General features: G+C 51.6%; 110 protein-coding genes, 1 other RNA gene, 2 pseudogenes, 1 riboswitch and 2 other annotated features. Of the genes and pseudogenes, 47 read left to right on the top strand and 66 right to left on the bottom strand.

Annotation, left to right across the window (positions count from 1 at the left end):
* Positions 1–31: 31 nt before the first annotated feature.
* On the bottom strand, positions 32–166 hold the full coding sequence (locus tag B5F54_RS18265; protein ID WP_275532229.1) for a hypothetical protein: 135 nt from the start codon (positions 164–166) through the stop codon (positions 32–34).
* A 136-nt stretch (positions 167–302) separates the two neighbouring features.
* Between B5F54_RS18265 and B5F54_RS18260 the strand changes: the two are divergent.
* Both B5F54_RS18260 and B5F54_RS08910 read left to right on the top strand, forming a co-directional pair.
* Positions 303–503: pseudogene (locus B5F54_RS18260) on the top strand (recombinase family protein); the annotation flags it as partial.
* Positions 504–542: 39 nt separating this feature from the next.
* The gene (locus B5F54_RS08910) at positions 543–1,391 is read left to right on the top strand and encodes a zinc ribbon domain-containing protein (RefSeq protein WP_275532232.1); all 849 of its coding nucleotides are present in this window, start codon (positions 543–545) and stop codon (positions 1,389–1,391) included.
* A 79-nt stretch (positions 1,392–1,470) separates the two neighbouring features.
* Here the strand turns inward: B5F54_RS08910 and B5F54_RS08905 are convergent, their stop codons facing one another.
* From B5F54_RS08905 to B5F54_RS18105, 4 genes are all read right to left on the bottom strand, one after another.
* A complete protein-coding gene (locus B5F54_RS08905; RefSeq protein ID WP_140400348.1) occupies positions 1,471–2,328 on the bottom strand; it encodes an IS3 family transposase in 858 nt (285 codons plus the stop codon).
* Entirely contained in the window at positions 2,325–2,609 is a 285-nt protein-coding gene (locus B5F54_RS08900; protein WP_087233368.1) for a hypothetical protein, read from the bottom strand. The genes B5F54_RS08905 and B5F54_RS08900 overlap by 4 nt, the downstream gene beginning before the upstream one ends.
* A 104-nt stretch (positions 2,610–2,713) precedes the next feature.
* Complete coding sequence (gene queA, locus B5F54_RS08895; RefSeq protein ID WP_087233365.1) at positions 2,714–3,787, bottom strand: tRNA preQ1(34) S-adenosylmethionine ribosyltransferase-isomerase QueA; 1,074 nt, start codon at positions 3,785–3,787, stop codon at positions 2,714–2,716.
* 127 nt (positions 3,788–3,914) lie between these two features.
* Positions 3,915–4,094: riboswitch (Lysine riboswitch) on the top strand.
* 55 nt (positions 4,095–4,149) lie between these two features.
* Entirely contained in the window at positions 4,150–4,305 is a 156-nt protein-coding gene (locus tag B5F54_RS18105; protein WP_237966552.1) for a hypothetical protein, read from the bottom strand.
* An 86-nt stretch (positions 4,306–4,391) separates the two neighbouring features.
* Here B5F54_RS18105 and asd point away from each other — a divergent pair, with 86 nt between their 5' ends.
* From asd to B5F54_RS08875, 4 genes are read left to right on the top strand one after another with little or no spacing between them, the layout of a single operon-like run.
* Complete coding sequence (asd, locus tag B5F54_RS08890) at positions 4,392–5,471, top strand: aspartate-semialdehyde dehydrogenase (protein WP_087233363.1); 1,080 nt, start codon at positions 4,392–4,394, stop codon at positions 5,469–5,471.
* 60 nt (positions 5,472–5,531) lie between these two features.
* Positions 5,532–6,419, top strand: a complete 888-nt coding sequence (gene dapA, locus B5F54_RS08885) for a 4-hydroxy-tetrahydrodipicolinate synthase (RefSeq protein ID WP_087233360.1) — start codon at positions 5,532–5,534, stop codon at positions 6,417–6,419.
* A 28-nt stretch (positions 6,420–6,447) separates the two neighbouring features.
* A complete protein-coding gene (dapB, locus tag B5F54_RS08880; RefSeq protein WP_087233357.1) occupies positions 6,448–7,200 on the top strand; it encodes a 4-hydroxy-tetrahydrodipicolinate reductase in 753 nt (250 codons plus the stop codon).
* 14 nt (positions 7,201–7,214) lie between these two features.
* Positions 7,215–7,670, top strand: a complete 456-nt coding sequence (locus B5F54_RS08875; protein WP_087233355.1) for an ACT domain-containing protein — start codon at positions 7,215–7,217, stop codon at positions 7,668–7,670.
* 102 nt (positions 7,671–7,772) lie between these two features.
* Here B5F54_RS08875 and sigG read toward each other — a convergent pair whose 3' ends face one another.
* Positions 7,773–8,540, bottom strand: a complete 768-nt coding sequence (gene sigG, locus B5F54_RS08870) for an RNA polymerase sporulation sigma factor SigG (protein ID WP_172749656.1) — start codon at positions 8,538–8,540, stop codon at positions 7,773–7,775.
* A gap of 201 nt (positions 8,541–8,741) precedes the next feature.
* The gene (locus B5F54_RS08865) at positions 8,742–9,272 is read right to left on the bottom strand and encodes an inorganic diphosphatase (protein ID WP_087233351.1); all 531 of its coding nucleotides are present in this window, start codon (positions 9,270–9,272) and stop codon (positions 8,742–8,744) included.
* A 210-nt stretch (positions 9,273–9,482) separates the two neighbouring features.
* Here B5F54_RS08865 and B5F54_RS08860 point away from each other — a divergent pair, with 210 nt between their 5' ends.
* The 3 genes from B5F54_RS08860 (at position 9,483) to tsf (ending at position 11,688) form a co-directional block, all read left to right on the top strand.
* Entirely contained in the window at positions 9,483–9,761 is a 279-nt protein-coding gene (locus B5F54_RS08860) for a YlmC/YmxH family sporulation protein (RefSeq protein ID WP_087233349.1), read from the top strand.
* Positions 9,762–9,931: 170 nt separating this feature from the next.
* A complete protein-coding gene (rpsB, locus tag B5F54_RS08855; protein ID WP_087233346.1) occupies positions 9,932–10,672 on the top strand; it encodes a 30S ribosomal protein S2 in 741 nt (246 codons plus the stop codon).
* Positions 10,673–10,770: 98 nt separating this feature from the next.
* Positions 10,771–11,688 carry a translation elongation factor Ts gene (gene tsf, locus B5F54_RS08850; protein ID WP_087233343.1) on the top strand — a complete coding sequence of 306 codons (918 nt, stop codon included), beginning with the start codon at positions 10,771–10,773 and terminating at the stop codon, positions 11,686–11,688.
* 136 nt (positions 11,689–11,824) lie between these two features.
* On the opposite strand, the gene B5F54_RS08845 is transcribed toward tsf, so the two are convergent.
* From B5F54_RS08845 to B5F54_RS08825, 5 genes are all read right to left on the bottom strand, one after another.
* The gene (locus B5F54_RS08845) at positions 11,825–13,504 is read right to left on the bottom strand and encodes a recombinase family protein (protein ID WP_087233340.1); all 1,680 of its coding nucleotides are present in this window, start codon (positions 13,502–13,504) and stop codon (positions 11,825–11,827) included.
* Positions 13,505–13,574: 70 nt separating this feature from the next.
* Complete coding sequence (locus B5F54_RS08840) at positions 13,575–13,853, bottom strand: hypothetical protein (RefSeq protein WP_087233336.1); 279 nt, start codon at positions 13,851–13,853, stop codon at positions 13,575–13,577.
* A 49-nt stretch (positions 13,854–13,902) separates the two neighbouring features.
* Positions 13,903–15,258 (bottom strand): relaxase/mobilization nuclease domain-containing protein, encoded by a 1,356-nt coding sequence (locus B5F54_RS08835; RefSeq protein WP_087233333.1) that lies wholly within the window; start codon positions 15,256–15,258, stop codon positions 13,903–13,905.
* Between the two features lie 3 nt (positions 15,259–15,261).
* Positions 15,262–15,573: a plasmid mobilization protein gene (locus B5F54_RS08830; RefSeq protein ID WP_087233330.1), complete on the bottom strand. Its 312-nt coding sequence runs from the start codon at positions 15,571–15,573 to the stop codon at positions 15,262–15,264.
* A gap of 202 nt (positions 15,574–15,775) precedes the next feature.
* The gene (locus B5F54_RS08825) at positions 15,776–16,852 is read right to left on the bottom strand and encodes an AAA family ATPase (RefSeq protein WP_087233327.1); all 1,077 of its coding nucleotides are present in this window, start codon (positions 16,850–16,852) and stop codon (positions 15,776–15,778) included.
* A gap of 122 nt (positions 16,853–16,974) precedes the next feature.
* Here B5F54_RS08825 and B5F54_RS08820 point away from each other — a divergent pair, with 122 nt between their 5' ends.
* The 10 genes from B5F54_RS08820 (at position 16,975) to B5F54_RS08775 (ending at position 30,685) form a co-directional block, all read left to right on the top strand.
* On the top strand, positions 16,975–20,004 hold the full coding sequence (locus B5F54_RS08820; RefSeq protein ID WP_242969671.1) for an RNA dependent RNA polymerase: 3,030 nt from the start codon (positions 16,975–16,977) through the stop codon (positions 20,002–20,004).
* Complete coding sequence (locus B5F54_RS08815; RefSeq protein ID WP_087233324.1) at positions 19,994–20,884, top strand: hypothetical protein; 891 nt, start codon at positions 19,994–19,996, stop codon at positions 20,882–20,884. The genes B5F54_RS08820 and B5F54_RS08815 overlap by 11 nt, the downstream gene beginning before the upstream one ends.
* 236 nt (positions 20,885–21,120) lie before the next feature.
* Positions 21,121–21,702: a TetR/AcrR family transcriptional regulator gene (locus tag B5F54_RS08810; RefSeq protein ID WP_087233322.1), complete on the top strand. Its 582-nt coding sequence runs from the start codon at positions 21,121–21,123 to the stop codon at positions 21,700–21,702.
* Positions 21,703–21,825: 123 nt separating this feature from the next.
* The gene (locus B5F54_RS08805; RefSeq protein ID WP_087233319.1) at positions 21,826–23,601 is read left to right on the top strand and encodes an oleate hydratase; all 1,776 of its coding nucleotides are present in this window, start codon (positions 21,826–21,828) and stop codon (positions 23,599–23,601) included.
* A gap of 155 nt (positions 23,602–23,756) precedes the next feature.
* Complete coding sequence (locus B5F54_RS08800; RefSeq protein ID WP_242969670.1) at positions 23,757–25,094, top strand: radical SAM protein; 1,338 nt, start codon at positions 23,757–23,759, stop codon at positions 25,092–25,094.
* Between the two features lie 88 nt (positions 25,095–25,182).
* Positions 25,183–25,653: a hypothetical protein gene (locus tag B5F54_RS08795; RefSeq protein WP_087233313.1), complete on the top strand. Its 471-nt coding sequence runs from the start codon at positions 25,183–25,185 to the stop codon at positions 25,651–25,653.
* Between the two features lie 238 nt (positions 25,654–25,891).
* The gene (locus B5F54_RS08790) at positions 25,892–26,764 is read left to right on the top strand and encodes a lysylphosphatidylglycerol synthase transmembrane domain-containing protein (RefSeq protein ID WP_087233309.1); all 873 of its coding nucleotides are present in this window, start codon (positions 25,892–25,894) and stop codon (positions 26,762–26,764) included.
* 465 nt (positions 26,765–27,229) lie between these two features.
* Positions 27,230–28,627 carry a CCA tRNA nucleotidyltransferase gene (locus B5F54_RS08785; RefSeq protein ID WP_087233306.1) on the top strand — a complete coding sequence of 466 codons (1,398 nt, stop codon included), beginning with the start codon at positions 27,230–27,232 and terminating at the stop codon, positions 28,625–28,627.
* Positions 28,628–28,632: 5 nt separating this feature from the next.
* Positions 28,633–29,142: a DNA-deoxyinosine glycosylase gene (locus B5F54_RS08780; RefSeq protein WP_087233303.1), complete on the top strand. Its 510-nt coding sequence runs from the start codon at positions 28,633–28,635 to the stop codon at positions 29,140–29,142.
* A gap of 232 nt (positions 29,143–29,374) precedes the next feature.
* Complete coding sequence (locus tag B5F54_RS08775; protein ID WP_087233300.1) at positions 29,375–30,685, top strand: alpha-amylase family glycosyl hydrolase; 1,311 nt, start codon at positions 29,375–29,377, stop codon at positions 30,683–30,685.
* Positions 30,686–30,756: 71 nt separating this feature from the next.
* Here the strand turns inward: B5F54_RS08775 and sigE are convergent, their stop codons facing one another.
* From sigE to malQ, 11 genes are all read right to left on the bottom strand, one after another.
* Entirely contained in the window at positions 30,757–31,461 is a 705-nt protein-coding gene (gene sigE / locus B5F54_RS08770) for an RNA polymerase sporulation sigma factor SigE (RefSeq protein WP_442856116.1), read from the bottom strand.
* A 107-nt stretch (positions 31,462–31,568) separates the two neighbouring features.
* Entirely contained in the window at positions 31,569–32,396 is an 828-nt protein-coding gene (locus B5F54_RS08765; RefSeq protein WP_087233294.1) for a sigma-E processing peptidase SpoIIGA, read from the bottom strand.
* Positions 32,397–32,566: 170 nt separating this feature from the next.
* Positions 32,567–32,830, bottom strand: a complete 264-nt coding sequence (locus tag B5F54_RS08760) for a spore coat protein (protein WP_087233291.1) — start codon at positions 32,828–32,830, stop codon at positions 32,567–32,569.
* A 13-nt stretch (positions 32,831–32,843) separates the two neighbouring features.
* Positions 32,844–33,026 (bottom strand): spore coat protein, encoded by a 183-nt coding sequence (locus B5F54_RS08755; RefSeq protein WP_087233288.1) that lies wholly within the window; start codon positions 33,024–33,026, stop codon positions 32,844–32,846.
* A 207-nt stretch (positions 33,027–33,233) separates the two neighbouring features.
* A complete protein-coding gene (locus tag B5F54_RS08750) occupies positions 33,234–33,644 on the bottom strand; it encodes a type II toxin-antitoxin system PemK/MazF family toxin (protein ID WP_207738202.1) in 411 nt (136 codons plus the stop codon).
* Positions 33,645–33,895: 251 nt separating this feature from the next.
* The gene (locus tag B5F54_RS08745) at positions 33,896–34,636 is read right to left on the bottom strand and encodes a hypothetical protein (protein ID WP_087233285.1); all 741 of its coding nucleotides are present in this window, start codon (positions 34,634–34,636) and stop codon (positions 33,896–33,898) included.
* A gap of 64 nt (positions 34,637–34,700) precedes the next feature.
* A complete protein-coding gene (locus B5F54_RS08740; protein WP_087233282.1) occupies positions 34,701–35,228 on the bottom strand; it encodes a hypothetical protein in 528 nt (175 codons plus the stop codon).
* Positions 35,229–35,243: 15 nt separating this feature from the next.
* The gene (locus tag B5F54_RS08735; protein WP_087233279.1) at positions 35,244–36,779 is read right to left on the bottom strand and encodes an NAD(P)H-hydrate dehydratase; all 1,536 of its coding nucleotides are present in this window, start codon (positions 36,777–36,779) and stop codon (positions 35,244–35,246) included.
* Positions 36,780–36,836: 57 nt separating this feature from the next.
* Positions 36,837–37,220 carry a holo-ACP synthase gene (gene acpS, locus B5F54_RS08730; RefSeq protein ID WP_087233276.1) on the bottom strand — a complete coding sequence of 128 codons (384 nt, stop codon included), beginning with the start codon at positions 37,218–37,220 and terminating at the stop codon, positions 36,837–36,839.
* Between the two features lie 162 nt (positions 37,221–37,382).
* On the bottom strand, positions 37,383–39,722 hold the full coding sequence (locus B5F54_RS08725) for a glycogen/starch/alpha-glucan phosphorylase (RefSeq protein WP_087233273.1): 2,340 nt from the start codon (positions 39,720–39,722) through the stop codon (positions 37,383–37,385).
* Between the two features lie 17 nt (positions 39,723–39,739).
* Positions 39,740–41,236: a 4-alpha-glucanotransferase gene (malQ, locus tag B5F54_RS08720; protein ID WP_087233270.1), complete on the bottom strand. Its 1,497-nt coding sequence runs from the start codon at positions 41,234–41,236 to the stop codon at positions 39,740–39,742.
* A 477-nt stretch (positions 41,237–41,713) separates the two neighbouring features.
* Between malQ and B5F54_RS08715 the strand changes: the two genes are divergently transcribed.
* From B5F54_RS08715 to B5F54_RS08695, 5 genes are all read left to right on the top strand, one after another.
* Positions 41,714–42,745, top strand: a complete 1,032-nt coding sequence (locus B5F54_RS08715; RefSeq protein WP_087233267.1) for a LacI family DNA-binding transcriptional regulator — start codon at positions 41,714–41,716, stop codon at positions 42,743–42,745.
* A gap of 21 nt (positions 42,746–42,766) precedes the next feature.
* Positions 42,767–43,001, top strand: a binding site (T-box leader).
* A gap of 73 nt (positions 43,002–43,074) precedes the next feature.
* Positions 43,075–44,097, top strand: a complete 1,023-nt coding sequence (pheS, locus tag B5F54_RS08710) for a phenylalanine--tRNA ligase subunit alpha (protein ID WP_087233264.1) — start codon at positions 43,075–43,077, stop codon at positions 44,095–44,097.
* A gap of 36 nt (positions 44,098–44,133) precedes the next feature.
* Complete coding sequence (pheT, locus tag B5F54_RS08705; RefSeq protein WP_087233261.1) at positions 44,134–46,518, top strand: phenylalanine--tRNA ligase subunit beta; 2,385 nt, start codon at positions 44,134–44,136, stop codon at positions 46,516–46,518.
* 257 nt (positions 46,519–46,775) lie between these two features.
* The gene (locus B5F54_RS08700; RefSeq protein ID WP_054322992.1) at positions 46,776–47,024 is read left to right on the top strand and encodes an IreB family regulatory phosphoprotein; all 249 of its coding nucleotides are present in this window, start codon (positions 46,776–46,778) and stop codon (positions 47,022–47,024) included.
* 49 nt (positions 47,025–47,073) lie between these two features.
* Positions 47,074–47,370, top strand: a complete 297-nt coding sequence (locus B5F54_RS08695) for a hypothetical protein (protein WP_191362792.1) — start codon at positions 47,074–47,076, stop codon at positions 47,368–47,370.
* 86 nt (positions 47,371–47,456) lie between these two features.
* Here B5F54_RS08695 and B5F54_RS08690 read toward each other — a convergent pair whose 3' ends face one another.
* Positions 47,457–48,839 carry an MATE family efflux transporter gene (locus B5F54_RS08690; RefSeq protein ID WP_191405600.1) on the bottom strand — a complete coding sequence of 461 codons (1,383 nt, stop codon included), beginning with the start codon at positions 48,837–48,839 and terminating at the stop codon, positions 47,457–47,459.
* A gap of 88 nt (positions 48,840–48,927) precedes the next feature.
* On the opposite strand from B5F54_RS08690, the gene B5F54_RS08685 reads away from it, so the two are divergent.
* A complete protein-coding gene (locus B5F54_RS08685; RefSeq protein ID WP_087233256.1) occupies positions 48,928–49,758 on the top strand; it encodes a MerR family transcriptional regulator in 831 nt (276 codons plus the stop codon).
* 59 nt (positions 49,759–49,817) lie between these two features.
* Here B5F54_RS08685 and B5F54_RS08680 read toward each other — a convergent pair whose 3' ends face one another.
* The 3 genes from B5F54_RS08680 to B5F54_RS08670 form a co-directional block, all read right to left on the bottom strand.
* Complete coding sequence (locus tag B5F54_RS08680) at positions 49,818–50,831, bottom strand: hypothetical protein (protein WP_087233253.1); 1,014 nt, start codon at positions 50,829–50,831, stop codon at positions 49,818–49,820.
* 79 nt (positions 50,832–50,910) lie between these two features.
* Positions 50,911–52,332, bottom strand: a complete 1,422-nt coding sequence (locus B5F54_RS08675; protein ID WP_087233251.1) for an NAD(P)/FAD-dependent oxidoreductase — start codon at positions 52,330–52,332, stop codon at positions 50,911–50,913.
* A gap of 179 nt (positions 52,333–52,511) precedes the next feature.
* On the bottom strand, positions 52,512–52,949 hold the full coding sequence (locus B5F54_RS08670; protein WP_087233248.1) for a YaiI/YqxD family protein: 438 nt from the start codon (positions 52,947–52,949) through the stop codon (positions 52,512–52,514).
* Between the two features lie 160 nt (positions 52,950–53,109).
* On the opposite strand from B5F54_RS08670, the gene B5F54_RS08665 reads away from it, so the two are divergent.
* Entirely contained in the window at positions 53,110–54,138 is a 1,029-nt protein-coding gene (locus tag B5F54_RS08665; RefSeq protein WP_087233246.1) for a threonine aldolase family protein, read from the top strand.
* A gap of 146 nt (positions 54,139–54,284) precedes the next feature.
* Positions 54,285–55,031: a hypothetical protein gene (locus tag B5F54_RS08660; RefSeq protein ID WP_087233242.1), complete on the top strand. Its 747-nt coding sequence runs from the start codon at positions 54,285–54,287 to the stop codon at positions 55,029–55,031.
* 67 nt (positions 55,032–55,098) lie between these two features.
* Here B5F54_RS08660 and uraA read toward each other — a convergent pair whose 3' ends face one another.
* The 5 genes from uraA to B5F54_RS08635 all read right to left on the bottom strand — a co-directional run bounded on the left by uraA (position 55,099) and on the right by B5F54_RS08635 (position 61,014).
* Complete coding sequence (gene uraA / locus B5F54_RS08655; RefSeq protein WP_087233239.1) at positions 55,099–56,400, bottom strand: uracil permease; 1,302 nt, start codon at positions 56,398–56,400, stop codon at positions 55,099–55,101.
* Positions 56,401–56,760: 360 nt separating this feature from the next.
* Complete coding sequence (locus tag B5F54_RS08650) at positions 56,761–57,417, bottom strand: flavin reductase (RefSeq protein ID WP_087233236.1); 657 nt, start codon at positions 57,415–57,417, stop codon at positions 56,761–56,763.
* Between the two features lie 147 nt (positions 57,418–57,564).
* Complete coding sequence (locus B5F54_RS08645) at positions 57,565–58,836, bottom strand: replication-associated recombination protein A (protein WP_087233233.1); 1,272 nt, start codon at positions 58,834–58,836, stop codon at positions 57,565–57,567.
* Positions 58,837–58,924: 88 nt separating this feature from the next.
* Positions 58,925–60,178 (bottom strand): serine hydroxymethyltransferase, encoded by a 1,254-nt coding sequence (glyA, locus tag B5F54_RS08640; RefSeq protein WP_087233230.1) that lies wholly within the window; start codon positions 60,176–60,178, stop codon positions 58,925–58,927.
* A gap of 179 nt (positions 60,179–60,357) precedes the next feature.
* Positions 60,358–61,014, bottom strand: coding sequence for a TraX family protein (locus B5F54_RS08635; protein ID WP_087233228.1), 657 nt, complete (start codon positions 61,012–61,014; stop codon positions 60,358–60,360).
* A gap of 153 nt (positions 61,015–61,167) precedes the next feature.
* Between B5F54_RS08635 and nth the strand changes: the two genes are divergently transcribed.
* From nth to trxA, 11 genes are all read left to right on the top strand, one after another.
* Positions 61,168–61,830, top strand: coding sequence for an endonuclease III (gene nth, locus B5F54_RS08630; protein WP_087233225.1), 663 nt, complete (start codon positions 61,168–61,170; stop codon positions 61,828–61,830).
* Positions 61,827–62,351: a cysteine hydrolase family protein gene (locus B5F54_RS08625; RefSeq protein WP_087233222.1), complete on the top strand. Its 525-nt coding sequence runs from the start codon at positions 61,827–61,829 to the stop codon at positions 62,349–62,351. The genes nth and B5F54_RS08625 overlap by 4 nt, the downstream gene beginning before the upstream one ends.
* Positions 62,352–62,442: 91 nt before the next feature.
* Positions 62,443–62,714, top strand: a binding site (T-box leader).
* A gap of 56 nt (positions 62,715–62,770) precedes the next feature.
* Positions 62,771–64,237 (top strand): anthranilate synthase component I, encoded by a 1,467-nt coding sequence (gene trpE / locus B5F54_RS08620; protein WP_087233219.1) that lies wholly within the window; start codon positions 62,771–62,773, stop codon positions 64,235–64,237.
* A complete protein-coding gene (locus tag B5F54_RS08615) occupies positions 64,122–65,894 on the top strand; it encodes a bifunctional anthranilate synthase component II/anthranilate phosphoribosyltransferase (RefSeq protein ID WP_330396772.1) in 1,773 nt (590 codons plus the stop codon). The genes trpE and B5F54_RS08615 overlap by 116 nt, the downstream gene beginning before the upstream one ends.
* 12 nt (positions 65,895–65,906) lie before the next feature.
* Positions 65,907–66,686 (top strand): indole-3-glycerol phosphate synthase TrpC, encoded by a 780-nt coding sequence (gene trpC, locus B5F54_RS08610; RefSeq protein WP_087233213.1) that lies wholly within the window; start codon positions 65,907–65,909, stop codon positions 66,684–66,686.
* Complete coding sequence (locus B5F54_RS08605) at positions 66,683–67,336, top strand: phosphoribosylanthranilate isomerase (RefSeq protein WP_087233210.1); 654 nt, start codon at positions 66,683–66,685, stop codon at positions 67,334–67,336. The genes trpC and B5F54_RS08605 overlap by 4 nt, the downstream gene beginning before the upstream one ends.
* Positions 67,333–68,526 carry a tryptophan synthase subunit beta gene (trpB, locus tag B5F54_RS08600; protein ID WP_087233207.1) on the top strand — a complete coding sequence of 398 codons (1,194 nt, stop codon included), beginning with the start codon at positions 67,333–67,335 and terminating at the stop codon, positions 68,524–68,526. Before B5F54_RS08605 ends, trpB begins: the two co-directional genes overlap by 4 nt.
* Positions 68,513–69,301 carry a tryptophan synthase subunit alpha gene (gene trpA, locus B5F54_RS08595; protein ID WP_087233204.1) on the top strand — a complete coding sequence of 263 codons (789 nt, stop codon included), beginning with the start codon at positions 68,513–68,515 and terminating at the stop codon, positions 69,299–69,301. The genes trpB and trpA overlap by 14 nt, the downstream gene beginning before the upstream one ends.
* A 69-nt stretch (positions 69,302–69,370) precedes the next feature.
* Positions 69,371–70,057 carry a precorrin-2 C(20)-methyltransferase gene (cobI, locus tag B5F54_RS08590; RefSeq protein ID WP_087233201.1) on the top strand — a complete coding sequence of 229 codons (687 nt, stop codon included), beginning with the start codon at positions 69,371–69,373 and terminating at the stop codon, positions 70,055–70,057.
* Between the two features lie 22 nt (positions 70,058–70,079).
* Entirely contained in the window at positions 70,080–70,547 is a 468-nt protein-coding gene (locus tag B5F54_RS08585) for a metallopeptidase family protein (protein ID WP_140400346.1), read from the top strand.
* Between the two features lie 133 nt (positions 70,548–70,680).
* On the top strand, positions 70,681–70,995 hold the full coding sequence (gene trxA, locus B5F54_RS08580; protein WP_087233198.1) for a thioredoxin: 315 nt from the start codon (positions 70,681–70,683) through the stop codon (positions 70,993–70,995).
* A 3-nt stretch (positions 70,996–70,998) separates the two neighbouring features.
* On the opposite strand, the gene B5F54_RS08575 is transcribed toward trxA, so the two are convergent.
* The 7 genes from B5F54_RS08575 to ffs form a co-directional block, all read right to left on the bottom strand.
* On the bottom strand, positions 70,999–71,676 hold the full coding sequence (locus B5F54_RS08575; RefSeq protein WP_172749652.1) for a Crp/Fnr family transcriptional regulator: 678 nt from the start codon (positions 71,674–71,676) through the stop codon (positions 70,999–71,001).
* A 118-nt stretch (positions 71,677–71,794) separates the two neighbouring features.
* Positions 71,795–72,682, bottom strand: coding sequence for an RsiV family protein (locus tag B5F54_RS08570; protein ID WP_087233191.1), 888 nt, complete (start codon positions 72,680–72,682; stop codon positions 71,795–71,797).
* Positions 72,679–73,173: an RNA polymerase sigma factor gene (locus tag B5F54_RS08565; protein ID WP_087233189.1), complete on the bottom strand. Its 495-nt coding sequence runs from the start codon at positions 73,171–73,173 to the stop codon at positions 72,679–72,681. Before B5F54_RS08565 ends, B5F54_RS08570 begins: the two co-directional genes overlap by 4 nt.
* 180 nt (positions 73,174–73,353) lie before the next feature.
* Positions 73,354–73,956, bottom strand: a complete 603-nt coding sequence (gene recR, locus B5F54_RS08560) for a recombination mediator RecR (RefSeq protein ID WP_087233187.1) — start codon at positions 73,954–73,956, stop codon at positions 73,354–73,356.
* Positions 73,957–73,959: 3 nt separating this feature from the next.
* Positions 73,960–74,310, bottom strand: a complete 351-nt coding sequence (locus B5F54_RS08555; RefSeq protein ID WP_087233184.1) for a YbaB/EbfC family nucleoid-associated protein — start codon at positions 74,308–74,310, stop codon at positions 73,960–73,962.
* 100 nt (positions 74,311–74,410) lie between these two features.
* Positions 74,411–76,057 (bottom strand): DNA polymerase III subunit gamma/tau, encoded by a 1,647-nt coding sequence (dnaX, locus tag B5F54_RS08550; protein ID WP_087233181.1) that lies wholly within the window; start codon positions 76,055–76,057, stop codon positions 74,411–74,413.
* Between the two features lie 195 nt (positions 76,058–76,252).
* An RNA gene (gene ffs / locus B5F54_RS08545) (signal recognition particle sRNA small type) lies at positions 76,253–76,351 on the bottom strand.
* A 293-nt stretch (positions 76,352–76,644) separates the two neighbouring features.
* Here ffs and B5F54_RS08540 point away from each other — a divergent pair.
* Positions 76,645–77,433, top strand: coding sequence for a YhfC family intramembrane metalloprotease (locus B5F54_RS08540; protein ID WP_087233177.1), 789 nt, complete (start codon positions 76,645–76,647; stop codon positions 77,431–77,433).
* 54 nt (positions 77,434–77,487) lie between these two features.
* On the opposite strand, the gene feoB is transcribed toward B5F54_RS08540, so the two are convergent.
* The 3 genes from feoB to B5F54_RS08525 are packed head-to-tail and all read right to left on the bottom strand — an operon-like array spanning position 77,488 to position 80,457.
* Positions 77,488–79,341, bottom strand: a complete 1,854-nt coding sequence (gene feoB, locus B5F54_RS08535; protein ID WP_087233175.1) for a ferrous iron transport protein B — start codon at positions 79,339–79,341, stop codon at positions 77,488–77,490.
* 17 nt (positions 79,342–79,358) lie between these two features.
* The gene (locus B5F54_RS08530) at positions 79,359–79,883 is read right to left on the bottom strand and encodes a spore maturation protein (protein ID WP_172749649.1); all 525 of its coding nucleotides are present in this window, start codon (positions 79,881–79,883) and stop codon (positions 79,359–79,361) included.
* Positions 79,876–80,457 carry a nucleoside recognition domain-containing protein gene (locus tag B5F54_RS08525; protein ID WP_087233172.1) on the bottom strand — a complete coding sequence of 194 codons (582 nt, stop codon included), beginning with the start codon at positions 80,455–80,457 and terminating at the stop codon, positions 79,876–79,878. Before B5F54_RS08525 ends, B5F54_RS08530 begins: the two co-directional genes overlap by 8 nt.
* 167 nt (positions 80,458–80,624) lie before the next feature.
* On the opposite strand from B5F54_RS08525, the gene B5F54_RS08520 reads away from it, so the two are divergent.
* Complete coding sequence (locus B5F54_RS08520) at positions 80,625–80,876, top strand: AbrB/MazE/SpoVT family DNA-binding domain-containing protein (protein WP_054323025.1); 252 nt, start codon at positions 80,625–80,627, stop codon at positions 80,874–80,876.
* A gap of 275 nt (positions 80,877–81,151) precedes the next feature.
* On the opposite strand, the gene B5F54_RS08515 is transcribed toward B5F54_RS08520, so the two are convergent.
* Positions 81,152–84,490: an alpha-amylase family glycosyl hydrolase gene (locus B5F54_RS08515; RefSeq protein WP_275532230.1), complete on the bottom strand. Its 3,339-nt coding sequence runs from the start codon at positions 84,488–84,490 to the stop codon at positions 81,152–81,154.
* A gap of 117 nt (positions 84,491–84,607) precedes the next feature.
* Complete coding sequence (locus B5F54_RS08510; protein WP_087233166.1) at positions 84,608–86,536, bottom strand: extracellular solute-binding protein; 1,929 nt, start codon at positions 86,534–86,536, stop codon at positions 84,608–84,610.
* 164 nt (positions 86,537–86,700) lie between these two features.
* On the opposite strand from B5F54_RS08510, the gene B5F54_RS08505 reads away from it, so the two are divergent.
* Positions 86,701–88,209 carry a response regulator gene (locus B5F54_RS08505; RefSeq protein WP_172749645.1) on the top strand — a complete coding sequence of 503 codons (1,509 nt, stop codon included), beginning with the start codon at positions 86,701–86,703 and terminating at the stop codon, positions 88,207–88,209.
* 1 nt (position 88,210) lies between these two features.
* A complete protein-coding gene (locus tag B5F54_RS08500; protein WP_172749643.1) occupies positions 88,211–89,950 on the top strand; it encodes a sensor histidine kinase in 1,740 nt (579 codons plus the stop codon).
* Here B5F54_RS08500 and B5F54_RS08495 read toward each other — a convergent pair.
* From B5F54_RS08495 to B5F54_RS08465, 7 genes are all read right to left on the bottom strand, one after another.
* Entirely contained in the window at positions 89,935–90,642 is a 708-nt protein-coding gene (locus B5F54_RS08495; RefSeq protein ID WP_087233157.1) for a GNAT family N-acetyltransferase, read from the bottom strand. The two genes, B5F54_RS08500 and B5F54_RS08495, sit on opposite strands and share 16 nt — an antisense overlap.
* Positions 90,643–90,738: 96 nt before the next feature.
* Positions 90,739–91,755, bottom strand: coding sequence for an electron transfer flavoprotein subunit alpha/FixB family protein (locus B5F54_RS08490; protein ID WP_087233467.1), 1,017 nt, complete (start codon positions 91,753–91,755; stop codon positions 90,739–90,741).
* A 49-nt stretch (positions 91,756–91,804) separates the two neighbouring features.
* Positions 91,805–92,587 carry an electron transfer flavoprotein subunit beta/FixA family protein gene (locus B5F54_RS08485; protein WP_087233154.1) on the bottom strand — a complete coding sequence of 261 codons (783 nt, stop codon included), beginning with the start codon at positions 92,585–92,587 and terminating at the stop codon, positions 91,805–91,807.
* A gap of 29 nt (positions 92,588–92,616) precedes the next feature.
* Positions 92,617–93,756, bottom strand: coding sequence for an acyl-CoA dehydrogenase (locus tag B5F54_RS08480; RefSeq protein ID WP_087233151.1), 1,140 nt, complete (start codon positions 93,754–93,756; stop codon positions 92,617–92,619).
* A 39-nt stretch (positions 93,757–93,795) separates the two neighbouring features.
* The gene (locus B5F54_RS08475; protein WP_087233148.1) at positions 93,796–94,635 is read right to left on the bottom strand and encodes a 3-hydroxyacyl-CoA dehydrogenase family protein; all 840 of its coding nucleotides are present in this window, start codon (positions 94,633–94,635) and stop codon (positions 93,796–93,798) included.
* Positions 94,636–94,725: 90 nt separating this feature from the next.
* Entirely contained in the window at positions 94,726–95,502 is a 777-nt protein-coding gene (locus B5F54_RS08470) for an enoyl-CoA hydratase-related protein (protein ID WP_087233145.1), read from the bottom strand.
* A 20-nt stretch (positions 95,503–95,522) separates the two neighbouring features.
* Complete coding sequence (locus B5F54_RS08465; protein WP_087233142.1) at positions 95,523–96,710, bottom strand: acetyl-CoA C-acetyltransferase; 1,188 nt, start codon at positions 96,708–96,710, stop codon at positions 95,523–95,525.
* Between the two features lie 623 nt (positions 96,711–97,333).
* On the opposite strand from B5F54_RS08465, the gene asnA reads away from it, so the two are divergent.
* Positions 97,334–98,347: an aspartate--ammonia ligase gene (asnA, locus tag B5F54_RS08455; protein ID WP_087233136.1), complete on the top strand. Its 1,014-nt coding sequence runs from the start codon at positions 97,334–97,336 to the stop codon at positions 98,345–98,347.
* Positions 98,348–98,407: 60 nt separating this feature from the next.
* Here asnA and glgB read toward each other — a convergent pair whose 3' ends face one another.
* Entirely contained in the window at positions 98,408–100,330 is a 1,923-nt protein-coding gene (gene glgB / locus B5F54_RS08450) for a 1,4-alpha-glucan branching protein GlgB (RefSeq protein WP_087233133.1), read from the bottom strand.
* A 699-nt stretch (positions 100,331–101,029) separates the two neighbouring features.
* Here glgB and B5F54_RS08445 point away from each other — a divergent pair.
* From B5F54_RS08445 to B5F54_RS08435, 3 genes are read left to right on the top strand one after another with little or no spacing between them, the layout of a single operon-like run.
* The gene (locus tag B5F54_RS08445) at positions 101,030–101,707 is read left to right on the top strand and encodes a polyphosphate polymerase domain-containing protein (RefSeq protein WP_087233130.1); all 678 of its coding nucleotides are present in this window, start codon (positions 101,030–101,032) and stop codon (positions 101,705–101,707) included.
* Between the two features lie 31 nt (positions 101,708–101,738).
* Positions 101,739–102,410, top strand: a complete 672-nt coding sequence (locus B5F54_RS08440) for a DUF4956 domain-containing protein (RefSeq protein WP_087233127.1) — start codon at positions 101,739–101,741, stop codon at positions 102,408–102,410.
* 10 nt (positions 102,411–102,420) lie between these two features.
* Positions 102,421–103,500 (top strand): CotH kinase family protein, encoded by a 1,080-nt coding sequence (locus B5F54_RS08435; RefSeq protein WP_087233124.1) that lies wholly within the window; start codon positions 102,421–102,423, stop codon positions 103,498–103,500.
* On the opposite strand, the gene B5F54_RS08430 is transcribed toward B5F54_RS08435, so the two are convergent.
* From B5F54_RS08430 to B5F54_RS08385, 11 genes are all read right to left on the bottom strand, one after another.
* Positions 103,497–104,126, bottom strand: a complete 630-nt coding sequence (locus tag B5F54_RS08430) for a cyclophilin-like fold protein (RefSeq protein ID WP_242969669.1) — start codon at positions 104,124–104,126, stop codon at positions 103,497–103,499. The genes B5F54_RS08435 and B5F54_RS08430 overlap by 4 nt on opposite strands.
* 26 nt (positions 104,127–104,152) lie before the next feature.
* Entirely contained in the window at positions 104,153–104,758 is a 606-nt protein-coding gene (locus B5F54_RS08425; protein WP_087233121.1) for a LysE family translocator, read from the bottom strand.
* A 55-nt stretch (positions 104,759–104,813) separates the two neighbouring features.
* Positions 104,814–105,680, bottom strand: a complete 867-nt coding sequence (locus B5F54_RS08420) for a DUF3737 family protein (RefSeq protein ID WP_087233118.1) — start codon at positions 105,678–105,680, stop codon at positions 104,814–104,816.
* A 20-nt stretch (positions 105,681–105,700) separates the two neighbouring features.
* On the bottom strand, positions 105,701–105,949 hold the full coding sequence (locus B5F54_RS08415; RefSeq protein ID WP_087233461.1) for a hypothetical protein: 249 nt from the start codon (positions 105,947–105,949) through the stop codon (positions 105,701–105,703).
* 1 nt (position 105,950) lies between these two features.
* The gene (locus B5F54_RS08410) at positions 105,951–106,532 is read right to left on the bottom strand and encodes a cyclophilin-like fold protein (protein ID WP_087233115.1); all 582 of its coding nucleotides are present in this window, start codon (positions 106,530–106,532) and stop codon (positions 105,951–105,953) included.
* Between the two features lie 45 nt (positions 106,533–106,577).
* Positions 106,578–107,348, bottom strand: coding sequence for an SDR family NAD(P)-dependent oxidoreductase (locus B5F54_RS08405; RefSeq protein WP_087233112.1), 771 nt, complete (start codon positions 107,346–107,348; stop codon positions 106,578–106,580).
* Between the two features lie 119 nt (positions 107,349–107,467).
* On the bottom strand, positions 107,468–108,709 hold the full coding sequence (locus B5F54_RS18090; protein ID WP_242969668.1) for an ABC transporter permease: 1,242 nt from the start codon (positions 108,707–108,709) through the stop codon (positions 107,468–107,470).
* 5 nt (positions 108,710–108,714) lie between these two features.
* A complete protein-coding gene (locus B5F54_RS18085) occupies positions 108,715–109,818 on the bottom strand; it encodes an FtsX-like permease family protein (RefSeq protein WP_242969667.1) in 1,104 nt (367 codons plus the stop codon).
* Positions 109,819–109,831: 13 nt separating this feature from the next.
* Positions 109,832–110,587 (bottom strand): ABC transporter ATP-binding protein, encoded by a 756-nt coding sequence (locus tag B5F54_RS08395; protein WP_087233109.1) that lies wholly within the window; start codon positions 110,585–110,587, stop codon positions 109,832–109,834.
* The gene (locus B5F54_RS08390; RefSeq protein ID WP_087233105.1) at positions 110,584–111,951 is read right to left on the bottom strand and encodes a phenylacetate--CoA ligase family protein; all 1,368 of its coding nucleotides are present in this window, start codon (positions 111,949–111,951) and stop codon (positions 110,584–110,586) included. Before B5F54_RS08390 ends, B5F54_RS08395 begins: the two co-directional genes overlap by 4 nt.
* Positions 111,952–111,969: 18 nt before the next feature.
* A complete protein-coding gene (locus B5F54_RS08385; RefSeq protein WP_087233102.1) occupies positions 111,970–113,106 on the bottom strand; it encodes a linear amide C-N hydrolase in 1,137 nt (378 codons plus the stop codon).
* A 144-nt stretch (positions 113,107–113,250) separates the two neighbouring features.
* Between B5F54_RS08385 and B5F54_RS08380 the strand changes: the two genes are divergently transcribed.
* Positions 113,251–114,144, top strand: coding sequence for a LysR family transcriptional regulator (locus tag B5F54_RS08380; protein WP_087233099.1), 894 nt, complete (start codon positions 113,251–113,253; stop codon positions 114,142–114,144).
* Between the two features lie 276 nt (positions 114,145–114,420).
* Here B5F54_RS08380 and B5F54_RS08375 read toward each other — a convergent pair whose 3' ends face one another.
* The 3 genes and pseudogenes from B5F54_RS08375 to B5F54_RS08365 form a co-directional block, all read right to left on the bottom strand.
* Entirely contained in the window at positions 114,421–114,786 is a 366-nt protein-coding gene (locus B5F54_RS08375) for a hypothetical protein (protein WP_087233096.1), read from the bottom strand.
* Between the two features lie 78 nt (positions 114,787–114,864).
* A complete protein-coding gene (locus B5F54_RS08370; RefSeq protein ID WP_442856115.1) occupies positions 114,865–115,035 on the bottom strand; it encodes a transposon-encoded TnpW family protein in 171 nt (56 codons plus the stop codon).
* A gap of 65 nt (positions 115,036–115,100) precedes the next feature.
* A pseudogene (locus tag B5F54_RS08365) lies at positions 115,101–115,343 on the bottom strand (ATP-binding protein); the annotation flags it as partial.

Below are 115,343 nucleotides of genomic sequence, written 5' to 3'. Positions count from 1 at the left end.
AATCAGTTTTTGGTGCGAAACGATAAGAAGTTTACCGTTTCTTTCCGTATGTGATTTGCGGTAGCCATTCATACCGCTGTTCAAACGGGATGAAGTCGCCGTTGGTTCCAACGATGTGCTTCATCGCAGCGTCCATCTTTTCTTTAACCCTCTGGATGTCAGCCATGTTATTCCTACGATAAGGACAACAAGGTCTTTAGCATCTATGAGCCAGAGGCCAAAATCGTCACCTACATCTATGACCAGTACGAGGCTGTCCGCTCCCTTACTTCCGTAGCCAAAGCCCTCAACGAGAAGGCGTTCGCTCCCGGACCGGGAAACCTTGGAACCCCACTACCATTCGCACCATGCTCACCAACCCGTTCTACGCAGGCATCTACCGCTACAACTACCGGGATGAGAGCGGTAAAAGCCATGTGGTCAAAGCCGCCAAGGAATGGGTCATGGTCGAGGACCATCATCCAGCCATCGTGACCCGTGAGCGGCAGAACCGCATCGCAACCCTCCTTCAGAGCAGGCAGCGTGGCTTATACTCCAACGGTTTGACCTATCAGCGGAAGAACACGCACATCTTTGCCGGTCTTCTCCGGTGCGGATGCTGTGGCAGCAGCATGGCCTCTACGATAGATCGGGAGCGTTCCGATGGCTGGCGTCCGTCTATCTATATGTGTACCCGGCGCAGGCGCTTTAATGACTGCCAGAACAAATATGTGTCCGACATCACCCTCGGCCCATTCATCCTGAACTTCATCGCCAACATGATACGGGTTTCCAACTCCTTCGGAAAAAGCACCTCCATCGAAACTCTGGAGAAGAAACTTTTGCGGGGCGATGTCTTCTCTAATGTGGACCACATTGAGCGGCCCGGCCTTGAAGAGCTGTACGCACATCTCCGCAGCGGATTTGATGAGATGTCCTTCGAGTCTACCGGTGTGCAGGCAGCGGAGTCTGCCTCCCAGATACAGGAGCGTGATCTTCTGCTTGCGGAAAAGCGAAAGCTGGAGAGGGCGCTCAACCGGCTCCGTTCCCTCTATTTATACAGCGAGGATGAGATGCCGGAGAAGGACTACATCGTCGAACGCAAGCAGCTCACCGACCGCCTTGGCGAAGTGGACGCCCGGTTGGAAGAAGTCGAAAAGCTGGCCGTTGACTCGCTCACCCTTTCTGATGAGGAGTTCATGGCAAAAGCCAGCTACTTCATTTTGACCCAGCAACTTCAGGACAAACGCTATGTGAACTACGAGCGTTTCATTCGCAAAATCGACCCACAGATCGTCAAGGATTTCCTCAACAGCATCGTGACAAACTTTTGTATAAAAGATGGACTTACCACCTCAATTCTCTTCAAAAACGGCCTCGAAATACAATTTTCCTACAAATCCACAGAATGAGAAAAAAGCCCCGAAACCGCTGAACTGCCCCAATTAGTGCGGACAGTACAAAAAGCCCCTATGTAGGAAATATTTTGTATTAAGTGAAGTGGCGCTGCGTCAGTGGCGCCACTCCTGTTTTTGTCTGGATACGCTCATGATTATAGAAATGAATGTAGCTATCTATCATCTCATTTGCTTCTTGGAAAGAGCGAGGCTTGTGCCGGTAGATGCATTCCGTTTTCAAGATTGAGAAAAAGTTTTCTGCCATCGCATTGTCATAAGGATTACCTTTTCTTGACATTGATGGTGTTATGCCGTAAGATTGAGTTAGCTTGAAATATGCTTGGGATGTATATTGAAAGCCTTGGTCGCTGTGGAGCTGCAACTCCGCAGCGACCCTCTTTTTTTCTTTTTTCATCGCTAACTTTATGGTGTCCAGTACGAGATTGACAGTTTGTCGTGTCGCTGTCTTGTATGCTACAATACTGTTGTCATACAGATCTCGGATCATGGATAGGTAAAGTATACCTTCTTCCGTGTGGATATAGGAAATGTCCGTTACCCATTTTTCATTTGGTTTGGATGCCTGGAAGTTTCGGTTGAGCAGGTTCTTATACTTATGGAGTTGCTGGCCAAGGTTCTGCCATTGTCTCTTTCTGCGTATTTCAGACAGGATTCCATATCTTTTCATTATTTTTAGTATCGTTTTGGGGTCACGGTGGATACCCTGGTTTTCTAGCCAGCGGTGCATCCGTCGGTAACCGTAGGTCTGATGGCAGTGCGCTTGGTGTTGGCGAAGCATGGCTACCACAAGGGCATCCTTTTGAGGCTGCCCTTTCCTTTTGACATAGTCATAATAGCCGCTCCGGGAAACCCCAAAGATCTGACACATAACAGCTACCGGATATTCTGTCTTGTGACGGTAGATAACCTCATATCGATACTTCGGCCTCACATCCTTTCTGTGAGCGAGAGAAAATCCCGCAGCAGTTCATTTTCCATTCTCAGCCGTTTGTTCTCATACTTGTATTCCTGCAACGTCTTTGCAGGTTTCCGCCCTCGTGTTTTTGGAACACATTGAACTGCCTTCTTGCGCTCCCGTTTTAGTAGTGCGTGGACAGGACGGTCGCCTTCGAGTCCCAATGCTTCTGCTACTTCTCTCTGGGTCATTCCATCCTCCAGCATCTGTTGAATCTGTGGCAGCAACATCTGTATCTTTTGATATCTTCTTGCCATATACAACTACCCCCTCACGTAGTCATTATCCTACATGAGGGGGCCTTTTGTCCATTGTCCGTTTTTAACGGTTCGGTTCACCGCTTGGTTTCAGGGCTTTTCAGCTACTTCTTATCGTCCAGTTCTTTCATGCTTCCAATAAACATCGCATCTCCAAAGCTGAAAAACCGGTATTTCTCCTGTACCGCTGTGCGATAGGCGCGCATGATATTGTCGTATCCGGCCAAAGCGGAAACCAGCATGATCAGCGTACTCTCCGGCAAATGGAAATTGGTAATCAGCCCGTCCAGCACCCGGAATTGGAAGCCGGGGTAGATAAAGATATCAGTCCATCCAGCGCTCTCGCGGATGCAGCCCTCCTTCAAGGCAATGGATTCCAGCGTGCGGCAGCTGGTTGTCCCCACTGCAATGACGCGTCCGCCGTTGCGTTTGGTCTCATTGATGAGGTCTGCCGTCTCTTTGTTCATCGCATAGTGTTCGGAATGCATCTTGTGGTCGGAAACATTCTCGACCGTCACCGGACGGAACGTTCCTAACCCCACATGGAGGGTTACAAAAGCGGTTTTAATCCCCTTTTGCCGGATGCGCTCCAAAAGCTCGGGCGTAAAGTGAAGCCCTGCCGTCGGCGCGGCGGCCGAACCCACTTCCTTTGAATAAACATTCTGGTAGCGTTCCTTATCCTTGAGGTCTTCTGTGATGTAATGCGGTAGCGGCATCTGTCCAATTTGATCCAGAATCGCATAGAAATTCCCCTCATAGTGGAATTCCACAATCCGGTTGCCGCCCTCCACGACGTCCAGGACGTCCGCGCGTAGGAGACCGTCGCCGAATGTAAAATGCGTGCCCGGCTTTGCGCGCTTTCCGGGCCCGGTGAGTACCTCCCAGGTATCCCCTTCCCGATGGGTCAGTAGAAGGAATTCCACCTTGGCGCCTGTCCCATCTTTGATTCCATAAAGCCGCGCCGGAAGGACGCGGGAGTCGTTCAAAACCAGGCAATCCCCAGGGTTCAAATAATCGATTACATCGTAAAAATGCCGGTGCTCCATCTCGCCCGTCTCTTTATGTAAGACAAGCAGCCGCGAAGAATCCCTCGGCTCCAGCGGGGTCTGGGCGATCAGCTCCTTGGGCAGGTCATAGTAAAAATCGTGGGTACTCCAATTGCGTTTTGTCTCTTCCATTTTGAATGCTCCTAAAATTTATAAATTCTCTTTCCTGTAAATCGTACAAAGAAGAGGGAAAAACTTTAACAAAGAATAAATTGACAACCCTGAACGTGCATGGTATGATGGTGATAACTTGAATAGTAAGGAAGATAGAGGTGCGGTTTTAAAGAGTAGCACGCGGGAGGGGGCCAAAACCCGGGAACGCCTGCGAAAGGGAAAACCGCCGAAGGAGAACGGCGTTTGGCCGGCGTTCTTCTGGGGGCAGCAGTGAAAAACGCTGCAACTGTCATCATAAGATTTATGGTGGAGCGCTATCGGCAGTATGTCCCATTGGGAATACCGAGCAAGTTCTATTATATTGATTTGATGACCGGTTTTCAACCGGTTTTTTTATTGTATTTTGCAGGAGCCGCCTCTCTTTGGAGCATCTTCTGAAAAATGTAGAACTTTCCACAGGTTTGGATGCATATCCAAGCCGGTTTTGGAAAGAAAGATTCTTGTTTCAGGCTTATGAAGACAGAAATCTGTTTCATTCCGATTCTCTCCATTTTGTCTTTTCTCCCTGTCAGGTTCTTTCTCTTTCGTTATTCCCATATCATCATATAGGAGGAAATGTGTCATGAAAACATATCAGGTTGGAATCATCGGAGCAACCGGCATGGTAGGCCAACGGTTTGCAACGCTCTTGGAAAATCATCCCTGGTTTCACGTCAAAGCGCTCGCTGCGAGCGGCCGGTCCGCCGGCAAAACCTATGAGGAGGCTGTGGGAGACCGCTGGGCCATGAGCACGCCCATGCCGGAATCCATGAAAAACATGGTTATCTTCGACGCCACTGCCGACGTGGAGAAGATCGCTTCGATGGTGGACTTTGTCTTCTGCGCAGTCAACATGAAGAAAGACGAAATCAAAGCGCTGGAAGAGGCGTATGCAAAGGCGGAATGCCCGGTCATGTCCAACAACAGCGCGAACCGCGGGACGCCGGACGTCCCGATGATCATCCCGGAGATCAATGCGGACCACGCCGCTGTGATCGACGCGCAGCGCAAGCGCCTTGGAACGAAGCGCGGCTTTATTTCCGTCAAATCCAACTGCTCATTACAGAGCTATGTCCCGGCGATCCATCCGCTGATGGACCTCAACGTCACAAAGGTACTCGCCTGCACCTACCAGGCCATCTCCGGCGCTGGAAAAACCTTCAAGACCTGGCCGGAAAGCCTCGACAATGTCATCCCCTACATCGGTGGCGAAGAGGAAAAGTCCGAGCAGGAACCCCTCAAGATCTGGGGCCATGTGGAGGACGGCAAGATCGTAAACGCCACCTCCCCGTGCATCACCTCGCAGTGCCTGCGCGTACCGGTCTCCGACGGCCACACCGCAGCGGTGTTTGTCTCCTATGAGAAGAAGATCGAACTCGAGGAAATCATCCATCGTTGGGAAACGTACAAGGGCGTTCCCCAGGAGCTCCAGCTGCCGAGCGCACCCAAGCAGTTCCTGCACTACTTCCGCGAGGACGACCGCCCGCAGTCCCGCCTGGACCGCAACCTGGAGAACGGCATGGCGGTCTCCATCGGCCGTCTGCGTCCGGATACGCAGTATGACATCAAGTTTGTCTGCCTCTCCCACAATACCCTGCGCGGCGCGGCGGGCGGTGCGGTCCTGATGGCGGAGCTGCTCTGCGCAAAGGGATATTTGGACTGATCCAAAGGAACACCGATACATGCAATTCCCATTTCTGAATCATGAATTGGAGGCCCTATTATGAAGAAACTCGTCTATACCGGTTCCGGCGTGGCGCTGGTCACGCCCATGCACAAGGACGGCTCCATCAATTATGAAAAATTTGGGGAGCTGATCGAATTCCAGATTAGCCACGGCACCGACGCCATCATCGCCTGCGCAACGACCGGCGAATCCCCTGTCCTGAACCACGAGGAACACTGCAAAGCGCTGGAATACGTGATCCAAAAGGTAAATAAGCGCGTCCCAGTCATCGCCAGCACGGGCAGCAACGATACCGCCTATGCCGTACAGCTCTCCCAGGAGGCGGAGCGTATGGGCGCGGACGCTCTTCTCTCGGTAACCCCCTATTACAACAAGACTTCCCAGGCGGGTCTCGTTCGCCATTATACATACATCGCAGACCGTGTGAACCTGCCGATCATCGTGTACAACGTGCCCTCCCGCACCGGATGCAATATCAAACCGGAGACGTATTTGGAACTCTCCAAACATCCAAATCTGAATGCGGTCAAAGAGGCCAACGGGGACATTTCTTCGGTGGCCAAGACGATCGCTCTCTGCGGGGACGATTTCTATGTCTATTCCGGCAACGATGATCAGACCCTCCCGATGCTCGCATTGGGCGGCAAAGGTGTGATCTCCGTGTTTGCCAATGTTTTGCCGCAGGAGATGCACGACCTCTGTGCATCGTTCCTTTCCGGAGATGCGGCGAAGAGCCGCGAGCTGACGCTCAAATATGTGGAATTGATGAACGCGCTCTTCATGGACGTCAACCCGATCCCGGTCAAAGCCGCTATGAACGAGATGGGCTTTGATGTGGGCGACTGCCGTTTGCCTCTGACCACCATGAGCGAGGCGGCGCTCAATCAGCTCCGTGAAGTTCTCAAAAAGTATCAGTTGATCTAAGAAACCATTACCATTCGGAGGACGTAAAATGACAAGGATTCTTCTCTGCGGATGCAACGGCAAAATGGGCCGTGTCATCGCCGCATGTGTGAAAGAACGGGAAGACTGCAAAATTGTCGCTGGAATTGACATTCACACCGATCCCTTTGGGGATTTTCCCGTCTATGCCTCCCCTTCCGAGGTGCAAGAGGAAGCGGACGTTGTGATTGATTTCTCCCATCCGGCGCTGCTCTCTCCCCTATTGCAGTTTGGTTTAGAACATAAGCTTCCCCTGGTGCTCTGTACCACGGGATATAACCACGATCAGGTCAATGCGCTAAAGCAGGCCTCGCACAAGATTCCGGTGTTTTATTCCGGCAATATGAGCTTGGGGATCAACCTGCTGATTGGACTCTCCAAGAAAGCGGCACAGGTTTTGGGCGAAGATTTTGACATTGAGATTATCGAAAAGCATCACAACCAGAAAATTGACGCCCCCAGCGGGACCGCGCTCATGATCGCAGACGCGATTTCTTCCGTCGAAGACCGCCAGATGACGTATATGTACGACCGCCATTCCCAGCGCAAAAAGCGCGATAAGAATGAAATCGGGATGCATTCCGTGCGCGGCGGTACCATCGTCGGCGAGCACGAAGTGATTTTCGCCGGGCCGCATGAGGTCATCACCCTTTCCCATTCCGCACAGTCAAAAGAGATTTTTGCCAACGGCTCGATCAACGCAGCGGTATTTCTGGCAAAGCAACCTGCCGGACTGTATGATATGTCCGACCTATTAAAGTAAAGGGGGATACGATCATGGAACAAACGGTTATTACAACCCTCAGTGACATCACACTGGTCAACCTGCAAAATTGCCCTGTGGCGCTCAATTCCATCGCCAAGATCTTTCAGAAGATTTCCGACCTGGGTGTGAATGTGGATATGATCTCCCTCGCCCCCTCCCATGGAGCGTATACGACCATTTCCTTCACCATCGACGACGAGGATCTCGGCAAAATCTTAAAGTTCACCTCCGCCCTGTATGACAACCACGATATCAAAACCATCGTCAGCAGCGGCAATTATAAAATCGCAGTACACGATGAACGCATGAAGAACACGCCCGGCGTAGCTGCAAAGGTGTTACAAGCGGCCGCAGAGGTAAATACCGACATTCGCCTCATCAGCACTTCCGATGTGGAAATCTCCATGTTGGTGACAGCCGCCGACTTTGAACAGACGCTGGAGTCGATCGAAAAGCAGATGGGCTGAAAAGTGCTCGATTTTTCCATTCTATTTCTATAATGTTTCATCTTTGGGGTTCCGCAGGACGATCCTTTTGGTTCGGACTGCGGAACCTCTTTTGTTTTCCGGTCAAATATCCCGTTTGATTTTTCCGAGCGCTCCTTTTTCCAGACGCGATACCTGCGCCTGGCTGATGCCGATCTCCGAAGCGACCTCCATCTGGGTCTTCCCCTGGAAAAACCGCATGGATAAAATGCGTTTTTCCCGGTCGCTCAGGTCGCTGATCGCCTCTTTCAGGGCAATTTCATCCAGCCAGTTATTGTCGTCGTTGTTGTCCCCCACCTGATCCATCACATAGATGGTGTCCCCTCCATCGGAAAAAACCGGCTCGTACAGGGAAACCGGCTCCACGATGGACTCCAGCGCAAGGACCACATCCTCCCTTGGGAGATCCAGCTCCTCGGCGATTTCCTCGATGGTCGGCTCCTTGTTGTTTTTCGCGGTCATTTTTTCTTTGACCTGCATCGCCTTATACGCCGTGTCGCGTAGGGACCGGCTGACACGAATGCTGTTGTTGTCCCGCAGGTATCTGCGGATCTCCCCGATGATCATCGGAACGCCGTAAGTAGAAAACCGTACGCCCTGGTTCATATCAAAGTGATCGATCGCCTTGATGAGTCCGATACAGCCCACCTGGAAGAGGTCGTCCAAATTCTCCCCGCGGTTTGTAAAACGCTGGATGACACTGAGCACCAAGCGCAAATTTCCATTGATTAGCTCTTCGCGCGCCTGCTTGTCCCCTTCCCTGACACGGCGCAGCAATTCCGTCTTTTCTTTTTCGGTCAAAACTTTGAGCTTTGCGGTATTCACCCCGCAGATATCCACCTTATTGTACACAGCGCATTCCTCCCATCCGGCTTTCGCATTCATTATTGCCATGATCGGATAGGAACATGCACCAGTAAAAAAGGAAAAAGGCGGTGGAACAGCATGTTTCCACCGCCCAATAGCAAGGGAAAGCCGCGCCCCGCGCGGCTTTCCCTTGCTTAAATCCAAATGAAAAAATTTTTCAACGAGCGCTTGCCCACCGTTTGATGCTCAACGGCAATAGTTCTCCAGATAACTTTCAATGCTTTCTTGTATGATCTCCTTCGCACGCTCTACGCCGAAAACATTGTCAATCGCGGTCGTCTTTCCCTCCAACGCCTTATAGACTGAGAAAAAGTGGGACATCTCGTCGAAAATATGCGCAGGCAATTCGCTGATGTCCTTATAACCGTTGTAGGTTGGGTCATTGAATGGGATGGCAATAATTTTTTCATCTTTACTACCGTTGTCCTCCATGCTGATGACACCAATTGGGTAACACCGCACCAGGGAAAGCGGATGGATATTCTCGGAACAAAGCACGAGGACGTCGAGCGGATCGTGATCTTCCGCATAGGTGCGCGGGATAAAACCGTAATTGGCCGGATAGTGCGTGGATGTATACAAAATGCGGTCCAAAAACAGCAAACCGGTCTCCTTATCCAGCTCATATTTTGCTTTGCTTCCCTTAGTTATTTCAATAACTGCACAAAAATCGTCCGTCTTGATTCGTTTTGGGGAAATGTCATGCCAGATATTCATCCAAATTCCTCCTTTTTTTGGCTGTCTATAAATTCTGCCGCCGTTTATTTATATTGTATCATTGCGCATAAAAAGAATCAATGTATTTCCAGGGAATTTTATACAAATCCATAAAAAGCAACCTTCCCAGAAGTTTGCATACACCTCTCGCATGTTCGGCATTCTCTCCGCATAGATATACTACGATCAGTAGAGCAGGAGGAGTGTTCCATGAATTGCAGAATCGCGGACATGCGGCACAAAGAGGTTATCAACACCAAAGACGGCACACGTATTGGGTATGTGTGCGATGTGGAGATCGACACCGTTACCGCGCGGGTCCTCTCTTTGGTCATCTATGGCCGGCTGCGCTTTTTTGGCCTGCTCGGCCGTGAGGATGATATTATTATCAAATGGCAGGATATTGAAGTAATTGGTGACGAAACGATTCTGGTATGTTATAATGATTTTTACCGCGTAAAAAAGAAGCCGCATCTCTTCGGAAGCTGAGCGAATCTGTGATCTTCCGAAAAAATATTGCAATCCCTGTTGGATTGTGGTATAATAATGCGCGCAAAACACACGCCAGCGCTGGACGAACCGGTGCTTCGAAAGGGATTCCTTGAAGTTCTGCGTCCAAAACAGAGCGCGGCGGCGGAAAAACCAAGGAGGATTTTATTATGGCAGTCGTATCTATGAAACAGCTTTTGGAGGCCGGTGTACATTTCGGCCACCAGACCAGAAGATGGAACCCGAAAATGGCTCCCTACATCTTCACCGAGCGCAACGGCATCTACATCATCGACCTGCAGAAGACCGTTAAGAAGCTTGAAGAAGCGTACAATTTCGTCCGTGATCTTTCGATGGAAGGCAAGTCCGTCCTGTTCGTCGGCACCAAGAAGCAGGCGCAGGAATCGGTCCGTGATGAAGCCGAACGCGCTGGCGCTTACTTTGTAAATGCAAGATGGCTGGGCGGTATGCTCACCAACTTCCGCACTATTCGCCGCAGAATTGACCGTTTGAACCAGCTCAAGGCGATGGAAGCGGACGGCACGTTTGATCTGCTCCCGAAGAAGGAAGTCACGAAGCTCCAGCTCGAAATTCAAAAGCTGGAAAAATTCATGGGCGGCATTAAAGATATGAAGCAGCTCCCCGGCGCATTGTTCATTGTGGACCCGCGCAAGGAGAGAATTGCGGTTGCAGAGGCAAAGAAGCTCGGCATTCCGATTGTTGCAATTGTTGATACCAACTGCGATCCGGACGAAATCGACTATGTCATTCCGGGCAACGACGACGCAATCCGTGCGGTTAAGCTGATCTCCGCAACAATGGCCAACGCGATCATCGAAGGCAGAGAAGGCCAGATGGGTTCTGCTGAAGCGCAGGAAAAGGAAAATGAGACGGACGAGGTCGCAGGCTAATTGGATGGGGGGTTCCCTATCTATTTGAAAAGAATTTTGATCAAATAGCGCCGGGGAGACCACTTTCCGGCGCACTTAAAAAACGGAGGGATCAATCAATGGCTGCTTTTACAGCAAAAGACGTTGCAGCACTTCGTGAGAAGACCGGCTGCGGAATGATGGACTGCAAGAAGGCACTGACTGAAGCAAACGGCGATATGGACGCCGCTATCGATTTCCTGAGAGAAAAGGGCCTTGCCGCTGCTACAAAGAAGGCTGGCCGTATTGCCGCAGAGGGCGTTGCGTTTGCATGCACCAATGAGGCGAAGAATGTTGGCGTTGCCATCGAAGTAAACGCGGAAACCGACTTTGTTGCGAAGAATGCGGATTTCCAGAACTTTGTAAAGACCTGTGCGGATACGGTTATCTCCGAGAATCCGGCAGATGTGGAAGCACTTCTGGCTTGCAAGGCGGCAGGCACCGACATGACCGTCGATGCATTGCTGAAGGAAAAGATCCTGACCATCGGCGAGAATATCAAGATCCGCCGTTTCCAGCGCTATGAGGGTACGGTTGTTTCCTATATCCATGGCGGCGGCAGAATCGGTGTTTTGGTGAAGTTTGAGACTTCTCCGGAAGTTGCTGCAAAAGAGGGCTTCGAGGAGTATGCAAAGAACATCGCTATGCAGGTTGCTGCAATCAACCCGTCCTATTTGGACGAGGCTTCCGTCCCGGCTGACGTTGTGGAGCATGAAAAGAAAATTCTCACCGAGCAGGTGATTGAGTCCGGCAAGCCGGCCAATATCGCTGAGAAGATCGTTGTTGGCAGACTCGGCAAATTCTTCAAGGAAGTTTGCTTGGTCGACCAGGCATATGTGAAGGACGGCGATCTGTCCGTTCAGCAGTATACTGCAAACACGGCAAAAGAGCTCGGCGGCGACATCAAGATCGTTGCATTTGTCCGCTTTGAGAAGGGCGAAGGCCTTGAGAAGCGCGAGGACAACTTTGCAGACGAAGTTGCCAACATGATTAAATAAGCTTTTCCCAACAGCAGATAAACAGCGCGGAAGCTTCTCCGGCGTTCCATAGGGACAATTTATGAACCTACCCATATAACTCAATATTTGTTCCTGTGGAGGGAGGCTGTGTTTCGGCACAGCCTCCCTTTTCTGCTCATGGAACCTCGTTTTGGATTGCTTCTGCCACGGAATTCGCCATACTCTGAGGCAGTTCATCCACCAGACCAATGTCGCGGTAATAGATACGCACCTCCTGAGGTGCTGTGCGGGAGTATTTCTCCGCACGCTCACCGACCTCCACCCGCTTGATGAAGATGCGCAAGATCTCAGCGGTCAGTTCCGGGATCTGGCTGTACCGTTTGGCGTTCTCAATGAACCGGGTAATATTGGAGCTGGAGTCTTTCAGTTCCTGAAGCCTTACTTCCATGGCAGGGAGCTGTTCTTGAATCTCTTTCTGCTCGGCAGTGTACTCTTGAGAGAGGATGCGATACTGCTCGTCCGGGATGCGGCCAAGGACGCTGTCCTCGTAGAGCCGTTTGAAGAGTTTTGTCAGCTCGTCCTGGCGCTTTTGCATGGTGTCGATTTTCTTTTGAAGCACCGTGATCTCTTGCTGCGCCTCCTTGCCCTGTTTCTTGCGGATATGCTCCGCAAACCGTAGCTCGTTCTGACGAGCGAAGTGCGTGACACGCCGGATGTCATCCAGCAGGATGGCACTGAGTTCTTGTTCTCTGATGTAATGCCCAGAGCAAACATCTTTGCCTTTCTTCTTGTAGGTAGAGCACATGAAGTTGTTTTTCACCGCATCCATGGTGTGTGCTCGGTGCAGTACCATGGTGCCCCCGCAGTCCAGACAGTAGACCAGCCCGGAGAAGATATTCTGCTCCTCCATCTTTGCCGGACGCCTCTTATGCTTGCGGATATCCTGTACGATCTCCCAGGTCTGTTGCGTAACGAGTGCTTCGTGCGTATTCTCAAAGCGGAGTTGCTCAGACTCGGGACGCTCAATGCGCTTCTTGTTCTTGAAGGACAGGGTGGTGGATTTCAGGTTGATGGTGTGACCCAGGTAAGTCTCATCCTCCAGAATGCCAGCGATGGTGTTGGTGGACCAGTTGTATGGCTGAGTGATGTCCACTCCGGTCAGTTCCACCCCATGCTTCTGGTAGTAGGAATATCCAGGCGTGGGAATTTTGTCTTTCTTGAGCTGCTTTGCAATCTGGGCAGGACCCTTTCCAGAAACGCAGAGGTCAAAGATGTACCGCACTACCGGAGCAGTCTCAGGATCAGGCACCATGTGCCGTTTGGGATCTGCCGGGTCCTTTATATACCCATAGCGGGGGCGGGAGGACACTCTGGCACCAGTCTCAGCCTTGAGACGAACCACAGAGCGTCCCTTCTTGCTGCAGTCTTTGGCATAGAACTCGTTCATCAGATTCCGGAAGGGCGTGAAGTCATTGGTGGACTCGTACAGGCTGTCCACGCCATCGTTGACGGCGATAAAGCGCACACCGTAGCTTGGGAAGATGAGTTCCGTGTACTGACCCACCTGAAGGTACTCGCGGCCCAGTCGGGACATATCTTTGACGATCAGTGTTTCCACCTGACCGTTTTCCATCAGCTCCATGACCTGCTGCCAGCCTGGGCGGTTGAAGTTCGTTCCAGAGTAACCGTCGTCATACAGGAAGAGGGTGTTGATGAATCCTTTCTCAGCTGCATACTTCTCCAGCAGAAGTTTTTGATTCTGGATACTGTTCGAGTCATCCGTCTTATTTGTTTTCTGCGTGTCCTCCTGACTCAGTCGGCCATAGAGGACGGTATATTTTTCGTTGCTTGCCATTGCTACTCCTTTCCGGGCAAGCCGATACGGTAACAACAAACATACCGTATCTCCTGCCCAATGTCTATCCTCAAATCGAACCTTTTTCTAAATCACTGTCGATGATTTGGAGCATCTGCTCCGTAGGCGTTTTTGCTTTCTCTGCGGTAGAGAAGATGGAACGGACGAAGAATGTTCGTCCGCCCACAATCATCTCACGGCGCAGTTCCATACCATGCTCTGTTTCGTGATAAGATGTATCCCGGTAGATTGGCGTGATCGTATTCTCGTCCCGGTAGCCAATCGCTCGCTCTGGCATATAACCGCCCAGGATACCCGTCTCCATATACACTTCAAACTCACTTTTCATAGCGTTCCTTTCCCCCGAAACAAATTCGGGCAACAAAAATAGCAGACCGTCACATGGTCTGCTGCCAAGTCTGTTCTTCTTCGTGATCGTCCTCGGCGTGGCCTTGGGCGATTTTCTTTTGCTGCTTCTTACGGAGCGTTTTCCTGTCTATGTGCGGGTGCATTGTGGTGCTGTCCATCACAGGCTCAGCAGACTGAAACTGTTCCAGACGGCATCCAAGCCCCACCACAGCAGAAGCAACGCTGCCGTCCCCATCAGCAGGACCACCCATGTGGGACCATCCAGATGCGGCAGCCGCAGTCTGGGCAGTCTGATTCTGGGCAGAGAAAAACGCTTCTCGTTCCGCTTCCCAGCCTGTTCGTTCATCTGCTCCAGATGCTTCACCGCTTTCAGCAGCTCGTCCATCTGCGTCCGGGTCGGGAGCTGCGCCAGCAGTTCGCTGACTTTCTTGAGATAGCCAGTCTGTTTCTCGGTGTGGTACCCCAGTGTGTAGAGGTCGCTCTGCAGATCCTCCCACTCCGCTTTCGTGGGATGCACTTCGGGAGGCGGTGTCAGCTCTTGTGCCGGGGGCTGCGGCGTGGTCTGTACCATCTGCGCAGGCCGGTTCTTCTCCAACAGCTCGTCCATGGATAATTTCTGCTCTGATCCTGAATTCATATTCCATCTTCTCCTTCAGATATTTCTCCCCGAACAGCAGGCGGTCACGGCACTGCCAGCCGCTGGGCGTGGTGTAGGTGATGTTCCGTCGGGACGTTTCCCAGCGGACCTTGTAGCCCTCGCTCTCCATCAGTGCAATGAACTCCTCACGGCTGGAGGCGTGGCGCATACAGTTGTTGATGATATTCATGAGCTGCAGTTTTTTGCTCTGGCCACGGACGGCGGTGTGATACTCGCCGATGGCCATCGTCTTGGTCTTCTCTTTCTTGTTCGCGGGGTTGAACACAGGGAGAGAAAACTCCATACAGATCTGATCGTTGCGCTGCCGCAATTCCTGGAGCTGCTCCTTTGCCACGTGCAGTTTCTTTCCCGTGTCGAAGTTGACCGAGTTGATGAGGAAGTGGGAATGGATGTGTTCCCGGTCTGTGTGGGTACAGACCGGGACTTCATAGCCCTCATAGTACTCAGCCAGCTTCAGCGCCGCCGCATGAGCGGCGACCGGGTCGACCGCTTCCCCTTTTGGAAAGCTCTGCACCATGTGGTAGAACAGCACGCCGTCGGTTTTATGATGCAGACGCTTGGTGGTCATGAAGTCCGCGTAGACAGATTCCGGCTGGCAGTTGATGCCTGTGACCAATCGCTGCCCATCGAACTCAGTTTTCTTGTCCTGCATGGTGTACCGCATCACGGCTCCCATGCATCCGGTGGTCTGACCCCGCTTGTAGTTGGTGAAGCTGATGATCGCCATTTCTCACCACCGCTTTCGTTCCAAGATCAACCGGACAGCAGCACAGAGTTCAGAGAACGCCTGGCGTACACCGTCCAGGTTGACTACCGTGACGCGTCCCATGTGTGCCAGGGTGACGAGCTGATTCAGATTTCTGCCGATGGACTTCAACTCCTTGAGCACTTCTTTCAGTCCGTCAATGACCACCACCTGCTTTCCCAGACAGCAGGCCGTCACATAATCGCTCATGGACATCCCGGAGCGTTTCGCCAATTCCTTGATGGCCTCCCGGTCTGCGTATGCCATCCGGGTGCTGAATTTGATATCTTTTTTCATGTCGGTTCCTCCAGTCTTTCGTAAAAATGGGGTGTGGGGCAGCGCCCCGCAAACAGGCGGAAGGCGGGCGGCGGCTTTGCCGGTGACCAGACAAACGCGATGCTGGCCACCTCCAAGGAGGTGATTCTCCCGCGCCGAACACCCTCACTCCTCCTTCGGACACAAGCGGCCCAACACGGCGTTTCTTTTGCCTTGCGGGAGTTTACTCGCCGCACCTGGAAACCGCCCGCAAATCGCCACACAGCGCCTCGACAGGGTCGATAGGGACGATTTCTCCGGCGCCCTCCAAATCGACACTATCGGCACGACGCAGCTCAATTACTCGTTTTCCATTGCTGCGGCGCACCGTTGCCTGAATGCCGTTTTTTCTTAGGGCCTCAATGCTTTGCAGGATTAATCTTGAAATCTTTTTGGGCGTTACCCCTTCGATTCTGTCAGGGTCGATCTTTTCGGAGAGCTCCGTGGGAGTGCCGATAAATATTGTTCTGCTGCTCATAAACGCAGAGAGGAGAACAACGATTTGCCCCTCCAATTGTTCAGGCTGTGTCCGGCTGTCCGAAACCAACTCCCACACATTTTCACCGCCGCGTTCCAATTCCAGCTCCCGGTATTCGATGTCCCGGCCCACGCAGGTCAGTCTGGCTCTGCCGCTTCCCCGCTTTTCTTCCACCAGTGTGAAGCTGGAATCCACTGCGCCGCTGATGGCAGTGGTCCCGGAGATCCGGTGGAACACATCTTCCGCCTTTTCTTTCCGCAGGTGGTGGATGAGCAGGATGGCAATGCCGTGCTCGTCCGCCAGCCGCTTGAGCACAGACAGGTCCCGGTAGTCGTTTGCGTAGGTGGCGTCGTGGACTGGGCGGACCATCTGCAGGGTGTCGATAATGACCAGCACGGTGTCGGGGTGTGCGGCGACGAATGCGTCCACTTGTTCCTCCAACCCCTGACCGATGATCGCACACTCTGTGCAGAAGTGGACGCTGTCTGGTGCATCCTCGGTGATTTCAAAGAGTCGATTCTGGATGCGGAGGACGGAATCCTCCAGACAGAGATAGAGGGTGGTGCCCTGCTTGGTGCTCATGTTCCAGACTGGTTCTCCCTTGGCAACTGTCACCGCCAGCCATAGAGCAAGCCAGGACTTGCCCACCTTTGGTGAGCCAGCCAGGATGTGCAGACCCTGAGAGATCAGGGTATCCACCACAAAATTGGGCGGCTCCAGCGGACGATCCATCAGGGTTCTGCCGTCCACTGTGATCAGGGGATGGTTCATTTTGTTGTTCATATTTGGTACCTCCATTTCAAGAATTTGAATATAAAAAGCTCCCACCTCAAAAGAAGTGGGAGTAGTATTTATTTTGACTTTGAAATGGTTTATGGTAGAATGGAGCAAACGGAGGTGAGCCAATGGCGACCTATCAGATCTACGAACTCTCTGCCCGGGCAGTGATGAGCTATGCCGCGGAGAAAGACGGCGTTTACATCTTTGCTCTGAACCGCAGTGCCACCGAGCACTGCAAGGTACCGGGTGCCAAGCACGAGCAGGACAGCTGCGCCATGTTCCATCAGCTGATGTACCAACTCCACGGGGAGGGCTGGCGGGAGCGTGGCGATGAGAAAGTCACATTGCTTTCCGATGTGCTGTTCTATATGGACTTCGCCGGGATCTTTGACCGGCGTGGAACCGGAAGGACGCAGCAGGCCCGCCGGGAGAAGGCCAGAGACATGTTTCGTCCCGAGGGGATCACTCTGGACTTCGGCAGCGGCCCACACCGCTATGTGGCTTTTGAACGCTCCGCCAGCATGAGCCGCCAGTCCCGGCTCTCCTTCATCCGGGCGGATCTGTATGAACCCATGCGCCAGCGGATCATGCTGAACATGGAACTGGATCGCTGCCAGCTCAGTAAACTCTACGCCTACAACGGTCTCATGTTCTCCAGCGGAACCCGGGTGGACGGCATCCGCATTGACAAAAAACACCGGGTCATCGTCATAGACAATCCAACCAAGAGAGTGGAGCGAGCCTCCGTCATCACCCTGCGGGAAGGCAGAGAGCCGGGAACCTTCTATCGGGCGGATACACTGGAAGATCTGGACATCACCTGCTTTGACGGCGTGGGCCTCATCTCCAAAGAGTACGCCGATGTGGTGGACAAGGCCTGTAGCGGCAGCCACACCCACACCTCCTTCCAGATTCGGATGCCCTACATCAAGGGGATGCTCCATCAGGTGGATTTCAAGGACTTCTTGAAGAGAAGCGGTACCCAGAGCATCGTAGACATCTGGGGCAAGGCGCACCCTGTCCGCAGTGTAGACATTATCCTCACCCGCAGTCAGTTCAAAGCCTACGGCTGGCTGCGGGAGAACGGTATGACCTGGGAGGATTACTGGGACGCCTTTCGGGACTACAACCACGCCCTGTATATCACCAACCTGAGCAGGACGGAGCCGGAGAAACTGGTAGAGCTCAACTATCAATTTCTCTCCACCCTCTCCATTCAGCCGGAGGAGTTTCGCCCCACCGACCTGCCGGAAGGCTGGGACCACAGCCCGGAGGATGATCCACGGCAATGGCTAACCAAGGCCACCGAGACAGCCTACTATAACTTTCGTGCCAATGAAGCATACCAGCAGGAATACTTTCGCCGGGGCCTGAGCCAGTCCAGGGGAAGCCGGGCCAACATCATGGCCCGGGTGCTGGAGAAGAACCCGAAGTTTATTCGGGAATCTATCTATGCGGAACAGCTGGACGGACAGGCCCGGAAGATTCTCCGAGGCTACGCCGTTGGGCGGTTGCTGGTGTCAGGGGACAACCGTTTTCTCTCAGGTGATCTGTTGGAACTGCTGCGGCAGTTAATTGCGCCCCGTGTGTTCCAGTTGCCCGGTGAGCGGGACTTCTGCAATCAGGTGATGGGAGACTTCTTTGCGGAGGACAGTTTCTATGCTCCTGGCGCGGCCTATGACCACGAGGACAGCTGTACCCTCCTCCGCAATCCCCACATCGCCCGGAACGAGGAATTGCAGCTGTCCGTGTACCCAGAGGGAGACGCACTGCGTCAGCATTACCTGGGCCACCTCACCGATGTGGTCATGGTGTCTGCAGACAGTTTGGCAGCGGAGCGGCTGGGGGGTGCGGACTATGACGGCGACCTTATCAAGACCATTGCCGATCCCATTCTGAACCGATGTGTGAAGCGGAATTATGATTACGATGTCCATCAGCAGCTCTCCAATAACGCCAACCTGCCCCTGCTGAAAATTCCATCCTTGTCCGCACCCAAGTCCGACGCCAACGACTGGCAGGCCCGTTTTCAGACGGTGGAGAACACCTTTGCCGCCCGCATTGGACAGATCTGCAACGCTGCTCTGGACCGGAGTGTCATCGCCTATAACGAACACGCCGACCCGGAGGAGCGCAAGCGGTGCAGCCGGGACTTGGAGGCCCTGGCCATTTACAGCGGGCTGGAGATCGACGCGGCCAAGACCGGTGTACGGCCCAATCTGGATGAATTTCTGGGTGGACGGAAGGTAAAGCGCACTCCCTTCCTGCAGTACAAATATCTGTTGGAGCGTGCGGAGGAGCGCCGCCGCGCCTGGTATGAGCCCACCCACCGGGAGCGGTTGGAGACCTTCTTTGCCGGGATTGACTGGGACACCGTGGACTCCCCGGTGGAGCGGCTGCCCTGGCTGGCACGCCAGCTGGAGCGCAATACGCCCAAGATTCAGGAGAAACCAGCGAAGGATAGCGAACTATTCACCTTCGCCCAGGAGCGAAACTGGAAGAGGCAGCTGGATGAGAAAACACTTTCTTCTGTTTCTGCCTTGCTGTGGGACTACGAGCACTGCCTCTCCCGCATCCGGGCCTGCCGCGCTCCTGCCAAGGGGCAGCAGCGAAAAACGGACATTGATCGCATCCTCTACGCCAGAGGACAAGAGGAGCTCTTCGACAGCGACGAGTTGTACGCCTTCTTTCAGCAGCTTTCCCCGGAGCGCATCGCCGCTCTGCGAAAGGCCATCGTGGACCAGCAGTGGCACCTGCTGGCAGAAGGACAGAGAGAAACATTTCTGCAAGGGCATCTGCCGGAGGCGGCGGACTACTATGATCTTCTGACCGACTTCCGCCACGGCGGGTTCCGTCTGCTGGGAGATTTGGTCTGTGATATGGACGATCTGGCGACAGCCCGGGAACGGAAGCAGCTCCGCCGCCCGGCGGACTCCCCAGCCTTCCAGAAGATGATGGAGGCCTATCTGTCCGCCCCCTTCAGCGGCAACGAGCGAGCCGTGGTGTCCAAGGTCTGCCGCAAGCTGCTGGACAAGATCGTCCGGCCCAGGCTGGCGGTGCCCTATATAGTAGCCCTGGGTAAGCGGAACCTGCTGTGGGACCTGCTGCCGGACCACATTGAGGAACATGTTTTGGAGGTGGATCATGCTGAATGAGTGGAAGGAATTTCAGGATTATACCGGCACGGTAAACTACACTGCCCGGAACAAGCAGGACACCACCTATCTGGGCCGCTTCACCTTCGACACCATTTTGGATTTCGAGGGACTCAACCGGGTATTGACCATCCTGGCAAGAGGATTTCTGTTTCGTAATGAGGATGGCGGCCTGGTCAAAGCGCCTCGGGAACGCATTGACTATGCCAAGCGGGGCTTATGCGCCTGGTGCAGTGTGCCAAGCAGCAAAAAAGCCACGCCCCGGGAGGCGTGGCAGTTTGGCAGTGATTTTGGGGGACTCCATTCAGAATTTCCCAGCCTTGTGGAGGAAAACGGCAGCGGATGGTTCCATAGGCATGTACATCGGGTGGTGGATTTTGTGCGGGAAAACCCGGAGAAGGTGTCCAGCAGTGCCCAGAAGAAGTGTGCCACCATTGAAAAAGGCTTTAACCAGGCCTGGCGGGGCAAGGTGATCCAGATGCAGGTCCCCCTGTTTGCTCCCACCACCAAGGGACAGTGGGGCCTGCGGTTTGACAGTTTTCTGGCCCAGGCTCTGGAGCTGGGGCCACTCCGGACGGAGGAACCGATACTTCCACCCGCATTGGTGGAGCAACTTCGCAGCCTCACGCCTAAGGGCGTTCCCGTGGAGATGGTAGAGACGCTGGCAGCCTACTACCTTGCCAATAAGCCGGAGGATTCCGACTGGGTGGTGCTGCCGGTGGCCAACTTTGACGCATATTTCGGCACCACCAGCTTTGGGCGGAAGTATCTCAGGCAGATCCCAGAGACCATTTTAGAGCGATCTGAAACAGGCTTTGGGCTTTGCCGGTACCGGTTGGAGGCAGAATTGGATGACAAGCAAGAAGAAAAGTTACTTTAGAAGTGGTTTTAACATTCCTTTTTGAAAGGGAAATTTTTGAACTATGCCAGTGCTGGTAAACTTTGTAAGGAGGCACAGAATCTAATGCTTCATCTAAAAAAGTCTTCCGTAATTTTGGCCCTCCCAGAAATGGCGCATATCACGACATAATTGTTAGTAAATGCTCATCAAAAGAGGATAATTACTTTTCACACCTTGTAAATCATGCTATACTTAACATAAGGGGTGAGATAACAATGTCTCAAACAACAAAATGGGCAATGGCTATGGCGTTGAAACGTATTATGACACAAAAGCCTCTGTCTAAAATCACGATTGCTGATATTACGGAAGCCTGCGGCATCAACCGCATGACATTCTATTATCATTTCCAAGATATCTTTGATCTCATTGATTGGATATGCCAAGAAGAAGGTGCTAAGGCCATACAAGGACGAAAAAATTATAAAACCTGGCAGGAAGGTTTTCTCGCTTTATGCTGTGCAACAAAGGAGAACAGGTCATTTGTTGAAGGTGTGTATCACTCCATCCAGCGAGAAAAAATCGAGAATTATCTTTGCCGAGTTGTATATGATTTGCTGTTTGATGTTGTATGTGAACTATCCAAGGACTATTACATTTCTCTCGAAAATAAGCAGTATATCGCCGATTTTTACAAACATGGATTTGTGGGTATCATATTAGAGTGGGTCAAGTGTGGAATGAAAGAAGATCCGAAAATATTTGTCAGTCGTGTGAGTCAGATGATACATGGCCAACTTCTTTTAGCTATTAAGAATATGGCAGAGATACCAATTTTATCAAAAGAGCTGGAATGATAAAACTTTTTACAAAGCCTCTCGGATGATGTAATTTTCATCATCCGAGAGGCTTTGTTTATTGTTTGGGCATTGGAGAAAAGATACAATGAAGGCAAAGAAATGATGAAGGAGGTCATTTGAGTGTATTATTCCAGTGGAAACTATGAAGCTTTTGTTCGGCCACTCAAACCGGAGGGTGTGGAACGAAAATCTGCCTATATTGTTGGAACCGGTCTGGCAGCTTTGACTGCTGCCTGCTATTTGGTGAGAGATGGGCAGATGCCGGGAAAACGCATCCATATCTTTGAGAAGGATCCTATCCCCGGCGGGGCCTGCGACGGCTGGGAGTACCCGGGCTTGGGGTATGTGATGCGGGGCGGTCGTGAGATGGACAACCACTTCGAGGTGATGTGGGACCTGTTTCGATCCATTCCCTCCATTGAGAACCCGGAACTGAGCGTGCTGGACGAGTACTACTATCTCAACAAACGGGACCCCAACTACTCCCTCATGCGGGCCACCCAGAACCGCGGGGAGGACGGCCGTACCGACGGAAAATTCGGCCTTTCCGATGCCGGGGCCATGGAGATTATGAAGTTGTTCTTCACTCCCGACGAGGAACTCTACGACAAGCCCATCACAGACTACTTTAGTGACGAGGTGCTGAACTCCAACTTCTGGCTCTACTGGCGCACCATGTTCGCTTTCGAAAATTGGCACAGTGCCCTGGAGATGAAGCTCTACCTCCGTCGCTTCATCCATCACATTGGCGGTTTACCCGACTTCAAGGCTCTCCGCTTTACCCGTTACAATCAGTACGAATCCATGATCCTGCCCATGGTGACCTATCTGGAGAAGGCAGGCGTACAGTTCCACTACAATACCAAGGTTATTGATGTGGAGTTTGAAATTCGCGCCGGTCAAAAGCTTGCTCGTCGCCTCACCTTGCAGTTTGAAACCGGAGAGGAACAGATCGATCTTATGGAGCAGGATCTGGTCTTTATCACACCGGGTGGCTGCGTGGAGAACTCTGCTCTGGGTTCTCAGAACACTCCCGCTCCTTACAAGCCGGAGCTGAAAGAGGGTGGCGGCTGGGATATGTGGCGGCGCATCGCGGCCCAGGATCCTTCCTTCGGTCATCCCGAGAAGTTCTGCGGCGATCCGGAGAAGAGCAACTGGATGAGCGCCACCGTCACCACCTTGGATGACAAAATTCCGCCCTATATTCAAAAAATCTGTCAGCGGGATCCTTTCAGCGGCAAGGTGGTCACCGGCGGCATCGTCACCGTGAAGGATTCCAACTGGCTTTTGAGTTGGACCTTCAACCGCCAACCCCAGTTCCGCAGCCAGCCCAAGGGCCAGCTGGTGGGCTGGATCTACGGTCTGTTCAGCGATAAGCCCGGCAACTATGTGAAGAAGCCCATGCGGGAGTGTACCGGCAAGGAGATCTGCATGGAGTGGCTCTACCACTTGGGCGTACCTGAGGGGGAAATTGAGTCTCTGGCCGAGTGCAGCGCCAATACCGTCCCCTGCATGATGCCCTATATCACCGCCTTCTTTATGCCCCGGGCGGCGGGGGACCGACCGGATGTGGTGCCCAGGGAGGCTGTCAATTTTGCCTTCATCGGTCAGTTCGCCGAGACCCCCCGAGATACCATCTTCACTACGGAATACTCCATGCGTACCGGCATGGAGGCGGTATATACCCTGCTGGACATCGACCGGGGAGTGCCAGAGGTCTGGGGCAGTACCTTCGATGTTCGAGACCTGCTCAATGCAACGGTACAGTTGAGGGACGGCCGGAAGATCACAGATATGCATTTGGGCTTAAAAGAGCGGATGGCATTGAAGGAAGTGCTGAAAAAAATCTCTGGTACGGATGTGGAGAAGCTGCTAAAGGAATATCATGTCATCTGACCTTTAATACCTTTTCCACTAAATAGACCGATATCGTATTTTAGCAATTCTTTCAGTTAGAACATTTGTAAACCGTGCAGTGCATAGCCGTGCGGTAAGCAGCACTTAATGGAAAGATACTATTTGAAAAGGAGAAATAGAAGATGGACGTTTCTATGCAGATAAAAAAAACAGCTCTGCGCACAGCGCTGGGATATATTGAAAAAAATCCCGAGGAAAATGTGCTTAAACTGATGGACTGGGTGGATAAGCTGGCAGGAGATGGACCGAACAGCTTCCCCGCACAGCGCAAAGCGTTTCGAAATGTTTTAAACGATCCGGAATGTAGCATGTACCAGCTCATTATGAGCGTTTTCCGGGACATTGACAATGATGTGTTGAAGGTGGTTTTTGAGAACTTCTTCCTGAATGCCAGTCTAATCGGCTGGCCCAAGCAGGAACACTATCGTAAGGAGTTGAACTGCAATATTCCTTGGGCGATTCTCATGGATCCTACCTCTGCCTGTAATCTTCACTGTACTGGCTGCTGGGCTGCTGAATACGGCAACAAGCTGAACCTGACATACGAGGAACTCAGCGACATTGTCCGCCAAGGCAAAGAGTTTGGAACTTATATGTACATCTTCTCTGGCGGTGAACCTCTGGTTCGGAAAAAGGACATCCTCCGGCTGTGCACCGAACACAGCGACTGCCAGTTCCTGGCTTTTACCAATGCCACTCTGATTGATGATGCGTTTGCGAAGGAAATGCTGCGGGTGAAAAACTTTATTCCCGCCATCAGTGTAGAAGGGTTTGAAGACGCTACCGATTTTCGACGGGGGGCGGGCACCTATCAGGCAATCATGAAGGCTATGGCTATTCTGAAACAATACAAATTGCCCTTTGGTGCATCCTGTTGCTACACCTCGAAAAATGTGGACTCCATCAGCTCCGAGGCTTTTATCGATCATCTGGTGGAGTGTGGGGCCAAGTTTGCCTGGTTCTTCCACTACATGCCGGTGGGGAACGAAGCAGTGACCGACCTGCTGCCCAATCCGGAGCAGCGTAAGCTCATGTACCGGAAAGTGCGGGAGTACCGTTCCACCAAGCCCATCTTCACGATTGATTTTCAGAATGACGGCGAGTATGTAGGCGGCTGCATCGCAGGAGGCCGTAACTATCTCCATATTAACGCCAATGGCGATGTGGAACCCTGTGCGTTTATCCACTACTCTGACTCCAATATCAGAGAAAAAACCTTGCTGGAAGCTTTCCAATCTCCTCTGTTTATGGCCTATCACAACCACCAGCCCTTCAATTGCAACCACCTGCGTCCCTGCCCCATGTTGGAGAATCCTGACATGTTAAAAATGATGGTACATCAGTCCGGAGCCCATTCTACGGATCTTCAATCTCCGGAGAGTGCTGACCATCTGTGTGACAAGTGCCGTAACTATGCTGCTTGTTGGGCCCCGGAAGCGGACCTTTTATGGAACGAAAGAAATAAGAATTGAGCCAATGGGCTGTCTCTGACAGAGCAAGCCGTCGGAATCTCTGTTTGCGGCAGAGATTTCGACGGCTTCTAAATTATGGGGAGATTTTATGATAAGTGTTACACAAATTGCACTTGGGCTTATTGGAATAGTTTGTATCTTGTTTCCAAAGCAAATCACCTCTCTTTTACCATATTTGATGGGCATTATGATGATCCTAATTGGCCTGATTGGTATCCAACCAGTTGGGGAAAAATTCCGGCAGGCTCCTGACATATTTGCTCGTAAATTGGTTCTATTGATCTTGGGACTTTCTTTTCTGGTTCAAGGCAAAACCGCGCTGGTGCCAATAGGAATTATCTGGGCCGTCTTGGGGCTTTGGAAGACGACAGATGCTTTCGTTGACTTCTGGGAAGCATATCAGGCAAAACAGGGGGTCCTATCTGCTCTCGGAGAACTACTTATCCGTCTGATTTTATCTCTCCTTCTGTTATTTGACCCGTATGGAAAATTCACACCACATATTGCTATTTTGGGGGCGACACTGTTGCTAAACGCCATTTTCCCCGAAAGGCGATGAAATCGGATGAGATAGTCGTTATAAACTTTTCGAGGTGCCCTATGAGAAAAAGTCTGTCCCCAAAGAAAAAAATAGTATGTTCCGCAATACTCAGTTTTCTTACATTGTTTACCTTGCTTTGGTTTGTTTTCCGAAACCACTATAAAGAAATATTTCAAAACATTCAAACAGCCAGTATAAGAGGCTTGCTTTGGATCCTTTGCATGGGATTTGTCTATCAACTCTTAGATAGTTTGCTCTGTCTCATATTCGTAAGAAGGACGATTCGTTTTTTTCTTTCAAACAGGCGGTAGAGGTCACACTATTGGGTGTGTTTGGAAATGTTGTTACCCTTTCTGTGGGATCAATCCCCATGCAAAGCGCTTATTTACATCGTAAGGGAATGGAGCCTGGAGAAGCTGCGGGAATCATGAGTATGGAATATGTGCTCCATAAATCAACCATTTTGCTGTGTAGTAGCGTACTACTTCTGCTTGAGGGGCAGAAGCTTTTTAGGCAACATCGAAATTTGCTCAGATATGTCGTGTTCGGGTATCTGATATGTATTATTATCATTATATTGCTCATTCTGATATGTACTCTGGAAAATTTCTATCGGTTCATCTGCAAAGGAATTTGTCGATTAGAAAGTCTTTCAAAGTGGGCAGATCGTGCGATTCAATGGAAACAACAAGTAGATGCGCTACATATAGGAGCAAAGGATTTGCTTCACACCCCAAATATAATCTTGGTTGGGGTAGGAATCAACGCAATCAAGTTGATGGGGCTCTATTCAATTCCATACCTGTGCATGAGAGCGATTGGCATTGATTATTTTTCTCTTATTCAAATACAGACATTATCTGCTTTGGCAAATGTTATTTCCAATGCTCTGCCTAATATTGCTGGAATGGGCTCAGTAGAAGCAGCTTTTCTGCTGTTGTTTTCCTGTTACATGGATGCGGCAGATGTATCTTCTGTACTTGTTCTCTATCGGCTCTCCACATATTTTGTTCCATTTTTGCTTAGTGCGTTTGCAACAGAAAGAATCGGACTGCGCTTGTATACAAAAGAAAGGTCCAATACCTCAATGCACACATCGAATCAGGAGGAGAATCATGGAATATCCTGATTTGACAAAGCAGGATTCGGCAGAATTACAAGAGTATCTCGCTATACATCAGAATGCACAAAGGGATGTTTGATACTTAAATGTTCTGCAATTATTTTATTTTCGTCAACAAGAAAAGAGACTATAGCCGCAAGCCCTCATAATGACTTGCAGCTATAGTCTTTTACCGTATCGATATTACCCCATTAGGGGAGGTTCACTTCGTGTCCCTATGACACGGAGCAGTTCTCCGCGCTGTTTTTTGTTTCTCTTGTGTTTCCATTTGCTGATTTTCGTTCATTGCAGCTTGGCCGATTTCCCTCTTCATCTATTGCGCTAGGAATGTAACGGCAGGAGGCATCACATAACCGCGTCCAAAGGGATCTTTCTCCCTAAGAGACCGACAAAATTTTGTCCTTGTGCCGCGAAGGGCTATCCCTTTGGTAAATTTTCAGTTATAATAAAATACGAAAAGAGGTGAACCATATGCCATCGTCCAGGCGCTGCGCATCCCGAAAAAAGAACGATTCCCCTCCCATCCATCCACCGAAGCAGGTGCTGCGCCTGATGGAATTGCTGCAAAGGCAAGGATATGAGGCCTATGCCGTTGGCGGATGTATACGGGATAGCCTTCTGGGGCTTTCCCCAAACGACTGGGATCTCACTTGCTCTGCCCTTCCGGAGGAAACCATACGAGCTCTGCCCGGCTACCAGATCCTTGCCACCGGCCTACAGCACGGGACCGTCACCGTAGTCGCGGACGGTATGCCCGTAGAGATCACCACCTACCGTGTGGACGGCACCTACTCCGATGGACGGCATCCGGACTCCGTCACCTTCTCCCGCAATTTGGTGGACGATTTGGCACGCCGCGACTTTACGGTAAATGCAATCGCCTACCATCCCAGCAAAGGGCTTGTGGACCCCTACAACGGATTACACGACTTGCACAGCCGCACTCTGCGCTGTGTCGGAATCCCGGAACAGCGTTTTCAGGAGGACGCCCTGCGGATTCTCCGCGGGCTTCGTTTTGCTTCTACCTTGGGATTCACCATCGAAAAGAAGACGGCCTATGCAATGTTCCAGCAAAAAAACTTGCTGCATCAGATCTCCGAAGAACGGATTCAAGTTGAATTTGGCAAGCTGCTGTGCGGCAAGGACGCAGAGCGCATTTTGCGGAAGTACCAAAGTGTCATTGCCGTCTTTCTTCCGGAAATTACCCCCATGGTCGGATTGGAACAACACAGCCCATATCACATATATGATGTATGGGAGCATACGCTTCATGCAATCTCCGCCATTGCGCCAAGGCTGGAGTTGCGCCTCGCCATCCTGTTTCATGATATCGGAAAGCCGCGATGTTTTTCCATGGATGCCAAAGGGATCGGCCATTTTTATGGACACCAGAACCTCGGGGCAGAAATCGCAAAAACCGTATTGACACGTCTGCGATTCAGCAAAGAAACCATCCGCACCGTAGCAACCCTGGTCAAGTACCACGATGTATCGATCACCGACGAGGAGGTCCGCGTCAAACGCTGGCTAAACCGGCTTGGTGAACCGCTGTTTCGTATGCTGCTCGCGGTCAACCGCGCGGATACAGCTGCACACTCCCCCGCCGCAGCCCTCCGCATGGATATGATCGACCGGGAAGCTGCCGTTCTCGATCACATTCTCGCAGAGCAATCCTGTTTTCAATTGAAGGACCTTGCAATCCACGGAAAGGACTTGCTCCAAATAGGCGTTCCAGAGGGACCGGAGGTGGGCCGCTTGTTGCAGGAATTACTGGATTCGGTCTTGGAAAACCGCTGCGAAAACCGGTTGGACTCCCTTCTTCCTTTGGCAAAACAGCTGGCATTCTCTCGGAAGGAAACGGAGGGATAAACGCCGTGGCCGAATACGTTACACATACATTGAAGCCCTTGTATGACGGGGAGTCGCGTGTGCTAATCCTTGGCACCATGCCCTCCCCAAAAAGCCGCGCCGTTGGCTTCTACTATTCCCACCCGCAAAATCGCTTTTGGCGCGTGCTCGCCGATGTATTTCAGCAAGCTCTCCCCGTCTCTAAGGAAGAGAAAGTAGCATTCTGCTTGCGCAACCACATTGCTCTGTGGGATGTTCTGCGGAGCTGTGCCATAGAAGGAGCGGACGACGGAAGCATCCGGCAGCCGGTTGCGAACGACTTATCCTCACTCCTACAGGAGACCCATATCCACACCATCTGTACAACGGGGACAAAGGCCGCCGCTCTCTATAAACGTCTGTGCCTGCCTTCTACCAGGCTTCCCTCTGTCTCGCTTCCATCCACCAGCCCGGCGAATTGCCGCCACTATACATACGCGCGGCTTGTTGAGGCATACTCCATTTTGCCGGGTCTATGTTCCGAAACAAAGGATTGAATAAACCCCCTTCCAGGTTTGAAACGGAAGGGGGTTCATTCGTTTTGCTACAAAAATTTTCGAAATTTTGCGTGACATTTGTTTCATTTTATTGTATAATAATGACAGTTCAATTCAAAATATTTTCTACTTTATTGTGCAATATGAGCTTTGTTTGCCGCTGAAAACGGGCTCTCTTCTTCCTTTTCTTATTTATTTTATTCTTACTCAGCGGAGATTGGAGTTTTTTCAGATGTGGGCTTACGAAAGTGTTTTCTATCAAATCTATCCCCTTGGTTTCTGCGGGGCGCCAAAACAAAACGACGGCATCCTCACACCGCGCATTCAAAAAGTGCAGGACTGGATTCCTCATATTTTGGACTGCGGTGCAAATGCCATATATTTCTCTCCGATTTTTGAATCCGATGCGCACGGCTATGATACGCGCGATTACCGCAAAATCGACTGCCGCCTCGGTACCAACGAGGATTTTGCGTCCGTGAGCAAGGCGCTCCACCAAAACGGAATCAAGGTGGTCATCGACGGCGTATTCAACCATGTGGGACGCGGCTTCTGGGCTTTCCAGGATGTGTTAAAGAATCGGGAAAATTCCCCTTATAAGGACTGGTTCCATATCAATTTTGGCGGGAATGACGGTTATAACGACGGCCTCTGGTATGAGGGCTGGGAAGGCCACTATGAGCTAGTGAAATTGAATCTGCGCAATGAAGCGGTGATTGAGCACCTCTTCTCCTGTATTCGCGGTTGGGTCGAAGAATTCGACATTGACGGCCTGCGGTTGGACGTGGCCTACTGCGTAGACCGCGACTTTCTCCGCCGCCTGCGCAGCTTCTGCGACACCTTAAAGCCGGATTTCTTCCTGGTCGGCGAAATTCTCGGCGGGGATTACAACCAGATTATGAACGACCAGATGCTACACAGTGCGACAAACTACGAGTGCTATAAAGGGCTCTATTCGAGCTTAAATTCTATGAACCTGTTCGAGATCGGCCATTCCCTCTTGCGCCAATTCGGCCCGGAGAACTGGACGCTCTACAAGGGAAAGCATTTGCTCAACTTTGTGGATAACCACGACGTCGTCCGCATCGCAAGCAACCTGACCAACGAAAAGCATCTTCCCCTCATTTATGCGTTGCTCTTCGGCATGCCGGGTATCCCCTGCATCTACTACGGCAGCGAATGGGGCGCTGAAGGAAAAAAAGAGCATGGCAGCGACGACTCCCTCCGCCCCTGCTTTGAAGCGCCGCAGTGCAATGCACTAACCGAATGGATCGCCACATGCGCAAAAGCGCATAAGGAAAGCAAAGCGCTTTGCTATGGCGATTTCAAATCTCTGATGCTGACCAATAAGCAGTTCATCTTTGAGCGTTCCTTTGAGGGACAGCGTGTGCTGGTGGCGGTCAATGCGGACGGAGAGGCCTATGATGCACACTTCAATGCCAACGCAGGCCGGGCCCGCGATCTGCTGACCGGCCAAACACACGACTTCGGCGGCGGCAGCAAGCTTCCTCCCTACAGCGCTGCATACTGGGAAATCTATTGATGGTATGAAATAAAAACCACTCGCACCCATTTTTCATGTGGTGCGAGTGGTTTTTATGTACCTATTTTTTGTCAGCTGACCCGTTCCAGATCTTTGCGCAGCCGTTCGATAATGCGTTTTTCCAACCGCGAGATGTAGGACTGTGAGATTCCCAAGCTATCGGCTACCTCTTTCTGGGTGTGCTCCTTGGTGTGGTTTAGCCCGAACCGGAGCTGCATGATCTTTTTTTCGCGCGGCGCCAGATGATCCACCGCATTCAGCAGCAGATCGCGCTCCACCTCCTGCTCCAGCCCATGGTTCACGGTATCCTGTTCGCTGCCCAAAATATCGGAGAGAAGCAGCTCATTGCCATCCCAGTCCACATTCAGCGGATCGTCGATCGAAATCTCATTTTTCTGCTGGGAACTTTTGCGCAGATACATCAAAATCTCATTTTCAATGCAGCGGGATGCATACGTCGCCAGCTTGATCTTGCGCTCCGGGCAAAAGGTATTCACCGCTTTGATGAGGCCGATGGTCCCGATGGAAATCAGATCCTCCACATTTGCCGTGCTGGATTCGAACTTCTTTGCAATATATACCACCAGGCGCAGGTTGTGGGTAATCAGCGGTTCACGGGCATTTTTCTTCCCTGCAAGGATGTTTTCCATCACGGCCGCTTCCTGCTCCGCCGTGAGGGGCGGCGGTAAAGTCTCCGGCCCGTTGATATAGTGGATTTCCCCCCGCACGCGGAATCGGAGCAACCAGAACGACCCTTTTTCGCGCAACCATTGGATCAGGTTGCCTGCTTTTTTTAGAAACACATACTCCCCTTTTGCCGCTGCCGTTCGGCATAGAACACTGCATCCTTTTGTCCACGGCCAAATTTAGACAAAAGGAGGATTCAGGACAATAGGTCCGGATGAAGCAACGCCTGGAACTCCCCATTGGAAAGCGGCTCTTGGCTCACCGCGATATATACGTCTCTCGTCTCTATAACCCGTTTGCCTGCGGAGATCACCAGCTTTTCCGGCCGGAATGCGGAAAGGACGCCCCCACCCCCGACCGCTCCATAGGGCACCAGGCGGAAAGCTGTCTGTTCCTGCTGCTGAGGAACCACCGCCTGGACCGCCTCTTCCTGCACCACGACCACCGGAAAGCCGGAAAACGGTTCGGTCAGGGTATTTCCCGTGTCCACTTTTGCGGTGCAGCGGCTCTCCTGCCCGCCTCGTTGGATCGTGATCGGGCAAAACAGCGCCTCTGGGCGCTGCCTTCCAGTGATCCGCTGGACTAGCCGGATGGCGAAATAGCATGCCACGGTTGCACAGAGCAAAAACAGTGGAGAAACATCAAAGTAAACAACGGAATTTTTGATCAGAAGGCCTTGCGGCGCTACAAAATACCAGAGGCAGAGCATAAAACCAGCGAATGCAAAGCTCGTCAGATAAAAACCCGCCAATGCCCGCAGGAAGGTTTTCCAGCTCTGTATGGGGAAAGCCAGCCAAATGATGGTCGCGGACATCAGCAATTTGACGAGGAGGGATAGAACCGGATACAACTCCGGCAGGAAGATGCTCAACGCATAAAAGGCACCCAAGGCAGCCCCTGCAACCATCCGTCCGCGCTTCGCCGGGATATGTAAGAAGCGTGCAACCGCAAGTAGCAAAAAATAATTGATGAATAGGTTTACTCCAATCAATACATCCAGATAAACGGTTTGCGTGTGTCCCATCCCCCCTTTTTTCTTTCCAAGGCGGTCATTTCCAGCGCTCTTTCATTATAGCGGTTTGTTTTTGCTATTTCTGTCAAAAACGGAGGGAGCTTTTCCATTTCCTTTGGCGGAAACGTGGGCAGGGCCGGCTCGAAGTTCCCTCTCCGAACCGGCCCTGCCGCTGCAATCTTTTAGGACTGCGGATTTGCATTTTGAAATTTTTGCTTTGCCTGCTGAATTTTCTGCTGCTGTGCCTGCGGCGTCGGATACCAACCGCGCTTCTTCATCTCATCAAACACATCCGCCTGAATCTGGTGTTCTTCGTTCAGGATGTTCATGAATTCATCGCGGATATCCGGCGTTGCACATTCGTTGGCGTACGTGTTGTACGTTTCTGTAATAAACTTCTGCGATGTCAAAACATCGTCGAATACTTCTTTTTCCTGCATGGCCATCGTCGATCCCTCCCTAGTTCAAAAAGCTCAAGAGCTTTTCATAATGGGTCTGGTGCTTTCCTGCAATTGCATTGCACTTTTGCTTGAGTTCCGGGTCTGTGCACTGCTGTGCATAGGCCGTGCACTTCGCAATCAGCAACTTTTCGCAGCTCAGCTGATCTTCAATGGCAGAAAGTTCTTTTTCTGTCAATGCCATTTGGAACACATCCCTTCTCTTATGGCGTTGCCAAGTATTTGGCAGCGCGATCTCTGCGGCTCTTTTCCGAACCTTGCTTCTTTTGGCGCCACTCGCAATAGCGGTAGCATGTCCTTTATTTTCCCATATTTGTACCGGTATTATACGCGATCGAATGGATTCAAATTTTTCTAATCGGGCTACCTTGCGCCGTCCATGCGCAAGATTCTATGTAGCCCGTCGAACTGTTTCGGTGCCGCCCAGCCCAAAACTGATGCTGAGTGCCTGATCGACCTGTTCCATGGAACGGCGGTCGATGCGTCCCATGCGCTCCTTCAAACGATGCTTATCAATGGTGCGCACTTGCTCCAATAGGACCACCGAATCCTTCGCCAGCCCGGTGTCCTCCGAATGCAGCATAATATGCGTGGGGAGGTTTGCTTTTGCCCGCTGGCTGGTGATGGCCGCCGCGATGACGGTCGGACTAAACCGGTTTCCAACATCGTTTTGAACAATTAGGACCGGGCGCACCCCACCCTGTTCCGAACCGACAACAGGGCTCAAATCGGCATAATAAATATCGCCTCTTCTAATGTTCACGCTTTTCACTCTCCAAATATAAGGATCATTACCACTCATGAGCTTATTCGTATTTTTGACAGTGGGTTCCACGTTTATTCGCATTCAAAAAATCTCTGCCAAAAAACTTGTCAAGCTCGTTATCATAATATTAGGAGAGGAAGGCCATGGACACAAAAACAAATTTGGGATTTACGCAGAAAATAGCTGCCGGCCGAAAGCAAAAACCGCTGCCCGGATTTCTCCGAACAGCGGGGTTATCTGTATATAAAATTATTTAACGTTTACTTATCACTACCAATAGAATAACTTTATATATCTTTATGTAATAAAGTTCTTAAAATATCACATTTAATTTTTAACAACTCTTTCGATCTATTATCACAAAACTTGATCATCACATTGAGGATACTATCACTATTATCTGCCGACGCATATACTAAAGTGAAATTATCTGGGAGAAATTTATCATCTCGTATTTTCATAGTTCTGTTGTTATATTGATCAATATTCTCCAAATCACAATCTACCACTAATGCAATTTTAGCTTCTCGACCTTCATGCTCTTGAATCTGTGAAATAGCTTTATTCCATACAGCTTGTTCCATTTGATACTTATTAAAACTATTTTCTGAAGAAATATCGCAAAATGAAGTTACTTCATAATTGTATGAATTATTTGATATCTTCTCAAATTTTTCAAGTTTAGCAACAGCTCCCCTTGAATACCAAATATCTCCTATTTGTTTTGTGTTAGTATCCACTGCATACACAGCATCAAATGAGGCTATATTTTCATTTAAGCTAAAATTTGCTATTTTCCCTGGAGTAGGAAAATAGCACAAAATTTTGTCTCCTTTTTTTACAGATGCTTTTCTATCCCTCTTATGTTTAAATATTACAGAAGTTATAGGTAGTGGTTTACCATCCTCACCAATAACAGAAATTTCTCCATTGACATTTCCTTTTACGCAAACAACTTGCTTTTTTTCCAAATATACAGCTATAGATAACTCTTTTTGTCTACTATATGTTTTCAAATTTTTCTTCAATATTTAGTCTCCTATAAACTGAGCATCTACTATTTTTAAGATTTTCCATTGATCTCTATACCTATTATTTTACAAGCAACGTCCGTTCTGCTGGCGGGTCGTAAAGGAACTGCGCTGTAAACTCCTTCTGTGGGATGGAGAGCGACTCGATCTGCCCCGTCTCCGCGTTTGCCGTCAGAGAAAAGTCACACCCATCAAAGCTTCCGCTGAATACGCCGTCCTGCCCTGCGGTCAGCACATCCGGGCGGCAGGCATAATCCAAGGTCTGCTGCAAAATCAAAGCGAAATTGTTCTGCGGAAGCGTACAAGCATCGCTCTGCGCTTCCAACCCAGCATAGGCGACGCTGAATCCCTCGCCGCTCCAATAGTAATCCATGCCGGATAGATCGTCCGGTTTCACAATGGACACGCGCAGGATTCCCGGCCCGGTGCGGTCCACCTCACAGGAAACCTGCGTTTCCCCCGAAGTGATCTCCGCCTTACACGAAAAATGGAACACCAAGTCCGCGGGTTCCAGCGGTTGGACCGCAGCCGTACAAGCGGACAGCAAACAAGCGAGCAATGGGAGTAGGAACAGCGCTGCCCTGCGCATGGGCATCCCTCCGGTCTATCGTTCGATTTCTAAAAACAGCTCCGGAAGCTTTTCAATCATGTCCGACGGGAGCATCGCGCACTTGGAAAGCCGCTGCGCACAGCGGTCTCCGGCCATGCCATGCAGGTATACGCAGCCAGCAGCTGCTGTCAACGGCTGCACCCCCTGGGCGACAAACGAAGCGATCATGCCAGCCAGCACATCGCCGCTGCCCGCCTTTGCCATGCCGGGGTTTCCTGTGATATTGAGGAACGCCTTTCCCTCCGGAGAAACCGCAATGGTCCCGGCGCCTTTGAGCACCATGGTTACATTGTGTTCCGCCGCAAAGCTCCGCGCATATTCCAAGCGGTGCGCCTGCACATCCGCGACATTGGTCTTGAGAAGGCGCGCCATCTCGCCGGGATGCGGCGTCATGATGACCGGCCCCTTTGCTGTTTTCAAAATATCTATATGCTCCGCGATGATATTTATGCCATCCGCGTCGATCACCAGGGGGCATTTTGCCGTCGCCAGCAGCTTGGTCACCAGCGCCACCGAAGCAGCGGATTTCCCCAGTCCACAGCCAATTAAGCAGGCCGTCGAACGCGAGAGGAAGGACAGCAAGTTGCGCTCACTCTCCCCAGAGAGCGAACCGTTCGGCAAGTGGTTCAGGAGCGTGTAGACCGGTTCGACCACCTGGGACGCCACAATGGGATAAATCGCCGACGGCAATGCGACGTTTACCAACCCAGCTCCACAGCGGATGGCTGCCTTCGCGCTCAAAACCGCTGCGCCGGCCATGCCCACGCTGCCGCATACACAAAGCAGGCGGCCATAACTGCCCTTGTTGCTCTCCGGCTTGCGCGGCTTCACCATGGCGCGCGCCACATTCTGCTCTGTCACCTCCAAGGTGGTCGGCTGGCGGTTGACCATCGCAGCCGTGATGCCCACCGGGACCACGGCCACTTGCCCGCAGTACGTCTTTCCGGGCTGTAAGAGGTGCGCGTTCTTTAAGGTGGTAAACGAAACCGTGTAATTTGCACGGATGCATTTTCCCTCAATCCCGCCAGTGTCGCAGATCACGCCGCTGGGAATATCCAGGGAGATCACGGTCGCCGTGCAGCTCTTTACCACGATAAACAGCGGATGCAAATATTCCGGAACCGAACCGTGGAAGCCAATCCCATAGATTGCATCCACAATATAGTCCGCAGAAGAAAGCATCGGCGCAATGATCTCCGGAGTTTCCAGATAATTGACTGTTTTGACCGTTGTGCCAGAGAGCTTTTCAAACATCTCCTGTGCGATCTCGGTGCCGGGCTGTCCCTCGGTGAGGACTACAATCACCTTCGCCCCCAGTTCCGCAAGATGGCGCGCAGCGACAAAGCCGTCCCCGCCGTTGTTCCCTTTTCCGCAAAGCACCACAATGTGCTTCTGGTCAACCGGGAAACGCTTCTTGATAAAGCGCGCGGCGGCCGCGCCTGCGTTTTCCATCAACTGCAAATAGCTGATTCCCGACCGGACGGCGTTCTTTTCCAGATTGCGGGTCTGTTCCGCATTCAATACCTTCATCTATGTACCTCTCCTTTTTATCCGGACTGCTCCGGGCACAATAGAAGCATTTTTGCTCTATGAACAGCAGGAATCCTCTTGGCGCTGGCCAATCACGACGGCCGCCGCATACTCCTTGGTGTGCGTCACGCTCACCGAAAACGTAAGGCCACGTTCTTGTGCAATGCGCCGTGCTGCCCCGCTTAAATGCAGGCTCGGTTCCCCCAAGCTTCCGCGCAGCAACTCCACTTCCGCAAGGGAAAAGCCGCGCACTCCCGTTCCCAGCGCCTTTGCAAACGCCTCTTTTGCGCAGAAAGAGGCCGCCGCACTTTGCGCGGAAAATCCGCGCTCCTGCAAAAAGGCCCATTCGCTGGGTCCAAATACCCTTTTACAAAAACGCGGATTTTGCATCGATTTTTTGATTCGCTTGATCTCAATCAGATCGATCCCCACCATGAGCATGCGCGGTACCCTGCCTATCTTCGTACAGCCGGTGCAACACAGGGGTTGCACCGGTAATACAGTCTAGTTGTATTATTGTACCATATTCCAGCGCTTTTTACAATTCCTGGTTTTTGATCTCGTCCGATTTTGCCGGAAAAACATCCTTGCTGTCCAAAGACGTCACTCGCCCACCTGCCAAATCTCTTTGGCATATTCCAGGATGGTGCGGTCGCTGGAGAATTTCCCCGCATTTGCGGTGTTGATCAAACATTTGCGGGTAAAACCCATGCGGTCGTCCCGATAGTCGGCATTGGCCTGGAGTTTTGCGTCGCAATACGGCAGGAAATCGAGCAGGAGATAGTAATTGTCCGGCTTATGCCAGCTTGCGCCCTTGAGCAGGGAATCGTAAAGCTCCTGGAACATGCCGGTCCCGCCGTCGCTGAAGGTCCCGTCCACGAGGGTGTCCACTACCCTGCGGATCCGCGGATAGGCCTCATAGACCATTTTCGGATCATAGACCGCTTCTATCTGCCCGAGCTCCTCCACCCTGGCGCCAAAGATATAGTTGTTCTCCTTGCCTGCCTGTTCAACGATCTCCACATTCGCGCCATCATACGTCCCCAGCGTCACGGCGCCATTGAGCATAAATTTCATATTGCCCGTACCGGAAGCCTCGGTCCCGGCAGTGGAAATCTGTTCGGAGACATCCGCCGCAGGGACCAATTTCTCCGCATAGGAAACATTGTAATTGGCCACAAACAGCACCTGCAAGCGGTCTTTGGTCTCCTCATCCTGGTTGACCAGCTTGGCGATCTCATTGATGTATTTGATCACGCCCTTGGCGCGGAAATACCCCGGCGCTGCCTTTGCTCCAAAGAGGAAGACCGTCGGATAAAAATCTTTGATCCGTCCATCCTTCAGGCCAAAATAGATGTCCAAGATGGAAAACGCATTCAAAAGCTGGCGCTTATATTCGTGCAGGCGCTTTGCCTGAATATCGAAGAGGAAATTGGGGTCCAGGCGGACGCCGTCGTGCTTCTCCACATACGCCGCCAGCTCCTGTTTTTTCATCTGTTTGATCTCTGCAAATTGCCGCAAGAACTCCGCATCCTCCTGGAACGCTTCCAGTCCCTTCAGCTTTGTGAGATCCGTAATCCAGCCGCTGCCGATTTTGCCGGTGATAAACCCGGAAAGCTCCTGGTTGCACAGGGCCAGCCAACGGCGCTGGGTAATGCCGTTGGTCTTATTGTTGAAGCGCTCCGGATACAAGCGGTACCATTCGTTGAGCGCCGTGTTCTTGAGGATCTCCGTGTGGATTTTCGCCACACCGTTGGTGGAATGCGTGGCAAAGATCGCCATCCGCGCCATGTGGATCATCCCTCCGTCGATGATCCGATAGGGCGCCTGGGCTTCCCCTTGAATCCCCTTGCCGTCGAGCTCCTTTTGCAGGGCTTTATCGATCATCACCACATAGCGGTACACCTGCGGGATCACCGACTTAAACAGGCGCACATCCCACTTCTCCAGGGCCTCCGCCATGATGGTGTGGTTGGTATAGGCAAAGGTCTGCCGCGCAATCTTCAAAGCGCGGGCAAACGGGACGCCCTCCTCCGCCAAGAGCCGCACCAGCTCTGCGATAGAGACCACCGGATGGGTGTCGTTCAACTGGATGGCATATTCCTCCGGGAACGCTGCGAAATCATTCCCATGCTTCTGTTTGTATTGGCGCAGGATATCCTGGAGGGATGCGCTGGAGAAGAAATATTGCTGTTTCAAACGCAGGCGCTTCCCTTTGTCCGTGTCGTCGTTTGGATACAGCACGCTGGAAATCGCTTCTGCCTCGTCGCGATCCCGCACCGCGCGGTCGTATTTCTGCTCGTTAAACAGCTGGAAATCGAATCCATTGACGGGTTCCGCCTGCCAGAGGCGCAGCGTATTGATCCGCTTTCCGCCGTACCCAATGACCGGCATATCGTACGGCACCGCATATACCTGCTGGTTCTTAAACTCGACCAGCACCTTTTCGCTCTCTCGCCGGATGGACCACGGGTCGCCAAACCGCTGCCAATCGTCCGCCGTCTCCCGCTGGAATCCGTTCTCAAAATATTGCTTAAACAGGCCGTATTTGTAGCGAATCCCGTAGCCATTCAGCGGGATGTTGTGTGTGGCAGCTGAATCCAGGAAACAGGCGGCCAAGCGTCCCAAACCACCGTTGCCCAACGCCGGGTCCTCGATGTCCTCAAAGATTGAAAGCTCAATCCCATTCTCATTGAACAGCTCCGCGAGCTGGTCCAGCAAGCCCAAATTGAGCAGGTTGTTGTAAATGAGGCGGCCAATCAGAAATTCTGCGGAAAAATAGCACGCCTGTTTGCCTTCATAAGGCTTCCTCCAATCGGCGGCGACCGCCTTCATCATAGCTTTGGAAACCGCGTCGTACAGCTCCACTGTGCTGGCCTCTTGGATGGTCTTTCCATAGTCCAGCTCCAACGCCTCACAGATATCATACTTAAAGGTGTTCATCCCTCAAATCCTCCTGGTTATCTTCCATAAATCTCCGTCAGCCCGCGCAGCCAGTCCGCCAGCTCGACGGTCAACTGGCCGTCCACCAACCGCCAGCGCCAATTGCCCCCCAGCGTGGAGGGGAAATTCATCCGCGCGCTGTTCGGCAGGAACAAAAGATCCTGTATCTGATAGAGAACCGTATTGGCCACGCTCGCATAGCCCGCCACGACCATCGCCTTGGGGATATCCTTGCGGCGATGTACCTGCAAATAGCGCATGGCATAGCGGGAATCCTTCGATAGGTTCTCCACATAACGTCCCACCAGCGTCTCATTGTCATGCGTGCCGCCGTAAATGGCCAAGTTCTGCGAATAATTGTGCGGAAGGTGTTCGTTTTGCGCATCCGAATCGAACCCAAACTGCATCACTTTCATGCCGGGGTATCCCGCCTGTTTCAGCACTTTGCGCACCTCGGGGACCAATGCCCCCAGGTCTTCCGCAATGATCTTCGACTTGCCGACCGCGGAGTCCATCGCCTTCACAAGCTTCATGCCGGGCCCCTGCCGCCACTCGCCCACCGCAGCGGTTGTCGCCCCGTAGGGGATGGCATAGTACCGCACGGTGCCGATGAAATGATCGATGCGGATCACGTCGTACAAACGGGCGGAATGCGCCATGCGCGCTTTCCACCAGGCAAAATCCGTGCGCTCCATCTCTTCCCAGTCATAGAGTGGGTTGCCCCAAAGCTGGCCCGTCTCGGAAAACGCATCCGGCGGAACGCCGGCCACGCAGGTGGGCCTGCGCTGCTCATCCAACTGGAACAACTCCCCATGGACCCACACGTCCGCGCTGTCCAACGCGACGTAGATCGGGATATCGCCGATGATCTGCACGCCGTTTTGTTTGGCATATGTCCGGATGCGGTCCCACTGTTCAAAAAATTTATACTGGCAGAATTTCCAGAAATCCCGCTCCTCTTCCAGCAATCCAGACCAGATCTCCACCTCTTCTGCATCGCGCAGACGGATCTTCTCCGGCCAACGGAGCCATTCATGGCCCTCAAAGGAATCCTTCAACGCCATATATAGGGCATAATCCTCCAGCCATAGGGCTTGCGCTTCACAAAACGCCCGATACTCCTGCGTATCCCTGTGGCGGCTTCTCTGAAAAGCCGACCGCAGCACCTGGAACCGGGATTGATAAATCTTTGCATAATTCACATCGTCCGGGGCGTCTCCCCAGTCAAAAGCGTCGATCTCCGCCTGTTCCAGCAAGCCTTCTTCCCGCAGAGTATCTAAGTCGATAAAATAGGGATTGCCCGCAAACGCAGAAAACGACTGATAGGGGCTGTCGCCAAAACTGGTCGGCCCCACGGGGAGCACCTGCCAGTATTTCTGCCCGGCCTCCTTTAAGAAGTCGATAAACGCAAAGGCTGCCTTTCCCAATGCGCCGATCCCATAAGGGGACGGCAAACTGCTGACCGGCAGCAAAATCCCCGCTCCGCGGGGCAATTCTTTCCTTTTATTTGGCATAAAATCACCTAAATCACGAAAATATTCGAAATCTCACCGCATGATATGATACCAAATCCTCTTGGTAATGTCAACTAACATAGAGGCATTTCGTTAGAATTTGTTGTGAATTATGGCTGTTTTTGTTTGATTCTCTCTTTCGGACTTGCTGCGGAATGTTTGTGATTTGAAAAGCCTTCCGTTACGGTTCTGGAACAACCGGAAACAGAACCAACTCCTCTTGGAAACATCAGAAGCGATTTTCCAATGCTCCCTCTCATCCGTCAAACGGTGCTTCTGAAAAAGCACTTGCAACCCAGCGTTTGGCAGGATATACTAAAAACTAAGTGTTTTCCGTATCCCATTATCCCATTCGAAAATCCGATCCGCCTCATCGCAGGATCTTTCAGCCCTGCGCCGCTCCCCCATTCGGGAGCCCCGCCGTAAGGCATGGCGCAATAACGGGATATATTTGGTCATTCTTCAGGAGGTACCGTCGTGGCAACCATTAAAGACATTGCAAAGAAACTTGGTATTGCGACCAGCACCGTCTCCAAAGGGCTAAACGGCGCCAAGGATATCAGCGAAGAAACCCGCCAGCTTGTTCTGGATACTGCCGTTGAGATGGGATATGCCGTCAAACGTGTCCAGCGCAAAGGGACGCACAAGGTCTGCATTTTAATCGAAAATATGGAGTACAACAGCATCGACCAATTTGGCTACGAAATCATCGTTGGATTCAAGTTGGCCGCCGCGCGCCGTCACTTTGACGTCACAGTGCTCCCCACCAATCTCAATATGCAGGCGGAGGAAAAATATGACTCCTTCATGCTCAAGAATGGCTTTTGCGGGGCTTTTTTGCTCGGATTTTCCTTGCATGACGATTACATAGCGCAAGTCCATAAGACAAGCGTTCCAACCGTCCTCTTCGACAATGTCATCCAAAACCGGCATGTGGGAAGCGTGGGCACAGACGGCTTCGAGGGGATTGAACTGGCCGTGCGCCTGCTGGCGGACGGCGGCCACAAGCGCATCGCGCTCTTAAACGGCGCAAAGAACAGCATGGTCACGAAGGAACGGCACGACGCTTTCCTGGAATCGATGGAACGCCATAAACTCACAGTAGACCCCGCCCTTGTCCAAAACGGCTGGTTTGTCGCGGACTGCGCCAAACAACACGTTGCACACTTCCTCGAACACGGTGCGACCGCGATCGTCTGTGCCAGCGACTTGATCGCCTCCGGCGTGATCGCAGAGCTAAAGCGGCTGGGAAAGCGCGTCCCGGAGGACGTCAGCGTCATCGGGTTTGACGATCTCCCCATCGCCCAGCATCTGTGCCCCGCCCTCACCACCGTCCGGCAGGACCGCGTCTCACTCGGCAAAAGCGCTTTTATGCTCCTGGAAGAGCTGATCGGCGGCGTCAGCATTGGGAAATTGCTCTTGCGGCCCGAATTGATTATCCGGGAATCCACCGGGCCGTGCCCAGAGAAAGAAGCGCCGAAAATTCCGCAAAAAAGCTTGTATTTTTAAAAAAAAGATGCTATATTAAAAAATAACGCGAGGAAAAAGGAAAGTAGCTTTTCTTCCAGCAGACAGAGAGGGCGCGCCACCGGCTGTAAGCGGGCCTGTGCATGGGAAAAGGGAAGTTCCCTTTGGAGCGGCGCGGCTGAAGGTGTTCTGGTAGGCTGCGACGGGTGGCGCCGTTATCGGCCGGAAAGCTGCACATCGCGCAAAACGATGTGAATCAGGGTGGTACCGCGGAGCGTTTTACGCCTTCGTCCCTTATGTTTGAGAAGGGGCGAAGGCGTTTTTTGTTTATCGTCCCAATACTTTATCGTTTTGAAAGGAATGATTACGCAATGAAGCAGAAGCTGGAGGAAATCCGCGCGAATGCGGCGCGGGAGCTGGCGGAAGCAAGCGACTCCCAAGCGCTGGAAAGCCTGCGCGTCAAGTATCTTGGGAAAAAAGGTGAGGTAACCTCCATCCTCAAGCAGATGGGCAAGCTCTCTCCCGAAGAGCGCCCGGTCATCGGCGAACTGGCCAACAAGGTTCGCGCGTTTATCGAAGACGACCTGACGAAGCGCGCCGCGGAGCTGAAGGCGCAGGCGACCCAGAAACGTTTGGAAGAGGAGCGCCTCGACGTAACCCTGCCGGGCAAACACCGCGAGCTGGGCGTGAAGCATCCGCTCTCTATTGTTTTGGACGAGATCAAGGAAATCTTTGTCGGCATGGGCTTTGACATTGTAGAAGGCCCGGAAGTCGAATATGATTATTATAATTTTGAGGCATTGAATATCCCGAAGGACCATCCGGCGCGCGATACGCAGGATACCTTCTATATCAACGAAAACATCCTCCTGCGCACACAGACCTCCCCGGTGCAGGTGCGCGTCATGGAAAAGCAGAAACCGCCGATCCGCATCATCTCCCCCGGCCGTGTCTACCGCTCCGATGCAGTGGACGCGACCCACTCCCCGCTCTTCCATCAGATCGAGGGCCTTGTGGTGGACAAAGGGATCACCTTTGCCGATCTGAAGGGCACGCTGGAAACCTTCGTGAAGCGTCTGTACGGCGAAGATTCCGTCGTCCGCTTCCGCCCGCACCACTTCCCCTTTACGGAACCGAGCGCCGAAGTCGACGTGCAGTGCTTCAACTGCCACGGCGAAGGCTGCCGTCTGTGCAAGGGCGAGGGCTGGATCGAGATCCTCGGCTGCGGTATGGTGCATCCGAAGGTGCTCTCCAACTGCGGCATCGATCCGGAAGTCTACAGCGGCTTCGCGCTCGGCATGGGCCTGGAGCGCGTGGTCATGCGGCGCTACAACATCGACGACCTGCGCCTGTTCTATGAGAACGACGTGCGGTTCCTCAAACAGTTCGGTTGATGACTTGAGATGATATAGAAAGCGTGGTAAAGAACGATGAATCTTTCAATGAGATGGCTGAAAGAATTTGTAACGCTCGATGAAATGCCGATGCGGGCATTCACCGAAGCGATCACCATGAGCGGCTCTAAAGTAGAGGGCTGGGAAAAAGAAGGCAGCGAGATTGAAAACGTCGTGGTTGGGCAGGTGCTCAAGCTGGAAAGGCATCCGGATTCCGACCACCTCTGGATCTGCCAGATCGACGTCGGCGCAGGTGAACCGCTGCAAATTGTCACCGGCGCACAGAATTTGCAGCAGAACGACTTTGTCCCGGTGGCGCTGCACAATTCCATGCTGCCGGGCGGTAAGAAGATCAAAAAAGGCAAGCTGCGCGGCGTGGAGAGCAACGGAATGCTCTGTTCCCTGGGCGAACTGGGGCTGACGCAGCACGACTTCCCCAACGCCATCGAGGACGGGATCTTTGTGCTGGGCGATGACTGCGACCATACGCTCGGCAAGCCGATCTGCGAGGCCATTGGCTTTGACGACACCAAGGTGGAATTCGAAATCACCTCCAACCGCCCGGACTGCTTCTCCGTAATTGGTCTGGCGCGTGAAGCTGCCGCCACCTTTGATAAAGAGCTGCACCTGCACACCCCCGTTGTCAAGGGCGGCCATGGCGATTGCACGCCGCTTTTGGACGTCAAAATTGAAGAGCCGGACCTGTGCTATATCTATTCGGCGAAAGTGGTCAAAAATGTGCGCGTGAAGCCCTCGCCGCGCTGGATGCGCGAGCGTCTGCGCGCCATGGGTGTCCGTCCCATCAACAACATCGTGGACATCACCAACTATGTGATGCTCGAATATGGCCAGCCGATGCACGCCTTTGACCTGCGCTATGTAGACGATGCGACCATCCGCGTACGCCGCGCTAAAGCAGGCGAAACGATCACCACCTTGGATGGCGTGGACCGCAAGCTCACAGAGAAGCAGCTTGTCATCGCAGACGCGCATAAGCCGATTGCCATTGCGGGCGTCATGGGCGGCGAATACAGCGGCATCATGGACGACACCACTACGATTGTGTTTGAATCCGCCTGCTTCAACGGCTCTTCCGTGCGCACGACGGCGCGCGACCAGGGCATGCGTACAGACGCATCCGCCCGTTACGAGAAGGGGCTGGACCCCAACAACTGCCTGCCTGCATTGGAGCGCGCCTGCGAATTGGTGGAGATGCTCGATGCCGGCGACGTCATGGACGGCGTGATCGTCGATGACCATTCCTCCAAAGAGCGCCACAGAATCCATCTGGATGTGGATTGGATCAACCGTTTCCTGGACACGAACCTTTCCGCCGACGAGATGAAGGCGACATTGACAAAGCTCGATTGCCAGTTTGATGGCGACGACATTTTGGTACCCACCTTCCGGCCCGACTTGGAACACAAGGCGGATATTGCGGAAGAGATTGTGCGCTTCTATGGCTATAATAAGGTCCCCGGCACCTCGCTGAACGGCGGTGCGCAGGGTAAATATACGCCGCGTCAGAAGTTCCTCTCCAAAATCAGCGACACCATGTTTGCTTTGGGCGCCAGCGAGATCATGACGTATTCGTTCATCAGCCCCAAATACTACGATAAGATCCGGATGCCTGCGGACAGCCCGCTGCGCAAATCCATTGTGATTTCCAACCCGCTCGGCGAAGACACCAGCATCATGCGCACCGTTGCGCTCCCGTCCATGTTGGAGGTCCTCTCCCGCAACTACAACAACCGCAACGAGGCCGCGTACCTCTTCGAGCTGGCCAGCGAATACATCCCCACAACGGAGGACAAATTGCCGGTTGAAAAGGCGACCCTGGTGGTTGGCATGTACGGCAACAACGCAGATTTCTTCACCGTCAAGGGCATGGCGGAACAGCTTTTGGAAAAGCTCTCCGTTACGGATTATGACATCGCCGCTTCTTCCGAGGAATACAGTTACCATCCCGGCCGCTGCGCGGTGCTCACCATCGGCGGACAGCGCCTGGGCGTGATCGGTGAAATCCACCCCGAAGTGGCGGAAAACTATGGGATTGATGAGCGCGTATATTGCTTCACCCTGGATGTGGACATGCTGTTTGCCAATGCCAAGACGGACAAAACCTACACGCCCCTGCCGAAGTTCCCGGCAGTCACACGCGACTTGGCCCTCCTGTGCGACGACGCCATCCCGGTATTGGATCTGGAAAAGGCCATCGTGCGCGGTGCAGGAAACCTGCTGGAGAAGATCAAGCTGTTCGATGTCTACAAGGGCGCGCAGATTGAAGCTGGCAAAAAGAGCGTGGCGTTTAACATCGTCCTGCGTTCGAGCGACAGCACCCTGACCGACGAGCAGACCAACCGTGTGATGAAAAAAGTCATGGAAGAGTTGGAAAAGGTCGGCGCGGTTTTGCGTTCCTAATGTTGCAAATACGTTGGAAGAGGGCCATGCAAATTTTGCATGGCTCTTTGCTTTTTATTTCCTCTTCTGAAAACGCATATGGATGTTTCCCCTCACACCGGTCCGTCCTGGATTCGGCAATTGTTCATAAATTTCTTCTTGAAATTATGGTCTATATGCGGTATTATATATTATAAATATCATTGTGTTTTCGGTGCACGTTGTATAAAACCCCCATTTTATGCAAGGATGAAGTATGAACCATTGGAGGTGTTTCCATGTTTGACGATAAGACGATGACCTTTTCTCTAGGCCAGAATCGGGAGGACGACATCAAACAGATCCTCACCATCGTGTACGACGCCCTTAAAGAGAAGGGATATAATCCGATCAGCCAGCTTGTCGGCTATATCTTATCGGAGGATCCCACGTATATTACAACCCATAACAACGCACGCAGCTTGATCCGCCGGATCGACCGCGACGAATTGCTTCAGGTGTTGCTGAAATCCTATCTGGGCGAATAAATCACCGTACGAATGATATTAATACGAATCGAAGAGGATGGTTGCAGCTATGAGTGAAAAGAAGGATCAGCCGAAATTTCCAACCTATAAGGGAAAACCGCTTGTGCGGTGCGGCGATGTGATTTATTACGGCAGCATGAAGGATAAATACGTAGTCAAGCTTGAGATCAAGAGCAAGAAAAAAGTCAAAGATATGGATGTAGCCGACCGCGTAACCGTACAGCTGATGTATACCGACCCCAATATCCGCACGCGCAAGCAAATTGTAAAAACCAGCGAAAAAGAAGGGCTCTACCTCGCAATGGACATTGCGGATGCATGGCTTACCAGGGCGCTGGCGGAATAATGACGGCGATAAAAGCCGGATGGAGAACAGAATGTCTGTTGTTCCATCCGGCTTTTTGTCTTTGTTTCGTTGCCCTATATGGGCTGTTAAGCCTCCTGTAACGATTGCAGATCCTCTTTTTCCTTCTTCAAGCGTTCCGCCCCTGCCCCGTAACCATACCGATTGCGGTATTTCCAGGTAAAAAACAAGGAGAAAATGATCGCGCCAAGCTCTGCGGCGGGAATTGTCAGCCACACACCGTCCAACCCCAGGAAAGAGGGCAGGAGTACAATGCCCAACACAACGAACACAAGTGTGCGCAGCAGGGATAAAAGTCCGGAGATCAGTCCGTTGGAAAACGCCGTGAACATGCCGGAGGCAAAGATGTTGATCCCAACCGGCAAAAAGCTTCCCACGAAAAGATAGAAGCCATGCAGCGCCAAATCGTATACCTCCGTGCCCTCCGGTGAAAAGATGCCCATCAGGAATGGCGCAAAGAGAATGGACAGCGCCAGTGTAATGATGGAACAAGCGATGAGAAAGGTGTAACAATAGCGGATGATCCGGCGCTCTTGCTCCCAGTTTTGCGCCCCATAGTGGAAGCTGATGACCGGCGCCACGCCCGAGGTAAATCCCAAGAATATGGAAACCATCAGGAACTGCGCATAGAGGACGATCGTGATCGCAGCCACGCCGTTTTCGCCGAGGTAGTGCAGCATTGCCATGTTAAACAGGAAGGTGGTAATTCCCATCGAAAGGTTTGTCACCATCTCCGAGGCGCCGTTTACGCAGCAATGCGCCAACATCTTCCCCTCAAAGGTTGGCTTTTGGAAATGTAAGATATTTGTGCCAAATACAAAATAAAGGATTCCCACAATGGCAGGAAGGAGCTGGCCCAAGCCGGTCGCGATGGCCGCGCCTGCCACACCCATACCCATCGGCACAATAAAGACATAATCCAAAACGATGTTGATGACTCCCCCTAGCACACTGTTCGCCAGGCCGATCTGCGGCTTTCCAGCAGTCACCATGAAGTAGTCAAACAGGCACTTGACGATATTGGCCGGTGCAAATAACAGGCAGATATAGGAATAGATGTAGCAATCCTCATATAAAAGTTCCGTAGCACCCAGTGCGCGCACGATTGGCCCTGTAAACAAAAAGCCCACCAAGGCAAAGAGAATTCCAACCACGATGGACGAAATGACAATCAAAGTAAAATGTCCCCTCGCGCGGTCCTCTTGATTCTCCCCCATCTCCTTTGCCACAATCGCACTGCCGCCGGTTGCAAACATGACACCAATTCCAGAAACAATATTCACCAATGGCATCGCAATATTGACCGCAGACAGTGCATTTGAACCCACAAAGCGCGATACAAAGATACCGTCCACAACTGTATAAAAGGATAAAACCAGCATCATCACAATCGTAGGCACTGCAAACCGCAGCAAGGAGAAAAAGCGAAATTCCCTTGCCAACGCATTCATCGAAAAAATTCTCCTCTCTTTTTAGATTGCAACCCGATAAAATCCATGATAAAGTATATAGTAACTATATAGTCAAGAGGATTTTTCAATGCTTGAGAAAAATATGAAATGGACCTTTACAACGGGAGAATTTGCAAAACTTTGTGGGGTCAGCAAACAAACGCTTTTGTACTACGACCGGGTGGGGATTTTTCAGCCGGAGCGTGTCCTGGAAAACGGCTACCGTGTCTATACCTACCTACAGTTTGAAACATTCAATGTGATTGCCACTCTGCGCGAGATGGGAACTCCTATCCAGGAAATCAAATCCTATCTCGACCGCCGCAGCCCGGAGGAGTTTATCCGCCTCTTTGCACAGCAAAAGCGAGAGCTGGAAGAAACGCTTCAAAACATGGAACGGATCCACCGCATGATGGAATCCAAAATTGCCACCACACAAGACGCTTTACAAGTGGATGAAACCAAAATTCTCTTGGAAAAGCAGCCGGAAAGACGGTTGGCCCTGAGCCGACCGATGCAAAACTGGGAGGAACAGGAATACCTTCCTATCCTGACGGAATATCTCAGCATATGCAATCGAAACAATCGGATGCAGAGTTATTCCATAGGCACGGTGGTTCGTTGGAAAGCCCTTCTGGATGGCAACGTTACAGATTGTACCTACTATTTCTGTTCACAGGCCTCAGAGGACACGCCACCTTCGTTCCTCCATTGCCGGCCGGCTGGGACGTACGTGGTTGCATACCACAAGGGGGATTATGATTCTATGACGGAAGCTTACGAGCGCTTGGCTGCGTATATCCGGCATCACCAGTTATCGATAGTCCCGTACTCCTATGAGGACGACCTCTTGGACGAAATAACAAACCAGGATTCTCAAGAGTATCTCACCAAAATTTCCATTCCGATTCTTGAATAAGCAAAAGCGGTATGTGCCCACTGGATCGGCACATACCGCTTTTTATCTGGATCGCTCTATTACGTTCGAAAGAGAATCGATTTGATCCGCTCGGCGGATTCCTTGCAGGCGGCTTCATCCAATCGGGAAAGATGGGTCTGCTGCGCCCGGTCATATGACTCCTTTGCCAGACGGAGCTTTTCCGTCGCCTTTCCCACCTGCTCTTTGTAATCGTGCTGGAACTGCGTCAATTTTTCGGCGTTCTTTTCGTCTGTCCCTGGCTCGACCGCCGCCTCGTATACATCGATGATTTCGTCGGTCGGCAAAGAGGGGAAATATTCGTGTGGGGACGTGCTGTCAAAGATGCAGAAATCCAACTCCCGCACGACCAGCATATCCAAACTCCGCGGGTCAAACGCGCAGTGGTACACTTCCGCTTCGAATCCGGCGTCCACTGCTTTTTTTACCAGCTTCTTGAGCAAGGTGGATTTTCCTGTTCCGGGCCGCCCCTTGATAAAATACCGTTTCCCTAAACACTGCGTGATATTCGCGATATAATCAAAGGATCCGTTGACTGTAGCCGCTCCAAAGTAGCGGTCAATGGCACGCCCCTTTTTCTCTGTATGGCGGTCGCCGATCAACCTGGCTTCCGTTTCCTTTGCCAGTTCGTCGGCCGCACGAAAATCCATTTTCCCGATGTAAACCTTTTCCCATTCATCGTGAATATGCAGCGCTGCTGCAAACAATGCATGGGCCTCATCCAACGCCTTTCGTGTCTGGCGGATATTGTAATCCTCCAGCAAATTCAAAGCGTTGTGCTCTGCATAGAATGGGATATTGATGACGCCCGCAGAGAGGTCTGGCAAAATGATGCCCTCCGGCGTATTGTCCAGACAATTGTGAATCCATTCCACTCGCCGTTTCTGTTCCGCCGCACAATCGCAGATGTCTTCCAAGAGATTTCCCAAGGGTTTTAATGGATAGCCATGCAACGGGACCACACGTTCCAGCGCGCCAAAATTGGATTCATAAAAACTGACATATCCGCGCGAACTATTGCTATTCACAAAATAGTGGATCGCTTGCCTCTGCATAAAGATTCCCCTTTCCTTCCATCAACGGTAACTTTCCCACTTCCTATTGTATGGTCCGGAAAAAGGAAATATCCATCTTTTACGCTTTGGCTTTTTCAGCGATGTCGCGCGCCACAACTATTCCCGTCACAGAAGCCTGCATCAGGCCGCGGGTGATTCCAGCCCCGTCGCCAATCGCATACAAGTTCTTGACTTCTGTTTCAAAATTGCTCTGCACTGCAATTTTGGAGGAATAAAACTTGACTTCCACCCCATAAAGCAGCGTGTTTTTCGAATACAATCCCGGCGCCAGTTTATCAAACGCACGCAGCGCCTCCACGATGCTGGTCAGGTGGCGGTGCGGCAGGACAAAGGAGAGGTCGCCAGGCACCGCATTTTTCAGGGTGGGTATGGTCGTGGATTTTTTCAAACGCGAGACGTCCGTCCGCCTGCCCTTCAGCAGGTCTCCCAAACGCTGCACCATAATTCCCCCGCCCGTCAGCATGTTTCCAAGCTGGGCAATATAGCGGCCGTATTCGATCGGCTGGTGAAACGGCTCGGTAAACTCGGTGGAAACCAACATGGCAAAATTGGTGTTCTCCGTCCGCTTATCCTCATCCGCATAGGAATGGCCATTGACGACCGCGATCCCGCCGTCCTCTCCGTCGTAGTGCTCCTCGCTGACAATCCCGCCGGGATTCATGCAGAAAGTGCGCACCTTGTTTTCAAACGTATCTGAGTAATAAACGAGCTTCGCCTCGTATAAATGGGTGGTCAGGCGATCCATCACCGCATTCGGCACTTCCACGCGCACGCCGATGTCTACTGCATTGTTTTTGGTGGAAAGTCCATTCTGCTGAGCGATGCCGTGCAACCAGTCCGCACCGCCGCGTCCCGGGGCCGCAATCACATAGGGCGCCCGCACAAGCTTTCGTTCCCCTTTGGAATTTGTCAGCCACGCTCCCTGCACGGTTCCCTCTTCGACCAGCAGCGTCTCCGCCGTCGTATGCTCCCAAAAGGTAAAATTCGGGCAAGCGGCGAGATATTGATACATCGCGCGCAGGACTTCAAACGAGTATTCCGTGCCCATATGGCGGACTGGGCAGGGGATCAACTGGATGTTCTCCTTGTGCGCTTCGTAGGCGAGTTCTTCCGCAAACTTATCGCTCTTTCCGTAAATCTTTTTTGGCGCACCGAATTGCAGGTAAATCTCATCCGCATAATGAATCAGCTGACGGACGGTATCCACCGGAAGGTAGTCGGTCAGGTTGCCGCCCACCTCTTCCGAGAGGGAAAGCTTTCCATCGGAAAACGCGCCGGCGCCCGCCCATCCATTCATGATGCTGCACGTCTTGCAGTGGGCGCATTGCCCGCTGGTGCGGGCCGGACAAGCCCGGTGGTCGATGCTGCTTCCAGAATCCACCACCAGCACCTTCTTTTCGGGTGCAAGCCGGTTCATCTCCAATGCCGTAAAAATCCCCGCAGGGCCGGCACCGATAATCAATAAATCATAATCATACATCAAATCATCAACCTCATTCCGATTGGTCTATGCATAGGCAAAACATTGGCATTATAAGCACGTCTTTCTCATTCTGTCAAGCATTTTGAAGATTATCCATAACAGTATGTATCATTTTAAGTTAACGCTATTTCTAATCCATCAAAACAAGCCTATATCCATAGGTCTCTGGTCCTGCTTCAGATGTTTTTCTCCAAAATGTCTATAAAAGCTCTTTCAAAGGATTCATCATCTGAGCGCGTACGCTTTTTCGCCCCAGCGGTCCTTCCACCAGCCCGCCGGATCTTCTGTCCAAGATGGCGTTCAAACAACAGTTGATCCATATTGTGGTCGTCATAGACCATCCCATTTTGGTTCATCGCCTTTGCCCTCTTCCCCAGGGCCAGCGCTGCTACGCCAAAATCCTGGGTCACGACGATGTCCCCCGCTTCCAGGAGGTTCGCCAGACGGATGTCCACACTGTCGCGCCCTTTATCCACCGTAATCACCTTGCTATACCCGTCGTTCAAAATATGGCTGGTATCCAACAGCATCACAACGGGAATGCCCCGCTTTTTCGCCTGCCGCACAATGATCTCCTTTACCGGACAAGCGTCCGCGTCTACTAAAATCTTCATTTGCGCCTCCTCCACCGCACTATTCACTCCTCGCTATTATATACCTAGCTGGAGTACTTGAAAAGCGGCTCGCCTATTCTCTTGCAGTGCAAAATATGTTATACTAAAAGTCCTGCGGGAATATCCGCACATAATCTGTATAGAAAAGGCGGGAATCCGATTGAAGTACAGTTTTCAAAACGATTATAGCGAAGGCGCCCATCCAAAACTGTTGGAGGCTCTCAGACAAGCAGGAAGCAAACAAAACGCAGCCTACGGAAACGATGTACACTGCAAGCATGCGGCTGATCTTCTCCGGAAGGAAATTGGCCGGGAGGATGTGGATGTCCATTTTCTGGAAGGCGGCACACAGGTAAACCTGACAGCGTTGACCGCTTTTTTGCGTCCGCATGAAGCAGCGATCGCGGCAGAAACCGGCCATATCGCCGGGCACGAGAGCGGTTCCATCGAAGCTACCGGCCATAAGGTCTGCACCACCCCGGGAGTAAACGGCAAGCTTACGCCGGAGGGAATCCTGCGCGTATTGGCGGAACATCCGGATGAACATATGGTGAAGCCCAAGCTGGCTTATCTCTCTAATTCTTCAGAGTGTGGAACTGTCTATTCGAAAGCAGAACTGGCCGCCTTAAACCGCTGCTGCCAGGAAAACGGCCTCTATCTCTATATGGATGGCGCACGTCTGGGGAGCGCCCTGTGCGCAAGCGACCTCACCATGCAGGACATCGGCGCCCTGACCGATGCATTCTATGTGGGCGGCACAAAAAATGGCGCTCTACTGGGGGAGGCATTGGTCATCTGCAACGACGCATTAAAGCCGGACTTCCGCTATATTTTAAAGCAGCGCGGTGGAATGCTGGCAAAAGGCCTGGTGCTTGGCGCACAGTTTGAAGCGCTTTTTGAAGACGGCCTCTATTACAAACTTGCTGAACATGCCAATCGGATGGCAGACCTGTTACGGGAAGGCCTGCGCGCTGTAGACTGCGCTTTCTTCTCCGATTCCCCCACCAATCAGATTTTCCCCATTCTCTCCGACTCCCTGATCGAAACGCTCGCACAAGATTATGCGTTTGAAACCTGGGGCCGTGTGGACGCAGGGCATCAAGCGATCCGTTTGGTGACTTCTTGGGCCACTCCGGAAGAGGTCGTTCAGGAATTTGTCCAAGATCTGCACCGCCTTTGTGCCAAATAAGTTCCAACAGAATTGTCATGAAAGTTAACAAACTGTTTCTTCCTTTTTCCAATGTTTCGCGGTAAAATGAGTGCGTCATAAGGCCTATCGATACACTTGGGAAGTGTACAGATTTGCTGCTTCCCCTCTTTTAAGGAGGTATTTCTATGAAAAAAACACTTGTACTATTCCTTGCCGCATTTTTGGCGATCTCCATCTGCGCCTGCACCAATGGTGGCAATGAATCTTCTATGCTGCCCTCTAGCGAACCGCCCGTCTCTTCCGAATCCAGCGTCCCTCAAACACTTAGCTTTGATGGAATGGATTTTACATTTACTGTACCATCTCGCTGGAGTAAGGATGACTACACCGTCAAGGTAGTCAAAGACGATGTGATGAGTTCCCAGGATATCGAATACAGCCACGTAGATTTTCTGTTTAAAGGGAATGCCGACACGCCTTTGCTCTCTATTTGGGCTGCACCCAAAGCATGGTGGGACGATCAGAGTGCCATCGGCGCGGAGCTTCCTTCTCTGCTCCAAGAGACTTCTAACACCGTCTATCTTGCGGATATCCCAACAGAAAATCCTGTCACCGACGAGGAAACAGCAGCGCTTTATGACAAAATGGCCATTACTTTGGAGGAAGTAAAGGAAGGTTTTACCGTTGTTAATCCCTCCTCTTCCAGTGTAGAACCCACTTATGTCGATGGAGTCCTCCAGGATGGAACGATGAACACCATCACTATCCAAACGGCAGATGGCAAAGAACTTCTCTTTAATAAAGAAGGTGCAGAAGTCAACGAGCCAGACGGGCTAATTATTGGGGACATGCTGCGTGTCTATTACGATGGCACCATTCATGGCACCGATACGGAAGGGGTTACGGTAACTAAAATCGAAAAAATTTCTTAAAATCCAGACGTTAAAAAATGCCCATCGTTTTATAGCGATGGGCATTTTTTACTCTAGAGGCAAAATCTTATTTCTTTTCGAGAGAGGACGCCACCGAAGCTTCGACTACTTCCTCTTCTTCCCGGTCATTGGTCCAATGGAGCTTATCAAAAATATAGAACAACAGGCCCATAATCATGCCGACGACACAGGCAAGAACCATTCCCGTAAGCTGGACGCCGCCAAAATTCAGCGAAATACCGGAAAGCCCGGTAACGAATACAACCGCAGTCAGGGCCTGATTTCTCGCCTTACCATAATCGACCTTAGCGTCTACGAGGATACGTAGGCCAGAAGCACCAATCATCCCATACAGCAGGAAAGAAATGCCGCCGATAACCGGCCCTGGGATGCTGCTGATAAGCGCAGAAAGTTTGCCAATAAATGCGCAGACCATAGAGAATACAGCCGCCCCACCGATAACCCAAACGCTATACACTTTGGTCATCGCCATTACGCCGATGTTCTCGCCATAAGTCGTTGTCGGGACAGAGCCAATCAAGCCGGAAAGCGCCGTAGAAAAGTTATCTGCAAACAGGGAGCGATGCAAGCCCGGATCTTTCAGCAAATCACGACCGACCACCTTGCTGGTGACAATCTGGTGGCCAATATGCTCCGAGGCAATCACCAACAATACTGGCAGCATCGTGACAATGGCCTCCATATTGAACTTTGCCAGTTGGAAATGCGGCAACGAAAAGAACGACGCATCGGCAACCGTCTGAAAATCAACAATCCCTGCGATGCATGCTGCAACATATCCTGCAATGATCGCAATAAGAATCGGGATCACGGCGAGGAATTTACGGAACAGGATTGAACCGAATACCGCTACACAGAGGGTAATCAGGAACACGACAACGTTTTTCATGTCGATGGTTTCGTCCAGCAGGCCGGCATTGCTGGCAGCATTGGATGCCAACTCCAGGCCAATCAACGCCACCACCGGCCCCATAGCCGCTGGGGGCAATACGTAATCGATCCAATTGGTTCCGAACTTATAGACAATCAGCGCCAAAATACAGCCACAAATGCCCACGGCCACAAAGCCGCCCTGGGCATATTCAAAGCCATACTTCTGAATGACAACCCCTCCCGCCGCAAGGAAGGCGAAGCTGGAACCGAGGTATGCCGGCGCACGGCCTTTGGTAATCAGGATGAACAACAGGGTTCCAACGCCGTTCATCAATAGAACGATCGCCGGGTCAATGCCAAAGACCGAGGGCACCAACACTGAAGCGCCGAACATGGCAAACATGTGCTGGATACTTAAGGGGATGGCCTGGCTGAGAGGCGGCCGTTCGTTGACCTGGATAATTTTGCTTGACATGGTACTCTCCTCATTTCCTTTCGGCTTCTCCGCACAAACCATTTTTCGACGGAAAAACCATATGATTTATGAATCGGTCAGAGAAACCCTTTCCAAGAAATGCACTCAAAAACATGGGAAGTCCTTCTAGTATAAAATTCCTCCGAAGATAGATCTTTCTTTTATAATCTTCTTCCCCCCATTTTGCGGCGCACTTCTGTTCCTAAAAGGCCATTTCTCCACCGCATTCACCGAAAAAAAAGGCCCGCCCGAAGCAGTTTATCCGCTTCGGAGTGAGCCTCTTAGAAACCGCAACCAGCTTAGGAAATCCAACTTTTTATCCGTTTTCCCTACGCCGCTGGTGGTCTCTAAAGATTACAACTATTGACGCTTAAATGCGCTCTTTGGCGCACCACAAATCGGACAGACCCAATCATCCGGAAGCTCTTCAAAGGAAAGGTCGGGATCGTCATACACATAGCCGCAGATGGTACAAATAAACTCCTCGCCATCGTTGTGGTCGTCCACTGCCTCGGTCGCGCGGTAAGTAGGTGCATTTTTGGGTGCCGTCCCTTTGATGACCTTGTGGTAATAATCGTAGGTCATCGGTTTCCCCTTGGACGTGTCGCTGCCCGCCACCACTTCTGCAATGAAAATCGTATGTGTTGGCGTATCTACACTGTTTACGACCTTACAAAGGAACCAGCAACAAATATTCTCTTTCACAACGGGCAGCCCTTCCACCAAGATCTTATGGCGGACATTCTTGAGCTTGTCCGTGTCCCGTCCGGAATTAAAGCCCAACGCTCCAATCACCGCACCAGAGGTATCCTCGGAGAGCACAGAAACCGTGAAGATTCCTTCCTTTTTGATACATTCATAGCTATAATTGTCGCGGTTCATGCTGAGGGCAATTTGATTCGGCGTATTCGTCACTTGAAAAACTGTATTGACGATACAAGCAGAAACCTTTTTGTCATTTTTTACACCAATCGCATACATCCCGTAAGACAGGTTGAAAAGTGTCTCGTCCTTCATGAAAAACAAACACCTCCGATGGGCATTCATTGCCCCTATTCTTATCTATGTTACCACGAAGAGCGGACAGATACAAGGTAAATTTGCCGTTTTCTACAAATTATTTTCAGAAAATCCGATTTGCTCCGCTTTTTGGACAGGATTCTACTAAAGATTCCCAGAGTTTTTAATACGTTCCCAATAGGCGCGATAAGCCTGTTCCGTTTTATTTTCCCCATATTCATAATAGTGGGTCCCTTGCAGATTCTCTGGCAGGTACTGTTGCACCACCCAGTGGTTTGGATAATCATGAGGATATTTGTAAAATTGTCCTTTTACAGGATTATCTGCGCCGTCAAAATGCTTGTTTTGTAATTGCCGTGGGATTGGCCCCGCTTTTCCCGCGCGCACATCCTCCCTCGCTGCAAGAATCGCATTGTGGCCGCTGTTGGACTTTGGTGCATTGCATACGAGAAGCACCGCGTCCGCCAGCGGAAACTGCGCTTCCGGCAGGCCCACCATGAGCGCTGTATCCACCGCAGCTTTGACAATGGGGATGATCTGCGGATAAGCAAGCCCTACATCCTCGCTGGCACACACCAACAGCCTGCGGCAGGCGGATGGCAGATCTCCCGCCTCCAACAGGCGCGCCAGATAATGGATCGCCGCATCGGGATCCGAACCGCGCATCGACTTTTGATAGGCGGACAGGATGTCATAATGCTCGTCCCCTTCCCGGTCGTATTTCATAGCGCTGCGCTGGGTCAGCTCCCTTGCCCCCTCCAGCGTTACAAGCCGCACATCGCCCTGTTCCTGAGAGGACAGGGCGCAGAGTTCCACTGCATTCATCGCTTTGCGCACGTCCCCGCCGCAGGCAGTGGCGATGTGTTTCACCACGCCGTCCTCCAAGCGCAGCGGGCTGTGCAGGTCCTCTTCCATCACATGGAATGCCCGCTCCACCGCAGGACAGATTTCTTCCGGCTGTACCGCCTTAAATTCAAACACGGTGGACCGGCTCAAAATCGCATTATAGACATAAAAATATGGATTCTCCGTTGTAGAAGCGATCAGAGTAATCTGCCCGTTTTCGATGAATTCCAAAAGCGTCTGTTGCTGTTTTTTATTAAAGTACTGGATCTCGTCCAAATAGAGCAGCACGCCGTTCACTGCGTCCAGACGGTCCAGGCCCGCAACCACTTCGCGGATGTCCGCGGTCGAAGCAGTGGTCCCGTTCAATTTGCAGAGTTTGCGGTTGGTCTGCTTTGCGATGATGGAAGCCAATGTCGTCTTTCCCACGCCGGATGGGCCGTAGAAGATCAGATTGGGGATCACCCCAGAGGCAAGAATCCTGCGCAGGGGTTTCCCTTCCCCCAGCAGATGGCGCTGGCCTACCATCTCATCCAGCGTTTGGGGACGGATGCGGTCCGCCAATGGGCGCATCAAAAGTTCCTCCTTTACCGGAAAGCCGCACTGTACTTGATTCGTACAGTGCGGCTTTTTCAATGTATAAATTCAGGTTTGGACTTCCTTATGCATAGAGCGGATAACGCGTGCAAATCTCCGTGACCATGCCGCGAATCTTTTCCTTGCTGTTGTCGAAGTCGTTGATCGCCAATGCGATGCACTCCGCAATGGTGTCCATATCGGCCACGGTCAAACCGCGGGTCGTGATGGCCGCCGTGCCAAGGCGCAGGCCGCTTGTGGTGAATGGGCTGCGCTGCTCGTTCGGAACCGTATTCTTGTTTGCGGTGATGTACACCTCATCCAGGCGGTGCTCCAGTTCCTTGCCGGTCAATTCCTGGCCGGTAAGATCCACCAGCATCAGATGGTTATCCGTGCCGCCGGAGACGAGCTTCACGCCGCGCTTGAGAAGGCCATCCGCCAATGCGGAAGCGTTGGCAACGATGTTGTGCGAATACTGCTTGAATTCCGGCTTCAATGCCTCACCGAAGCAAACCGCCTTGCCTGCGATGATGTGCATCAGCGGGCCGCCCTGCGTGCCGGGGAAGATCGCCTTGTCGATCGCCTTGGCGTACTCCTCTTTGCACAGGATCATGCCGCCGCGCGGACCGCGCAGGGTCTTATGCGTGGTGGTAGTCACTACGTCTGCGTAAGGCACCGGGTTGGGGTGGTCGCCGCCCGCCACCAGGCCTGCAATGTGCGCCATATCCACCATAAAGAGAGCGCCACAGGCGTCGCAGATCTCACGGAACTTTGCAAAGTCGATCACGCGCGGATAAGCGCTGGCGCCCGCGACAATCAGCTTCGGCTTGACCTGCATGGCCTGCTCATAAAGCTGGTTGTAATCGATGCGGCCCGTCTCCGGGCTGACACCATAGGCGACAAAGTTAAAATAGCTGCCGGACATATTCACCGGGGAACCATGGGTCAGATGGCCGCCCTCTGCCAGATTCATGCCCATGACCGTATCGCCGGGCTTGAGCAGGGCAAAATAAACGCCCAGGTTTGCCTGTGCACCCGCATGCGGCTGCACATTGGCGTGCTCGGCGCCGAACAGCTTGCAAGCACGGTCGCGCGCGATGTTTTCCACAACGTCAACATACTCGCAGCCGCCGTAGTAGCGCTTGCCTGGGTAGCCCTCTGCATACTTATTGGTGAGCACGCTACCCATTGCGGCAAGCACCGCCGGGGAAACCATGTTCTCGGAAGCGATCATTTCCAGGTTGCGCTGCTGGCGCTTGAGTTCATCCTGCATGGCCGCGCCGACTTCGGGGTCCGCCTGAGACACAAATCCAATTGTGTCCATCATATCTTTGTACATTTCGTTCCTCTCTCCTTGGTTGGTATTGGCCGCCAGCCGTCCCGGTCCTGGGCACGACTCCCGCCTGTATCTTGTTATCCATTATATCCTTTCTGCCGATAAAACGCAACACCTTCCGCCGCAGCTTTCCATTTTATCCAGAAAACGGACAAACTTCCCAGCCGCCCTTTCCAAGCCCACTACATCAGGAACCGGCGCAGGAAAAACAAAAGCAACAAATGGATGGGATACACCCAATAGAACACGTATTTGTTGAGCGCTCTTCCCCGCTGCCCATTGTAAAGCAGGATCGGAAGCACAGCAACCGGCGCCGCCAATTGGAGCGTCATATGATTGAGCAGCGAAAAGCCGGTATTGAGGATGGTAAAGAGGATGGTTCCCCTCGCGGGAGACGTCCGGCAAATATAAAAGACAATCACCAATCCCACGCCAAAGGCCCCGTAATCGGTCTGCAAGATCTCTGCGAGTCCCGCCAGCCCTGCCACCCCCACAAGGCTCCAAAAGGGCCTCTCTGGAGCGAAACGCTTCAAAAGTTCGCAGGCCGCCAATCCCAAAAATAATGTAAAAAAGACGTTTTGGGATTGCATCCAGAGGGCGGTATTGTGACACGCCAGATCAAACGGAATCTCCGACAGCAAGGCAAAGCCCAGCAGCCGCCCCAGATAGCGCTTGCTATCGGAGGTGTGGACGGCCCCTTCCGCCAAAAGGAAGCAATACAAAGGAAATGCCAGCCGCCCCAGCACCCGCAAGCCCTGCATCTGAGGGAATAGGACCATCCCGGTGTGATCGATCAACATCGAAATCATTGCCAGAATTTTTAGCCAAAACCCGGACATAACCACCCTCCTCGATTTTCAAAATTTTCTTCATCATAGGGATTTTTCCTTGGTTTGTCAACTTGTGCTTTCTTCGGTTTTCGTATACAATAAACTCATAGTCGAATTCCGTCGACCGGTAGAAATGGATCTGGAACAAGGAGATGCAGCAGAATGACAGAAAAGCAACGCGCGGTCCTGGCGGTGGAAGCTTTAAAGAAGGAATATCCCGATGCAATTTGTTCGTTGACCTATACAGAACCGCTTCAATTGCTGATCGCCACGCGCTTATCCGCGCAGTGCACGGACGCACGTGTCAACATGGTGACCCCTGCGCTTTTTGAGCGCTTCCCCACGCTAAATGCCTTTTGCGACGGGCCTGTGGAGGACATTGAAGAGATCATCCGCTCCTGCGGATTGTATAAGACCAAGGCGCGCGATATTTATGCGATGTGCAACAAACTGCGCAGCGATTACAACGGCGTCGTGCCGGACACGGTGGAAGAATTGACCAAACTCCCCGGCGTGGGCCGCAAAACCGCCAACCTCGTGGTGGGCGACATTTATCACAAACCTGCGGTTGTAACGGATACCCACTGTATCCGTATCTGTGGGCGTTTGGGACTGAGCGAAGGGAAAGAGCCCTTGAAGGTAGAGAAACAGCTCCGCGCAGTCCTGCCGATGGACGAGGCAAACGATTTCTGCCACCGATTGGTCCTTCATGGGCGCGCTGTCTGCGACGCACGCAAGCCGAAATGTGAAATTTGCTGTATGCGTGCATTCTGTAAATACGCACAAGAAACACCTGTTGCGGAAAAAAAGGAGGGCAAGAAATGAAAAAGCTTTTGATCGTGGTGGATTATCAGAACGATTTTGTGTCCGGCTCCCTTGGGTTTCCAGAGGCGGAGGCACTGGAACCGAAGCTGCACAAAAAAGTGCAGGACTATCTCGACGCAAAGGACGATGTTGTCTACACCATGGATACCCACGGGGAAAATTATCTCGACACGCAGGAGGGGAAAAAACTTCCCATCCCGCATTGCCTGTGTGGTTCCGAGGGCTGGCAGCTGCACGGTCGCCTACGCTATCAGATGGCTTACTGCACCTTCTTCGAAAAGAACACCTTCGGTAGCCTCGACCTTCTGCACTATTTGGAGGAAAAACGCTACGATGTGATCGAACTGGTCGGCGTTGTCAGCAATATCTGCGTCATCTCCAATGCGATTTTGGCAAAGGCCGCACAGCCGGAGGCACAAATTATCGTCGACGCACAGTGCGTGGCCAGCAACGACCCGGCCATGCAGGAAAAGGCATTCGACATTCTGGAAAACCTGCACATCGATGTGGTCAATCGCTGATGTAACGATTTACCACGCAAAAATTAATTTTTAAAAACTACTTGACAGATTTCTGTTGACCGGCGTATAATGACACCAAAATAAAACATTTTGAAATCCAACGAGCAAAAGTGAGTACCCTGTAAAACGGTGGCACAGAGAACCGGCGGTTGGTGGGAAGCCGGAGCATACGATGCAGGCGAATGGGTTTGTGAGGAGCATGGAGAAAGGGTTTCCGAGTAACCATCGCCGTGGTTCCCGCGTTATGGGAAAGGGTATTGAGGCAAAAGCTGCGTACCTTCGTTGATTTTGCCATGTACCTGTTAAAAGCGGAACGGTTTCGTTCCGGAATTTGGGTGGCACCACGAGTCTATCGTCCCATACGGACGGTAGGCTCTTTTTGTTTGCCAAAATACATTCTTGCTAAAGGAGATGCGCATATGTTGTACCCCACTTTGACGGAAGTACAGGAACTTTTGGAAGAATACGACGTTGTCCCTGTGTTTTATGAGGTCCTGTCCGATTCCATGACCCCGATCCACATTTTCAATGCCCTCAAGGAGCAAAGCGACACCTGCTTCATTTTGGAAAGTGTCGACAACACACAGTGGGGCCGCTACTCCTTCATTGGCATCCATCCGAAGATGGAAATCCGCATCAAAAATGGTTTGGCGACCGTTGCGGAAGGAAATTCGGAATCCCACACCCCGATCGACAACCCGATTTCCTTCCTGACAGAGATCCTGAACCGGTATAAGTCCCCCAGCTTTCCCAACCGCCCCAAATTGACCGGCGGGCTGGTCGGCTACTTTGGTTATGACACTGTCCGCTACATGGAGAAAAAATTGAGCCATCCCCCCAAGGATGACCTCGACCTGCCCGACTGCCACCTCTTCCTTTACGACCGTCTGGTGGCCTTCGACCATCTATCCAACAAGACGGTCATCATACAAAACATTCATCGAAATGAGGACCTCACAAACCGGTATGCTGCCTGCGAAGCAGAAGCAGAGCGCCTGGGAGCCTATCTCACAGAATTCACGCCCCTCCCCCATGTGCCGAACAACCACCCAGCTCCCATCGTAGAGACGAACATCACCAAGGAGCAGCATCTGGAAAACATCCGCAGGGCGCAGCAATACATCAAAGAGGGCGATATTTTCCAAGTGGTCCTCTCCCGCCGGCTGGAGGTCCCGAACCCGCCGGATGCGTTCGACGTGTACCGTTGCCTGCGTTCCGCCAACCCCTCCCCCTACCTCTATTATTTTAAGCTCAAAGATTACGAAATCGTCGGCGCCTCCCCGGAGATGCTCGTCAACGTGACAAAGGGCATCGTCTCCACCAAGCCGATTGCCGGTACCTCCAAACGCGGCCTGACCGAAGCGCAGGACAAAGAGCTGGAACGCGACCTTCTCAAGGACCCGAAGGAAAAGGCCGAACATACCATGCTGGTGGACCTGGGCCGCAATGACGTAGGAAAGGTTTCCAAGTTCGGCACCGTGGAAGTGACCAGCTTCATGAAGGTGGAGCGTTATTCCCAGGTGATGCACATTGTCAGCGATGTAAAGGGCATGCTGCGGGACGACAAGACCGCGTTGGACGCCTTGCTTTCCGTCCTCCCGGCGGGCACGCTCTCCGGCGCGCCAAAAGTGCGCGCAATGGAGATCATCGACGAACTGGAACCCACCAAACGCGGACTGTACGGCGGCACGGTCGGTTATCTCGGCTTTGACGGAAACATTGACACCTGCATCGCCATCCGCACCGTGCTGTTCAAAAACAACCGGGCTTATGTACAGGCGGGCGGCGGCATTGTCGCCGATTCCGTGCCGGAAAAGGAATTCGAAGAGAGCGAAAACAAGGCACGCGCAGTCATCAACGCCATCGAGCAGGCGTGCAACCTTTGAGAAAGGCAGGGAGACAGCCATGATCTTAATCATCGATAACTACGATTCGTTTACGTATAACCTATATCAATACATCGGCAAATTCTACCAGGACATCCTTGTCAAACGCAACGATGAAATCACATTGGAGGAAATCGAAATGCTTGCGCCGCAGGCGATCGTTATCTCCCCCGGCCCCGGTTATCCGGCAAGCGCCGGTATTTCCGTCGCTGCGATTCAGAAGTTCAGCGGATCCATTCCGATTCTTGGCGTTTGCCTAGGGCACCAATCCATTGGGGAAGCGTTCGGCGGCAAGACGGTGCATGCCAAAACACTGATGCACGGCAAAGCCAGTGAGATCACCATCCAAAACAAAAATCCGCTCTTCTCCGGCCTGCCGGAAAGGGTAACCGTTGGCCGGTACCACTCCCTGATTTCCGACCGCGACACCCTTCCCGCCTGCTTAGAGATCCTTGCAGAGGACGAAGACGGCGAAATTATGGCGTTCGCCCATAAGGAACACCCCACCTACGGCGTGCAGTTCCACCCTGAATCGATTCTGACCGAATGCGGCCTGAAAATTCTGGAAAATTTCTGTGACCGCATCGCACATCTGCCCATCACCGGCCGTACGGAATCCGCCGTCCCTCCGGCGCAGCGCAATCTCTTAAAGCCATATATCTTCAAAATCATCGAGGGCGAAGATTTGACCGAAGCGGAAGCGGTCGAGGCGATGGACTGCATTATGTCCGGCGGCGCGACAAACGCGCAGATCGGTTCCTTTGTAACCGCGCTGCGCATGAAGGGAGAAACCATCCCGGAGATCACCGGCTTTGCCCGCGTGATGCGCCAGAAGGCACAGCCCATGCCGGGATGCTCGGATTCCATCGACATCGTCGGCACAGGCGGCGACATGGTGGGCACGTTTAACATCTCCACCACATCGGCATTTGTCGCCGCGGGCGCTGGCGCGCGCGTCGCCAAGCACGGCAACCGCAGCGTTTCCAGCCGGAGCGGCGCCGCAGACGTTTTAGAAGCGCTCGGCATGAAGATTGCCATGACGCCCGACCAGGCTGCACAAAGTCTGAACACCTGCGGGCTTTCGTTTCTTTTTGCCCAATCGTTCCACGGTTCCATGCGTTTTGCCGCCGCACCCCGCAAGGAGATCGGCGTGCGCTCTGTGTTCAACATTCTCGGCCCGCTCGCAAATCCGGCACAGGCGGATTATATCCTGCTCGGCGTTTATGACGAGGACCTGATGGAGCCCATGGCGCGCGTGCTGATGAATTTGGGCATCAAAGGCGCCATGCTTGTCCACGGGAACGACGGGCTGGACGAGATCACCATTTCCAACACCACCCGCGTCTGTGAGATTCGCGATGGCAAGCTCATCAAATACGATTTGGACCCGCGTGACTATGGGATGGAATTGGCGGAGCTGTCCTCTGTGGTCGGCGGCACCGCACAGGAAAATGCGCAGATCACCATGGATATCCTCCAGGGAAAGCCCGGCCCTTGCCGGGACATTGTCCTCCTGAACGCGGGCTGTGCGCTGTATACTATCCAAAAAGCGGCGTCCATCGAAGAGGGGATCGCCCTGGCCAAGGATTCCATCGATTCTGGGAAAGCATTGAAAAAGCTGAACGAATTCAAAGCCTTCACACATTCCATCCAATAAGGAGAACATTCCATGATTTTAGACGATATTGTTTGTAAGCGAAAAGAACAGCTTGCGCGGGAAATGGCCGCCGTGCCGCTCGAAGCCGTTCAGAAGGCGGCGCAGAACCGGCGGGAACCGACGCGGGATTTTGCCAAGGCTTTGCAAGGGGACCGGCTCGCCGTGATCGCTGAGGTAAAGAAGGCCTCCCCCTCCAAAGGGCTAATCCGCGCTGATTTTCATCCGGTGGAGATCGCCAAGGCTTATGAGCAGAACGGCGCAAACGCGCTCTCGGTTTTGACGGAAGAACACTATTTCCAGGGAAAAAGCGATTATCTGCGCGCCATCCGTGCGGCGGTCTCACTCCCCATTCTGCGCAAGGATTTTATCATCGACCCCTACCAAATCTATGAGGCGCGCGCCATGGGCGCGGACGCCATTCTATTGATCGCCGCCCTATTGGATACCAAAACCCTCCGGGCGTTTGCGGAAATTGCACACGGCCTGGGCCTCGCCTGCCTGACAGAGGTGCACAACGAGGAAGAACTCGCCTCCGCCCTGGCCGCTGGCAGCGACCTGCTTGGCATCAACAACCGTAATTTGAAAACCTTTGTGGTCAGCCTAACCGTCACCGGACGGCTGGCCCCTCTGGTACCGGAAGGGCATGTACTCGTCTCGGAAAGCGGCATCCGGGATAACGGCGACATGAAAGCCGTCCGAGAGCATGGCGCGGACGCCGTATTGATCGGGGAGACGCTGATGCGAAGCGGCGACATCGGGCGCTCCCTGCAAGAATTGAGGCGGGACGTATGAAGCTCAAGCTCTGCGGCATCCGGCGTGCCGAGGATATTTCCTATGTGAACGCCTTCCCGCCGGACTACATCGGGTTTGTCTTTGCCAAAAGCAAACGGCAGGTATCGGCGGAGCAGGCGGCCGCGCTCTCCAAGGGACTGCGCGCGGGGATTCAAACCGTCGGTGTATTTGTCAATGAACCAATTGAGCACTTGCTACAAATCGCAGAACGTGCTAGACTGGATGTGTTGCAGCTTCACGGGGATGAGGACGCCGCTTACATCGAAACCCTCCGGCAGCGTACAAAAAGGCCCATTTGGAAGGCGGTGCGCGTCACGGATGCAGAAAGCATCCGCCGGTCGGAACAGCTCCCCGTAGACCTTCTCCTCTTGGACAGCTTTTCCCCCACCGCCTATGGAGGAAGCGGCAAGGTGGCCAATTGGCCTGCGATCCGGGAGGCAAACCCGCAGAAGCCCTTTTTCCTCGCGGGCGGGTTGACGGCGGAAAACCTTTTCGAAGCAGTGGAAGCTGTCCATCCCGCCGGGGTGGACCTTTCGGGAGGCATCGAAACCGGTGGCTGCAAGGACAGGGAAAAAATTCGCGCAGTGGTTACACAATTTCAGGCGTTGCAGGACGCCCAGGGGATCAAGCAGGAAGGAAGGACAACATGAGTAAAATCGGAAGATACGGCGAATACGGCGGCCAATATGTGCCGGAAACCGTGATGAACGCGGTACACGAGCTGGAAGCCGCCTACGCAACATATAAAGACGACCCAGATTTTCAAAAGGAGCTCTCCTGGTACTATCAGAACTATGCCGGAAGGCCCTCCATGCTCTACTATGCGGAGAAAATGACAAAGGATCTCGGCGGCGCAAAGATCTATATCAAGCGCGAGGACCTCAACCATACGGGCTCCCATAAGATCAACAATGTCCTGGGCCAGATTTTGCTGGCGAAACGCATGGGCAAAAAGCGCATCATTGCGGAGACTGGAGCGGGCCAGCATGGCGTGGCGACAGCGACCGCCGCCGCGCTGTTCGGGATGGAATGTGAAGTCTATATGGGTGCAACGGATGTGGAACGCCAATCGCTCAACGTCTACCGCATGGAGCTGTTGGGCGCAAAGGTGATACCGGTCCACAGCGGCACCGCTACGCTGAAGGACGCCATCAACGAGGCCATGCGTGACTGGACCACCAACGTGGAAACCACCCATTATCTGATCGGTTCCGTAATGGGCCCTCACCCCTATCCACAGATGGTGCGCGACTTTCAGAAGATCATTGGGCAGGAGGCCAAGCGCCAATTGATGGAAATCGAGGGCAGGTTACCCGACGCCGTCTGTGCCTGTGTGGGCGGCGGCTCCAACGCCATGGGGATGTTCTACGACTTCATCCCCGACGAATCGGTCCGACTGCTCGGCGCAGAAGCAGCGGGTGAAGGTGTGGACACCGACCGGACGGCGGCGACGATTTCCAGGGGCCGCGCGGGGATCTTCCATGGTATGAAGTCCATCTTCCTGCAAAATGAAGAGGGACAGATTGCGCCGGTCTACTCGCTCTCCGCGGGGCTGGACTATCCGGGAATTGGCCCGGAGCACGCGCAGCTCGCCAAGACCGGCCGCGGCGAATACTTTGCCATCACGGACGAAGAGGCGGTATGTGCCTTTGAATATCTCTCCCGTATGGAGGGGATTATCCCGGCGATCGAATCCGCACATGCTGTTGCGCTGGCTTGCAAGATCGCTCCGACCATGCGCAAGGATCAAACCATGATCATCTGCCTGTCCGGACGCGGCGACAAGGACGTTTATCAGGTGGCAAGATACAGGGGGGTAAAGCTCAATGAACAGGATTGACGCGACATTTCAGAAATTGCAAGAGCAGGGCCGCAAGGCGCTGATTCCGTTTGTGACCGCGGGCGACGCCGGCCTGGACACCACAGAGCAGCTTGTTTTGCAGTTGGAGGCTTCCGGGGCGGATATCATCGAATTGGGCGTCCCTTTTTCCGATCCCATCGCGGAAGGGCCGGTCATCCAGGAAGCCAGCGTCCGCTCCCTGGAGAATGGGACGAAACTGGTTGATATTTTCGATTTGGTCAAACGCTTGCGGGAAAAGACGCAGGTTCCTCTTCTGTTGATGCTTTACATCAACAGCATTTTCGGCTTCGGTACGGAGCGTTTTTTCCAGCTATGCGCCGAGAGCGGCGTGGACGGTGTAATCGTCCCCGATCTGCCCTATGAAGAACAGGATGAAATCCAAGAGGCCGCGGACCGTGCGGGTGTGTATTCCATCAGCATGGTGGCCCCCACCTCTCAAGAGCGCATTGCGATGATCGCCAGCGCCGCCAAGGGATTCCTGTACTGTGTTTCCTCCACCGGCGTCACCGGTATGCGCAAGGAGTTTACCACGGATTTTGATGCATTTTTCCATACCATCCGCCAATCTGCACATATCCCCTGCGCTGTGGGATTTGGCCTCTCCGGGCCAGAACAGGCCAAAGCGATCAGCGCCTACTGCGACGGCGTGATCGTGGGCAGTGCCATTGTGAAAATAGTGGCTGAATCCGGCAAGGACTGCGTGGAACCGGTTGGACGCTTCACCGTTTCTCTGCGCAAAGCGCTGGATTCCTAAACTTTTGCAATTTTTTGCCCGTCATGGTATCATAAACTCCAAATGTTCTACATTGGAGGAATGAATACCATGGCGGGAATTTTATATAGTATCGGCGTTGGGCCCGGAGATCCGGAACTTCTCACACGCAAGGCGGAACGTCTCATTCGCAGTTGCCCGGTCCTTGCGGCCCCTGGCGGCCGGGACAGCACATCCTTTCGCATTGCCGTACAAGCAATCCCGGAGATCACGGAGAAGCCCTGTCTTTCCCTACGCCTTCCTATGACGCGCGACCCACAGGTGCTGAAGGAAAGCCATCGGCTTGCGGCGGAACAAGTAGCAGAAGTTCTGAAAAGCGGCCAGGACGTCGCCCTGCTCACTTTGGGCGACCCTTCGATCTATTCCACCTGCATATATGTCCAACAACAAATACAAAGCATGGGGTTTCCCTATCAAATGGTCGCCGGTGTGCCCTCCTTCTGTGCGGCCGCGGCAGCGCTGGGCGAAAGCCTGACCGAAGCGGACAAACCTCTGCGGATCTTGCCCGCCTCTTACCCTTGTGCGGAACCGGAGCTCGATGCCCCGGGCGTCAAGGTCCTGATGAAAAGCGGCAAACAGTTTGCCAACGTGAAGCGGCTTTTAACGGAAAAGGGCCTCTCTGAACACACCAGCGTTGTGCAAAACTGTGGGATGCCGGGGGAAGCGCTCTATCCTACGCTTTCCCAAGCGGGCGACACCGCCGGATACTTTTCCCTATTGATCGTAAAGGAGCTGTAAAACAGAAAGGGGGAAAAATGGTATGATCTCCATCGAAAAAGCAGAAGAATGGTTGGCAGAGCTGTTGGACGAGCTTCCGGAAGCCTTCTTTCAAGAACTCAACGGCGGCGTCTGCCTCCTCCCCGATGCAAAGCCGGACCCGGACTTTCCCGGAGAGGACCTCTACATTTTGGGCGAATACTGCCAGGACCCCTATTTAGGTAGAAGCATCGTCATCTATTACGGGTCCTTTGAACCCGTCTTCGGAGATTTATCTCCGCTGGAACTGCGCCGTGAGCTGCGCGATACCCTCCGGCACGAATTCCGCCATCATGTGGAAGCCTTGGCCGGTGAAAACGGCCTGGATTTGGAGGACGAGGCATGGCTGGCAGAGTATTTGGAGGAAAGCCGTCCCGTACGCGATCCAGAAAAAGCTGCCCAAAAGGCCTATGAAAAGGGATTGGCCGATGGGAAACGCTCCAAGTGGTGGAACCGGCGTAAAAAAGAATAGAGTCAACGCAAAAACACCGCATACGGAGCACGTATGCGGTGTTTTGCTTCGGTGATTTGGTCACAGAACTTTTTGGGCATCTCCCATATACTAAGAACAACAAAACACAAACTACACGAAAGGAGACATTCACATGTCTGTTTTACATCTTACAAAAGAAACCTTCGCCAATGAAGTGCTGCATACCTCCCTGCCGGTCTTAATTGATTTCTGGGCCCCGTGGTGCGGCCCGTGCCGCATGGTCTCCCCCATGATCGACCAACTTGCGCAGGAATTGAAGGGTACTGCCAAGGTCTGCAAAATCAATATAGACGAGGAACCCGAGCTGGCTTCCGCGTTCGGCGTCATGAGCATCCCCACGCTCCTGGTCATCCAGGACGGAAAAATCGTCGCCCAATCGGTCGGCCTCAAAGCCAAAGAGCAAATCAAGCAGATGATCCCCGTCTGATGGTCATTCCCTCGCCAGTGCATTCAACGCTTTGCGGTCCAACAGCCGGATTCCCTTGCGGGAGACCTCCACCAACCCTTCGTTCTGAAAATACTTCAACATGCGCGACACCACTTCCCGTGCGCTGCCCATATGGTGGGCGATCTGTTCATGCGTCAGCGTGACGGCGTCGTTCCCTTCCAGAGCGGCTTGTTCCAATAGGAAAATCGCCAACCGGCGGTCGAACTTCATAAAAACAATCTGCTCGACGACCCACATCACGTCTGAAAAGCGTGCGGAAATGGTCTCCTGCAAAAATGTCTGCACCGCCAGATTGCTCTTGCCAAGGGCATCGTAGGCGGAAGCTTGGATGAGATAGAGTTCCGTCTCTTCTTCAGTATCCACATAGATGTCAAAGGAAATATTTTTCAGGATGCACGATGCAGAGAGGAAACAGACATCTCCATCGAGCAAGCGATATAAAGTGATTTCTTTTCCTTCGTCAGACATCAGATACGCCCGCAGCTGCCCGCGTTTTACAGCAAGCACCCCTGTACACCCCTCCAAACCGCTGTGAATTCGGCTGCCTTTTGGATACACATAGCACCGCGTTTGCGATAAAAGTTTCTGCTGTTCCCGCAGAGTCAACCCTTTCCAAAATGGGAACGTCTCTTCCAAAAAGCGCAGATCAAGCGGTTCCATATGCACTCCCCTTTTCCTCGTAACATTGTATACCCAGTATAGCATAATCCAAAGAGGAAAGGGAAAGAAGTGTGCAAAAAATCTTCAGTAGGAAGAAATCCTACTGAAGATTTTTGTTTTACGGAACAATTTCAAATTCCTGTGCACCGAAGGCGCCCGGGGCAATCTCATAAGCGGCGAACACCACAACCGGATTTCCTTTTTCATTCAAATAGAATTTGGTATTTTCATCCACCGTGGTAAATCCTTCGATTCCGTCACTGCCATCCCAGTAAACCAGATTCTCGTCCTCTGCCATACGCTGCTGCATCTGCTCTCGGATGCTCGCATTCGCAATAGAGACATAATCCTCTCCCAGGATATCCTCCAAGGTCAGCGCCTTGTCGTCTTTTAAGTCGATGTTGTAGAAATATTGCACGTTATACGCATTGCACCAGTTCTCGTTTGCCGTAAGTTCCAGAGAAAGGCGCGTATCCGACTGGTATTTCACATCGTACTGAACATCAACCTTGATATCCTTCTGTGCAAATTCTTCCTCCGTGCCTCCTGTTGCAATGAACGCCTCTTTGTACTCCGCGATTTGCTGTTCCGCCTGCGCTTTGTAGTCATCCACAATCTTCTGGATTTCTGCATTTACATCGGCTACAACGCCGCTGTCTTCTTCTCCTTCAATCTGAGGGACTTCCATCTGAATGGTCTTATCCTCGTCCTCCTGAACGTAGCTTCTCCAGGTGACGACTTGGACAATGCCTCCCACCACCGGAACCTTGGCAACTGCTGCTGCAAAGGGTTCGCTGACATTCAATGCTGCAACGAAACAGATCACCAAACACGCTGCCGTAGCCGCTACTCGTTTTCCATACCGTTTGAATAGATGCATTTCGTTTTCTCCTTTTCTCAATTGTGTTTGTTGTATGGCTTGATGAACCGTCTCTGAAAGTTCGCTGGGAATTTCTGTCGCATCATAAATCTTTTTGGAATCACGGATACGATCTTCTTTGTTCATGCCAATCCCTCCTCGTAAGTCATCTTGATTTGTTTCAGCGCCGAATAGAGACGGTATTTCACTGTGCTAAGCTTCGCCCCCGTTACCTTGGCGATCTCTGCCAAGGAGAAATCCTCATAAAAACGCAGGACCACTACGGTTTTCATCTTTTCCGGGAGCTTTTGCACCTGTTCATAAATTTCCATCGCCTGGTGGTCTTCCTCCACCGGCGTATCTTGAATGCGCTGCAAATCCCCTGGCTCATAGGAATATTCCCGTTTTCCCTTCTGCAGCGCGGTTAAGCATTCATTGACCAAAACCCGGTAGAACCAGGTCTTCACATAGTCGGTGTTGCGAATCGAGGTATAATGCTCCAATGCCTTGACAATCGCATTCTGTACAATATCGAGGGCTGCATCCGCATTATGGACATAGGAAAAGGCAAGCCGGTAAAATTTATCCTGATTTTCCAGCAAATAGCTAACAATTTGTTCGCGCAACTCCTCCTTCATAATGCCCCTCCTTCCTGTTGCTTTTTCTACTCTTTAGATCGGCGAACACTGGCAAAAGTTAGTCCCTTACAATTTTTTCTATACTTTATCATTATTTCGTTTCGAGCAATCAGTCCTATGATCGAAAAATCCCCGGCAACGAAGGATTTCTCCTTCCCTGCCGGGGATTAGTGATTCTGTTCAAATCTCGCTGCGCCCTTCGATCGCGCGGGATAGGGTTACTTCATCCGCATATTCCAAATCGCCGCCCACCGGGATCCCATATGCGAGGCGTGTCACCTTTACCCCCAGCGGCTTGAGCAGCCGGGAAATATACATGGCGGTCGCTTCCCCCTCCACCGTGGGATTGGTGGCCATAATGACCTCCTGGACCCCACCCGCATGAACGCGCGCCAGTAGCTCCTTGATGCAGAGCTGATCTGGCCCCACCCCGCTGAGCGGGGAAATCACGCCGTGAAGGACGTGGTAAGTGGCATTGAATTCGTTGGTGCGCTCCAGTGCAATCACATCACGCGGGTCCTCCACCACACAAATGATGGACTTGTCCCTCGCTTCGTTGCGGCACACAGGGCACAATTCCTGATCGGTTAAGTTGCAGCAAATTTTGCAATAATGGATTTTTTCATGCGCATCCAAAATGGCGTTGGCAAATGCCTCTGCACCTTCTTTGGATAGGCCCAAAACATAGTAGGCCAGCCGCTGAGCGCTTTTATGCCCAATACCGGGCAATTTCTCAAATTGCTCAATCAGACGCGACAGCGGGGCAACATTATATGAGGGCATTCTTTACAGGAGGCCCGGCATGTTGAAGCCGCCGGAGATCTTTTCCATCTTCTCCGCCTTCTCTTCGGAAGCCGCGCGCAGCGCCTCGTTGACAGCTGCACGGACCAGATCCGCCAGCATCTCTACATCTTCGGGATCGACCACTTCAGGCTTAATCTCGATGGACTGTACTTCCAAGCTGCCGCTGACTGTAGCCTTCACAGCGTCGCCGCCGGAAGTCGCTGTATATAACTTCTGATCCAGCTCTGCGCTGGCCGCATCCATCTCCTCCTGAATTTTTTGGGCCTGACGAGCGAGCTGCTGGATATTTGCTGCTCCGCCTCCGCCGTATCCCTGGGGTAATCTTGCCTTCATAAATCAAAACTCCTTTTCAAAAGATTCTTTGCCCAAATGGGCGTTCTATTTTATCAAATTGATGAGAACACATCTTCATTTCCCGTTTGTCCGGCCGCAGTTACGTCCGTGTCACAGGGATTCCCGCCTCTTCCGCTTCTCCAGCCAATTTCAATAGAGGGTCAACTTCGGCCTCTTCCTGTTTCTTTGCACGATAAGGGCCTAGTTTATAGACGCGTCCGGTGACCTGCTGGATCGCCTCGCGCATCTTATCGCGCTGCGAAGACTTGCGGAGCAGCTCAAAGGCCATTTCCTTGGCGTCAATCAACACATAATCGCCGTTGACATATGCCGAAGAACCGGTGAACGCCGCTGATATCGCAACCGAATATTCTTTTAAGATACGCAAAATCTCCGGCCATTCAGCCAAGCGGGTTGCACCTTCTTCAAGAGGCTTCTGGGGGTTGGCCGCAACCGATGGCCTTATAGGGGGAGGTAAAACAGCTTCCTCTTTTTTTGGGGGAAGCTCGTCCGGCAATGGAACTACGCTTGGCTGCCCTTCCTGTTTTGGTTCCTCAGGGCTTTGCACAATAGGCTCCGTCTGCTTTGCCTTCGAAGCCGCTAGGCGGGGATTGCCCCGCTCCAATGCCTCGATCCGCCGGATCAAAGCGGCATTCGAATCATCCAATTCCGGCGAGCAAAGCTTGATCAGCGCCATTTCCAGCTCGACACGGCGGTCGCCGCCGCGATACATCTTGTCTAAAGCCCCTTGCAGCGTATCGAGACCGTGTAAGATCTCCGATAGAGGGGTGGAAAGCGCCTGCTTGGTCATCTGCTCAAATTCATCGTCCGATACAGCGAGAATACCCCGCGCGTCCTTCATCGTTTTAATCAACATCAACCCGCGGTAGTGGGAGGAAAGCTCCTCACAAAGGCGCGCCATGTCCTTGGACGCATTGTGCAGGCGGTCGATCGTCTCCAATGCGGAAGACGAATCCTGCTTGCGCACGGCTTCGGATAAGGCAAATAGATGGTCGCGCCCAACAAGCCCAACCGTCTCCTGAACAACGTCCAGCGTAACCTGTTTGCTCCGCCCAAGGCACTGATCTAAGAGGGAAAGCGCATCGCGAAGAGCGCCGTCCGCCAATCGAGCAAGCAGCAAGCCTGCCTGCTCCTCCAAAACAGCCCCTTCCTGCTCCGCTACATAGGCCAACCGCCCGGCGATTTCCTGCGGAGGGATCCGCCGGAAGTCGAACCGCTGGCATCGGGACAGGATTGTGGCGGGAAGCTTGTGGACCTCTGTGGTTGCAAGGATGAAAATCACATGCTCTGGCGGCTCTTCCAGCGTCTTCAACAGCGCATTAAACGCCCCTGTGGACAGCATGTGTACTTCGTCGATGATATAAACACGGTATTTGGCGGCAGCCGGGGTGAAATTCGCCTCTTCCCGCAACATACGGATGTTATCCACGCCGTTGTTGCTGGCAGCGTCAATCTCCACGATATCCATCACGGAACCATTTTCGATTCCGCGGCAGATTTCGCACGACCCACAAGGGTCGCCGCCGTGCAGCTCGAGACAGTTGACCGCCTTTGCCAGAATCTTCGCGCAGGTGGTCTTTCCTGTTCCGCGCGATCCTGTGAAGAGGTACGCGTGCGCAATCCGGCCAGCCATCAGCTCATTTTTGAGCGTTACGGTGACCTGTGGCTGCCCTACTACGTCCGCAAAGACCTGCGGCCGCCACTTTCGGTACAAGACCTTATACATATGCGCACCTCTCTCTAGATTTCCGCGAATAGAAGCCTATCAACCCGCTGTGCTCTTCTTAAACAAACACCTTCGTCACAAAAGAATACGCCAATCTAAGACGCACAACCGCCTCCTGTATCTTCCGGACAGCCCGTATACAAACGGAAAGCAAGGACAGCCGCCTCGCGACGGTATCGTGTACCGGGATATGCAGACGAACGGACCACCTGCATCGCACGGGCTCTTCCGCTTAATGCTGCTCGGTTCCCCGCCTGACATGGTTCACGGCGCTCCGTCGCACAGAGCCCGCCCGCCTGCATATCCTGTTACACGCAATTCCTGCCTTGCTTCTCCAAGGGTCATCCCTTGACCTGGATATTATATCGTATTTTGCGCAAAAACGCAAGGCCCAACTTGTCTTCTTTTACAAAAGTTCACCATTTTTTCAGATTGCAGAAACCGATTTTGGGAAAATTACATCGGCTGGCCGCATGTAGAGAATTGTTTGCTAACTTAATCAAAAGGAAATTGCCCAATCGATCGCATTCCCTCTAGTATTTTTATAATAACCATGCTAAAATGGGGCACAAAGGAGATGAATCGTCATGATTCCAACAGAAATACTTATTGCATTTGGAATTTCTTCTTTTTTTACAGTGCTATTCCCCCTTTTACTTCTGGTCCTCCTTGCGATCCGGCGGGCAATTTCGCTATGCCCTTTGCTCATCGGTGTACTCGCGTTTTTTGTTTCACAGATTCTACTGCGTATCCCGCTTTTAAGTATTCTCTCCACACAGGGCTGGTTCCTTACTTTTGCGCAACAACAGATGCTTTTGTATCTCATTTTACTCAGTGCTTCCGCCGGGCTGTTTGAAGAATCTGCCCGCCTGTTGGGCGCAAAATGTTTCTGCAAGGGGCGGCGCAGCTACCGCGACGCAGTCTCTTTTGGCCTGGGGCATGGGCTCTGCGAGGTGGTTTTGCTGGTGGGCCTTAGCTCCATCGGCAACCTCCTCTACTGTGTGATGATTAACAGCGGCTCTTTGGGAGCGGCCGCATCAGGCTCCGCTGAGATGCTCCAGCAGATCACAGCTGCATTGGCCTCCGTGTCCACCGCTAGCATCTATTTGGGAATTGTGGAGCGCATCTCTGCGGTGCTCTTCCATGTTTTTGCTTCTGTGCTGATTTTCTACGGTGTCAATCGCAGGCATTCGTTCCGCTACTGGCTGTTCGCCTTGCTCGCCCATACAGCGTTCAATGTGGCCGCTACATTCTTGGTACAATACAGTAACATATGGATTTGTGAAGGCGTGCTTCTCCTTTTGGGACTCCTATCGCTCGCTTATGTCTTGCACGTGCGCAAATCCTTCCCAAGGGAAAACGCTTATGCATTCTAAAATAGCGATTAAAAAGCAGCTTCACGGAAGTTTTCCACGAAGCTGCTTTGTTTATTATGAAAATAGTTTTAGGAGAAGCATACCAGTCTGGTAAAAGAGCGCGGAAACATACCACGCCACGGACAGCTGCCAAACCACGCATACAGCCGTCCATTTGAAGCTGCCCATCTCCCGATGAATCGCGGAAATGGCAGCTACACACGGCGTATAGAGCAGTACAAACAGCAGAAAGGAACCGGCCGAAAGCGGGGCAAATGCCTCGGCCAAGGCGCCTGCAAGCCCCATCTCCCCGCCGTACAGCACCCCCATTGTACTGACAATGCTCTCCTTTGCCACCAATCCGGTCACCAGGGACACGGCGGCACGCCAATCGGCAAACCCACACAGTCGGAATAGGGGAGCAATCCACCCACCCACTACCGCGAGGATGCTCTGTGAGCTATCCGTCACATATTGCAATTGAGGCGAGAATGAACGCAGAACCCAGACGAAAACGGTTGCACACAGCAGAACCGTCCCTGCCCTTTTGAAAAAGTCCTTGACGCGCTCCCAAACATGGATGCGCAAACTCTTCCAAGTGGGTAGCCGGTAAGGAGGCAATTCCATCACAAAGGGTGCCTCTTCTCCTTTTAAAACGGTCTTTTGGAAAAACCATGCCGACAGCGCTCCCAGCAGAATCCCCAGCAGATAAACGCCAAACATCACAACCGGTCCCCACCTGGAAAAAAAGGTGGCGATAAACAGCGAATAGACGGGCATTTTCGCACTGCACGATAGAAACGGAAGCGTTAAGAGCGTCAGGCGGCGATCCTTCTGGTTTTCCAGAATTCGGGTTCCCATTGCCGCTGGAACCGTGCATCCAAACCCCATCAACAGCGGTACAAAGGCTTTCCCGGATAAGCCGAGCTTTCGCATGGGCGCGTCCATTATAAAGGCGGCCCGCGCCATATAGCCGCTGTCTTCCAACAGGGAGAGAAGGAAAAACAGCAGGACAATCTGTGGAAAAAACGCCGATACCGCCCCCAGTCCGGCGAGGATGCCCTCTACGACCAAACTGCGCACCCATTCCGATGCCCCTGCCATTGTAAGCAGCCATTCCACATGCTTCGAAACCGCTACAAACCCGGCTGACAACCCTTCCGAGAAAAAGGCCCCTACGCTGCCAAAGGTAAGGTAGAAGACGAGGAAAATCAGCACTAGGAACAAGGGGATCGCAAAAAACCGATGCATGACAATCGCGTCAACCCGGTCACTCAAACGTTTTCCTGGATGCTTCTTAAAAAGAAGTCCCTGTTTCACGGCATATTCCGCCGCACCGTACCGCCGTTTCGCTAGTTGTTCTTCATAGTCAGGCATGTCCGGTGCTGGAATGGGATACAATGGCCTCGCACATGAGGAAGACATTTCCCCTCTATGTACCACCCCTGAAAGGAGCTCTTCCATCCCCTCCCCGGTTGCTGCCGAAATGGGAATTATCGGAACCCCCAATGCCTTTTCCAAAGCCGGCCGGTTGATACTTCCACCCTCCCTCCGCAATTCGTCCATCAGATTGAGGGCGACCACCACTGGAAGCCTTCGCTCCAAAAGCTGCATGGTGAGGTAGAGGTTCCGCTCCAGGTTCGTGGCGTCAACCACATCGATAACGACCTCCATCTCCCCTCTCTGCAAAAGGCGGTCCGCGATCATTTCCTCGGGGGAATTGGGCGTTAAGGAATATACCCCTGGCAAATCCGTTATTTCGAGTTGTACCCCATGAACCCGTCGTCCTCCTGTCTTTTTCTCAACGGTCACGCCAGGCCAGTTCCCCACATATTGGTGATCCCCCGTCAGCCGATTAAACAACGTCGTCTTTCCACAATTTGGATTTCCTGCCAATACAACGCGGAGTTTCTTTTCTCCTTCCTGCATGTGTCCTTCCTCCCCGGTTAAGTTCCAAAAAACAACCGCACTGCAAGCCCAGCGACGAAAAATGCAGTTAGATCTGCGATTAACGCCGCAGGAATAGTATGCCGCGTTTTTTTGATCTGTACCGCCCCATAGTAAACGGCGATGCAATAAAAGGTCGTCTCGGTCGAACCAGCCATTACGGAGGCGACGCGGCCCGCAAAGCTGTCCGGCCCGTCCTTTGCAAAGATCTGTGTCAACAGCGCAGTCGCCCCGCTTCCTGAAACCGGTTTAATGAGTGCAAGCGGCAGTACATCTGCTGGAATCCCCAAAAATGTTGCCACGGGAGCAAGGAACGAAGCCAGTAGCTCCAAAGCGCCGGATGCGTTCAGCATCGTGACAGCCATAATCAGCCCCACCAATGTGGGAAGGATGGAAAAGCACGACTGCAATCCCTCTTTTGCCCCTTCTACAAAGGTGTCAAACACCGGCACCCGCCGGACCACACCAAATGCCACCATCAACAGCACGGCGACCGGAACCACATATATTCCCAGTTTATCCAATGGAGCAGCCCTCCAATAATTTCGCCGCCAAAAGGCCGGCAACCAGTGCGATGGCGGAAACCATCCACACGGCGGGCAAAATGTCGAACGGCGCTGCGGACCCATACTGCGCCCGGAGCGTCCCCATAAACGTTGGAATCAATTGAAGCGATGCCGTATTCAGCACGACGAACATCACCATGGAATTATCCGCCACATGCGAACCGCGATTCTGCGCGGCCATCTCTTTCATAGCGGCGAGCCCCATCGGGGTCGCTGCATTCCCCAATCCCAAAAGATTCGCTGTAATGTTCATACAGATGGCCTTTGCCGCAGGGCTTTCCGGCGGATAGGCGGGAAATAAACGGCGCAAAACCGGCGCCAGAAGGCGCGAAAGGATCGCGGTGAGCCCTCCGGCGTCTGCAATTTTCATCAGCCCTGTCCAGGCGCACATCATCCCCATCATCCCGAAAATTAATTGCACCGCATTCCCGGCCCCCGCCAATACAGCCTCCGAAAGCTGCTGCATGCGGCCGGTCGCCAAAGCACAAAAAACACTCACTGCGATCATCGCCGCCCATACCTTGTTCAGCATTCGGGTTCCTCCATCCTGTTGTGTTCTATTCCAATCTGTATTCATTTTCAATAACGGATAGTATATTTTCTCGCTTGAATAGATTGACAAAAATGGTAAAAAATGTTACCATCTTTACAGGAAGTGACAAAACTTCCAAAATCATCCATAAAGGAGGACATTCTATTTTGAAATCGACAGGAATTGTCCGTAAAGTTGACGAGCTTGGACGAATTGTTCTGCCAAAGGAATTGCGCAGTACTTTAAATATTCAAGAAAAGGACCCTCTGGAAATTTTTGTTGAGGACTCTGACATCATTTTGCGGAAATATCAACCGGCATGTATCTTTTGCAACAGCCTCGTCAATATTACAACCTACCGCGGACACAACATCTGTCAAAACTGTCTGAAAAAGCTCGCGAGCCTTTCTCAGGATTGATACTGCCCGAGTTCCTAATTGGGTAGGTTCATAGACTATAACAGCGCGAAATCCTAATTGGGAATATCGCGCTGTTTTTTTATCGTTTTCGATCACAAAAAGAACCCCCGCAGCTTACAGGGAGTGACTCTGTAAACTGCGGGGTTCTCCTCAGGTGGAGAAAAACATCGTATGTTTTCCTTAGAGATTAGGAAAATGAAGAGAAAATGAAACTTGTTGTCTGTTTATCGGGTTCGGAAAAAAGCATTCCCGCTTCTTTCCAATCGACCAATGGCTTACGCAACCGTTACCACACAATGGCACTGCGGTGCTTCACCCGGCATCTGGGTGTAAATGCCAGCGCTCTGTCCAGGTGCGCCGATCGCCCAAATGCGGAAGTAATAGTCATTGCCGATCTTCGCTACAAACTGAGTCTTAAACACATCCCCATTGCCAACTGTAAAGCTTGGCATCACCGTGCTACCGTTGGTTACTGTCATCTTGAAGCAATAAGCGCTGCCGCGTTTCAAAGCAAAGGGAAGGGTTGTATCAGAGATCACCGAACGGACAGCGGAGGAAGTCCCCACACTCTGCCCCGCAGTGATCGCCACCGCTGTAGCGGTTGTAAACGCCGTTTTGTTGCTGCTTGAGGAGCTGGAGCTGCCAGAAGAGCTGTTATGCGTAGTCGTCTCCTTTTTCTCCAAGCTATTATATGCATCCTGCAAGGCATCGCTCATTGCGTCAACCTTGTCCTGATCGTCTTCGCTCAGGGCCGCGTCATTTGCCATAGCCTTCGCCGTGTTGAGCACTTGCTGGAATGCTGCTACACTCTTTGCTGTAAACCCACTCAAGTCGACCGTCTCCATAGAGGCAATCAGTGCACGCAGAGCATCTTTATCGGCGATCTTACGCATGGCCGCCAAAGCTTCCGTCAAGGTAATCGCTGCGTTATCCACGTCTTCCTGCGTAGCGTCCCGATCTTCTACGATCACATTTGCAGCTTCCAGCGCCTGAGCCATCTCAGCCTTTCCAGCTTCGATATATTCGTCCAGATTCAGGCCCTTTGCCTTTGCAATGACCGCTTCCAGTTCGGAGGTATCCGCTCTGCGGACCAGGCCAAGAAGTGCCTGCTCCAGTGCATCTGCAGCCGCGTTGATCTCGTCTTCCATCGCATTTTCGTCAGCCAAAACATCCTGGGCGTCTACGAAAGCGATGTTGAATTCCTCGTTATAAGCCGAGGTGAATTCATTGAGGTCGATCTGCTCTGCAATTGCTACCAATTCTTCCAGATAGGTCTTGTCTCCCTTGACGAAGTCGATGCAGTGCAGCGCATCCAACAGTCCGCTCCACGCCTGGTCAATCTCCGTCTGCGTTGCGGTCGGGTTATCAATAATCTCCTGGGCTGCTGCAATTGCATTTTCCATTGCTTCGAGTACAGCAGGGAGCATTGCATCCTTATCCGCCTCATCCAGTGCTTTCTGCGCCGTCTCCAGGGTCATACGAAGAACACGCTTATCAACAACTGTAAAGGCAAAGGTTGTATGCATCTGTTCGCTGGGATTGAGTTCATATGTAAACACAGCGCTATCGTCAAAATCAACGCTTTCGCCATTGACCAAGACGCCGGCAATTTCTTTTCCTTCGACTGCCGGTACAAATTCCAGCGTCACAACTCCATCCTCTGCATCCGCCGTATACAGGCCGATCAGGTTTGCGAGTTTCTGCTCCTCTCCATCCACAGAGAGCTTCACATTTTTGCTGTATGCCACGCTGTACTGGCCAGGCTTTACATCGCCGGAGAGTACCACGGTGCTATACGGGGCAATCGTCAACATGCCATCTTCCAACTTCGAAACGGTATCCACGCTGAATTTCTTCAGGATCTTGCTGAAGGAACCAAATTCTGCATCCGGTTTTACTTCCACGGTGATTTCGTTTCCAGTCAGGTTCGTTGCTACCAGGACGCTGTCGTCCTGCGTCATACGGATGTAGGAAGCTACACCGTTGTTGCCGGTGTCATATTCCGCCACATCGCCGTCTTTCAGCGCGCGGATCTCATTGCGCCAGCTCAACAGCTCTTTGTAGTGGTTCAGCATGGAATCCGGATCGTCAACCTGTGCTTCTACAGAGGTTTCGCCGCCCAAGCTGTACTTATTTTTACCATTCAGCCAGTCGGTCAGGCCCTCGCCCTCGTTGCTCTCATACCACGGCATGGGCTCGCGGATGTTCTGGTCCGGCTTCATGCCCTGCAAGCCAACTTCTTCACCGTAATAGATGAAGGTGTTGCCCGGCAACGTCAGATAGAGGGAAGCCGCCGTCTTCGCATGGTCCTCGTTGCCTTCCATCACGCTCATGGTACGGTTCTGGTCGTGGTTGGTCAGGAACGTGCAATCCTCAAATGTCCCGTTGGAGGCAAAGCCGAATTTATCGAATACTTCGCACAGCTCAGAGACAAAGTTGCCGTTGTGTTCGGTCTGCGCTACTTCCAGCAGCTCGCTGGCAAGGCTGAAATCAAAGGTATTCTGCAGGGCGCCTTCCTGGACGAACGGCACCATACGGTCCGTATTCTCTTCCCAGACTTCGCCTACCAGGAACACGTCCGGATTGACCTCTTCCATTCCTGCGCGGAATTCCTTCCACCAGGCCGCGTTCTTGTCCGCGATCTCTGGGGTGTACATCGTATCGAGGTAGTCGCCATAGATGTGGCGGGCTGCGTCAAGACGGAAGCCATCCACGCCCTTTTCCAGCCAGAACTGGCCGGCATTGATCATTTCCTCATGTACCGCCGGGTTGTCATAGTTCAGGTCCGGCATTCCGCCGCCGAACAAGCCCAGATAGCGGTAACCCGGGGTTGCTCTCCACTGCTGCCATACGCGCTTATTTCCGGAATGTGCGTCGTCCGTCGCGTTGTTGTCTTTATCTTCGTCGTAATCCGTGCTCTTCTCAATCTTAAAGTAATCGCGGTACGGACTCGTCTCCGGATTGGTAATTGCATCCCGGAACCACGGGTTGCCGCTGCCGCAGTGGTTCACCACCAGGTCCATAATGACTTTGATCCCATGCGCATGCGCTTCATCCAGCATATTCTCAAAGTCTTCCATCGTGCCATAGTCCTGCTCCACGCTGTAGTAGTCTACCGTATCGTAACCGTGGTAGCTGCCAGACTCGGTAATTGGCATCAGCCAAATTCCCGTGATACCCAGATCCTGCAAATAATCCATCTTGCTGGCCAGGCCGTTAAAGTCACCGATGCCATCCCCGTCGGAATCGCAGAATGCGCGGACAAAGATCTCATAGAAGTTGTCTGAGGGCTGCTCGTCGATGATACCAGTGGGGATTTCCTCCCAGTAGGCATACACGGTGAGGCTCTCCGTCACCGGGGTATCGATGTAGAACAGGCTGCCCTCTCCATTCGGCTCCGTATACCAGCCCTTAAACGCATAGCCAGGCTTAGACGGATTCTCCGGCAGGAGCACGGTGCTTCCCGCGGTGGTCTCGACTGGGGCCAACTCGGCCCCCCCTTGTGAATCAAATGTTACTGTGACAGTATCTCCAGCCGAGGCTGAAACGGCCGTTCCTATACTGCCAACCTGTTCCTGCGCAGCGAGTCCAACGCTACAGGTAGAAGTTGCCATTAGTAACGCAAGCATTAGGGCGGTAATTTTTCTGCCCATTTTTGACATGTTTAACCCTCCTTGTCTCAATCGTCCCTTTTGCAAGTCCATATTCTTGTCACTCCTTTCTTCTTTTTTCTAAAGATATAGTTGGACTTGCCCTTTGAATTCGTCATCATCTTCGTTCAACGAATTCATTTGTTTTTCGGTGATTTTATTGTAAAACGGGAAGGTTCGCCAGTAAATATAAAAAAAGTACGATACACATTGAATTTTCATGCATTTTATATACCGTCCTTTTTTATGCTTCGAATTCATGCTATGATAAGAATCAGAAAGCAGGCAAACGGCCAAAACCATTCGCCTGCTGTCAGGTCGATTATCTTGTGTATGAAGCCGGTTGACCTCTCCTGTCACGAGGTCTCCTCCTGCATCCAACCACTCTTCTACAAATATATCAAAATCTTCCAGAGGGGCTTCGCCCGTAACAATGCGAAGCATCATTTCTTGCTCCATTTCTTCAAGGGCTGGCCAATATTTCCGCATAATATCCGTCTCTCGCACAAATACAGGCGTCACCCTCTTGATAGGTGTCTCCATATAGAGTTGATAGGCCTCGATATAAGATTTATATTGCTGCCAATCCCACGGAGAAGGCGTTTCTCCTTCTTCCAAGGCCTGCAAATATGCGGTTATTTTCTGAAAGTTTGACTTGTGGGTTGCATTCAATTCATCCACCTGTATTTCTCCCCGGAGCGCTTGATCCAAGGTGGCACCAGAGCGGGCAAACGAATCATCATATCCAATATGCATATTGAGCAGCATTCCATCCCGGTTTAACTGGTTTTTAAATTCTGGTTCCACGTCCTGCACGTAATCGAACTGCACGCTTGCCATCTTGATGGCAACTTCTGGATGCGAATAGCCCTTGCGGACAACAATGTAGCTGCTATTGGGGTTGCCCTCGAACATCGTTATATATCCATTTTCATCTTTTGGCACGATATACGGCGTCCAATCGGCTTCTGGATTTTTCAATAAACATTCCGGAAGGACTTCACTGCTCCAATAGTTTCCAAAGAAGGCCCCACTGATGCCTTCGGCCAATAATTCTTGGCAATCCTCTTCCGTCCGCAAAAGGAATTGCTGGTCGAGAAGCCCTTCTTGATACAATTTAGCGACTTCCGCCAACGCATTCTTCATCTCCGGCTGAATGGAACCATAGGCAACCGAGCCGTCCTCCTGCTCCATCCACTGTTTCGGAAACGCCCCATAAAGGGTAAACACACTGTTGAGCATATATAATCCGCCGGAATCCCCCGCAATTTCCGGGCTGCACACAAGGCCAATGGTCTTGCCTGGACCATTCCCTCCCGGGTCCTCTTGTATAAAGCGGCGGAGAATCTGTTCAATGTCCTCCATCGTCTCCGGGGCTGGAAGGTTCAGCTTTTCCATCCAATCCTTGCGCAACCACAATACCCCCGGCCCATGCGACATTTCGGTCGTGGGCAAGGCCATTAACCGCTCATCAAATGTCGCCGCATCCAGGCATGCGCCGCCATAGGAGTCATAGATTTCTTTGATGTGGTCACTGGCGCAATTCTCATAGGCCTCTGTTAAATCTGCGATCTGCCCAGATTCATACAACCGCAGAAGCTGTTGCCCATTGACCGTCATAATATCTGGAATATCCCCGCTGACAATGGCCATTGAAACTTTCTGCTGGAAATCCTCTTCACTTTGGACATCAAAGGCGTTGGTAAATTCAATATTTAGGAAGTCTGCTAAAAAGCGTTGATACGTCCAGACGTCATCCTGTAACGCCTGTTCCAATGTATACCCGTTGCTCTTTCTCCCTACGGTACAGGCTACCGGCTCCGGATATTTGCCAAACGGGGTATGCGCGGCAGTCTCCCAGGAAAGGCCTTCTTCCTCCTGCTCTTGATACAGCGAAGCTTCTGCAACTTTTTCTGTCTCTTTCGTTGTCCGGTCACATCCTTGTAGAATCCCCACCATTAGGATTAGGAACCAGGCGCATATTTGGTGTATCTTTTTGGTCTGTTTCACTCCGGACACCTCTTTCTTGGGTTTCAATGTTTTTATTATATAAAGAGTCCCTTGCCTTCAAAATTTTCTCATGGAATTTAATAAAAAACTTTCAAGATTCCTTTGGATTTAATGGGATAAAATTAAAATAGATGGATTATTTTAATAAGAGAGGAGTTCCTTCTATGATACATATGTTGGTTGTGGATGATGAAGCGGAGGAACGGGAAGGGATTCTCTTTCTGCTTCACAAATATGGCTTCAATATGGAAACCGGCCAAGCCCCCAATGGGAAAGCGGCACTCGACTACCTAAAGAACCGCGCCGTCGACATCCTGTTTACAGACGTGCGGATGCCCTTTATGGATGGGCTCACTCTCGCTAAAGAAGCGCTGTTGCTACAACCCAACATCCGGGTGATCCTATTTAGTGGGTTTAGCGAATTCGAATATGCCAAGACCGCTATTTCGCTGGGGGTCCGGGAATACATCCTTAAGCCAGTAAACGTCGAGGAATTCTGCACAGTTATGCAACGGGTTTCCGCAGAAATCCTTTCCCGCCGGTCGGAAGAAGAACGGAACAGCCGCCGGATTGCTTACGCGCGGGAACATCTTCTCTATTCCTTAGTCAACGGTACTCCCTTGGAAACATTGACTGCGGAAGCCGGGGCCCTGTTCGATCTAGGCTTTTTGAATCAATATACCAACATGGTCTTGCTAGAGTTCAACCGGAATTTTTTCGATCACGCTGGGCAAGAATTCTCTGAGGAACTTTCGCAACTGCTTCCCCTTCCCTTTGACTATCTCAACTTAAACCCCTGTGAAAGCCTGTTGTTCTTTTCCAATGCTGCCAATCGGACCGATTGGGCTTCTTTGTCCGCTGACATCCGGCGGTTTATCCAACAGCGCTATCGTGTGGATGGTTATCTGGCCTTCAGCGAAGATTTTTCAGGAGCTTCTGAGATCCCGACGGCCTTTGAATCCCTGGAACAGGCGTTGGAAAACCGCTTTTTTCTCCCAGACACCTATGTGTTCTCTGCTTGTGCCTCCTCTCAAAAATTAAACAGCGGTTATCAAGATGTCTCTTCCCTGTTTACTTCTTTGGAAGCGGCCCTGCAAGAGCACAATTTGGATGCCGTTCATAGAAACATACAACTGCTTTGCGACGCATATGCTGGTCAAACCAATCTTTCTCACTTATATGTAAAATTTGTGTTTTCCAATTTGCTACGGGATGTTTCTATCCATTGGGCCCATTTCTCCGAAGAAGAACTGTTTCGGAAAGTAGAATCCATCTACCAAAGCAACAGTTACCAAGAAATAGCCAATATTCTAGAACAGAATTTAGAACATCCTAACATGGAATCCCATGCCCCATCCAACTACGTTGAAACCGTCAAGCGATATATCAGCAAACATTATGACCAAGAGCTCAATCTGGAAAACCTCTCAGAAATCGTCTATTTGTCTCCCCGTTATCTGAGCTCCATTTTTAAAAAAGAGACGGGATATGGGCTTAATAAATATATAAAGGCATTCCGCATGGAAAAAGCAAAAGAGCTTTTGGAAACCACCCACATGAAAGTTGTAACTATCTGCAATGCCGTTGGATATTCCAATGTATCCTATTTCATCCAGAGCTTCCGTGAATATTTTGGAAGCAGCCCTGAAAAATTCCGGCAAAAGGAAGATTGATATGAAGTCTCCTATCCACTTATTGAAGGACCTCACGTTCCGAAAAAAAATCATGCTGTGCTTTTTGCTGGTTAGTATTATCCCCGTGGCAATCCTCGGGCTATTTTGCTATCAACAAACAAAGGCTTTGTTGGTTTCACAAGAAGAGGCTAACCTGCAATCCTCCTTGCAGCAGGCTGCCGACTCCCTGGACAACCAGATCCAGATCTATAACAACCTCTCGGACTATTTGGCCTTTGACTCTGATCTAAACGAATCAGCCAATCGTATCTATACCAATTACATGGAACTCTATGATGCCTATAGCAAAACAATCAGCCCTCTATTTTTATCTATGAAAAACCTTCATGACGATGTGGAGCGAATCACCTTATATTCTGGCACCAATATGGAAAAACACGGCAATATGGTGATCCCCCTACAAGATGCCGAAGGGGAGATCTGGTATGAACCCAGTATCCAATCTTCTAAAATCAATTGGTTTGTGCCGGCGGAGGACATTGTCTGCGCTGTCCGGCGTATGCCTGAACCAGACAGCGGCGGAACTGCAAAAAATCTTTTGTATATCGAAATCGACTCTCAAAAACTCTTTTCCTCCTTTTTGGAGCTATCCAAAAATTCCTGTGGAATCTATCTGGTCGATTCCAATGGAAGCGCTGTATATTCTGAAATCTTTGCCGGCCTCGATGTGAGTGAAGTTCCACCGTTGGAGACTCTTTTAGATTCCGATTCTTCTTCCATTACCTGGAACTCTTCTGATTACACCGTAATTCAAGCAAACATTCCTTCCTGTGGCTGGGATGTTTACCTGTATAAGCCAATCCATCTTATTACAGATGCAGCCACCCCCATCGTTTTGACCGTTGCTTTCATTATTATGCTTTGCTTAATCCTGGTGGTCTTGATCGGATGGCTGCTTTCCCATGCGGTGGTCAGCCGGATTGAAAAACTTCAAAAGACCATGCAGCAAGTTGAGGGAGGCGACATGGGGGTAACGATCACCAGCGAATCCCACGACGAAGTTGGGGATCTAATTCGGAGCTTTCAGAAGATGCTGGATAAGATCAACGCCCTGATCAATGAGGTCTATACGGGGAAGCTTGCACAAAAAGAAGCGGAAATGCGTGCTCTTCAAGCGCAGATCAATCCCCATTTTTTATACAATAGCCTGTCCCTCATCAATTGGAGGGCCATCCGTGCAGACGCCCCTGATATCAGCGAAATGGCGCAGCTCCTGTCTACATTCTACCGAACCACGTTGAATAAGGGAAAACAGCTTACATCTGTAGCAGACGAGCTGAAAAATACGCGCTCCTATATCGATATCCAGCGGATCATGCATAGCGGCCAATTCGAAGCAATCTATCAAATCGAAGAAGGGCTTGGCGAATATCTGATGCTGAATCTTCTCCTACAACCTTTGGTGGAAAACGCCATTGTCCATGGCTTGGACCAGCGTCCGGACGGCGGGGGAATCCTCCGGATCACTGCCGCACATAAAAAGGACACCATTGTCTTCATGGTAGAAGACAATGGTGTCGGAATCGATCCACAGGCCCTTCCGAACCTGTTGACACAGGATTCCGGCGGGTATGGGATCAAAAATGTCCATGAGCGTATTCAACTCTATTACGGCAAAGAGTTTGGCCTTACTCTGGAGAGCAAATTATCGGTTGGAACACGCGCCACCCTGACAATCCCTGCGCGCAGAAAAAATTTTGAATCTCAACTCAACCAGTAGCAGGTCTTTTCAGAGAAGGTCATCCCAATCTTTTGTTGCAAATGCATAGAGGCGAGATTGCCCACAATGACCTGCCCGTAAGGGGTCCATCCCTTCTCCTTGATCCGATAAATGGCGTACGATTCCAGTACGAAGGCTAACCCTCTCCGCTGGTACTCCGGCAAAATCTCCAACATGCCGAGCGATCCCTCTGCGTGCATGCCGATAAACCCCGCCGGCTTTCCTTCCACAAAGATGCCATACATTTCTCCGGAATGCAGGCGTTGGAGCAGGTAGTCCTCGTCCGTCACCATCTTATAGTGCTGATGCACAAACGGAAGGGCCGATTCATCCAAAGAATGAATGTCCCACCCTGCTTCGCGGTTGGGATGCGGCGCTTCCGATTTTAAATAAGCGGCTTGGTAACACCGTTCCCCGAAGGAAAGGTTCAAAGCCGTCGATAGGAACTCTCGATAAAAATCCTGATGGCAAACCAACAGATCTGTCCCCTGTAGAAGCGGCAGACATTCCCGAAGGGCGCCTTCTGTTTCCACACTCAATTGACACGTCCCGGACGGTTGATCGCGCAAGAGAACCCCCGTCTCTGACACATAAAGGCACTCTGCATTCCCACGCCGGATGCATTCCAGCATATCGATGTGAAGGAGCGGGTCCTTTTCCAAAAAACGGACGGCCTGTTCCAATTGTTTCATCTGTATCGTTCCCCCCACTTTAATCCTGAAATGACATAACCCAACAAAAAAGCCCCTGGGATTTCCCAGGGGCCAATTTTATCCAGAAAGAAACCCTTACGCGTTGCGCAGAGCCAGTTCTTCCTTGAGCTTCTCTGTGAAGAGCGGCAGAATCTTGGTCACGTCGCCAACAATGCCGTAATCCGCTACTTCGAAGATCGGCGCGTTCTCATCCTTATTGATCGCAATGATCACGTCGGAATCCTCCATGCCGGCCAAGTGCTGGATAGCGCCGGAGATGCCGCAGGCAATGTAGAGGTTCGGGCGAACGGTCTTACCGGTCTGGCCAACCTGTACATCTTTCTCAGCCCAGCCTGCATCGACACACGCTCTGGACGCGCTCACCTCGCCGCCGAGGACGTCCGCCAGATCACGCAGGAGCTTGAAGTTCTCCGGGCAGCCCATGCCACGGCCGCCGGAAACCAGAATCTTGGCATCCTGGATGTCGATCTTGTCGCTGACCTTCTTTACAACGTCAAGCACTTCTACATACTTGTTGTTCTTCTCAAATCCAGGATCGTACTTCTCAACCGGAGCTTCTGCGCCGTCGATCGGCTTAATCTTCTGCATAACGCCAGGACGAACCGTCGCCATCTGCGGACGATGCTCCGGGCAGAGGATGGTCGCCATGATGTTGCCGCCGAATGCCGGACGGGTCATCTTCAGATTCTTCGTATCCGGATCGATCTCCAGCTTCGTGCAGTCGGCGGTCAGGCCGGTATGCACGCGAGCAGACACGCGCGGCGCCAGGTCGCGGCCGATTGCCGTTGCGCCATAGAGGACGACTGCGGGCTTGTACTTCTCAATCACGCTGTACATCGCGTGTGCATACGGCTCCGTGGTATACGGCTCCAAAGCCTCGTTGTCGACCAGGATGATCTTGTCCGCGCCATAGCGGGCAAGCTTCGGGCAGAGGTCCTCTACCTGATAACCGAGCAAAACTGCGGTCACTTCTGTTCCCAGATCCGCAGCGAGCTCCTTGCCTTTGCCGAGCAACTCATAAGAAACGCCAGTGATTTTATGATCCACCTGCTGGACGAATACAAATACGCCCTGATAATCCTGTAAATTCATTTTTTGCTCACCACTTTCAATATTCTCAGTTGTCATCACAAACTACAAATTAAATAATGAACTTTTCCTTGAGCTTCTCGATCATGTAGTTGGCGGACTCTTCCGGATCGAGCTGGACAACTGTGCCAGCTGCCTTCAAGCTCTTCGTGAACGTCTGGAACACTCTGGTGGGTGAGCCCTTCAGGCCGATATTTGCCTGGTCAACGGTAATATCCTTCAGGCCCCAAACCTTAACTTCTTTTTCTCTGTAAGCATCAAAGATGCCGCCGGGCGTCATATAGCGGGGCTTATTCAGCTCGGTCAATGCGGTGATCAGGCAGGGCATCTTTGCCTTGACGATATGATAACGATCCTCATACTGACGCTTTACAATCACAGAATCGCCCTCGACCTTGATCTCTTCCGCATAGCTGATGTTCGGAATGCCGAGATGCTCGGAAATCTGCGGGCCAACCTGCGCCGTATCACCGTCGATCGCCTGACGGCCGGTGATGATGAGGTCATAATCCAGGTTCTTAATAGCAGCAGCAATCGTCGTGGAGGTTGCCCACGTATCTGCGCCGCCAAACGCTCTGTCGGAAACCAAGATGGCTTCGTCTGCGCCCATTGCCAGCGCTTCGCGCAGCGCTGCGTCCGCCTGCGGCGGGCCCATGGAGAGGACCGTCACATGCGCGCCCATGGAGTCCTTCAAGCGGAGAGCCGCTTCGAGACCTGCTTTATCGTCCGGATTGATGATGCTCGGCACGCCTTCACGAATCAGGGTACCGGTCACCGGATCCAGCTTTACTTCATTGGTATTCGGAACTTGCTTAATGCAAACTACGATATTCAAAGATTTTCACTCCTTTTGGCCTTTATCGACTATTTAATTACATTCGAGGAGATAACCATGCGCTGTACTTCGCTGGTGCCTTCGTAAATTTCCGTGATCTTTGCATCGCGCATCATGCGCTCAACCGGGTACTCTCTCGTGTAACCATAGCCGCCAAAGAGCTGTACCGCCTTGGTGGTTACTTCCATCGCAACTTCAGCAGCGTACAACTTCGCCATTGCCGCCTCGACGGAGAAACGCTTCTTGGTATCCTTTGCAATTGCCGCACGGTACACCAGATAACGGGCAGCCTCTACCTTCGTCGCCATATCTGCGATCTGGAACTGCGTATTCTGGAACTTCGCGATCGGACGGCCAAACTGCTTTCTTTCCTTTACATAAGCGATGGTCTCCTCCAGCGCGCCCTCAGCAATGCCCAAAGCCTGTGCTGCGATGCCGATTCTGCCGCCGTCCAACGTCGCCATAGCGATGCTGAAGCCCTTGCCTTCCTGTCCCAAGAGGTTCTCCTTCGGAACGATGCAGTTCTCGAAGATCAGCTCTGTGGTGGAAGAACCGCGGATACCCATCTTCTTCTCCTTGGTGCCGATGCGGAAGCCCGGGAAGTCCTTCTCTACGATGAACGCGGAGATGCCCTTCGTACCCTTGCTCTTATCGGTCATCGCGAAGATGATGTAGACATCCGCCTCGCCGCCGTTCGTGATGAAAATCTTGCTGCCGTTGAGGACATAATGATCGCCCTCCAAAACAGCCTTGGTCTGCTGGCCAGAAGCATCCGTGCCTGCGCCGGGCTCGGTCAGGCCAAACGCACCCAGCATCTTTCCGGAAGCCAGCGGACGCAGATACTTTTCTTTCTGCTCCGGGGTACCGAACTTCTTAATCGGGTCCGTGCCCAGGGAAGTATGCGCGGAAACAATAACGCCCGTGGTCGCGCAGACCTTGGAGAGCTCTTCCACGCACAGCACATAGGTGAGCGTGTCACAGCCCTGGCCGCCGTACTCCTTCGGCTGCGGAATTCCCATGAAACCGAGCTTCTGCATCTTTTCAACGGTCTCTCTCGGGAAGTGCTCCGTCTCGTCGACTTCCTGTGCAAGAGGTTTTACTTCATTCTCCGCAAACTCTTTAAAGAGCGTGCGGGCCATTTCCTGTTCTTTGCTCAGTACGAAATCCATACCTGTTCCTCCAAATCAAAATTTACGCCAAATCGTTTCTTATTTGGTGTAATCGTAGAATCCCTTGCCAGTCTTCTGGCCGAGCTTGCCAGCGCGGACCATCTTTCTGAGCAGCGGATGCGGACGGTACTTCGGATCGCCCGTCTCAGCCTGCAGAACTTCCATGATCGCCAAGCAAACGTCCAGGCCGATCAGATCGCCCAAAGCGAGCGGGCCCATCGGATGGTTTGCACCGAGCTTCATCGCGGTGTCGATGCCCTCAACAGAAGCAACACCGTCTGCATAGATGCCAACTGCCTCGTTGATCATCGGGATCAGGATGCGGTTTACAACAAAGCCAGCTGCCTCGTTGACCTGAACCGGGGTCTTGCCGATGGACTCGGAAACCTCGATCACCTTCTGAACGGTCTCCGGGCTAGTGGTCTCGCCTGCGATCACTTCCACCAGCTTCATAACCGGAGCCGGATTGAAGAAGTGCATGCCGACAACTGCTCTGTCAAGGCCATTGGAGATTTCTGTAATGGAGAGGGAGGAAGTGTTGGTTGCAAAGATGCAATCCTTCTTGCAGATGCCTTCCAACTGCTTGAAGATTTCCTTCTTCAGCTCCATCTTTTCCAGCGCAGCCTCTACAACGAGGTCGCAATCTGCAACGATTTCATTCGTACCAGTGGTGATCTTCGCCAGGATTGCATCCGCAGCGGCCTGCTCCATCTTGCCCTTCGCAACTCTCTTGTTGAGTCCCTTTGCGATCTTTGCCTTACCGTTTTCTGCCCACTCTGCCTTCACGTCGCAGAGCTTTACTTCATAACCTTCTGTCTGAGCAAATGCCTGTGCGATGCCGGAGCCCATGGTTCCTGCGCCGATAACACCAATTTTCATAATAGAAACCTCCTATAGTAATCTTTATGTTGGCCCGCACCGGTATCGCCCTCTTTCGAACGCAATACCGGTGCGGATTATGAATAAAACTTATTTATTGACAAAGGGTTCGGGCTTCCGCTTCTCAACAAAAGCCGTCATGCCGTTTTTCTGGTCTTCCGTCTCGAAGCAGCTGCCGAAGAGCTTCTCCTCGATGACAATCGCTTCATCCATGTTGACCTGCAGGCCGTCGTTGATGGCCTTCTTGCAAGCGCGCACCGCGATCGGTGCATTGGCGGAAATCCGCTCTGCCAGCTTCATCGCAGCGGGCATGAGCTCCTCTGCCGGATACACGGCAGAAACCAGGCCCAGGCTGAGCGCCTCCGGCGCCTTGACCTTCGTGCCGGCATAGATCATTTCCTTTGCCTTGCCCACATTGATTGTACGGGCAAGACGCTGCGTGCCACCGAAGCCGGGGGTAATACCCAAGCCGGTCTCCGGCTGGCCGAATACGGCGTTCTCCGCGGCAAGACGGATGTCGCAGCTCAGGGAGAGCTCGCAGCCGCCGCCGAGGGCGAATCCGTTGACCGCTGCGATCACCGGGATCGGCAGCGTCTCGATCTTGCGGAATACATCGTTGCCCTTCTTGCCGAAGGCCTCGCCTTCCGCCTTTGTCAGCGTGCTCATCTCGCCGATGTCCGCGCCGGCAACGAAGGACTTCTGGCCTGCGCCTGTGATGATCAGGCAACGGGTGGAATCCAGATCAATTGCATCCAATGCTGCGTCGAGATCCGCCAAAACCTCGGAATTCAACGCGTTCAAAGCTTTTTCACGGTCGATCGTCAGCACGCCGACGAAGCCGTTCTGCTCATATTTAATATAGCTCATCGTTTAAACGCTCCCTGCTCTTATTTGTAGTTCTTTACGATGGAGGCAACGCCCATGCCGCCGCCGACGCACAGCGTCGCGAGGCCGTAGTTGGAACCTCTCTTCTTCATCTCATGCAGCAGGGTAACCAGGATACGGCAGCCGGAAGCGCCGACCGGATGGCCCAGAGCAATTGCACCGCCGTTGACGTTGACCTTGGACATATCAAAGTTGAGGTCCTTCGCAACCGCCAGGGACTGCGCCGCAAACGCTTCGTTTGCCTCGATCAGGTCCATATCCTCAACCGTGAGGTTCGCTCTAGCCATTGCCTTCTTGGTAGCAGCAACCGGGCCAATGCCCATGATGGACGGCTCAACGCCTGCGGAAGCGCCCGTGACCCACTCAGCCATCGGGGTAACGCCCAGCTCTTTGGCCTTCTCTTCGCTCATAACAACGATTGCAGCTGCGCCGTCGTTGATACCGGAAGCATTTGCAGCGGTGACCGTGCCGCCATCGGGCTTGAATGCCGGACGGAGCTTTGCGATGCTCTCAGCGGTAACGCCGGCACGCGGGCCCTCGTCCTTTGCGAACATAACAGTCTCCTTCTTCATCTTTACCGGAACGGGAACAATCTCATCATCAAAACGGCCTTCTGCCTGTGCCTTTTCGCACTTCTGCTGGCTGCAAGCAGCGAACTCGTCCTGCATCTCACGGGTCAGGCCATACTTCTCAGCAACATTCTCAGCGGTGATGCCCATGTGGTAGCCGTTGAATGCATCCCAAAGTGCATCGTTGACCATAGTATCGATCATGGTAGCATTGTTCATGCGATAGCCAAAGCGAGCTTTGGTCAGCGCATACGGAGCGGAGGACATGTTCTCCATACCACCAGCGACCACGATATCCGCTTCGCCAGCCTCGATCATCGCAGCAGCCATGTTCACGCATTTCAGACCGGAACCGCAGACGTTGTTCAGCGTCAAAGCCGGAACTTCGATCGGGATACCTGCATTAACAGCAGCCTGGCGCGCAACGTTCTGGCCCTGGGCAGCCTGCAGAACGCAACCCATCAGAACTTCATCCACCTGGTCAGGCGCAACATTTGCTCTCTTGAGAGCTTCTTTGATCACGATGGAGCCAAGCGTGGCAGCCGGAACGTTTGCCAAAGCGCCGCCCATCTTGCCGATTGCAGTACGTACAGCACCTGCTAACACGATTTTCTTAGACATGATTTTGTTCCTCCATTTCATAATTCACTAACCCGCTCCAACCAAATGTTTCACGGGTCAATCTTCTAATGAATCATTGCATGTTAAATATATCACAATCAATCCGAATATGCAAGGGATTCTATTGCGATTTCGAAGAAAAAAATCATTCTTGTTACAAATTCGCCACTTTCTGTATTTCTTCCGCCCAGCTTCGTTCAAATTGCCGAAACTACCGCTACAAACCGCATTGTGAAGCATTTTCTGCATGTGTATAACGATTTTGTAAAAGATAAAAGACGCCCATGCTTTGCCCTGAATCCCTTTCAGAAAGGAGGCTTTACTTTTGGAAGACGCCTTGTATGATTTTTTGAAGGAAAACCGAGAAGTACAACGCTTTTTCATGTCCCTCCCCGAACCGCTGCAAAACGCCATGTCCGGCAGTATTCCGGCCACACCGTATACAAAGCCCTATGTGTCCTATATGAACTTATTATTAGAACCTGAAAATGAAACTTCTTCCCTTTAGGATTGCAAAAAATCCCATTTTGGTTTATAATAAGGCGTAAATTTTGCACGTTCAGCTGCGGTATCTCTCTTTATTCCAACTTCCGCGCTGTCATTTGAGAAAGGATGAACCAAGCATGGCTTTGAGCAACCTGATTTTACCGAAAGATTACACATCGAAGCTCGATATTATAGAGACCGAAATCGCAATCAAGCTCGCGAAGGATACCTTCGAGCGCGAGCTAGCCTCCGCCCTCTCCCTCACACGTGTATCCGCCCCCTTGTTCGTACAGCCGGAGACCGGCCTCAACGACGACCTCAACGGAGTGGAGCGGCCAGTGCAATTCGATGTGGCAGACATCCATGCCGACGTTCAAATTGTCCATTCCCTTGCCAAATGGAAGCGCATGGCGCTCGCCCGCTACGGGTTCCGCGCCGATACCGGCCTCTATACGGATATGAATGCCATCCGCCGGGATGAAGAGCTCGACAATCTCCACTCCGTCTATGTGGACCAATGGGACTGGGAGCGCGTCATCACTGCGGAAGAGCGCACCATGGAGACGCTTCAAAGCGCTGTCCATGCCATTATGGGGGTCCTGCATAAAACTCAAGCGGTCCTGACGGAGCGGTTCCCGGTTCTCGATTCCTATATTCCTGAGGAAATCACTTTTGTCTCCAGCCAGGAACTGGAAGACCGTTATCCGGACCTGACGCCGAAGCAGCGTGAGGACGCCGCCGCCAAGGAATACGGCGCGGTCTTTATCTCCCAGATCGGCGGCGCACTGAAATCCGGAAAGCCGCACGACGGCCGCGCCCCGGACTACGATGATTGGTCCCTGAACGGGGACATCATCATCTGGTATCCCATCCTGAACCGTGCGCTGGAACTCTCCTCCATGGGAATCCGCGTCGATGCGGAGGCGCTGCGCAAACAGCTTGCTGCGGCAGGCTGCGAAGAACGCGCACAGCTGCCGTTCCACAGCATGCTGTTGGAGGGCCGCTTGCCGCTCACCATGGGCGGCGGTATTGGGCAATCCCGCATTTGCATGGCGTTGCTGGAGAAGGCACACATCGGCGAGGTCCAGGCTTCTGTCTGGCCGGACAGCATGCGCAATGCCTGTGAAGGTTATGGAATCCATCTTCTTTAAAAGCCAATCAAAAAAGAACCTTATAAAAAAGGAGCGGTTGTACCGCTCCTTTTTTGCGTTCTATTCCGTTTTCTCCAATTCCTCTGCAGGACTTTTCTTGGGGACTTTCTTGGCGGGCCGCTCACCTGGCCTCGCTGCACGGGTCGGCGGCACGGTGGTTGCAATCCGTTTGAAGATGCAGGAAGCAAACGGTGCCAACGTGATGTCCAAGCAGTATTTGCCGCCCCGCATCTGGGCGCGAAGTTCGCCTTCATTCGTCTTGCCCTTCCCGCCAAACGGCAGTGCATCGGTATTCAGCATCTCCGCATAGACGCCATAATGATCGACCATCAGCGGGTAATGCATGTGCATGCGGTTCGAAAAATTGATGGCAATGTACAGTTCTTCTTTCGCCAGGTCGCTACGTTTATAGGCAAACACGCACCGGCTCGCATCGTTGACATCCAGCCACTGGAAACTCTGTGCATTGTAATCCTCCTGATAGAGGGCGCTCTCCTCCAAATAGAGATGCTGCAACACCCGGAAATAGTTCCAAAATGCGTCGTGCGCGGGATAGGTCAGAAGATTCCAGCCGAGTTCCTTCTTCTCATCCCATTCTTTAAACTCCGCCAGCTCATTGCCCATAAAATTGAGCTTTTTCCCCGGATGGGTAAACATATAGAGATAGAGGGTGCGGAGCTGATGGAATTTCTCCTCGTAATTTCCTGCAATTTTATCGATGATGGTCTTTTTCCCATGCACCACTTCATCGTGGGAGAACGGCAATAGATAGATGTCGTTGTAAAAATAGCTCATAGAGAAGCTGATTTTTGTATGCACGCCCGGGCGCTGTGCGGGGGGTACCGATAGATAATCGAGTGTATCGTTCATCCAGCCGAGATCCCATTTGTAGTCAAAGCCCAAGCCGCCATATTCTACCGGCGCCGTCACCTTCAAATAATTCGAAGAGTCCTCTGCAATGAGCATAACATTTGGATGGCGCTTTTGAATGGCATAATTGCACGTCTTCAAGAACCAAATGCCGCTTTCGTTTACTGCGTCATTGGTATTGCCGTTGCGGTAAATCAAATTTGCAACAGCGTCATATCGCACCCCGTCAAAATGATAATACGTCAGCCAAAAATCCACCGCCGACCGCAAAAAACTGATGACATGTGGCTTTGAGAAGTCAAACAGCACCGTTCCCCACTCGCTGTAGCGCTGATCCTCATACTCGCTCTCATAGACAAATCCGCCGTCAAATTGGTGCAGCGCATAAAAATCGGAGACAAAATGGGTCGGGACAAAATCCATAATCACGCCAATCCCCTGCTCGTGGCAGCGGTTCACAAAATGCATCAGCTGTTTCGGGTTCCCATACCGGCTTGTCGCGCTGAAATAGCCGGTCACCTGGTATCCCCAGGAACCGTCAAACGGATGCTCCGTCAAAGGCAACAATTCGATGTGGGTGTATCCCATCTCTTTTACATAGGGGATCAGCAATTCCGCCAGCTCATCGTACTGATAGAAGCGTTCGTCCTCCGGCCGGTCCTTAATCTTCCAGGAACCCGCATGTGCTTCGTAGATACTCAGCGGCCGGTTATAATTCTTGTTGCGGGTGCGCATCCAATTTCCATCCGTCCAGGGAAAATCGTTCAGGTTGTAGACATAGGAGGCTGTGTTTGGCCGCAGCTCGCTGTAAAAGGCAAACGGGTCCGCCCGGTCATAGGCTTCCCCTGAAGCAGTAAAGATCCGGTATTTATACATGTCCATCTCCTGGATGCCCTGCACAAAGATCGTCCAAACGCCGGAGGGCAACCGCTCCATATCGTAGCCTGTCCACCCGTTAAACGACCCGATCAACATGACCCGCGAGGCATTCGGCGCATAGACCGTAAACCGTGCGCCATCCTGGTCGTATTCATGGCTAAAATGCGCGCCAAATTCCTGATAGCCGTCCAGGGACGCCCCCTGCAAATATGCGTCAATCCTGTTGATATCCATCCGCTCTTCTCCTCTCTCAGGGGATTCGCAAATTCCCCTTTGCAAGTTTCAATCTATTGTGTCCCTAATATATCATATTCCACAAAAAAAATCTATATCCCATTTGTTTTTTCAACAAGTAATTGATAAAAGATGAAGCAAGGCGAATAATTTCTCCCCGGCCCTTGTTGCTGGTAGCCCCGTGGCGAACGCCAGGGAGCCAACCTATGATGGCAGAAACCAGCCGCAATATCACCGACAATTTCTCCTTGCTAGACGCAGCTTTTATCCTCATGGATTGATTATCGACACCCCATGGGACGGATAGAATCTCCCTTTTAATTAGCTTGAACTAACAAGGAGCGTCGCTTGCTTTCCTGGAAAAAGCACCATGATTGTTTGAATCATATCTGCTGTACGGCAAGCGTCCCACAATGATCTTGATCAAAAAGGAGGAGCAATCTGCGCCTTTCGTTTTTCCTCGCAAACCAACGAATGTTTTTCCATAGATAGAAACGTAAAATCCGCCGCATACCCACAAAATGTCAAAGTATGTTGGCAAAATCAAGCGGGGAATGCTCGCAAATTTTTGTCATTTCAGGTTTATTTCAGTCTGATCCTGTATTCTATTGTAAAAAGCAGGTTAAATCTCCCCATCGGGTAAAAAGAAAGGGAACCCCGCCACAGATGTGAAAGGGTTCCAGAAAGGAGCGTTGCCAAATGCAATTCCGGCACGAATGGAAGCATCTCATCAATTATGGAGACCATATCGAACTGAAACAACGCCTGTGTGCGGTCCTCTCCCCCGACCCCCACGCAGAGCCCAACGGAACATATTCTGTCCGCAGCTTGTATTTTGACAACGTCTGTGATAAGGTGCTGCGGGAAAAGTTGAACGGGGTAAACAACCGGGAAAAATTTCGCATTCGCTATTACAAGGACGATCCATCGTTTCTGCGCTTGGAAAAAAAGCAGAAAACCGGCGGCCTATGCAGCAAGCTGACCGCGCAACTCACCCAAGCAGAAGCGCAGTCCATTGTGGAGGGGAAGTGGGCATGGATGAAGGATGCGGCCGGCCGGCCTCTCTTAGCGGAATTATACCAAAAGATGCTCTATCAAGGACTGCGCCCTAGGACTATCGTGGAATACCTCCGCGAACCCTTCCTCTATCCGGCCGGAAATGTGCGCATCACGTTGGACCATCACCTGCGCACAGGAATCCGCTGCGTTGATTTTCTGAATCCCGAGTGTCCTCTGGTTTCCACAGGAGATCCCTCTGTCATTCTGGAGGTGAAATGGGACGAATTCCTCCCCACACTGGTGCAGGATCTCGTCCAAATTCCAAACCGGCGCGTGACAGCCTTTTCAAAATACGCCGCCTGCCGTCTTTATGGTTAAGATTGATTTTATTTTAAAGGAGGATATTGCAATGACATTTTCCGATATTTTTAAATCCAGTTTTCTTGAAAACGTGACCAGTGTCTCTCTTTTTGATATGGCAATTGCCTTGCTCCTTGCATTTGGGCTTGGCATCTTCATCTTCCTGGTTTATAAGAAGACCTACAACGGCGTCATGTACTCCGCGGGCTTCGGGGTGACTTTGATTGCATTGACCATGATTACCACTTTGGTGATCTTGGCGGTCACGAGCAATGTGGTGCTTTCCCTGGGCATGGTCGGCGCGCTGTCCATCGTCCGCTTCCGCACTGCCATCAAGGAGCCGTTGGACATCGCCTTCCTGTTCTGGGCCATCGCGGTCGGCATCGTATTGGCCGCCGGTATGATTCCCCTGGCCGTGATCGGAAGCGTATGGATTGGCCTGGTGCTGCTGATCTTTGTCAACCGTAAGCCGCACACCAATCCATACATTGCTGTTGTAAACTGTTCCGACCATGCAGCCGAACAGCGGGCCGCCGCATATCTCAAAACGCAGACGCAGCGCATGGTTATCAAGGGAAAGACGGCTCAGAAAAACGCCATAGAGGTCAATTTTGAGGTGCGTCTCAAGGACGACAACACCGATTTTATCAATGTCCTTTCTGAAATGGAAGGAGTCCAAAGCGCCGTGCTGGTCAGTTACAACGGAGACTATATGGGATAGGGGTGGAACTATGACAAAGCATCCATATACCGATGTGGTGTGCTGGGTCCTCGTTGCGCTCACGTTGCTGGCGGCCGTTGTCTTTGTAAATGCGGATCAATTGGGAATCACGATCAGCCGGACAGAGATGCCCTATGTGGAGAAGCTGTTCGACACCAATATGGTGCATAGCATCGATATTGTCGTAGACGAGGATGACTGGCAAAACCTTCTGGACAATGCCCAGGAAAAGGAATACATCACATGCAGCATTGTAATCGATGGAACCGCGCTCAATAATGTCGGGATTCGCACCAAGGGAAATTCCTCTCTCAGCCAGGTCACTACGGACCGGTATAGCTTTAAGGTCGAATTTGACCACTACGACGCCCAAAACTACTATGGCCTGGACAAACTCTGCCTAAACAACCTCATCCAGGACAACACCTACCTAAAAGACTATATCTGTTATGATATGTTCCGCTCCATAGGCGTCGCCGCGCCGCTGTGCAGCTACACAACGCTGACCGTAAACGGGACATACTTCGGCTTCTATATGGCCGTCGAAGGGATTGAAGAGGCATTTGCGGAACGCAATTTCGGCTCTGATTACGGCCTGCTCTACAAGCCCGACAGCATGAACGGGCAGGGCGGCGGTATGAGCGGTTCCGACGCTACCAAGCTTCTTTATCTGGGCGACGACTATGACAGCTATTCCCATATTTTTGACAATGCTACTTTTTCCATCACCGATGCCGATAAGGACCGGCTCATCGCCTCCATAAAACAACTAAACGAAGGAGCAAGTCTGGAGGAAGTCCTGGACATCGACGCCGTGATCCGATACTTTGTCGTCCACAATTTTGTGCTCAATGGGGATAGCTACACCGGGAATATGATCCACAACTACTATCTCTACGAGGATGACGGCGTCCTCTCCATGATCCCTTGGGACTACAATTTGGCGTTTGGAGGATTCTCTTCCGGTGGCGGCGCAACCTCCCTGGTCAACTATCCCATCGACGACCCGCTTCTGAGCGGACAGATGGAGGATCGCCCCATGCTTTCCTGGATTTTTGAAGAGGATACGTATCTTGAGCGCTACCATTAGCCTTCCAGCGCAAAGGTGTCCGTCACATCCCCACTACCAAGGGCTTCTTCCCAGCCTGCCAGGTCATTGATATGGCCCAAACGGGTATAACTCCAAGAATTGGAGCCATAAAACAACACTATTTGATTTCCCTGATACAGCACAATGTCCCCAGCTTGCGTAGTAGTCTGCTGATTGCTGGTAGGGAGGCTCGTTCCTAGCGGCCCCACTTTTTCAAAACCCGAATAGTCGCTCATTGCGATGGTAACAGGCCCCTGCTCCATCATTTCTATCAGAGCATCAACTGCTGTATTTTCCTCCAAAGTGGCGGTAAAGGTGCTCTCCCCGATCTGTACATACATCTGCATGCCGCTGTTTTCCTCCTCGTTGGTTTCATTTCCTACTGCTTCGGATTCCTGCGCTAAACTGGAAGGAGAAGCCCTGTCCAACTCGGGCCCGGCAGATTCTTGCTCCGATCCGGATACTCCCAGCACCGCAGACACTGCGGTTTCCGAGGATGTTTCCACTGGAGTGGAAGGGAGGTCTTCCAGACCGCTTGCTGCTTGTTCATTATTCCCACAACCTGCAAGCAACAGTGCCAAGGAAAAAACGGTAATAAACAGTAAGGATATCGCTTTCCTCATCATATTCACCACTCTCTTATACAGAAAATTTATAGAAATAGCTTAATAAAAACACTGATTCCAAAGGCACAAAGGATACCTCCAAAAATACGGTTCATCGTATGCAGTTGGAATTTGGCTGCTCTTCTTTTGACAAATTGTGTGAAAGTTGAAAGAGCCCCCCACCAAAAATAGGTCCCTAGGAACACACCCGCCACCAGTAGGATGCCGTTTATCCAGCCAGCTATTTCCGAAATTCCGAAGTAAGAAAACGCAAATAGAAAAGTCAAAATAGCCGCCGGATTGGTAATACCAATCGCGAAGGAAGTGAGGAACAATTTGCCCCCTTCCAAAGGTTCCTCCTGGGGGAGTTCTTTCTGTGGACAGAGCATCGTTTTTAGCCCCATGGCCAAGATCAGCACTCCGCCCAAAGCGGTAATAATCCCCTGGAAACGGAGCAGAAAGTCTGAGATAAGAGTCAGCCCAAAGGCCCCAATACAGGCATAGGCACAATCTGCCACAGAGGAACCGAAGCCTGTCAAAAGGCCGGCTTTCACTCCTGAGCTCCAGGTCCTTTGGACGGTTAGGGCGCCAACTGCTCCAAATGGAAGTCCAAATAAAAGGCCAATCAAAATTCCCCGCAGCAAATATTCCATACCATACCTCCTCTATGCAGAAAAGGGAGACTATGAGGCCTCCCTTTCCTTTCCATTACGCACAGGCACAGATGCCGCCAGCCCCCGGCTTTTGCACCTGAACTGTCCCTTTTGCTTCTTCAAGATCCCGGATAATTTCGCCTACCTCTGGCACAGTGATATGACCGGACAAAGGATTTTTTATGCTGAGAACTGGCGTTGTAATCGTAGCTTCCACCTCGCTGCGTTCAAAGGCCAGATCACAGCCGATCATTTCGCAATGAATGAGCTTCAATCCTTTGCAATAACACAGAGGCTGTGTACCGATGATTTTGCAATTTTCAAAGGTAACATTCTCGCAATACCAAGCCAAATACTCTCCTTTCACAATACTGTTGCGGACGGTGACATTTTTTGCATGCCAGAAAGCGTCCTTGGTATCGAAGATGCAATTTTCAAAAATAGAATTTTCGATATATTGGAAGGAGTATTTGCCCTTCATTCGTACATTTGTAAAGTGTAGGCCTGTAGAACGCATCATAAAATATTCGCTCTCGGCGGTGCAGTCTTTCATTTCCATATTGTGGACGGACCAGCCAAATTCCGGGGAATTTACATCGCATCCTGTCATTATTACATCGGCGCACTCCCGCAGGGCTTTGATGCCATGAAGTTTGGTGTTCCTAATGGAAATATGGTCGGAATACCACAGCGCTGCCCTGCAATGTTCCGTCATCTCTGAATCCCGGATCGTAAGGTTATGGTCATGCCAAAATGGATAGCGCAGATTAAAGAAGCCATGGGCCACTTCTACATTTTTGCACTCTTTAAAAGCACTTTCCCCATCAGCAGGGCCATCAAAGGAGCAGTCTTTCACCAGAATATCGTTGCTGCCATACAGGGCACGTTCTTCATCAAAAGTCTGATTTTGAATGGTTCTCATAGGATAACCTCCTAAAAATCTTATTGTTTTTTTTGCAATCGATAAACTAAATAGTCTAAACAGTCTATCTTTTTTTCTTCCCTGTGAAGCCGGTCTAACAGGCTTTTTCTATGGCCAGAGAGAAGGAGCAATTGTTTTTCTTCTTCGCCTTTGTCCCGAAGTTCCATAAATTGTTGTACCATTTCATCACTGCAACCGGCGTCTTCCAAATTTTGTTTCAAACTGTACTGGTATGGATTATCGGAGGAGTTCTCTTTTTCCTTACGCATTTTAACCACCATTGCTGATCACAACGATCTGATTTCCCCATCCTTCCAAAACGGGGTTATTCTCTACGGCATCCACAAACTCTTCTGTGGGATCAAATGTACCAATCCGCGTGTACTCTTCGTCGATGACAGCATCATGATAATAGAGCACTATACGGTTAGGGTCAGAGTAAAACACATCGCCCGCATGGGCCTGGGTTACTGGTTCACTATTGTCAGGGATCTCATACCGGCTGGGAATATCGTAATATTCCATAACGTCGGATTCATCATAGCTATATACTGGAAGCCGCCAATCAGAAGTGCCAACATAACCAGCGATGGCCGCAGCTGTGGAATTATCCTCCAAATGCATCACAAAGTGCTCCCCTTGATCACCAAACTGAACCGTCAATTCTGTGACATCCGAGCTTGGCGGATTCTCGTTCTCCTCACTGGATACATTATTCGCCTGAGATGAAGAAACGCGATTGTCCCCTGTGGATGAATCCGCATTGGATGAACCGGAGGAACTGTTGCATCCGGCCATCGCCATGCTGAGTACCAGCAGCAGACTTATTACAGCCACAAACTGTTTTTTCATACTGTTTCAGCTCCTTATTCTATTGAAATTTAAACATTCTACTGTTTATAGAAACGCTCCATTACAAACCTGCAATACCTGCCCTTTCACATGGCAACCCATCTTGCTAGCCAAATACAGGCAGGCATAGGCCTGATCCATAGGGTCGCATTCTGGACCAGGGAAGTAAACAAAATGGCCGCTATACTTGAGCATTTCCGCCCCGCCAGGTTGCTCCCCTGCTTTATTTGTCAAGTGTGCCGGAGTCACTGTAGCGCCTGGTGCCACCGCATTGCAACGGATATTGGTATCAATAAGGCGGATTGCCACGTTCTTGGTCAGTGTGTTCAAGGCTCCTTTGGTGGAGGTGTAAGCAGCCCCACAGAAGGGGCGAGTGCCATTGACGGAGGATACATTGATGATGACCCCATCGTTTTTAGGTAGGAAAATCTTCAACGCTTCGCGGATGTATCGGATAGGGCCGCCCAAATTGGTATTCATCACGTACATCATCCAGTCATCGTCGGTTTCGTCGATGATCTTCTGTTCCCCAATCCCGGCATTATTGATAAGGATGTCTACATCCCCAAATTCTTTGAGGGCAGTCTCAAATACCCGCTTGGTATCCTCGGTGGAACAGACATCGGCCACTATTCCAACCGCCTTTCCGCCCCTTTCGCGAATACCTTCTACAACAGCATCCAGCTTTTCTTTCCCACGGGCGGTGATAACTACCGCCGCACCTTCTTCTGCAAATAGTTCTGCCATCGTCCGGCCCATCCCATAGCTTGCACCAGTAATAATGGCGACTTTATCTTTAAGCATCTGTTGTTCCATAAAAAAGCCTCTTTTCTTTGTTGCGTTTCCCTTTCTATCTATAGTGTAACGTTCGGAAAGAGAAATATCAAATACTTATGTTTTATCGATTTCCATAATAAAATGGAATGGAAACGCCTTCATTCCTCCATCAAAGAAGTGAGAGGCGTTCTCCGAATCCTTCCCGCTGCGAGATAAGCAAACAGAAGGAACCATATAACCACAACTGCCCCCGGCAGCAATATAGTAAAGATTCCTGGACGAGAAGAAAAATTACTGATCCCCTCCAGACGCATGAGCACTGCCACCAACGGGTCGGTAAGAAAAGCACTGAAGATGGTTCCCAAAAAGCTGCCCAGCAGGGCAATCATTCCAAAACGCAAGGCAAAAGAGCGTCGAAGCTGCACGGTAGAGAATCCCAATGCACGGTAAATGCATAAATCTTTTTTCTCAGCCCGCAGGAGCTTTTCAGTGGTCAAAAGCGTGACAATCAACACGAAAAGGGTCACCATGGCGTATAGGAAAATCATCAAAAGCTGCATAGCCGTAAGGATTCCTGCAAGTCCTGGCCAGGAATTTTCATGCAGGTATACATCCCCGCCATAAGTGTCTTGAAGGGCCTGCATGATTGTCGGCTGGAGGGAGGGATCTTCCAGGAAATAATGGGTACACCACATAGTGGGAGATTCCTCTCCAATCAGGTCATATCCAGCCCGGTTCATACCGATATTGGCTCCCATATCGTTGGCACACTGGTAAATGCCGCTGACCACATACTCCCTGCTGTCCAAGCCGCCTGTAATGGTAACCGTATCCCCTACAGAGACGCCTAAATCTGCGGCTACAAATTCTGTGAGCGTTACTTCATTTACCTGCCGGCAGGTTTGCCCTGAAAGCAGATGGAACCGTTCTGCATCTGTGATAACATTCGCTGTTACATCCACACCGTTTATAGAAACGCTGGGCATCCCTAGCATGTAGGAATCTGTAATAGCTGTATAGCTGGCAATGGTCTGTTCAATCTCTTCCATCCCGGTTTCCCCCATAGGTTGGACAGCAATGTGCAGATCAGCCGGGTTAAATGCATCCATCAATCCCTCGCCATTCGGCCCCAGCCAAGCATCCACCCGGCCGGTAAGAGAGGCGAAAAAGGCCAACAACAATGCCACCAGGCACGCCCCAATATACCGGCGCTTACCGCTGGAAAGCTGTCGGAGGGCAAGCCAGAAAGGAAGCCCTTCTTTTTGAATGAGGAAAGCCGCCTTTTTGCTTTTTTGGGCTTCCTTCCAAGTCCCCCGGATAGCGCTGACAGGGGAAATCCGGCTGATCCGCCTGGTGTAGAGCCAAACGAAACCCATCAGCAGAAAAAGGACCGCTGCCAAAGCCGCTAAGCAGCCCCTATGGGCAGTGAGGAAGGAAGCAATAGGCCCGTAGTTGTCACCGTCATCTGGGAAGTAAGCCGAGTTGCCGGGAGCGAGAGCAGCATCCCCGCCACCATACCGCATAAGGCTGTAATAAGGTACTGCAAAAGCTGTATTCCTCGCAGCTTCCCACTGGTGGCCCCCAAGGTTTTGAGGACCCCCATATTGGTATAGTCCTGTTCGATAGTACTGCCAATGCTGTGGGAAAGCACCGCCATAGATGCCAAAAGCAAGATCGCTACAAAGGCAAGCAGCAGGCTGGCGAACACATTCTGTAGTGTCAGCATAAAACCGGAAATGGCTTCACGGCTGTGGGTGAATTCTACATAGCCTTGCAAGCTTGTTTTTTCATTGAGGACTGCATTAAACTGCGAAGCTGCCAAATCGCTTCCCTCTGACTGGAAAATATGCAGCATAAACCCTTCACGCGCCAGGCCGTCCGCGCCAGCATCACGAATCATCCCTGCGATCTCTTCATGGTCCTGCCTACAGATGAGAAAGCCTTTCATCCCGATCATCGAGCTACCCATAAAGGGGTCTTCAAAAAAGCCAGCGACCGTGAAAGCCATATCTCCCCCGCTGCGGGCAATAGGAAAGGTAATCGTATCCCTGACCTGGATGTCAAACATGGATGCCATGGAGGCAGGGACATATATTTCCCCCGGTGCGATTCCCATGGGGGCATCGCTATAATTGGACAAGCTATCCATGAAAAATTTATATGGATACTGCACCGGGTCATAAGTGATCAGCTGCCCTTCACTATCTGACTCCTGGGTCCCTATTTCATATTCAGAGAAGATAAGGGATTGTACCCCTACGGAATCCACCTCATCTAAGGCAGAAATTTCGTCCACCAAAGGGGCGGCATCCGGGAGCCCAGATACCCAAGCCGTCAAATTGCCGTAACCCAGACGGCTCATTTCGCTGTTTACATAGCGGCTGGAATTTAGGGCTACTGCCAGGACGGTTCCTAAAGATAAGGAAACCAAAAGGATCAAAATGAACACGCCCAGCACAGTTCCCCGGTGGGATTTGAGATTCGCTTTCAGTAATGTTCTGATTTCCATCTCCCATCCCTCCTTACCAGGAAAGCGAGCGCAGCCATGTGCTGACTGTTTCTTCCCGTTCTTTGGCTATTTGTGCATCAAAGGGCGGCAAGGGCATTTCATCCAGGATTTTTCCATCTTCCAGATAGAGGATGCGATCTCCCCGGATAGCCGCTTTCACATCATGGGTCACCATAAGGATACTTTGCCCTTCCCGATTTAAGGAAGTAAGCAGCTCCATGACTTCTTCGCTATTTCTCCGGTTAAGCGCACCAGTGGGTTCGTCCGCAAACAGCAATCCCGGCCGGTTAACCATCGCTCTGGCAATGGCCGCCCTCTGGGACTCGCCTCCGGAAGCTTGGGCGGGCAGGCGGTCTTTGGCACTTTCTACATGCATCCGAGCTAGTAGGGATTCTGCCTGCTCCCTTACCTCTTTGTCAGTCTTTCCTTTCTCCAGGTATCCGGCTACCGCTACATTTTCAAACAAGGTCAGGTTACTCACCAAATATGTCTGTTGAAACACAAAGCCAAATTCCCTGGCCCGCAATGAGGCCATCCTTTTTTCCGAAAGGGTTCCCAGTTCCTGATCCCGGTACAGCACTTTTCCGCTGCTAAGCGTATCCATGCCACTAAGAGCATAGAGGAGGGTGGATTTGCCGGCCCCAGACGGTCCCATAATGATGGTAAAATCTCCCTGATAGATTTCTATGCTAATCCGGTTGAGTATCGGTTCCTGCCTATCGGGATAAGTTTTTACGATTTCCTTTGCTGTGAGCAACGCTTCTTTCATACGGCCTCCTCCATTTCCGTTTGGATGGTTGAGACAATCAGGGACTTTTTCCCCGTTTCAGGATTGGGCAGGATCGCGTCTACAAACCGCACATAGAATTGTACATACCCGAGATGTTTCCCTTGCAAGATTCCCTTCATCTGCCGGAGGATTTCCGCTTCAATAGCAGGCTTTCGCTCTTCGAAAGCGGCCTCCGCGAGCATTTCAAACGCATCCGGTGCTGTTTGTCGAAATTGATAATCAAGCAAACCCTCGATACAGAATCCTTCTACTGCTAGGGGATGCAAGAAATCCCGACGCCCAGCGGTATCTTCGAACCACAGCAGATCTTCATTTCTCCCCAGTAGAATTTCAGCACGGCTAAACGGGCTGCCCGGCATGGGCTCTTTAAGCACTAGATGATCTGAAAGCCGGTAGCGGATAAGCGGCTGCGCAAAATTATAAAGGCTTGTAAGGTACATAACGCCATTTTCCACTTCAATAATATTCAGGTCATCAAACAGCAGCATACCATCTTCCGTCCCGGTCTCTACGCCAAGGGCCAGGGATTCACTGGCCCCATAGATATTGATGACGGGGCATTTAAAGCTTCTTTCAAGGAATTTCCGCAAGCCGCTGCCTAAAGGTTCCCCACAGGAGATAACCCGTTTGATTTGCACCTGTACCTTTCCATCCTCTACGAATTCCGCCAAAATCTTAATAGCGGACGGATAGCCGATGATTATATTCGGCTGAAATTTATGTACGCTATCGATCCAATCATCCAAGGGGGTCTTGATATCCAGATACATCTGTTTTGCCCCCACGCCGTCAATGCCATCCCCTACCGCCATAGCCCCTCCATAACGTCCATCTGTGGCAGCTATGTAAATAATCCGGGGCCTTCCCGCCAACAATTTTAGGATCTGTAGGATGGTCATATTCCACAAGGCGCCTCGGATAATACCAAGCAACATCGTATGCCAAGCAGCTTCATCATAAATAAAATATCCGGGTTTTCCTGTACTGCCCGAAGAATGAACTACATGGTATTTCCCTAAATAGGGGCGGCGGTCCGCCGTGTTTTCTGCATCAAATTTCCGCAGTTGCTCTTGGTTCAGCCCCGGTATCGTGATGAGCTCCTCAAAATGCTCCATCAAAATGGTTTTGTCTATAGTGGGGAACGCGGATAGGGGCAGCCTGTCCAGCTGTTTTTCTGTGATGCCTGCCTCTTCAAAGGTGTGCCGGTAAAAAGCGGAACGTTCCCAAACAAAATGGAGCAATGCCCGGAGTTTTTGATTTTGCAGCTCCCTCATTTGTGTTTCTGACAAACGGGTATTTTTCATAAAGGCAAACAAATCCCTCAGTGTTTTCAGATAGTCCATATTCATTGCTCCTTTTTATCAAGCTTCCAACCGGAACGTGTAGTTTTGGCTGTAGTTTTCCCGATGATAATACCGGGCTTCCCCGTCAGACAAGTTCATGACGATGCTCCATTCGGTGGATTCAAATTCACCGAAATTATCCTTGCTCACGCTGTCTAAGGCATCCCGAACGTCTTCCATCCCCATCCGAGGGGTTTCTTCCAACTGATCCAGCAGGATATCATACCTTTCATGGGATTGTTGGGTTCCAATGCCTTGTTTCTCCCCTTCCGCTAGATAAAAATTTGTCAGCACCGGCGTCTCTGTAACGGCCATTTCTTGATTCACATACTCTACCGCCACGCTTCGGCCCGCAGAATCTGCTATCGCGAAATGGATCATCATCCCCATAGAACCATGCAGGTCATATTGCTCTAGTAGTTCCAATGCTTCATCCACACTTCCGGCATGGTCTAATAACAAGCGGATCGCCGTTGTGGTGGTAATGTCCGGCTTGTCCGTATCCTGCTCAATGGTGGAACGATCTTGAATCATATTCACCGAAACTGCCAAGCCAGCTTCATTCATCCCGTCCAGCGGAGCATACAAGGCGGCAAGTGTTTTGACCGCATCCATATTTAGGGCCATACCTACCATGCCACCTCCTACATTTTGGGTGATAAAATCCATGTTCACGGTAGAAAGGGATGCATACCCATTTTCAGGATGGGATTCCACAACCATAGCTGCACAGTTTTCCCAATCAAAATTGCGGCCAAACAAGGCGTTGCCTTCTGGGCTTTGCACGGCAATGGTACTGCATCCAAAAAGCCCTCCTAGCAAGTCCCCCAAATTCAAATCAGAAAGCAGGTTGCTGGCAAGATATTCTATTACTTCTCCATCGGAAGAAGCTCCGCCTTGGGCAAGGAAGCCATCAAAACCATAATCCCCATTGTATCGGACAGTCGAAAAGCCATCCTCCAACTCAACAATCTCCGAAGTAGGAGAGACCAGATTTAATTCTTCTGTATCCGATATGATTTGTGCTGTGCTACTGTTTTCCGAATCTTTCATGGGATCTTCTGACCTCCCTGAACATCCTGTCAAAAGGATTGCTATGCTGAGGAAGAAGGAAACGCAGAAAATCCAGCTTTTTGGGGTATAACTGCTATTCATCTGAAATGCCTCCTTTTCAAATTCATTTCTACAACTCAAGTATACGGAGCTTTTAATTATATATCAAATATTTATTCTTTATTATTTTTCATAATTAATTTTTATATTATTTAGCGTTATACTTTTGTATAGGAGGCGATTTACATGGAATTTCGTTTATTGGAATACTTTTTAGCTGTAGCAAGGGAACAGAATATTACCGCAGCAGCAGAATCCCTGCACATCTCACAACCAGCTTTATCCACTCAGCTCAAAGCAATGGAGATGGAATTGGGAAAGCAATTGCTTATCCGCGGCGTAAAGGGTTCCCGGAAAGTCGTATTGACGGAAGAAGGAATGATCCTTCGCAAACGGGCCGAAGAAATGCTTTCACTGATGCGGCGTACAGAAGAAGAAATCATCCGCTCTGGTGAAACCATTGTGGGGGATGTATATATTGGCACAGGTGAAACAGATGTCATGCGCCTGCTCGCCCAAGCTGCAAAAAAGCTACAAGAAACGCACCCGGATATTCATTATCACATTACCAGCGGCAATGCAGAACATGTGCTCGAATATCTGGATAAGGGGCTGATTGACTTTGGGCTATTGTTCAGCCAAGTTGATTCACAGAAATATGAGGCCATTCCGGTCCCTGTAAAGGATACATGGGGCGTACTGATGCGCAAGGATTCTCCTTTGGCACAAAAAGAAAGCATTTCCCCAGAGGATTTGTGGGACAAGCCTTTGATTACTTCCCATCAAAAAGGCGATGATACCTATTTAGGCGGTTGGCTAAAACGGGAGGCCTCCAAATTGAACATTGTAGCCACCTATAACCTGGTATTCAACGCTTCCCTTTTGGTCGATGAAGGATTAGGATATGCTATCTGCTACGACAAGCTTATCAATACGCATGGCAGCAATCTTTGCTTCCGGCCATTTTCTCCCCGGTTAGAAGCGCATGGTTTTATTGTCTGGAAAAAATATCAGGTGTTCTCCAAAGCGGCAGGAACATTTTTGCAGTGCCTTCGGGAGATGTTGGAAACAGACCAATAAATATTCTATATCCCCTGCGGTAAACAAAACGCCATATAGTTCTATAGGCCGCTTATTTCCTGCATGCGCCTTTCCCTACCCAGCAGTATGTGAATCGATTGGCCTTTGTTGCGATGCCCCTATAAAAACAGGCATGAAAAAGCCGCTTACTCTATACAAAGAATAAGCGGCAACTCCCGAAACGAGTTGTCAAGGACTTTTTAATCAAATTCACAAAAAAGCTACAAAAAAAGTGCCAGAAGCACTCTCATGCTCCTGACACTCAGGCGGGTGGGGTTACTTTTCCCCGGCAAGGATTTTTTCACAAACGGTCTGGTATTCCGGCAACCGTTCAAGGAAGGGCTGCCAGCGCCGCTTTATCTCGGCCAATTCCAGAGGGTCGGCGGTCTGTTCGGTGTGGTCGTTGCCGGTCATCTGCAACACATCCATCGACACTTCGGAAAACAGTATCCGGGCAAGCTGCTCGGCGGTATAGACGATTACATTCTCCGCAATATACCGTTTCTCCGCGCCGATTTTTAGCAGCAGATAGCCCAGCTTGTCAGACCAGAACCATTCCAGATACGGGCTTTCCCGGATGTAGTCGGCAAACACCGCGTAAACCCTCTCAATCTCTTTCTTTTCCGTTTCTTCGTACAGCATTTTCATGTCCTCCTTGGCTAAAAGTTTTGGTGTGTACCATCATCAGTTTAACACAAGGCGGCTGGCTTTATCAGCCGGTCACATCTGCTGTATCTCGTTTTTGAGCATACGCTTGATTTTGTCGCTCATGGTTTCAGTGCTGGTATTGCTGAAATGGACGCGCACCTTGTAGGTGGTCTTGCCGATTTTCTTTACCAGCGCGGGGGCGTCCTCCGGCGCTCTGGCCGGGGTGGTGTCTACGGTCTGCATGGTACGGGTTTCTTCGCTCATGGCGCTCCTTTCTCCGGGCGGGGCTGCGCCGTCCGGCAAAACAATTATTCGCTCTTACGGTTTACAATATCTTTCGCCGCCTGCTTGGTGGCCCCGGCATTTTCCTCCCGGAAGTTCTTCCCGGCAAAGAGGATCGGGGCGCACCGTTCCAGGATACGGTCATAGATACGGGCGTGGGCCAGGTCGGGCGGGTTCTTGAGTTCGGCCAGCTTCAGGTTGGTGGTGATTATCATGGGCCTGCGGCTGCGGTAGCGGCTGTCAATGACGAAAAACATCTGCTCCATCGC

Origin of the sequence: Anaeromassilibacillus sp. An250 (assembly GCF_002159845.1) — a bacterium.
Taxonomy (GTDB): Bacteria; Bacillota; Clostridia; order Oscillospirales; family Acutalibacteraceae; genus Anaeromassilibacillus; species Anaeromassilibacillus stercoravium.
This window is presented reverse-complemented; position numbering and strand designations above follow the sequence as displayed.

Bases quoted from the DNA above. Each gene is read 5' to 3' on its own strand.
- B5F54_RS18265 (WP_275532229.1), bottom strand. From the start codon at position 166: ATGGCTGACATCCAGAGGGTTAAAGAAAAGATGGACGCTGCGATGAAG.
- B5F54_RS08900 (WP_087233368.1), bottom strand. From the start codon at position 2,609: ATGGCAAGAAGATATCAAAAGATACAGATGTTGCTGCCACAGATTCAA.
- queA (WP_087233365.1), bottom strand. From the start codon at position 3,787: ATGGAAGAGACAAAACGCAATTGGAGTACCCACGATTTTTACTATGAC.
- B5F54_RS18105 (WP_237966552.1), bottom strand. From the start codon at position 4,305: ATGAAACAGATTTCTGTCTTCATAAGCCTGAAACAAGAATCTTTCTTT.
- asd (WP_087233363.1), top strand. From the start codon at position 4,392: ATGAAAACATATCAGGTTGGAATCATCGGAGCAACCGGCATGGTAGGC.
- dapA (WP_087233360.1), top strand. From the start codon at position 5,532: ATGAAGAAACTCGTCTATACCGGTTCCGGCGTGGCGCTGGTCACGCCC.
- dapB (WP_087233357.1), top strand. From the start codon at position 6,448: ATGACAAGGATTCTTCTCTGCGGATGCAACGGCAAAATGGGCCGTGTC.
- B5F54_RS08875 (WP_087233355.1), top strand. From the start codon at position 7,215: ATGGAACAAACGGTTATTACAACCCTCAGTGACATCACACTGGTCAAC.
- B5F54_RS08865 (WP_087233351.1), bottom strand. From the start codon at position 9,272: ATGAATATCTGGCATGACATTTCCCCAAAACGAATCAAGACGGACGAT.
- B5F54_RS08860 (WP_087233349.1), top strand. From the start codon at position 9,483: ATGAATTGCAGAATCGCGGACATGCGGCACAAAGAGGTTATCAACACC.
- rpsB (WP_087233346.1), top strand. From the start codon at position 9,932: ATGGCAGTCGTATCTATGAAACAGCTTTTGGAGGCCGGTGTACATTTC.
- tsf (WP_087233343.1), top strand. From the start codon at position 10,771: ATGGCTGCTTTTACAGCAAAAGACGTTGCAGCACTTCGTGAGAAGACC.
- B5F54_RS08845 (WP_087233340.1), bottom strand. From the start codon at position 13,504: ATGGCAAGCAACGAAAAATATACCGTCCTCTATGGCCGACTGAGTCAG.
- B5F54_RS08840 (WP_087233336.1), bottom strand. From the start codon at position 13,853: ATGAAAAGTGAGTTTGAAGTGTATATGGAGACGGGTATCCTGGGCGGT.
- B5F54_RS08835 (WP_087233333.1), bottom strand. From the start codon at position 15,258: ATGGCGATCATCAGCTTCACCAACTACAAGCGGGGTCAGACCACCGGA.
- B5F54_RS08830 (WP_087233330.1), bottom strand. From the start codon at position 15,573: ATGAAAAAAGATATCAAATTCAGCACCCGGATGGCATACGCAGACCGG.
- B5F54_RS08825 (WP_087233327.1), bottom strand. From the start codon at position 16,852: ATGAACAACAAAATGAACCATCCCCTGATCACAGTGGACGGCAGAACC.
- B5F54_RS08820 (WP_242969671.1), top strand. From the start codon at position 16,975: ATGGCGACCTATCAGATCTACGAACTCTCTGCCCGGGCAGTGATGAGC.
- B5F54_RS08815 (WP_087233324.1), top strand. From the start codon at position 19,994: ATGCTGAATGAGTGGAAGGAATTTCAGGATTATACCGGCACGGTAAAC.
- B5F54_RS08810 (WP_087233322.1), top strand. From the start codon at position 21,121: ATGTCTCAAACAACAAAATGGGCAATGGCTATGGCGTTGAAACGTATT.
- B5F54_RS08800 (WP_242969670.1), top strand. From the start codon at position 23,757: ATGCAGATAAAAAAAACAGCTCTGCGCACAGCGCTGGGATATATTGAA.
- B5F54_RS08795 (WP_087233313.1), top strand. From the start codon at position 25,183: ATGATAAGTGTTACACAAATTGCACTTGGGCTTATTGGAATAGTTTGT.
- B5F54_RS08785 (WP_087233306.1), top strand. From the start codon at position 27,230: ATGCCATCGTCCAGGCGCTGCGCATCCCGAAAAAAGAACGATTCCCCT.
- B5F54_RS08775 (WP_087233300.1), top strand. From the start codon at position 29,375: ATGTGGGCTTACGAAAGTGTTTTCTATCAAATCTATCCCCTTGGTTTC.
- B5F54_RS08765 (WP_087233294.1), bottom strand. From the start codon at position 32,396: ATGGGACACACGCAAACCGTTTATCTGGATGTATTGATTGGAGTAAAC.
- B5F54_RS08760 (WP_087233291.1), bottom strand. From the start codon at position 32,830: ATGGCCATGCAGGAAAAAGAAGTATTCGACGATGTTTTGACATCGCAG.
- B5F54_RS08755 (WP_087233288.1), bottom strand. From the start codon at position 33,026: ATGGCATTGACAGAAAAAGAACTTTCTGCCATTGAAGATCAGCTGAGC.
- B5F54_RS08750 (WP_207738202.1), bottom strand. From the start codon at position 33,644: ATGAGTGGTAATGATCCTTATATTTGGAGAGTGAAAAGCGTGAACATT.
- B5F54_RS08740 (WP_087233282.1), bottom strand. From the start codon at position 35,228: ATGCGCAGGGCAGCGCTGTTCCTACTCCCATTGCTCGCTTGTTTGCTG.
- B5F54_RS08735 (WP_087233279.1), bottom strand. From the start codon at position 36,779: ATGAAGGTATTGAATGCGGAACAGACCCGCAATCTGGAAAAGAACGCC.
- acpS (WP_087233276.1), bottom strand. From the start codon at position 37,220: ATGCTCATGGTGGGGATCGATCTGATTGAGATCAAGCGAATCAAAAAA.
- B5F54_RS08725 (WP_087233273.1), bottom strand. From the start codon at position 39,722: ATGAACACCTTTAAGTATGATATCTGTGAGGCGTTGGAGCTGGACTAT.
- malQ (WP_087233270.1), bottom strand. From the start codon at position 41,236: ATGCCAAATAAAAGGAAAGAATTGCCCCGCGGAGCGGGGATTTTGCTG.
- pheS (WP_087233264.1), top strand. From the start codon at position 43,075: ATGAAGCAGAAGCTGGAGGAAATCCGCGCGAATGCGGCGCGGGAGCTG.
- pheT (WP_087233261.1), top strand. From the start codon at position 44,134: ATGAATCTTTCAATGAGATGGCTGAAAGAATTTGTAACGCTCGATGAA.
- B5F54_RS08700 (WP_054322992.1), top strand. From the start codon at position 46,776: ATGTTTGACGATAAGACGATGACCTTTTCTCTAGGCCAGAATCGGGAG.
- B5F54_RS08695 (WP_191362792.1), top strand. From the start codon at position 47,074: ATGAGTGAAAAGAAGGATCAGCCGAAATTTCCAACCTATAAGGGAAAA.
- B5F54_RS08690 (WP_191405600.1), bottom strand. From the start codon at position 48,839: ATGAATGCGTTGGCAAGGGAATTTCGCTTTTTCTCCTTGCTGCGGTTT.
- B5F54_RS08685 (WP_087233256.1), top strand. From the start codon at position 48,928: ATGCTTGAGAAAAATATGAAATGGACCTTTACAACGGGAGAATTTGCA.
- B5F54_RS08680 (WP_087233253.1), bottom strand. From the start codon at position 50,831: ATGCAGAGGCAAGCGATCCACTATTTTGTGAATAGCAATAGTTCGCGC.
- B5F54_RS08675 (WP_087233251.1), bottom strand. From the start codon at position 52,332: ATGTATGATTATGATTTATTGATTATCGGTGCCGGCCCTGCGGGGATT.
- B5F54_RS08670 (WP_087233248.1), bottom strand. From the start codon at position 52,949: ATGAAGATTTTAGTAGACGCGGACGCTTGTCCGGTAAAGGAGATCATT.
- B5F54_RS08660 (WP_087233242.1), top strand. From the start codon at position 54,285: ATGAAAAAAACACTTGTACTATTCCTTGCCGCATTTTTGGCGATCTCC.
- uraA (WP_087233239.1), bottom strand. From the start codon at position 56,400: ATGTCAAGCAAAATTATCCAGGTCAACGAACGGCCGCCTCTCAGCCAG.
- B5F54_RS08650 (WP_087233236.1), bottom strand. From the start codon at position 57,417: ATGAAGGACGAGACACTTTTCAACCTGTCTTACGGGATGTATGCGATT.
- B5F54_RS08645 (WP_087233233.1), bottom strand. From the start codon at position 58,836: ATGCGCCCATTGGCGGACCGCATCCGTCCCCAAACGCTGGATGAGATG.
- glyA (WP_087233230.1), bottom strand. From the start codon at position 60,178: ATGTACAAAGATATGATGGACACAATTGGATTTGTGTCTCAGGCGGAC.
- B5F54_RS08635 (WP_087233228.1), bottom strand. From the start codon at position 61,014: ATGTCCGGGTTTTGGCTAAAAATTCTGGCAATGATTTCGATGTTGATC.
- nth (WP_087233225.1), top strand. From the start codon at position 61,168: ATGACAGAAAAGCAACGCGCGGTCCTGGCGGTGGAAGCTTTAAAGAAG.
- B5F54_RS08625 (WP_087233222.1), top strand. From the start codon at position 61,827: ATGAAAAAGCTTTTGATCGTGGTGGATTATCAGAACGATTTTGTGTCC.
- trpE (WP_087233219.1), top strand. From the start codon at position 62,771: ATGTTGTACCCCACTTTGACGGAAGTACAGGAACTTTTGGAAGAATAC.
- B5F54_RS08615 (WP_330396772.1), top strand. From the start codon at position 64,122: ATGTACAGGCGGGCGGCGGCATTGTCGCCGATTCCGTGCCGGAAAAGG.
- trpC (WP_087233213.1), top strand. From the start codon at position 65,907: ATGATTTTAGACGATATTGTTTGTAAGCGAAAAGAACAGCTTGCGCGG.
- B5F54_RS08605 (WP_087233210.1), top strand. From the start codon at position 66,683: ATGAAGCTCAAGCTCTGCGGCATCCGGCGTGCCGAGGATATTTCCTAT.
- trpB (WP_087233207.1), top strand. From the start codon at position 67,333: ATGAGTAAAATCGGAAGATACGGCGAATACGGCGGCCAATATGTGCCG.
- trpA (WP_087233204.1), top strand. From the start codon at position 68,513: ATGAACAGGATTGACGCGACATTTCAGAAATTGCAAGAGCAGGGCCGC.
- cobI (WP_087233201.1), top strand. From the start codon at position 69,371: ATGGCGGGAATTTTATATAGTATCGGCGTTGGGCCCGGAGATCCGGAA.
- B5F54_RS08585 (WP_140400346.1), top strand. From the start codon at position 70,080: ATGATCTCCATCGAAAAAGCAGAAGAATGGTTGGCAGAGCTGTTGGAC.
- trxA (WP_087233198.1), top strand. From the start codon at position 70,681: ATGTCTGTTTTACATCTTACAAAAGAAACCTTCGCCAATGAAGTGCTG.
- B5F54_RS08575 (WP_172749652.1), bottom strand. From the start codon at position 71,676: ATGGAACCGCTTGATCTGCGCTTTTTGGAAGAGACGTTCCCATTTTGG.
- B5F54_RS08570 (WP_087233191.1), bottom strand. From the start codon at position 72,682: ATGAACAAAGAAGATCGTATCCGTGATTCCAAAAAGATTTATGATGCG.
- B5F54_RS08565 (WP_087233189.1), bottom strand. From the start codon at position 73,173: ATGAAGGAGGAGTTGCGCGAACAAATTGTTAGCTATTTGCTGGAAAAT.
- recR (WP_087233187.1), bottom strand. From the start codon at position 73,956: ATGCCCTCATATAATGTTGCCCCGCTGTCGCGTCTGATTGAGCAATTT.
- B5F54_RS08555 (WP_087233184.1), bottom strand. From the start codon at position 74,310: ATGAAGGCAAGATTACCCCAGGGATACGGCGGAGGCGGAGCAGCAAAT.
- dnaX (WP_087233181.1), bottom strand. From the start codon at position 76,057: ATGTATAAGGTCTTGTACCGAAAGTGGCGGCCGCAGGTCTTTGCGGAC.
- B5F54_RS08540 (WP_087233177.1), top strand. From the start codon at position 76,645: ATGATTCCAACAGAAATACTTATTGCATTTGGAATTTCTTCTTTTTTT.
- feoB (WP_087233175.1), bottom strand. From the start codon at position 79,341: ATGCAGGAAGGAGAAAAGAAACTCCGCGTTGTATTGGCAGGAAATCCA.
- B5F54_RS08525 (WP_087233172.1), bottom strand. From the start codon at position 80,457: ATGCTGAACAAGGTATGGGCGGCGATGATCGCAGTGAGTGTTTTTTGT.
- B5F54_RS08515 (WP_275532230.1), bottom strand. From the start codon at position 84,490: ATGGCAACTTCTACCTGTAGCGTTGGACTCGCTGCGCAGGAACAGGTT.
- B5F54_RS08505 (WP_172749645.1), top strand. From the start codon at position 86,701: ATGATACATATGTTGGTTGTGGATGATGAAGCGGAGGAACGGGAAGGG.
- B5F54_RS08500 (WP_172749643.1), top strand. From the start codon at position 88,211: ATGAAGTCTCCTATCCACTTATTGAAGGACCTCACGTTCCGAAAAAAA.
- B5F54_RS08495 (WP_087233157.1), bottom strand. From the start codon at position 90,642: ATGAAACAATTGGAACAGGCCGTCCGTTTTTTGGAAAAGGACCCGCTC.
- B5F54_RS08490 (WP_087233467.1), bottom strand. From the start codon at position 91,755: ATGAATTTACAGGATTATCAGGGCGTATTTGTATTCGTCCAGCAGGTG.
- B5F54_RS08480 (WP_087233151.1), bottom strand. From the start codon at position 93,756: ATGGATTTCGTACTGAGCAAAGAACAGGAAATGGCCCGCACGCTCTTT.
- B5F54_RS08475 (WP_087233148.1), bottom strand. From the start codon at position 94,635: ATGAAAATTGGTGTTATCGGCGCAGGAACCATGGGCTCCGGCATCGCA.
- B5F54_RS08470 (WP_087233145.1), bottom strand. From the start codon at position 95,502: ATGAGCTATATTAAATATGAGCAGAACGGCTTCGTCGGCGTGCTGACG.
- B5F54_RS08465 (WP_087233142.1), bottom strand. From the start codon at position 96,710: ATGTCTAAGAAAATCGTGTTAGCAGGTGCTGTACGTACTGCAATCGGC.
- asnA (WP_087233136.1), top strand. From the start codon at position 97,334: ATGGCTTTGAGCAACCTGATTTTACCGAAAGATTACACATCGAAGCTC.
- glgB (WP_087233133.1), bottom strand. From the start codon at position 100,330: ATGGATATCAACAGGATTGACGCATATTTGCAGGGGGCGTCCCTGGAC.
- B5F54_RS08445 (WP_087233130.1), top strand. From the start codon at position 101,030: ATGCAATTCCGGCACGAATGGAAGCATCTCATCAATTATGGAGACCAT.
- B5F54_RS08440 (WP_087233127.1), top strand. From the start codon at position 101,739: ATGACATTTTCCGATATTTTTAAATCCAGTTTTCTTGAAAACGTGACC.
- B5F54_RS08435 (WP_087233124.1), top strand. From the start codon at position 102,421: ATGACAAAGCATCCATATACCGATGTGGTGTGCTGGGTCCTCGTTGCG.
- B5F54_RS08430 (WP_242969669.1), bottom strand. From the start codon at position 104,126: ATGATGAGGAAAGCGATATCCTTACTGTTTATTACCGTTTTTTCCTTG.
- B5F54_RS08425 (WP_087233121.1), bottom strand. From the start codon at position 104,758: ATGGAATATTTGCTGCGGGGAATTTTGATTGGCCTTTTATTTGGACTT.
- B5F54_RS08420 (WP_087233118.1), bottom strand. From the start codon at position 105,680: ATGAGAACCATTCAAAATCAGACTTTTGATGAAGAACGTGCCCTGTAT.
- B5F54_RS08415 (WP_087233461.1), bottom strand. From the start codon at position 105,949: ATGCGTAAGGAAAAAGAGAACTCCTCCGATAATCCATACCAGTACAGT.
- B5F54_RS08410 (WP_087233115.1), bottom strand. From the start codon at position 106,532: ATGAAAAAACAGTTTGTGGCTGTAATAAGTCTGCTGCTGGTACTCAGC.
- B5F54_RS08405 (WP_087233112.1), bottom strand. From the start codon at position 107,348: ATGGAACAACAGATGCTTAAAGATAAAGTCGCCATTATTACTGGTGCA.
- B5F54_RS18085 (WP_242969667.1), bottom strand. From the start codon at position 109,818: ATGGAAATCAGAACATTACTGAAAGCGAATCTCAAATCCCACCGGGGA.
- B5F54_RS08395 (WP_087233109.1), bottom strand. From the start codon at position 110,587: ATGAAAGAAGCGTTGCTCACAGCAAAGGAAATCGTAAAAACTTATCCC.
- B5F54_RS08390 (WP_087233105.1), bottom strand. From the start codon at position 111,951: ATGGACTATCTGAAAACACTGAGGGATTTGTTTGCCTTTATGAAAAAT.
- B5F54_RS08385 (WP_087233102.1), bottom strand. From the start codon at position 113,106: ATGAATAGCAGTTATACCCCAAAAAGCTGGATTTTCTGCGTTTCCTTC.
- B5F54_RS08380 (WP_087233099.1), top strand. From the start codon at position 113,251: ATGGAATTTCGTTTATTGGAATACTTTTTAGCTGTAGCAAGGGAACAG.
- B5F54_RS08375 (WP_087233096.1), bottom strand. From the start codon at position 114,786: ATGCTGTACGAAGAAACGGAAAAGAAAGAGATTGAGAGGGTTTACGCG.
- B5F54_RS08370 (WP_442856115.1), bottom strand. From the start codon at position 115,035: ATGCAGACCGTAGACACCACCCCGGCCAGAGCGCCGGAGGACGCCCCC.